General features: G+C 29.6%; 101 protein-coding genes, 5 tRNA genes and 2 rRNA genes (2 of these 108 only partly in view). 55 read left to right on the top strand and 53 right to left on the bottom strand.

Annotated elements, in window-relative coordinates; all coding sequences use genetic code 11:
- Window positions 1–1,375 (top strand): 23S ribosomal RNA (locus LN42_RS04015); it begins 1,544 nt to the left of the window's first position.
- 34 nt (window positions 1,376–1,409) lie between these two features.
- Window positions 1,410–1,523: ribosomal RNA gene (gene rrf, locus LN42_RS04010) — 5S ribosomal RNA — on the top strand.
- Between the two features lie 45 nt (window positions 1,524–1,568).
- On the opposite strand, the gene mfd is transcribed toward rrf, so the two are convergent.
- The 26 genes from mfd to LN42_RS10925 form a co-directional block, all read right to left on the bottom strand.
- Window positions 1,569–4,484 carry a transcription-repair coupling factor gene (mfd, locus tag LN42_RS04005; RefSeq protein WP_014296237.1) on the bottom strand — a complete coding sequence of 972 codons (2,916 nt, stop codon included), beginning with the start codon at window positions 4,482–4,484 and terminating at the stop codon, window positions 1,569–1,571.
- 35 nt (window positions 4,485–4,519) lie between these two features.
- Window positions 4,520–4,840, bottom strand: a complete 321-nt coding sequence (locus LN42_RS04000) for a hypothetical protein (RefSeq protein ID WP_014296236.1) — start codon at window positions 4,838–4,840, stop codon at window positions 4,520–4,522.
- 1 nt (window position 4,841) lies between these two features.
- On the bottom strand, window positions 4,842–5,528 hold the full coding sequence (locus LN42_RS03995; RefSeq protein ID WP_014296235.1) for a FliA/WhiG family RNA polymerase sigma factor: 687 nt from the start codon (window positions 5,526–5,528) through the stop codon (window positions 4,842–4,844).
- A 153-nt stretch (window positions 5,529–5,681) separates the two neighbouring features.
- Complete coding sequence (gene cheD, locus LN42_RS03990; RefSeq protein WP_014296234.1) at window positions 5,682–6,155, bottom strand: chemoreceptor glutamine deamidase/glutamate methylesterase CheD; 474 nt, start codon at window positions 6,153–6,155, stop codon at window positions 5,682–5,684.
- Window positions 6,156–6,159: 4 nt separating this feature from the next.
- Window positions 6,160–6,786, bottom strand: coding sequence for a chemotaxis protein CheC (locus LN42_RS03985; RefSeq protein ID WP_014296233.1), 627 nt, complete (start codon window positions 6,784–6,786; stop codon window positions 6,160–6,162).
- Window positions 6,783–7,442, bottom strand: coding sequence for a hypothetical protein (locus LN42_RS03980; RefSeq protein WP_014296232.1), 660 nt, complete (start codon window positions 7,440–7,442; stop codon window positions 6,783–6,785). Before LN42_RS03980 ends, LN42_RS03985 begins: the two co-directional genes overlap by 4 nt.
- Before the next feature lie 5 nt (window positions 7,443–7,447).
- Window positions 7,448–8,314, bottom strand: a complete 867-nt coding sequence (locus LN42_RS03975) for a P-loop NTPase (protein ID WP_014296231.1) — start codon at window positions 8,312–8,314, stop codon at window positions 7,448–7,450.
- Window positions 8,311–9,780, bottom strand: coding sequence for a flagellar biosynthesis protein FlhF (flhF, locus tag LN42_RS03970; protein ID WP_014296230.1), 1,470 nt, complete (start codon window positions 9,778–9,780; stop codon window positions 8,311–8,313). The genes LN42_RS03975 and flhF overlap by 4 nt, the downstream gene beginning before the upstream one ends.
- Before the next feature lie 10 nt (window positions 9,781–9,790).
- Entirely contained in the window at window positions 9,791–11,926 is a 2,136-nt protein-coding gene (flhA, locus tag LN42_RS03965; protein ID WP_075780396.1) for a flagellar biosynthesis protein FlhA, read from the bottom strand.
- A 13-nt stretch (window positions 11,927–11,939) separates the two neighbouring features.
- A complete protein-coding gene (gene flhB, locus LN42_RS03960) occupies window positions 11,940–13,028 on the bottom strand; it encodes a flagellar biosynthesis protein FlhB (RefSeq protein ID WP_014296228.1) in 1,089 nt (362 codons plus the stop codon).
- Window positions 12,992–13,765 carry a flagellar biosynthetic protein FliR gene (gene fliR, locus LN42_RS03955; protein ID WP_014296227.1) on the bottom strand — a complete coding sequence of 258 codons (774 nt, stop codon included), beginning with the start codon at window positions 13,763–13,765 and terminating at the stop codon, window positions 12,992–12,994. The genes flhB and fliR overlap by 37 nt, the downstream gene beginning before the upstream one ends.
- A 1-nt stretch (window position 13,766) precedes the next feature.
- On the bottom strand, window positions 13,767–14,033 hold the full coding sequence (gene fliQ / locus LN42_RS03950; protein WP_014296226.1) for a flagellar biosynthesis protein FliQ: 267 nt from the start codon (window positions 14,031–14,033) through the stop codon (window positions 13,767–13,769).
- Between the two features lie 2 nt (window positions 14,034–14,035).
- On the bottom strand, window positions 14,036–14,818 hold the full coding sequence (gene fliP / locus LN42_RS03945) for a flagellar type III secretion system pore protein FliP (protein ID WP_014296225.1): 783 nt from the start codon (window positions 14,816–14,818) through the stop codon (window positions 14,036–14,038).
- Window positions 14,799–15,194, bottom strand: coding sequence for a hypothetical protein (locus LN42_RS03940; RefSeq protein WP_014296224.1), 396 nt, complete (start codon window positions 15,192–15,194; stop codon window positions 14,799–14,801). Before LN42_RS03940 ends, fliP begins: the two co-directional genes overlap by 20 nt.
- Complete coding sequence (locus LN42_RS03935; protein ID WP_014296223.1) at window positions 15,191–15,556, bottom strand: response regulator; 366 nt, start codon at window positions 15,554–15,556, stop codon at window positions 15,191–15,193. The genes LN42_RS03940 and LN42_RS03935 overlap by 4 nt, the downstream gene beginning before the upstream one ends.
- Before the next feature lie 31 nt (window positions 15,557–15,587).
- The gene (locus LN42_RS03930) at window positions 15,588–16,016 is read right to left on the bottom strand and encodes a chemotaxis protein CheW (RefSeq protein WP_014296222.1); all 429 of its coding nucleotides are present in this window, start codon (window positions 16,014–16,016) and stop codon (window positions 15,588–15,590) included.
- 12 nt (window positions 16,017–16,028) lie between these two features.
- On the bottom strand, window positions 16,029–18,104 hold the full coding sequence (locus LN42_RS03925) for a chemotaxis protein CheA (RefSeq protein WP_075780395.1): 2,076 nt from the start codon (window positions 18,102–18,104) through the stop codon (window positions 16,029–16,031).
- Between the two features lie 11 nt (window positions 18,105–18,115).
- Window positions 18,116–19,324 (bottom strand): nicotinamide-nucleotide amidohydrolase family protein, encoded by a 1,209-nt coding sequence (locus tag LN42_RS03920; protein ID WP_075780394.1) that lies wholly within the window; start codon window positions 19,322–19,324, stop codon window positions 18,116–18,118.
- Between the two features lie 129 nt (window positions 19,325–19,453).
- The gene (gene glgX, locus LN42_RS03915; RefSeq protein WP_075780393.1) at window positions 19,454–21,622 is read right to left on the bottom strand and encodes a glycogen debranching protein GlgX; all 2,169 of its coding nucleotides are present in this window, start codon (window positions 21,620–21,622) and stop codon (window positions 19,454–19,456) included.
- The gene (locus LN42_RS03910) at window positions 21,619–21,861 is read right to left on the bottom strand and encodes a DUF3783 domain-containing protein (protein ID WP_014296218.1); all 243 of its coding nucleotides are present in this window, start codon (window positions 21,859–21,861) and stop codon (window positions 21,619–21,621) included. Before LN42_RS03910 ends, glgX begins: the two co-directional genes overlap by 4 nt.
- Before the next feature lie 72 nt (window positions 21,862–21,933).
- Window positions 21,934–23,382, bottom strand: a complete 1,449-nt coding sequence (locus tag LN42_RS03905) for an NAD(P)/FAD-dependent oxidoreductase (protein WP_075780392.1) — start codon at window positions 23,380–23,382, stop codon at window positions 21,934–21,936.
- A gap of 605 nt (window positions 23,383–23,987) precedes the next feature.
- A tRNA-Met gene (locus LN42_RS03900) sits at window positions 23,988–24,064 on the bottom strand.
- Window positions 24,065–24,074: 10 nt separating this feature from the next.
- A tRNA-Met gene (locus LN42_RS03895) sits at window positions 24,075–24,151 on the bottom strand.
- A gap of 29 nt (window positions 24,152–24,180) precedes the next feature.
- Window positions 24,181–24,269, bottom strand: a tRNA-Leu gene (locus LN42_RS03890).
- A 67-nt stretch (window positions 24,270–24,336) separates the two neighbouring features.
- Window positions 24,337–25,092: an ABC transporter ATP-binding protein gene (locus LN42_RS03885; RefSeq protein ID WP_014296216.1), complete on the bottom strand. Its 756-nt coding sequence runs from the start codon at window positions 25,090–25,092 to the stop codon at window positions 24,337–24,339.
- Window positions 25,093–25,096: 4 nt separating this feature from the next.
- Complete coding sequence (locus LN42_RS10925) at window positions 25,097–25,270, bottom strand: hypothetical protein (protein ID WP_014296215.1); 174 nt, start codon at window positions 25,268–25,270, stop codon at window positions 25,097–25,099.
- Window positions 25,271–25,587: 317 nt separating this feature from the next.
- On the opposite strand from LN42_RS10925, the gene LN42_RS03880 reads away from it, so the two are divergent.
- Window positions 25,588–25,675 (top strand) — tRNA-Leu (locus LN42_RS03880).
- Between the two features lie 13 nt (window positions 25,676–25,688).
- Here the strand turns inward: LN42_RS03880 and LN42_RS03875 are convergent.
- The 5 genes from LN42_RS03875 to surE are packed head-to-tail and all read right to left on the bottom strand — an operon-like array spanning window position 25,689 to window position 29,164.
- The gene (locus tag LN42_RS03875; RefSeq protein ID WP_014296214.1) at window positions 25,689–26,693 is read right to left on the bottom strand and encodes a lysylphosphatidylglycerol synthase transmembrane domain-containing protein; all 1,005 of its coding nucleotides are present in this window, start codon (window positions 26,691–26,693) and stop codon (window positions 25,689–25,691) included.
- Window positions 26,694–26,708: 15 nt separating this feature from the next.
- Window positions 26,709–26,924: a heavy-metal-associated domain-containing protein gene (locus LN42_RS03870; protein WP_014296213.1), complete on the bottom strand. Its 216-nt coding sequence runs from the start codon at window positions 26,922–26,924 to the stop codon at window positions 26,709–26,711.
- Between the two features lie 4 nt (window positions 26,925–26,928).
- Window positions 26,929–27,876: a methionyl-tRNA formyltransferase gene (gene fmt, locus LN42_RS03865; protein WP_014296212.1), complete on the bottom strand. Its 948-nt coding sequence runs from the start codon at window positions 27,874–27,876 to the stop codon at window positions 26,929–26,931.
- Complete coding sequence (gene def / locus LN42_RS03860; protein WP_014296211.1) at window positions 27,873–28,403, bottom strand: peptide deformylase; 531 nt, start codon at window positions 28,401–28,403, stop codon at window positions 27,873–27,875. Before def ends, fmt begins: the two co-directional genes overlap by 4 nt.
- A complete protein-coding gene (gene surE / locus LN42_RS03855) occupies window positions 28,403–29,164 on the bottom strand; it encodes a 5'/3'-nucleotidase SurE (RefSeq protein WP_014296210.1) in 762 nt (253 codons plus the stop codon). Before surE ends, def begins: the two co-directional genes overlap by 1 nt.
- 268 nt (window positions 29,165–29,432) lie before the next feature.
- Here surE and LN42_RS03850 point away from each other — a divergent pair, with 268 nt between their 5' ends.
- The 5 genes from LN42_RS03850 (at window position 29,433) to LN42_RS03830 (ending at window position 36,201) form a co-directional block, all read left to right on the top strand.
- The gene (locus tag LN42_RS03850) at window positions 29,433–31,370 is read left to right on the top strand and encodes a hypothetical protein (protein WP_075780391.1); all 1,938 of its coding nucleotides are present in this window, start codon (window positions 29,433–29,435) and stop codon (window positions 31,368–31,370) included.
- Window positions 31,371–31,375: 5 nt separating this feature from the next.
- Window positions 31,376–32,467 carry a BMP family protein gene (locus LN42_RS03845; protein ID WP_014296208.1) on the top strand — a complete coding sequence of 364 codons (1,092 nt, stop codon included), beginning with the start codon at window positions 31,376–31,378 and terminating at the stop codon, window positions 32,465–32,467.
- 190 nt (window positions 32,468–32,657) lie between these two features.
- Window positions 32,658–34,196, top strand: a complete 1,539-nt coding sequence (locus LN42_RS03840; protein ID WP_075780800.1) for an ABC transporter ATP-binding protein — start codon at window positions 32,658–32,660, stop codon at window positions 34,194–34,196.
- Between the two features lie 8 nt (window positions 34,197–34,204).
- Complete coding sequence (locus LN42_RS03835; protein ID WP_369804767.1) at window positions 34,205–35,254, top strand: ABC transporter permease; 1,050 nt, start codon at window positions 34,205–34,207, stop codon at window positions 35,252–35,254.
- The gene (locus LN42_RS03830) at window positions 35,251–36,201 is read left to right on the top strand and encodes an ABC transporter permease (protein ID WP_014296205.1); all 951 of its coding nucleotides are present in this window, start codon (window positions 35,251–35,253) and stop codon (window positions 36,199–36,201) included. The genes LN42_RS03835 and LN42_RS03830 overlap by 4 nt, the downstream gene beginning before the upstream one ends.
- Before the next feature lie 52 nt (window positions 36,202–36,253).
- On the opposite strand, the gene LN42_RS03825 is transcribed toward LN42_RS03830, so the two are convergent.
- The gene (locus LN42_RS03825; RefSeq protein ID WP_014296204.1) at window positions 36,254–37,387 is read right to left on the bottom strand and encodes an amidohydrolase; all 1,134 of its coding nucleotides are present in this window, start codon (window positions 37,385–37,387) and stop codon (window positions 36,254–36,256) included.
- Window positions 37,388–37,609: 222 nt separating this feature from the next.
- On the opposite strand from LN42_RS03825, the gene LN42_RS03820 reads away from it, so the two are divergent.
- The 7 genes from LN42_RS03820 to LN42_RS03790 all read left to right on the top strand — a co-directional run bounded on the left by LN42_RS03820 (window position 37,610) and on the right by LN42_RS03790 (window position 44,289).
- Window positions 37,610–39,481 (top strand): ribonucleoside triphosphate reductase, encoded by a 1,872-nt coding sequence (locus LN42_RS03820; protein ID WP_014296203.1) that lies wholly within the window; start codon window positions 37,610–37,612, stop codon window positions 39,479–39,481.
- 4 nt (window positions 39,482–39,485) lie between these two features.
- Window positions 39,486–40,130, top strand: a complete 645-nt coding sequence (locus tag LN42_RS03815) for an anaerobic ribonucleoside-triphosphate reductase activating protein (RefSeq protein ID WP_075780390.1) — start codon at window positions 39,486–39,488, stop codon at window positions 40,128–40,130.
- A 68-nt stretch (window positions 40,131–40,198) separates the two neighbouring features.
- Window positions 40,199–41,119 carry a diacylglycerol kinase family protein gene (locus tag LN42_RS03810; protein ID WP_014296201.1) on the top strand — a complete coding sequence of 307 codons (921 nt, stop codon included), beginning with the start codon at window positions 40,199–40,201 and terminating at the stop codon, window positions 41,117–41,119.
- A gap of 22 nt (window positions 41,120–41,141) precedes the next feature.
- Window positions 41,142–41,810 (top strand): DUF554 domain-containing protein, encoded by a 669-nt coding sequence (locus LN42_RS03805; RefSeq protein ID WP_014296200.1) that lies wholly within the window; start codon window positions 41,142–41,144, stop codon window positions 41,808–41,810.
- Between the two features lie 10 nt (window positions 41,811–41,820).
- Window positions 41,821–42,450: an N-glycosylase/DNA lyase gene (locus LN42_RS03800; RefSeq protein ID WP_041638477.1), complete on the top strand. Its 630-nt coding sequence runs from the start codon at window positions 41,821–41,823 to the stop codon at window positions 42,448–42,450.
- A 22-nt stretch (window positions 42,451–42,472) separates the two neighbouring features.
- Window positions 42,473–43,360 (top strand): diguanylate cyclase, encoded by an 888-nt coding sequence (locus tag LN42_RS03795; RefSeq protein WP_075780389.1) that lies wholly within the window; start codon window positions 42,473–42,475, stop codon window positions 43,358–43,360.
- 26 nt (window positions 43,361–43,386) lie between these two features.
- The gene (locus LN42_RS03790) at window positions 43,387–44,289 is read left to right on the top strand and encodes an MBL fold metallo-hydrolase (protein ID WP_075780388.1); all 903 of its coding nucleotides are present in this window, start codon (window positions 43,387–43,389) and stop codon (window positions 44,287–44,289) included.
- A gap of 34 nt (window positions 44,290–44,323) precedes the next feature.
- Here the strand turns inward: LN42_RS03790 and LN42_RS03785 are convergent, their stop codons facing one another.
- Window positions 44,324–44,971 (bottom strand): 4Fe-4S binding protein, encoded by a 648-nt coding sequence (locus LN42_RS03785; protein WP_075780387.1) that lies wholly within the window; start codon window positions 44,969–44,971, stop codon window positions 44,324–44,326.
- 230 nt (window positions 44,972–45,201) lie between these two features.
- On the opposite strand from LN42_RS03785, the gene LN42_RS03780 reads away from it, so the two are divergent.
- From LN42_RS03780 to LN42_RS03750, 7 genes are all read left to right on the top strand, one after another.
- Window positions 45,202–46,395, top strand: coding sequence for an FprA family A-type flavoprotein (locus tag LN42_RS03780; protein WP_014296195.1), 1,194 nt, complete (start codon window positions 45,202–45,204; stop codon window positions 46,393–46,395).
- A 153-nt stretch (window positions 46,396–46,548) separates the two neighbouring features.
- Window positions 46,549–47,232 carry a hypothetical protein gene (locus LN42_RS03775; protein WP_075780386.1) on the top strand — a complete coding sequence of 228 codons (684 nt, stop codon included), beginning with the start codon at window positions 46,549–46,551 and terminating at the stop codon, window positions 47,230–47,232.
- A gap of 111 nt (window positions 47,233–47,343) precedes the next feature.
- A complete protein-coding gene (locus tag LN42_RS03770) occupies window positions 47,344–49,557 on the top strand; it encodes an AAA family ATPase (RefSeq protein WP_014296193.1) in 2,214 nt (737 codons plus the stop codon).
- A gap of 56 nt (window positions 49,558–49,613) precedes the next feature.
- Window positions 49,614–49,946, top strand: coding sequence for a hypothetical protein (locus LN42_RS03765; RefSeq protein ID WP_014296192.1), 333 nt, complete (start codon window positions 49,614–49,616; stop codon window positions 49,944–49,946).
- A 93-nt stretch (window positions 49,947–50,039) separates the two neighbouring features.
- Window positions 50,040–50,738, top strand: a complete 699-nt coding sequence (locus LN42_RS03760; protein WP_014296191.1) for a metal ABC transporter solute-binding protein, Zn/Mn family — start codon at window positions 50,040–50,042, stop codon at window positions 50,736–50,738.
- A 54-nt stretch (window positions 50,739–50,792) separates the two neighbouring features.
- Window positions 50,793–51,995, top strand: a complete 1,203-nt coding sequence (locus LN42_RS03755; protein WP_014296190.1) for an NAD(P)/FAD-dependent oxidoreductase — start codon at window positions 50,793–50,795, stop codon at window positions 51,993–51,995.
- Between the two features lie 5 nt (window positions 51,996–52,000).
- Window positions 52,001–54,070, top strand: a complete 2,070-nt coding sequence (locus LN42_RS03750) for a metallophosphoesterase (RefSeq protein WP_075780385.1) — start codon at window positions 52,001–52,003, stop codon at window positions 54,068–54,070.
- Window positions 54,071–54,185: 115 nt separating this feature from the next.
- Here LN42_RS03750 and arcC read toward each other — a convergent pair whose 3' ends face one another.
- Together arcC and argF are read right to left on the bottom strand one after the other, a co-directional pair.
- Window positions 54,186–55,127 (bottom strand): carbamate kinase, encoded by a 942-nt coding sequence (gene arcC / locus LN42_RS03745; protein WP_014296188.1) that lies wholly within the window; start codon window positions 55,125–55,127, stop codon window positions 54,186–54,188.
- Window positions 55,128–55,151: 24 nt separating this feature from the next.
- Window positions 55,152–56,132: an ornithine carbamoyltransferase gene (argF, locus tag LN42_RS03740; RefSeq protein WP_075780384.1), complete on the bottom strand. Its 981-nt coding sequence runs from the start codon at window positions 56,130–56,132 to the stop codon at window positions 55,152–55,154.
- 242 nt (window positions 56,133–56,374) lie between these two features.
- Here argF and LN42_RS03735 point away from each other — a divergent pair, with 242 nt between their 5' ends.
- Together LN42_RS03735 and rbsK are read left to right on the top strand one after the other, a co-directional pair.
- A complete protein-coding gene (locus LN42_RS03735; protein ID WP_075780383.1) occupies window positions 56,375–57,439 on the top strand; it encodes a hypothetical protein in 1,065 nt (354 codons plus the stop codon).
- Window positions 57,436–58,356, top strand: a complete 921-nt coding sequence (rbsK, locus tag LN42_RS03730) for a ribokinase (RefSeq protein ID WP_014296185.1) — start codon at window positions 57,436–57,438, stop codon at window positions 58,354–58,356. The genes LN42_RS03735 and rbsK overlap by 4 nt, the downstream gene beginning before the upstream one ends.
- Window positions 58,357–58,393: 37 nt before the next feature.
- Here the strand turns inward: rbsK and glgB are convergent, their stop codons facing one another.
- From glgB to LN42_RS03710, 4 genes are all read right to left on the bottom strand, one after another.
- Complete coding sequence (gene glgB, locus LN42_RS03725) at window positions 58,394–60,592, bottom strand: 1,4-alpha-glucan branching protein GlgB (RefSeq protein WP_075780382.1); 2,199 nt, start codon at window positions 60,590–60,592, stop codon at window positions 58,394–58,396.
- A gap of 389 nt (window positions 60,593–60,981) precedes the next feature.
- The gene (locus LN42_RS03720) at window positions 60,982–62,232 is read right to left on the bottom strand and encodes a glycerate kinase (RefSeq protein WP_075780381.1); all 1,251 of its coding nucleotides are present in this window, start codon (window positions 62,230–62,232) and stop codon (window positions 60,982–60,984) included.
- 68 nt (window positions 62,233–62,300) lie between these two features.
- On the bottom strand, window positions 62,301–62,891 hold the full coding sequence (locus LN42_RS03715; RefSeq protein WP_014296182.1) for a transglycosylase SLT domain-containing protein: 591 nt from the start codon (window positions 62,889–62,891) through the stop codon (window positions 62,301–62,303).
- A gap of 9 nt (window positions 62,892–62,900) precedes the next feature.
- Entirely contained in the window at window positions 62,901–64,352 is a 1,452-nt protein-coding gene (locus LN42_RS03710; RefSeq protein WP_014296181.1) for an alpha-amylase family glycosyl hydrolase, read from the bottom strand.
- Between the two features lie 60 nt (window positions 64,353–64,412).
- Between LN42_RS03710 and LN42_RS03705 the strand changes: the two genes are divergently transcribed.
- Window positions 64,413–66,158, top strand: coding sequence for an HD-GYP domain-containing protein (locus tag LN42_RS03705; protein ID WP_075780380.1), 1,746 nt, complete (start codon window positions 64,413–64,415; stop codon window positions 66,156–66,158).
- Window positions 66,159–66,181: 23 nt separating this feature from the next.
- On the opposite strand, the gene LN42_RS03700 is transcribed toward LN42_RS03705, so the two are convergent.
- Window positions 66,182–67,363 (bottom strand): S-layer homology domain-containing protein, encoded by a 1,182-nt coding sequence (locus LN42_RS03700; protein WP_014296179.1) that lies wholly within the window; start codon window positions 67,361–67,363, stop codon window positions 66,182–66,184.
- A 209-nt stretch (window positions 67,364–67,572) separates the two neighbouring features.
- Here LN42_RS03700 and aspS point away from each other — a divergent pair, with 209 nt between their 5' ends.
- The 26 genes from aspS (at window position 67,573) to LN42_RS03570 (ending at window position 99,769) form a co-directional block, all read left to right on the top strand.
- A complete protein-coding gene (gene aspS, locus LN42_RS03695) occupies window positions 67,573–69,333 on the top strand; it encodes an aspartate--tRNA ligase (RefSeq protein WP_014296178.1) in 1,761 nt (586 codons plus the stop codon).
- An 11-nt stretch (window positions 69,334–69,344) separates the two neighbouring features.
- The gene (gene cmk / locus LN42_RS03690; RefSeq protein WP_014296177.1) at window positions 69,345–70,013 is read left to right on the top strand and encodes a (d)CMP kinase; all 669 of its coding nucleotides are present in this window, start codon (window positions 69,345–69,347) and stop codon (window positions 70,011–70,013) included.
- 5 nt (window positions 70,014–70,018) lie between these two features.
- Window positions 70,019–70,870, top strand: a complete 852-nt coding sequence (gene ispH, locus LN42_RS03685; protein ID WP_014296176.1) for a 4-hydroxy-3-methylbut-2-enyl diphosphate reductase — start codon at window positions 70,019–70,021, stop codon at window positions 70,868–70,870.
- On the top strand, window positions 70,863–72,422 hold the full coding sequence (locus LN42_RS03680; RefSeq protein ID WP_014296175.1) for a S1 RNA-binding domain-containing protein: 1,560 nt from the start codon (window positions 70,863–70,865) through the stop codon (window positions 72,420–72,422). The genes ispH and LN42_RS03680 overlap by 8 nt, the downstream gene beginning before the upstream one ends.
- A 15-nt stretch (window positions 72,423–72,437) precedes the next feature.
- Window positions 72,438–73,769, top strand: a complete 1,332-nt coding sequence (gene der, locus LN42_RS03675; protein WP_014296174.1) for a ribosome biogenesis GTPase Der — start codon at window positions 72,438–72,440, stop codon at window positions 73,767–73,769.
- Between the two features lie 13 nt (window positions 73,770–73,782).
- Window positions 73,783–74,379, top strand: coding sequence for a glycerol-3-phosphate 1-O-acyltransferase PlsY (plsY, locus tag LN42_RS03670; protein WP_014296173.1), 597 nt, complete (start codon window positions 73,783–73,785; stop codon window positions 74,377–74,379).
- 83 nt (window positions 74,380–74,462) lie between these two features.
- Window positions 74,463–76,133, top strand: coding sequence for a hypothetical protein (locus tag LN42_RS03665; RefSeq protein WP_198029634.1), 1,671 nt, complete (start codon window positions 74,463–74,465; stop codon window positions 76,131–76,133).
- Entirely contained in the window at window positions 76,123–76,581 is a 459-nt protein-coding gene (locus LN42_RS03660) for a lipopolysaccharide assembly protein LapB (protein ID WP_041638471.1), read from the top strand. The genes LN42_RS03665 and LN42_RS03660 overlap by 11 nt, the downstream gene beginning before the upstream one ends.
- A gap of 20 nt (window positions 76,582–76,601) precedes the next feature.
- Window positions 76,602–79,493 (top strand): polysaccharide biosynthesis/export family protein, encoded by a 2,892-nt coding sequence (locus tag LN42_RS03655; RefSeq protein WP_075780378.1) that lies wholly within the window; start codon window positions 76,602–76,604, stop codon window positions 79,491–79,493.
- Between the two features lie 130 nt (window positions 79,494–79,623).
- Entirely contained in the window at window positions 79,624–81,018 is a 1,395-nt protein-coding gene (gene hslU, locus LN42_RS03650) for an ATP-dependent protease ATPase subunit HslU (RefSeq protein ID WP_075780377.1), read from the top strand.
- Between the two features lie 26 nt (window positions 81,019–81,044).
- Window positions 81,045–81,731, top strand: a complete 687-nt coding sequence (locus tag LN42_RS03645; protein WP_014296168.1) for a response regulator — start codon at window positions 81,045–81,047, stop codon at window positions 81,729–81,731.
- Window positions 81,721–82,152, top strand: coding sequence for an NAD(P)-binding protein (locus LN42_RS03640; protein ID WP_014296167.1), 432 nt, complete (start codon window positions 81,721–81,723; stop codon window positions 82,150–82,152). Before LN42_RS03645 ends, LN42_RS03640 begins: the two co-directional genes overlap by 11 nt.
- Window positions 82,149–82,832 (top strand): TrkA family potassium uptake protein, encoded by a 684-nt coding sequence (locus tag LN42_RS03635; RefSeq protein WP_014296166.1) that lies wholly within the window; start codon window positions 82,149–82,151, stop codon window positions 82,830–82,832. Before LN42_RS03640 ends, LN42_RS03635 begins: the two co-directional genes overlap by 4 nt.
- A 6-nt stretch (window positions 82,833–82,838) precedes the next feature.
- Window positions 82,839–84,344, top strand: a complete 1,506-nt coding sequence (locus tag LN42_RS03630) for a TrkH family potassium uptake protein (RefSeq protein WP_014296165.1) — start codon at window positions 82,839–82,841, stop codon at window positions 84,342–84,344.
- A 10-nt stretch (window positions 84,345–84,354) separates the two neighbouring features.
- A complete protein-coding gene (gene hisS / locus LN42_RS03625; RefSeq protein ID WP_014296164.1) occupies window positions 84,355–85,620 on the top strand; it encodes a histidine--tRNA ligase in 1,266 nt (421 codons plus the stop codon).
- Window positions 85,621–85,624: 4 nt separating this feature from the next.
- On the top strand, window positions 85,625–86,479 hold the full coding sequence (locus tag LN42_RS03620) for a hypothetical protein (RefSeq protein ID WP_014296163.1): 855 nt from the start codon (window positions 85,625–85,627) through the stop codon (window positions 86,477–86,479).
- A gap of 112 nt (window positions 86,480–86,591) precedes the next feature.
- The gene (gene acpP / locus LN42_RS03615; protein WP_014296162.1) at window positions 86,592–86,846 is read left to right on the top strand and encodes an acyl carrier protein; all 255 of its coding nucleotides are present in this window, start codon (window positions 86,592–86,594) and stop codon (window positions 86,844–86,846) included.
- 86 nt (window positions 86,847–86,932) lie between these two features.
- Window positions 86,933–88,516 carry a CTP synthase gene (locus tag LN42_RS03610; RefSeq protein WP_014296161.1) on the top strand — a complete coding sequence of 528 codons (1,584 nt, stop codon included), beginning with the start codon at window positions 86,933–86,935 and terminating at the stop codon, window positions 88,514–88,516.
- 7 nt (window positions 88,517–88,523) lie between these two features.
- The gene (locus tag LN42_RS03605; protein ID WP_014296160.1) at window positions 88,524–89,126 is read left to right on the top strand and encodes a CPBP family intramembrane glutamic endopeptidase; all 603 of its coding nucleotides are present in this window, start codon (window positions 88,524–88,526) and stop codon (window positions 89,124–89,126) included.
- Between the two features lie 92 nt (window positions 89,127–89,218).
- The gene (locus LN42_RS03600; RefSeq protein ID WP_014296159.1) at window positions 89,219–89,713 is read left to right on the top strand and encodes a J domain-containing protein; all 495 of its coding nucleotides are present in this window, start codon (window positions 89,219–89,221) and stop codon (window positions 89,711–89,713) included.
- A gap of 11 nt (window positions 89,714–89,724) precedes the next feature.
- The gene (locus tag LN42_RS03595) at window positions 89,725–90,402 is read left to right on the top strand and encodes a DUF47 domain-containing protein (RefSeq protein ID WP_014296158.1); all 678 of its coding nucleotides are present in this window, start codon (window positions 89,725–89,727) and stop codon (window positions 90,400–90,402) included.
- A gap of 56 nt (window positions 90,403–90,458) precedes the next feature.
- Window positions 90,459–91,631: an inorganic phosphate transporter gene (locus LN42_RS03590; RefSeq protein ID WP_083635706.1), complete on the top strand. Its 1,173-nt coding sequence runs from the start codon at window positions 90,459–90,461 to the stop codon at window positions 91,629–91,631.
- A gap of 127 nt (window positions 91,632–91,758) precedes the next feature.
- Complete coding sequence (locus tag LN42_RS03585; protein ID WP_075780376.1) at window positions 91,759–92,970, top strand: 6-phosphofructokinase; 1,212 nt, start codon at window positions 91,759–91,761, stop codon at window positions 92,968–92,970.
- Between the two features lie 105 nt (window positions 92,971–93,075).
- Window positions 93,076–96,441, top strand: a complete 3,366-nt coding sequence (locus LN42_RS03580; protein ID WP_075780375.1) for a PQQ-binding-like beta-propeller repeat protein — start codon at window positions 93,076–93,078, stop codon at window positions 96,439–96,441.
- 86 nt (window positions 96,442–96,527) lie between these two features.
- Entirely contained in the window at window positions 96,528–98,501 is a 1,974-nt protein-coding gene (gene uvrB, locus LN42_RS03575; RefSeq protein ID WP_014296154.1) for an excinuclease ABC subunit UvrB, read from the top strand.
- Window positions 98,502–98,518: 17 nt separating this feature from the next.
- Entirely contained in the window at window positions 98,519–99,769 is a 1,251-nt protein-coding gene (locus tag LN42_RS03570) for an MFS transporter (RefSeq protein ID WP_075780374.1), read from the top strand.
- Window positions 99,770–99,802: 33 nt separating this feature from the next.
- Here the strand turns inward: LN42_RS03570 and LN42_RS03565 are convergent, their stop codons facing one another.
- From LN42_RS03565 to LN42_RS03545, 5 genes are all read right to left on the bottom strand, one after another.
- The gene (locus LN42_RS03565) at window positions 99,803–100,255 is read right to left on the bottom strand and encodes a SoxR reducing system RseC family protein (protein ID WP_014296152.1); all 453 of its coding nucleotides are present in this window, start codon (window positions 100,253–100,255) and stop codon (window positions 99,803–99,805) included.
- Between the two features lies 1 nt (window position 100,256).
- Window positions 100,257–100,463 carry a hypothetical protein gene (locus LN42_RS03560; protein WP_014296151.1) on the bottom strand — a complete coding sequence of 69 codons (207 nt, stop codon included), beginning with the start codon at window positions 100,461–100,463 and terminating at the stop codon, window positions 100,257–100,259.
- A complete protein-coding gene (locus LN42_RS03555) occupies window positions 100,460–101,020 on the bottom strand; it encodes an RNA polymerase sigma factor (protein WP_014296150.1) in 561 nt (186 codons plus the stop codon). The genes LN42_RS03560 and LN42_RS03555 overlap by 4 nt, the downstream gene beginning before the upstream one ends.
- Before the next feature lie 105 nt (window positions 101,021–101,125).
- Window positions 101,126–103,141, bottom strand: a complete 2,016-nt coding sequence (locus tag LN42_RS03550) for a hypothetical protein (protein ID WP_014296149.1) — start codon at window positions 103,139–103,141, stop codon at window positions 101,126–101,128.
- A 106-nt stretch (window positions 103,142–103,247) separates the two neighbouring features.
- Window positions 103,248–103,323 (bottom strand) — tRNA-Pro (locus LN42_RS03545).
- A 101-nt stretch (window positions 103,324–103,424) separates the two neighbouring features.
- Between LN42_RS03545 and LN42_RS03540 the strand changes: the two genes are divergently transcribed.
- Window positions 103,425–104,531, top strand: coding sequence for a hypothetical protein (locus tag LN42_RS03540; protein WP_075780373.1), 1,107 nt, complete (start codon window positions 103,425–103,427; stop codon window positions 104,529–104,531).
- Here the strand turns inward: LN42_RS03540 and LN42_RS03535 are convergent.
- From LN42_RS03535 to LN42_RS03525, 3 genes are read right to left on the bottom strand one after another with little or no spacing between them, the layout of a single operon-like run.
- The gene (locus LN42_RS03535; RefSeq protein ID WP_014296147.1) at window positions 104,517–105,737 is read right to left on the bottom strand and encodes an alkaline phosphatase family protein; all 1,221 of its coding nucleotides are present in this window, start codon (window positions 105,735–105,737) and stop codon (window positions 104,517–104,519) included. The two genes, LN42_RS03540 and LN42_RS03535, sit on opposite strands and share 15 nt — an antisense overlap.
- A gap of 13 nt (window positions 105,738–105,750) precedes the next feature.
- Window positions 105,751–106,023, bottom strand: coding sequence for an acylphosphatase (locus LN42_RS03530; RefSeq protein ID WP_014296146.1), 273 nt, complete (start codon window positions 106,021–106,023; stop codon window positions 105,751–105,753).
- 19 nt (window positions 106,024–106,042) lie between these two features.
- On the bottom strand, window positions 106,043–107,209 hold the full coding sequence (locus LN42_RS03525) for a chromate transporter (protein WP_075780372.1): 1,167 nt from the start codon (window positions 107,207–107,209) through the stop codon (window positions 106,043–106,045).
- Window positions 107,210–107,339: 130 nt separating this feature from the next.
- On the opposite strand from LN42_RS03525, the gene LN42_RS03520 reads away from it, so the two are divergent.
- The 3 genes from LN42_RS03520 to LN42_RS03510 are packed head-to-tail and all read left to right on the top strand — an operon-like array spanning window position 107,340 to window position 110,965.
- A complete protein-coding gene (locus tag LN42_RS03520; RefSeq protein ID WP_014296144.1) occupies window positions 107,340–109,316 on the top strand; it encodes a hypothetical protein in 1,977 nt (658 codons plus the stop codon).
- 24 nt (window positions 109,317–109,340) lie between these two features.
- A complete protein-coding gene (locus tag LN42_RS03515) occupies window positions 109,341–110,108 on the top strand; it encodes an MBL fold metallo-hydrolase (RefSeq protein ID WP_014296143.1) in 768 nt (255 codons plus the stop codon).
- Between the two features lie 5 nt (window positions 110,109–110,113).
- Window positions 110,114–110,965, top strand: coding sequence for a methyl-accepting chemotaxis protein (locus LN42_RS03510; protein WP_014296142.1), 852 nt, complete (start codon window positions 110,114–110,116; stop codon window positions 110,963–110,965).
- Window positions 110,966–110,973: 8 nt separating this feature from the next.
- Here the strand turns inward: LN42_RS03510 and LN42_RS03505 are convergent, their stop codons facing one another.
- The 5 genes from LN42_RS03505 to LN42_RS03485 form a co-directional block, all read right to left on the bottom strand.
- A complete protein-coding gene (locus LN42_RS03505; protein WP_014296141.1) occupies window positions 110,974–111,975 on the bottom strand; it encodes an NAD-dependent epimerase/dehydratase family protein in 1,002 nt (333 codons plus the stop codon).
- Window positions 111,976–112,001: 26 nt separating this feature from the next.
- Window positions 112,002–112,424 carry a MarR family winged helix-turn-helix transcriptional regulator gene (locus LN42_RS03500; protein ID WP_014296140.1) on the bottom strand — a complete coding sequence of 141 codons (423 nt, stop codon included), beginning with the start codon at window positions 112,422–112,424 and terminating at the stop codon, window positions 112,002–112,004.
- A 128-nt stretch (window positions 112,425–112,552) separates the two neighbouring features.
- A complete protein-coding gene (locus LN42_RS03495; RefSeq protein ID WP_014296139.1) occupies window positions 112,553–113,206 on the bottom strand; it encodes a thiamine diphosphokinase in 654 nt (217 codons plus the stop codon).
- Window positions 113,193–114,290: a DNA-directed RNA polymerase subunit sigma-24 gene (locus tag LN42_RS03490; RefSeq protein ID WP_014296138.1), complete on the bottom strand. Its 1,098-nt coding sequence runs from the start codon at window positions 114,288–114,290 to the stop codon at window positions 113,193–113,195. The genes LN42_RS03495 and LN42_RS03490 overlap by 14 nt, the downstream gene beginning before the upstream one ends.
- Window positions 114,283–115,343: the 3' portion of a bifunctional ADP-dependent NAD(P)H-hydrate dehydratase/NAD(P)H-hydrate epimerase gene (locus tag LN42_RS03485; RefSeq protein ID WP_014296137.1), read on the bottom strand. The gene runs 445 nt beyond the window's last position; 1,061 of the gene's 1,506 nt are visible here — the last part of the coding sequence; the start codon falls outside the window, past its right edge; its stop codon occupies window positions 114,283–114,285. The genes LN42_RS03490 and LN42_RS03485 overlap by 8 nt, the downstream gene beginning before the upstream one ends.

Here is a 115,343-nt window from a genome sequence, read left to right as displayed (position 1 = left end):
GAGTCTGAAGCGTGAAGGGGAGGACATAAGTCCAACGAGGTGGTAGCCCGGCTGCCAAGAAAAGCCTCGCTTATCGTTGAGTATATACATGCCCGTTCCGAAAACCGACACAGGTGGGTGAGCTGAGAAGGCTAAGGGGAGCAGGCTAACCTCCGCTAAGGAACTCGGCAAAATAGCCCCGTAACTTCGGGAGAAGGGGTGCTCCTTGGTGTGGGCAACTGCACCGGGGAGTCGCAGTGACAAGGCCCAGGCGACTGTTTACCAAAAACACAGGACTCTGCGAACTCGGAAAGAGGAAGTATAGGGTCTGACGCCTGCCCAGTGCCGGAAGGTTAAGGGGAGTTGTGAGAGCAACGAACCGAAGCCCCGGTAAACGGCGGCCGTAACTATAACGGTCCTAAGGTAGCGAAATTCCTTGTCGGGTAAGTTCCGACCTGCATGAATGGCGTAACGATTTGGGCACTGTCTCAGCGGAGGGCCTGGTGAAATTACAGACTGGGTGAAGATGCCCAGTACCCGCAGTTAGACGGAAAGACCCCGTGGAGTTTTACTGTAGCCTGACATTGTAACTTGTCATGTTGTGTACAGGATAGGTGGGAGGCAGAGAAACCTGCTCGCCAGGGTAGGTGGAGCCGCCGGTGGGATACCACCCTCAGCATGATGGGTTACTAACCATTGAGTGTGAAGAGCACTGATGGGACAGTGTTAGGTGGGCAGTTTGACTGGGGCGGTCGCCTCCTAAAGAGTAACGGAGGTGCGCGAAGGTAGGCTCATGTGGGTTGGAAATCCACAGGAGAGTGTAAAGGCAAAAGCCTGCCTGACTGCGAGACTGACAGGTCGAGCAGGGTGGAAACACGGTCTTAGTGACCCGGCGGATCCGAGTGGAAGGGCCGTCGATCAACGGATAAAAGTTACCCCGGGGATAACAGGCTTATCGCGCTCAAGAGTTCATATCGACGGCGCGGATTGGCACCTCGATGTCGACTCATCGCATCCTGGGGCTGAAGTAGGTCCCAAGGGTTGGGCTGTTCGCCCATTAAAGCGGTACGTGAGTTGGGTTCAGAACGTCGTGAGACAGTTCGGTCCCTATCTGCTGCGGGCGTAGGAAACTTGAGGGGGGTCACACCTAGTACGAGAGGACCGGTGTGAGGGTACCACTGGTAAATCAGCTGTTCCGCCAGGAGCAGGAGCTGAGTAGCCACGTACCTGACCGATAACCGCTGAAAGCATCTAAGCGGGAAACGGGCCCCGAGATGAGGTTTCCCACTCCATATGGAGGTAAGGGCAGTTCGAGACTAGGACGTAGATAGGCCGGAGGTGTAAGTACAGTGATGTATTGAGCCGACCGGTACTAATAGCCCGAGGCCTTGACCTTATTGAGTAACTATGCACATGTGAATGAGAGATTGAGGGGTGCAGATACCGGATATGGGAACACGCGGACCCATCCCGAACCCGACCGTTAAGCATATCCGGGCCGATGGTAGTATGGCTTGTCCATGCGAGAGTAGGTAGCGCCCCTCTTTTTATTTTTCCCCCAGTCAAAAGACTGGGGGTTTTTGTTTATGTTATTCAAATATTTTAAATAACGATTCTTCTGGATTTTTTGTATATATTACTAATTCTTTTTTGTTTTCAAAATGATTGAAGTGGTGTGAGTATTTTTTGAGTTTTAATATATCTATATCTAAATATTTTGAGTATTTTATTATAGCTGTATTGTCATATATTTCTATTTCTTTTGCGCCTTTTTTATATGCGTTTATTCTTAATATACTATATTTTATTAGATTGTTAAGTTCTTCAGGTATTTTTCCAAATTTATCTTCTATTTCTTCTTTTATTTTTTCAAAGTTTTCTATTTTTGTTTCATTTGCAATTGTTCTGTAGATTCTCATTCTTTCTATTGGGTTTTCTATATAATTTTCTGGAATTGTAATGGGCATGGTTATCCCTTTTATGTCAAGGTCTATTTTTTCTTTGATATTTTCTTTGTTTATTATTTTCTCTTTTGAATATATTTCTATTATGGCTTTATTTAGAATTTCTTTGTACATGTTTAAACCAATGTTGTTTATATGTCCTTTTTGTTCTATTCCAAGTAAATCTCCAAATCCTCTTATTTCTAAATCCTGTAATGCAAGTTTTAAACCGCTTCCAGGACCTACTATTTTTTTTATTGCTTCTAATCTTTTTTCTGTTTCTGGTTTTAATTTGTTTTTGTAAAGGAAATATGCAAATGCACGTTTTGAGGAACGACCTACCCTTCCTCGTAATTGGTATAATTGGGATATTCCGTACCGCTCCGCATCGTCAACTATTAATGTGTTCGCGTTTGGTATGTCTATTCCATTTTCTATTATTGTTGTTGCAATTAATACGTCTATTTCGCCATTATAATACATTTTTATTATTTTTGAAAGATAACGTTTTTGCATTTGACCATGTGCTGATACTACAGAAACTTCGGGAATTAATTCTGATAATTCTTTTTCTACCTCTTCAATATCATTAACTCTATTATGAATATATAATACCTGACCGCCTCTTGATTTTTCCCTTAATATAGCTGTTCTAATTATTTTTTTTGAGTATTTTGATACAAAGGTTTCTACTGGTAATCGTCCAATTGGCGGTGTGGATATTACAGACATATCTCTTAAACCGGAGATTGAGAAGTATAATGTTCTTGGAATTGGGGTTGCACTCATTGTTAATACGTTTATTCCATGAGATAATTCTTTTATTTTTTCTTTTTGGAATACTCCAAATCGTTGTTCTTCATCTATGACAAGTAATCCAAGTTTTTTGAATTTTATATTTTTGTTTAATAGTGCATGAGTACCTATTATTACATCTAATTTTCCGGAGTTTATTTTTTCTGTTATTATGTTTTTTTCTTTTTGAGTTTTGAATCTGTCGATTAATTCTACTGTTATTCCAATTTCATCAAATCTATATTTTACATTATCATAGTATTGTTGAGCAAGTATTGTTGTTGGAACGAGTATTGCTGCCTGATATCCAGAACTTACAGTTCTTACTACAGCTCTTAATGCAACTTCTGTTTTTCCAAATCCAGCATCTCCAGCAATTAGACGGTCCATTGGTTTTGTTGAAGCTAAATCGTTTAATACTTCTTCAATAGCTTTTTCCTGATCTGCTGTTTCTATGTATGGGAATGTTTTTTTGAATTTTTCTTCTATTTCTTCATCACCCTGTAATGATATACCTGTTGTATGTTCTCTTAAAGCATATAGTTTTATTAGTTCTTGGATTTTTGAACGTATATTTTCTTCTACTTTCTTTTTTCGTCTTTCCCATGATGATGAGCCGATTTTATCAAGTTTTACTATGTCTTTATCTCCAACGTATTTTGAAATTTTATCTATTCTTTCTATTGGAAGATATACTTTTGCATTGTTGGCATATTCAAGCATTATTAGTTCTTTTTTTCCGTATTGAGTTTCTATTTTTTTTAATCCTTTATATATACCTATTCCATAGTTTTCATGAACTATTAAATCTCCAATTTCTAAGTCTTCCCATTCTAATAATGGAATTTCTTTACTTTTCTTTTTTGAGGATATTTTTTTTATTATGAAATTTTGTTTATTTATTTCTATGTTTTTATAATTTATTTTTGAGATAAAATTTTCAAGAGAATCTCCAGAATAATTTTTGTACAATTTTTTTAGATTATCAGAATAAATGAATTCAAGGTTTTCTCTTTCTCGGGTAAATGATGAGGATATACTTTCTTTTTCATTTATTATGAATATTTCACTGTTTTTTATGTCTATATAATCTAATAATGTTTCTTTTTTTTCATAATATATTGCTGGTATTGTATCTATTATTTCTAATGTATTATTTGTGTTTGGATATTTTGAAAGTATTTTTTCTGCATTTTCCTGATATTTCATTAATATTTCTGAACCAGGTATAAATGTGAATGAGTTTAATGATTCTATACTTTTTTGAGTGTTTATATCGAAATAATTTATTCTTACAATTTCATCATCAAATAGTTCTATTCTTATTGGATTTTCATATATTGGAATGTACATGTCCAATACAAAACCTTTTTTGGAATATTCGCCATATTCATATACATTCCATTTTTTTTCATAGCCATAATAGAATGGATTTATGTTGAAGGTTGAATCTATGTTAAATGAAAATATATTTTTTTTCAGTATAGAATAAGGTATGGTGTATCTACTTAAAGAATGTAATGTGGTTAATATGATTATATCTTTATTTTTTAATAGATTATATAATGTTTGAATTCTTCTTGATAGGATTTTTTTAGAGGGTTTTATTGATTCAAATGGAAATACATCATAATCTGGATAGATAGATATATTTTTATCAAATAGGAAATTTTCCAGGTTCCATGTTTCTGGAAATATTATGATTTTTGTCTGTTTTTTTGATTTTTTTATTATGTTTAAGAGTTCGTTGTTGTTTATTTTTATCACCCCATATACAAAAAAATTACGGACTTAAAGTCCGTTTAAATTCTAATATCAAGGGTATGACCACGATATTCATCAACTACTATATGATGCTCTTCATTTGAAGAGTTTCCTTTTTTGTTTTTTTCTCTTTTTTGTGATTCCTGATGGAAGTTGTTTTTGTTCTGGTCTTTTATTTCTTTACTTTGAGCATATTCGTTTGCTGTGTTAACCTGTGATTGAGCTTCTTCATTTTTTCTTACCTGTTCTTCAAGATCTGTACTTTTTGCTGCAACCAATGCACTATTTAGATGTTGTATGTTGTTAGAAACATCTACATTTGCAATATAGGATATACCTAAATTGATTGGCTGTGGCATTTTAATCACCACCTAATTTTTTCTTTAATTTTGCGATTATTGCCGAATGAATTTGTGAGACCCTGGATTCAGATATTTCAAGAATTTTTCCAATTTCTTTAAAGGTTAGTTCTTTTTCATAGTATAATGATAGTATTAGTTGTTCTTTTTCGTTTAGACTTAAAATAGCTTTTTTTAGTTCTTGTTTTAACATATCTTTATACGCAAGAATTTCCGGGTCGTTTTCTTCATTATCTGATTCTACATTTAGTTCATTGTTTCCTATTAAGTATGAATCGAGACTTAAAATCTGACTTCTGTGTAATTCCGCTTTTAATTTTTTTACGTCTTTTACAGAGATTTCAAGTTGTTCTGCCAGTTCTTCATCACTAATATAATCGTCTATATTTTGTTCTGCTAAAATTTCTTCGAGTTTTTTTATTTTATGTCTTAAATCTTTTGGAAGCCAATCTATTTTTCTTAGATAGTCTAACATAGCCCCTCTAATTCTTTTTACTGCAAATGAATAGAAGGTTACTCCTTTATTTGGATTGTATTTGTCAAGTGATTGAAGCAGACCAATAATCCCTTCCTGTATTAAATCATCAAGTTCTACGTTTTTGGGAAGGGTTGATAATAGGTTTAATGCTATATATTTTATTTTAGGAAGAAAATTTTTTATTATATCTTCTCTGTTGAGATTTTTCATGATTTATTAATCACTACCTTCACTATGGTGTTGAGTATTATTATGACAGCAGTGCTTATTATTGAGCGTAAAACAGAGGTTATGAAAAAGTTTTTTGAGATAAAAAGGTTTATAAATAGGAATATGAAAAATAAAGAAGTATAAAATATAAGTTCAGTATTTGAAAATTTCAACTTTTTCACCGCCACCTACCTTTTTAACGAGTACTTCTCCAGTTTCAAGGTTAAATTCTATACTTCTTGCTCTGTTTCCGCCTGTGTCTTCTGCAATTATTCTAATGCCATTTTTCTTTAGATGTTCTTTTACAGCTGCAACATTTTTGCTTCCAATGTCCATTGAAGAGCCTTTGAACATTGCAGAACCACCAAATATTTTTGCTGTTAGACTCCCTTTTGCGCCGAGTTTTTTTATATCTTCTAATAATAGTGGGATACCTAAGTCAGCATATTTTCCAGGTTTAGGTGCATTTGGAGAATTTGATTGAGGTAGCATAACATGAATTAATCCACCAACTTTTGTGGTTTTATCCCAGATACAAACCCCCACACATGAACCTAATCCTAAAGTTACAAGAACATCAGGTGTTTTTGAGGCTTTATATTCTCCAATTCCGATTATTTTTTTCATATGATTAACCTCCATAGAAAATCTTTTTTACGAATTCAAACAATTTGTTTCTGTTTTCTTCATTCATTAAGAATACGATTTTTCCTTTAATAATATTTTCCCAATCTTCAACCTGTATTTCTGTTTCTGTAAGTATAACTTCATCTTCAAATGTAATACTCATTACTATTGATTCTGCAATGAGAGCAGCAAATGTGTCAACTGCAACCTGTGGAGGGGTAACCTGAAGATTAAGTTGTAAAAATTGTGATATAGCACTGGTATATGAACCAAACATAATATTTCCCAATTCACCAATCATTGAGGTGGATAATTCGTCGAGATCCGTAATATCAGGAATTTCCATTCCAACACTTTCTTTTATAAGACGTTTTACAGAGTCTTTTTCAATTAAAAATACCAGTGATGAGTTTAATTCACCCTCCATTTTTACATATGAACATGCATAGATCTCGTCTGGATCTTCCATGTTTAAGAATATGTCCGATAATTTTATAACTTCAAGATTAGGGACCGATATATCAACCTTTTTATTTAACATCATTGAGAGTGAACTAACGGCATTTCCCATTCCAATATTTGTAATTTCTCTAAAAGCAGACATAAAAAATTCTAAGTTTTCTTCATTCATTGTTCAGCACCTCCGCTATTTTCCTCTTCTTCTATTTCTTTATTATGAAATACATTTTCTCCTATAATTTGATTTAAATATTGACCAAATAGTCCTGTAGGATCCTGCATAATTTTTATTTCAAAGATAAATTTACTTAGATTAAAGAATTCCTGTCTTATTTTTATTATTGTTCCGTGAAAGGTTATATTGAAATCAGGTATGGATAATTTAACGCTTACGTTTTTTTGAATTTCGTATATGTATTCATTTAAGGTTACTATGCCCAAAAACATTTCATTAAAATCCCATATTACGCCGTTGTATTTGTCTTCTATTAGTATTGGTATTGAAACATAATGTCTTTCCATTGAACGCTTGGTTTTTATTCTAAAATTACTTTTTAGATTTAGAATAATAAGGTTTTCAGTTTCACTAAAATCTCGTATGTCACTTATTTGAAAATCCGCCTGATAGTATGCCCCTTCAAATAATGATTCGAGCATTACTTCATCTCCGAGTTTCATATCTTCAAATTTCGGAGAAATAAGTGTTATTTCCTTTCCCTTGAAGGATTTTATTTTTGCTTTTAGGATGTTGTCTTTATGAAAGATTCTTATACCATTTCCCGGAAAAAAAACAAGGAATATTCTTTTTATAAAGTTTTTTTTATTCATTTTTTTCACCTGTTGTAAAATCCAAATAGTAACAATAATTTTTTTAATAGATTATCATTACTTTTAGAGGGTTCAGTATCACTCATGTTTTCAAGTTTTTCAGCTATTGAGAATAGATCATTTGCAACGTTTGAGGAAGGTTTAAAACTTGAAATTGGTACCTGTGATTTTACACTGTCGTGAACTACATGATCGAAATTTATATAAAATACATTTCTTATGTCAGTATATAAATATTCTTTTATGGTTTTTCTTAGAACCTGTTCTGCTGTATTTGCTTCAGATTTTTTTCTGATCATGTTTATTACCACATCAATTATACCATCTACTTCTAAAAGAGATAAAGCTTTTATAACTGTATATGCGTTTACAATTGCAGTTGGTTCAGGGGTTGTAACTAATAGTATATTGTCTGCAGCTATGTAAAATGGTTTTAAGTTTTCATTATAACCAGCACTTACATCAATTATAACATAATCATGTTCTTTTGCAATTTGAAAAAATTCTTCTATGGCTTTTCTGGTAAAATTTTTCTGGAATGAAAGCCAGTCTTTTATGTCCATACCTGTGCTTAATAGTTTAATGCCATAGGGAGTTTTTATTATACATTCTTCAAGGGTTAATTTTTTGTCAAAGTAGTCTTTTATACTAACAGCTGGAGTAACTCCTAAAAGTATGGATGCATTTGCAAAGCCAGCATCTGTATCAAATATTAAAACTTTTTTGTTTAGTTTGGCAAGATTTACTGCGGTATTAACAGCAACTATTGATTTTCCAACTCCACCTTTTCCACCGGTTACAAGAACTATTTTTGTTTTGTTTTTGGAAAAGGTTTTTCTTAAGTTTTCTGCCTGATCTTTTATTACGCTCATGATATCAACTCCTCGTAGAAGAGGGAGAATATTTTATTTACGTTTGGAATTTCAATATCATTTGGAACTGTTTGACCTGTTGTAATATATATTAAAGGTAATTTTGATGCGTTTAATATAGAGGGTATTTGCCCATATGAAGATGTTTCATCTAATTTTGAAATAATAAGATGAGTTGGATTGCATACAGAGAATTTATTGTATACGTCAATCATATCTTTTAATCGCATGTTAGCAGAGATTACAAGGAATATGTATTGCGGTTTTATTGAGTCTATATACATTTTTAATTCGCCAATTTGCATGTCATCTTTATGGCTTCTTCCAGCAGTATCAATTAATATTAAATTATTGTTTTTAAGGGTTTCTACAGTAGCTTTTAATTCAGTTGGTGTATAACATACAGAAGCAGGGATATCCATTATTTCTGCGTATGTTTTTAGTTGTTCTGTTGCAGCGATTCTATATAGGTCTATAGTGGCAATTGCAACACTTTTATTGCTGTGCAATTTATTTAAAGCAGCAATTTTAGCTAAAGTAGTGGTTTTCCCCACTCCTGTTGGTCCAATGAACATTATTGTGCCAGTGAGATCTGGAATATCTAAATTGAAATTGTTTTTAAATATATTGAAAAGTTGATTTTTAAATTTTTGATTGAATTTCCAGTTGTCTTTGTTTAAATCATTTGGGATGTTATTAATTATGTCTTCTATTAAGTCATCAGATAGATCCTGATGTTTTAAGGTTTCAACCAATTCGGAAATCAAAGGATTTGCACCATTTAAGATAACTCGTTTTGAGAGTTTTTCAATTAATGTTTTTATTTCATCTAATTCATTTTTTGTTGAACCAGAAGAAGTGGTTTTGGAATGAGATATGTGTTGTTTCCTGTTTTGCTGTAATGGATTTTGATTAAGATTGCGTTGATTTAATTGAGGGTTAGGAATGTTTGAATAGGTTATTTTTTTATAGTTTAAAGGTTCAAATGGTTCTTCATGTTCCATTCCTTTTTGTGAATAAAATCTATCGGCATCTTCATCTATAAGTCTTGATACTTCTCTTTGTTCTTCTATTAATTTTAATATTTCATTTTGCGCTGATTTAACAAATTTGTCTTTTCCAGGAGTTAATATTTCATCAATTGAGTCCATTTTTTTCATTTTGTTTATACGCTGTTCTAATCGTTTATTTCTTTCTACCAGTTCATTTATTTCTTTTACTTTTCCTTTTGTATTTCCACCAATTCCTGGTAGATCAGGTTTTTTCATGGTTTTTATTATATTTTGTGGTTCATCTTCATCGTCGAGAACAGCGGTTACTTCTAAATATTTTTTTCCTCCTATTCCCAGAAATCCGCCTTTACTAATTCTTTTTGTGTCAAGTATATAAGCATTATCGCCAAGTTCCTGGCGTATTTTTTCCATAGCTTCTGTAATTGTTGACACTACATATTTTTTTACTTTCATTTAACCACCTCTACGCTGTTATATTACCATCAGCGGAAATAGGAATTTCCTGGATGATTTCGTTATATGATATAACGCTAACATTTGGTATATTAGGCAAAAGCCATCGCGCAAAATAGAATCTTAAAGGAGAACTACATAATATTACAGGATTATATCCCTGCATAATCTGTGATTCTAATTGCTGACTTATATTGTTTAATAAATTATTTGACATTTGTGGAGATAGAGCCAATGTATAGTTTCCACCATATTCAATTGTATAATTGTTTAGATTGTTTTCAAGGTTTTTATCGAGAACTAATACGTGTAAAACACCATCTCCAGATTTTAAGTTTTCACAAATCTGTCTTCCTAATGCACTTCTTACACCTTCAACTAAAGAGACTAAATCTTTTATTTCATTGTTTCCAAGTTCTGTAAGTTTTTCAAATATAATAGGAAGATTTCTTATTGAAATTCTTTCATATAGTAATTCTTTTAATACATTTCTAATTTCAAATGTTTTAAATACAAGAGGTGTAAGCTCTTCAACAAGAGAAGGTTCTTTTATTCTTAGACCTTCAATGAGCATTTCTGTTTCTTTGTTTCCAAGAATTTCGTGTGCATATTTCTTGATTATTTCTGATAAATGAGTTGCAAATACACTTGGTGAATCAACAACGGTATAACCTGCATTAACAGCATCTTCTTTTTGTTCTTCATCTATCCAGTAAGCATCGAGATTAAATGATGGTTCTTTAGTATGAATTCCTGCTATTTCTTCAGTGGCCATACCAGAATTTATCGCTAAAAGCTTGTCAGGGAATAATTCAAACCTTCCTACTTCAACGCCTTTTAGTTTTATTACATATTCATTTGCACTTAATAATACACTATCTCTAACCCTAATAGGGCTTATTACAATACCAAGTTCGTAAGCGATTTGTTTTCTCACCATTGTTATTCTTTCTAATAGATCTCCACCCTGAGATGGATCGGCCAAAGGTATTAATCCATATCCAATATCTATTTCAAGCACGTCGCTTTGTATTATTTCGGACACTTCTTCTGGTGAAGTTAAAGGTGGTCCTGATGGTTTTGGGCCACCACCGCTACCGCCAGATGTTCCACCACCCGGTTCTCCGCCAGAAGGTGTAGCACCACTGCTTTCAAATGTTTCTCCAGATGGACCACCAGCGGTAACCGGTTGTTTGATATAGCCTTTGGTTGTTAAATAAGCAAGTAATAAAATACCTCCGCCAAGTATTAATGAAGGCGCAACAGGTAAAGGTGTTGCAATTCCTAATAACAGAATAACTCCACCGGTTAAATATAATACGCGTTTTTCTGAAGACAATTCTCTCATTAAATCTTTTCCAAGATTTTCTTTTGAAGCCGCTCTTGAAACTACTATACCTGTTGCTGTAGAGATTAATAAAGCAGGAATTTGTGCAACGAGTCCGTCACCTACGGTGAATAAGGTATATAATTGTGCGGCTTCTCCCATGCTCAATCCCTGTTGTAAAACACCTATTGTTAAACCACCGAGGATATTTATTATGGTTATAATAATGCCAGCTACTGCATCACCTCTAACGAATTTTGAAGCACCATCCATTGCACCGTAGAAATCTGCTTCACGTCTTATATCTTCCCTTTTTTGCTTTGCTTCTTCTTCGGTAATGATTCCAGCGCTTAAATCAGCATCTATACTCATTTGTTTACCAGGCATAGCATCAAGTGTAAATCTTGCTGCTACTTCTGCAATTCTTTCTGCACCACGTGTAATAACAACAAATTGAATTACTACGAGTATAAGGAATATAACAATACCAACAACATAATTACCTCCAACAACAAAATCACCAAAAGCTCTTATAACTTTACCTTCGAAATTTTTTCCTTGAAGAAGAATTAATCTTGTTGAGGTAACATTTAGAGATAATCTGAATAATGTTGTTATAAGCAATAAAGTTGGAAAAGCAGATATTTCAAGAGGATTTTTAATGTACATTGTAACTAATAACAGGATAATGGCTAAGGTGATATTAGCCATTTGCAAAAAGTCCAGCATAAATGCTGGTATAGGAATAACCATTAATATAACAATTCCAACTATTAATAATGGAACAGCTAAATCTATATTTTTAAGGAAATTACCCAATTTATTTCACCTTCTAAACATTTTTTAGAACAGCAGTTAGTATTTTTGCTACAATTGCGTACATTTCTTCAGGGATTTCATCACCTATCTCCACAGTTGCATATAATTGTCTTGCTACAGGAGGATTCCTGATAATAGGTACTTTACTTTTTATAGCTATATCTTTTATTCTAAACGCAATTTCATCAACACCTTTTGCAACTACAACTGGAGCTGAATGAGTTTCTTCATCATATTTTAATGCAACTGCGTAATGAGTAGGATTTGTAACAACTACAGTGGCTTTTGGAACTTCTTTCATCATGTTTTCGTTGATAATCTGTCTTAACATTCTCATACGCTGTCCTTTGATTAAAGGATCACCTTCGACGTCTTTCATTTCTTCTTTTACTTCCTGTTTTGTCATTCTTAAATTTTTTATGTAATCTCTTTTTTGGTACCAGTAGTCAAATCCACCAAGTATTAACATTAGAAATCCCAGTTTAAAAAATACTTCAAGTATAATGGAAACCAGTGTATTTAATGCAGTGGTTGTATCTGAAAAAGGTAATCCTATTAATACATTCCATTTACTTTTAATAATGCTATAGGAAACGTAAGCAACTAATGAGATCTTTACTATAGACTTTAAAAGTTCAAATAAAGTTTTCATTGAGAAAATACGTTTAAAACCGCTAATAGGGTTTAATTTGTTAATATCGAATTTTAAAGCACCAGGTGCAATTAAAAATTTTGTCTGCAACATACCGAGTATCAAACTTGTTAATGCAGCAGAAAAAAGGAATGTGGAAACTTTGAAAAATAGATCTTTTTGTTGAAGTATTAATGTAAGTAAAGCATTTTCATCCAAAAATGATGTATCAAGAGTTAAATATCTTTGAAAAGCTGCTTTTAGTCCAATATATAGTGATTTCGACATTACAAAAAATACGCTTGCCACAGCTAAAAATGAAAAAGCAGTAAGCAATTCCCTCGAAACAGGGACGTTCCCTTCTTTTCGAGCTTCCTGTAATCGCCTTGGTGTAGGCTCTTCTGTTTTACTTGGATCAGCGAATAATTGAAGATTTATTTCAAAATCATATTCATTAAGGAGTTTATCCATTTTACTATCTCCACCATGTTATTATTGAATATTTCAACCCATACGTCTATTATTGTTATTAATAGAATTGTTCCTACAATTATATTTAAAGGAATTCCAACTATAAATACATTTACCTGTGGAATCATTCTTGAAACTATTCCAAGACTTAAATTTACAAATAACATAAATGCACTCATTGGAATTGATAGTTGTAATCCAATTTCAAAAACTTTTCCAAACATGGATATTATTTCAGGGAAAAAATGTGTATTTATAGAAAAAACTAAAGGGATATTTGAAAAGGAATTTATTATTGTCTGGAATAATACAATATGCATTTTAAATGATAAGAAGGCAAATATTCCAATTAAAAAAGATAATTGCCCTATAATAGGAGATTCTTCTCCACTTATTGGATCAAATATACCAGCCATTGCAAATCCCATTTGAAATGCAAAGAATTGACCGGCGAATTGCAAAGCCGCAATGGGAATATATGAAATTAATCCTATTAATATTCCCAGTAACATATTGATTAATAATATTGTTATTAGATAGAATACAGGTAAATCTGTAATTGTTTCATTTACTAAAGGTAATGTAATCCAGGATAGAAATAAAGCTGAGAAAACCTTTAACTTTGCTGGTATAGTTCTTGATCCTATAACTGGAGCCGAAATTGTCATTCCGGCAATTCTAAAAAATATTATAGCCCATACCCAGAAACGGGTTTCTAAAAAGGTTACCACATCCATTTTAAATCATCCCAAAGTATGTTGTTAATATTCTAAATGTAAAATCCATGATTTTTTGAGCGATCCATCCAAATAAGAGGCCAACAACTAAGAAAGTAATAATAATTTTAGGAGCAAATGTCAGAGTTTGCTCATTTATAGAGGTTATTGTTTGAAATATACTTATAATTAACCCTACAGCAAGACTAACCAATAATATTGGAGTTATAACTGTTAAAAAAACAGATATACCATCTCTGAAAATGTCAATAAAAACTTCTATAGTCAAGATTATAGACCTCCTGATGTCTGGAAGCTTCTTATTAATCCGCCAATTAATAAGTCCCATCCATTTACAAGTATAAATAGTAATAGTTTAAATGGCATTGATATCATTATTGGAGGTATCATCATCATACCCATGGATAAAAGAATACTTGCAACTACCATATCAACTATTATGAAAGGTATATAAATTAAAACCCCCATTTTAAAGGAGATTTCCAATTCACTTAAAGTAAATGCGGGGATTAATATTTCAGGTGGTGTATCGTTTATATTTTCAACTTTTTTATTTACGCTTGAAGCTAACATAAATATGTTATCCTGATTATGGTGAGCAACTATTTCATTGATCATAAATTTTTTTACTGGTTCCCAGGTTTTTTCAAAAAATTCTGTATATGAAATTTTTTCTTCGGTATATGGAATAACAGCATTTTGATATATGTCATTAAACACAGGTGTCATTATTAAAAATGTAAGTATTAAAGAGATCCCTATTAATACCTGATTTGGTGGTGCCTGACGACTTCCCATGGCTGTTCGTAAAAATGAGAGCACTATTACAATTCTCATAAATGATGTAAACATCATTATTAAAGATGGAGCAAGAGTTAATATTGATAATAATAACAAAATTTCCAGTGTTGGAATTAATGTGTCAGGGCCAGGAGTTCCGCCACCAATATCAATATTTATTTCAGGTATAGGAACTGGTTCTTGAGCAATACCTGTTACAAAAATTAGTAAAAATATAGCTATTATGAATTTTTTAGAAAGAAGTTTTCTCATTTTCTTTTTTCTCCCTTTTTAATGCTCCAACAAATGAATCCAGAAAATCTCTTTTTCCTTTTAGTATTTCAGAAAGTTTTTCATAATCTATTTTATCCAGATAAGCTATAGAATTATGATTGGATAATACTAAATAATAATCATCCAACACTTTTATAATATTAAGTGTCATATTATGGTCTATATAAAATTTTTTAACAACCCTAACCTTTGGTGTTGTGATTACCCCTTTGTTAATCAATTTTTTCTGGATGAATATTAATAGGAATATAAATATAACAAAAAAGAATAATAATAAAAAAGCCCAGATTGTCCAGTTGGTAAGATTAGTAGTTGTTGTTGCAGTAGATGAAAAAGTAAGGGGCGTTTTAATCACCCCCTAACAACTTTTTGTATTGCTTCTATAACCCTATTTGCCTGGAATGGTTTAACAATAAAATCCTTTGCACCAGCCTGTATAGCTTCTATAACCATTGCCTGTTGTCCCATAGCACTACATACAATTATTTTTGCAGCAGGGTCCTGTTTTTTTATTTCTTTTATTGCCTGAATTCCATCCATTACAGGCATTGTAATATCCATTGTAACTACGTCAGGTTTTAATTCCATGTATTTGGTTACTGCATCCTGACCATTTGCAGCTTCTCCTACAACTTCCATCCCCGCTTTAGTAACGATGTCTTTTAACAACATTCTCATAAATGCAGCATCATCTACAATTAAAACTTTAATAGCCATTTATAAAGCACCTCCACAATATGTTTAAATTTTATTTTGTTTCCAATGATTCAAATAACTTTTCAAGATTTAAATATACAATAAGTCGATTGTTTATTTTTAAAACACCATTTACTTTCCCAACGAATTTACCGCTTTTTGCAGGTAAAACATCAAGTTCCTCATCATCAAAAGAGATAACATTATTTACTTTGTTTACCAAAATACCAATTTCTTCTTTTTCGTGTTTCATTATTATAATACTATCAAAAACAATATCTTCTGGTACTTCTAAATCTAATATTTTTGTTAAGTCAAATACAGGAACTATACGCCCCCTTAAATTAACCACACCTTCAATAAAGACTCTTGAGTTAGGAACAGGTGTAATTTCTTCTTTTTCTATTACCATTTCAACATAATCTACGTCAATTCCAAATTCCTGATTAACAACTTCAAAAGAAAGTATTTCCTTTTGCATTATATCACCCCATTATTGTTCGTTTAAATTGGTTATATCGAGTATCAAAGCGATTCTACCGTCACCAAGTATAGCGCCACCACTGAATTCTTTTACACTATTAAGATATTTTCCAAGTGATTTTATAACAATGTCATCCTGTCCAAGTAAATTATCAACTACAACACCATATTTTCTATTTGCTGTTTTTACAATAACAATTTTTTCAACAAAATCTTCTTCTTTTGGAGGCATTTTGAATAATTCTCTTAATCTAATAAGAGGAATTATTTCGCCTCTTAATACAAATACTTCGTTACCCTGAACAATTCTTATTTCTCCATCTGTAATTTTTTGTGTTGTATCAATGTTTGCAATTGGAATTGCATATACATAATCGTCAAGTGTAACTAATAATACCTGAATAATAGATAATGTAAGAGGTAATCTTATGGTGATTTTTGTTCCAACATCTTTTTTGGATGATATTGTAACAGAACCATTTAATGATTCTACTACTGTTTTTACAACATCCATTCCAACGCCACGACCTGATAAATCAGTGGCCTGTTTTTTGGTTGAAAATCCTGGAAGGAATATAAATGAGAATACTTCTTCATCGCTCATTGTTGGTACCATTGCAGGGTCAACAAGTCCTTTTTCAATGGCTTTGTTTGCAATAAGGTCTCTGTCTAAACCTCTACCATCATCTTCAACGCTTATTACAACACCATCGCCTTCATGCCATGCTGAAAGTTTAATAGTTCCAACTTTAGGCTTTCCTTTTTTAATTCTTTCTTCTACAGGTTCTATACCATGGTCTATTGAGTTTCTTATTAAGTGTACTAATGGATCGCCAATTTCATCAACAACTGTTCTATCTAATTCTGTATCTTCACCTTCTATAATTAATTCAACATCTTTTCCTAATTTTTTAGATGTGTCTCTAACAAGTCTTGGGAATCTGTTGAATACAAATGCAATAGGTATCATTCTTATTTTCATAACAATGTTTTGTAAATCAAGGGTGATTCGGCTTAAATTAGCTAAACTTTCATCTACTTCTTTGATTTCGTATTTTCTTAAAGTTTCAGTAATTCTACTTCTTGAAATAACCAATTCAGCCATTAAGTTCATTAATTGGTCAAGTTTTTCTATGTCAACACGTACTGATTGTAATTGAATTTTCTTCTTTTCGTGTGTGGTTGAAGATGTTTTTTGAGCAGAAGAACCTGAATTTTTTGCCTGTTTGCTGTCTTCTTTTTTATCCTCACTTTTTACCTGTTTTTCAAAATCGGAGTCTTCAAATTCATTTACGGCAACGCTGGCAATTTCAGAGATTTGCATTATGCTTTCTCTTATTTCGTCAGCTGTTTTATTTACAATAATTCCAAGTTGAATTTCAAGATCGAATTTTTCATCTTCAATATCCTGAGATGAAGGATGTGTATAGACAACTTCTCCACCAAGATCATCAATTTTATGCAATACCATAAATGCTCTTGCTGATTTTAACTGAACATCTTTATCAAATACAACAGTAATGAGATAGAATTTTAAACCTTTTTCTTTAGCATTTTCATATAGATGTTTAAGTGATTCTCTTGTAATATCATCTAAATGAGATAATTTTGATTCTGAATCTTCAGAATCCTCAGAAGTGGAAGTTGTTTCACTAACTTCTTCTGATTTTGTTTCAGAGCTTTCTCCACCACCAATTTCTGCTTTTTCTGCATATTCTGTTAATGCATTTATAAGTTCGTCAAGAGAAGAGAGATCACCTTTACCGCCATTTGATATGTCGGCAATACTTTCTGTTAATGCATCTAATGTTTTAAATAGTAAATCAATTAAATCTTCAGATACTTTTGTTTTTCCTTTTCTTATTTCGTCAAGAAGGTTTTCCATTTTATGAGAAACCTTTGCAATCTTATCAAAGCCCATAGTTCCAGCCATACCTTTAAAGGTATGCATAACTCTAAAGATTTCATTGATTTTTTCCATATCTTCAGGGTTGTTTTCTAAGTCTAACAATTCGTCATTAAGACGTTGTAAGTTTTCATTCGCTTCATCAATAAATACGCTTAAATAAACGTCCATATCTCCCATAATAAAACCTCCTAAAGGAATATTTTAATAAATCTTATTATCGAGTAGTATACAGCTTTTTCGCGGATAGTTTCTCTATCTCCTGAGAAAAAATGTTTTTCAGATAGGATCAGATCTTTATTCTTTGAATAAAAACCAAACCACACTGTACCTACTGGCTTTTCTGGCGTTCCGCCGCCTGGCCCTGCAATTCCGCTAATTGATATAGCGTAATCGGTGTTAAATTTAGAGCTAACATTTTTTGCCATTTGTTCCACTGTTTCTTTACTTACAGCACCATATTTTTCAAGTGAATTTATATCAAGAATATTTTCTTTAATTTCATTTGAATATGCGATAATAGCACCTTTAAAAACCATAGATGATCCTGGAATATCGGTAATTATTTTGGATAAAAGACCACCTGTACATGATTCAGCAAAAGATATAGTCTGTTTCAATTCTTTTAGTTTATTATATAAATGTAGAACAGGATTTTCGGGTATAATATAATCCTTAATTTTTTTGTTTTTATGAATTTTATTTATAATCGTTTCATTATCTTCTTTTATTATAACAGAAGGTCCTATTGATAAATTTAGTTTTGTAGAATATTTTATATCTTTTAGTTCTTTTTCGAGAATAGACATTAAATTTGATTCGGTAATTCCGTGAAATTGGATTTTGGTAAAATTTCTGGGTGTTGTCTTAAATTGTAAAAAAAAGTTTATTAGATGATTGTTAAATATATTAATAGCTTCTTTTGGAGGACCTGGTAATATTATATAATATATATCTTTTTCTTTAATCAATTGCCCTGGGGCACTTCCTAATTCATTAGGTAAAATTTTTGCATTATCAATTATATAGGCCTGTTTTTTTAGTAAAGGATTAATAGATTTCCCTGCTTTTTTATATCTTTCCTGAATTGTTGTACAGAGTTTTTCATCATATTTTAAATCTTTATTTAAAAATTTTGCAACAGCTTCCCTGGTTAAATCGTCTTCAGTGGAACCTAAGCCACCAGTAATGATAATGATATTGTTTTTTTGTTGAACAAGGAATTTAAGGCCATTTATAATATTTTCAATATTATCTGCAACATTTATATGGTAAGTTATATTATATCCTAACTGATTGAGTTTTTGAGATAGTTCTTTAACGGTAATATTGGTAATATCACCTTCTATTAGTTCATCGCCTGTACTTAAAAAGCCTATTTTAATATATATCACTCCCATATAATTCTTACTTATATTTTACCACAAAAATCGAAAAAATTGACAATAAAATTTAATTGGAATATGTAAATAGGTATGATTTTGTTATATGTGAAAAGTATCGGTAATTTTTAAAAGAAAAAACTCAGATTAATCTTTTTGTGAAATTAATACAATTATGCTTTTTGGTGAAACTGGATAAAACTGTTCGTTGTAAATTTCCGGTATTTCTAAAAAGTCATCAGGACTATTCAGGTTTGTATCGATTATTCTATACCACTGTTTATTTTGAAGTTTTGGAAGTTCAAAGTTTAATGTATCGGTGTAAAAATTCATGGCTACATATATATCATTGTCTTCAGGGGTATCTGGATCATTATAATCAGAACCGCTAATCATAAAAGCAAGACTTCTGGAAAAGTATGAAAAGTCAGGATTAAATAATTTTACACCATGCCATGTTATATCTGGAATTCCATCACCTGTATAATCTCTACCTGTGAAGAAATGTTCTCTTCTAAGTGTATGATGTTTTTTTCTAAAAGTTATTAATAATTTTAGAAATCGATATATATCATTAAATTTTTCTTTTCTACTCCAATCAACCCAGTTTTTTATTGTATCCTGACAATAGGCATTATTATTTCCGTATTGAGTTCTACAGAATTCATCACCCATATATATCATAGGTGTTCCCTGAGAGAGCATTAATATGGTGAAAAAATTTTTAATTTGCTTTTTTCGTAAATTTATGATATTGATATCATCTGTTTCGCCTTCTACACCATAATTATAACTATAATTGTCGTTGGCTCCATCTCTGTTATTTTCGCCATTTTCTTCATTGTGTTTTTCATTATAAGAAACAAGATCCCATAATGTAAAACCGTCATGTGATGTAATGAAATTAACACTTACTACAGGGGATTTGTTTCCATATAAATCCTCACTTCCTGCAATTCTACAGGCTATTTCTCCGACCTGGCCTTCATCACCTCGCACAAATTTTCTTACTACATCTCTGAATTTTCCATTCCATTCAGCCCAGCCTTCAGGAAATGCGCCTAAAAAGTATCCTCCTGCGGCATCCCAGCCTTCTGCAATAAGTTTTGTTCCTGAAATAATCGGATCTTCTGCAATATCTTTTAATAATGAGAGATCACCAATCCAATTGCCGTTTTGGTCTCTTCCCAATATTGCAGCCAGGTCAAATCTAAATCCGTCTATATGCATTTCTGTAACCCAATATCTTAAACTATCTATAATTAGATTTTTTACAGCTGGATGATTGCAATTTAATGTGTTTCCACAACCGGAATAATTTTCATAATACCTTTTATTATTTTTATTTAGAACATAATATATTTCATTATCAATTCCACGAAATGAAAGAGTTGGTCCCTGTTCATTTCCTTCTCCTGTGTGATTATAAACAACATCAAGAATAATTTCAAAGCCTTCTTTATGAAGTTTTTTTACAAAATCTTTGAATTCAAAAACCTGTTCTCCTATTTTTATTCCTGTGGAATAATTTCCAGTTACTGCAAAAAAAGCAAGAGGATTATATCCCCACACATCTTTTAATCTTTCACCAGTTATTGGATTGGTTCTGGCGATGGAATCTGGATTAAATTCAAAAACAGGCATTAATTCAATAGCATTAACTCCCAATTCTTTTAAATGATCTAATTTTTCAAGAATACCTTTAAATGTTCCTGGGTTTTTAACTTTTGAATTTGGATTCATTGTAAATAATCTAACGTTCATTTCGTATATTATTAAATCTTTAAAGGGTATATTTGGGCGTATATCATCATCCCAATTATATTTTGTATCGTCTATAACAATTGATTTTGTAGGACTTACAGCAGAATCTAAAGTGGAAAAAGAAAGATCGAGTAATGGAGAAATTCTATCGTATCCGTATACACTTTCTTCATCCCAGTTATATGAACTTGAAATGGCTTTTGCATAGGGATCAGATAAAAGTTTATATTTATTGAAGCGTTTTCCATTTTTAGGATCATATATGCCATCAATTCTCCAACCATAGAATTGACCATGTTTTATTCCATGTATATAAATATGCCATGTATTTCCTGTTTTGTTTTTTTGTGGATCAAGAATGAAGATGTGAGAAGGTTTTTCATCATAAAAATTTTGATATAATTCTAAAGTTACAGATTCTCCATTTTTTGAAAAAATAGCAAAATTAACTCCTCCTGGATCAACTGTTGCACCAGGTTTTGGATATCCTCTTGAAGTTTTTAATTTTACAGAAGAATCTGGATTGTCGTAATAAAAATCATTGTTTTTCATGTTTTATTATTTTTATCCTCCATAGCTTTTTTTAAGGCTTTTTTTACTTCAATATCCTCGTTTTTTAATTCTTTGATTAAATCACCTATTGTCCAGTTAACATTTACCTTTGTTGTTGTTGCAAAGATTATTCTTGGTAATCCTTCAGTGTTTTTTATTGCTTTCATTATTTTATTTATTTCCTCGCTGGAAAAACCATTTAATATTATAGTTGGCGTGTCTTTTATTTCATCATACATTTTATATTCCTCCTGTTCAATCTTGATAACATTATAATTATATCATAAATACAACATAAAGATAAATTTTTATTAAATTTCAAGTTCTTTGAAAAATTTAAGGTTTACCTTTTTAGGTAAAAATCCGGATTTTTTATCGTTTTTTTCTATTTTGCTTTCGTTGATTTTGAGAACTTCTGCCATTATTTTCTTTATTCTTTGAGTACAAAATTCACCCTGACAAAAACCCATAGTTGCTCTTGTTCGACGTTTAACAGCATCGACAGTTTTTATAGGGATTTCCCGTGTTAATGCATCTATAATTTCTTTTTTGCTTACCATTTCACATCTACAAATTATTTGATCAGGAGAATCAATATTAAGCATATTATTTACTTCTTTATATGAAAGGTTCTTTTTTATTATAATAGGAGGTCTATATGGATCAAAATCATTTTTCTTTAATAATTTTAGACCAGAATTTTTCAATATATTTATCACCATTTTTGCAATAGCTGGTGAGGATGTCAAGCCAGGTGATTCTATTCCAGCAACGTTTATAAAACGTTCTTTTGTTTCTTCTATAATAAAGTCTCCAGTTGAAGGTGTAGGCCTTATTCCGGAAAAAGAAGTTAAAACTTTTCGTAAATCTATTTCAGGAACAGATTTTCTTGCGGTTTTTATTATATATTTTAATGTTTCAATATCTGTACCTGTATCGTCTTTATCGGTATTTTCATCAGCATTTGGCCCAATTAGAAGATTTCCATGATATGTTGGTGTAACAAGAATTCCTTTTCCTTTTTCTGTAGGGGTTTGAAAAATAACTCTATTTACTATTTTTCCATATCCTTTATGAAAAAGTATATATTGACCTTTTCGAGGTTTTATATAAAAATTTAGAATGCCAACCATATAAGCGATTTTATCGCTATACACTCCTGCTGCATTTATAATATATTTTGCTTTATAAGAATCTTTAGAGGTTTTTATGTAAAAGTGATCTGTGCTTTCTGATATATCCAGAACTTCGTTTTCCAGTTTTAATTCAACACCATTTTTTATTGCGTTTTCAGCTAATGCTATTGTAAACTCATATGGTGAGGTTATACCAACATCTTCAGCTAATAAGGCGATTTTTGCATTTCCGTTTATGTTTGGTTCTAAAGATAAAATTTCATCTGTATAGATAATTTTCATGTCATTAACTCCGTTTTTTAATCCATTTTCGTATAATTTTTGAATATTTTTTTCATCGTTTTCATCAAATCCTAATACTAAAGCTCCAGTTTTTTTATAACCGAAATTTAATTCGTCATTTAATTTTTCATATAATTTATTTCCTTCAACGCATAATTTTCCTTTTAATGTTCCGTGTTTTGCAGCATATCCTCCATGAATAATACCGCTATTCGCTTTTGAAGCACCATTGCTTACATCGTCGCTTTTTTCGAGTAATAAGATTTTTAAGTGGTATTTTGATAACTCTCTTGCAATAGCGCAACCTACTACTCCTGCACCAATAATGGCTATATCATACATAATTATCCCCCCGTAAATATATATTCAATTTGAAGTTTCTTTGTATTGGAAAAAATAAAAGCTTGTTCAAGCAACTTGAGTGCTAATCTTCAAAAATTCTCTTTGAAAGTAGAAAAATAATATTCTCTCATACGGCAAGAATTTTTGATCCTTGTTCTATAAAAAACACTCCTAAAAAGGTTCCTTCAGGCGGTGAAATTTCTTATAATTGTGAAAAATAAAAACTCATTCAGACAACTCGAACGCTGATCCTCAAAAACTGCTCATATACGCGGTGGCGCTTAGATTCTGCATCCCTGCAGAAGCTGCGCTCAAAAAAACATCCTGTTTTTTTGACCCTCTCCATTCGCAGTTTTTTCGGGCGTTCTTCGAGTCTTCATTCGTTTTTATTTTTCACAATATTTTTGTTGTTCCGGCTCAAGCAATATCTTCGTTTGGGAAATTCTTAGTCTTTGTTCGTATTATTCGTACTATTTTCTTCACCAGTTATTTTTATTTTTTACAACTGTCCTATAATGCCTGTTGTAAAAAATCTTCGTTCTGGTTAGTTTTATTACTTCTATTATACAACAAAAAAGCGCAGGATTTTAATCCTGCGCTTTTTCTGGTGGCGGCGAAGAGACTCGAACTCTTGACACTGCGGGTATGAACCGCATGCTCTAGCCAACTGAGCTACGCCGCCATATAAAAAATGGTAGCGGGGGTAGGATTTGAACCTACGACCTTCGGGTTATGAGCCCGACGAGCTACCAGGCTGCTCCACCCCGCACCACGTAATTTCCTTCTCTATAAATAAAATGGTGCCGAGGGAGGGACTTGAACCCTCACGGGTGTCTCCACCCAACGGATTTTAAGTCCGCAGCGTCTGCCAATTCCGCCACCTCGGCAACCTTTCTGGTTGAAAAACCATGATTATTCTACCATCTTTTTCCCTTTTTGTCAATACTTTTTTCGTTACAAGTTTTTGAATTTGTTTTTTTCGAAGTTTATTATTAATTCGTTTGGGGTGGTATCTGCAACTATTTTTCCATTATTTAAGATAATAACTCTGTTGCATATGTCTAAATATCTAAAGAGATTTCTTGTTGCAAATATTAGAATTCTATTTTGTTTTATTTCATTAATCACATCTTTTATACGTTTTAATAACGAATCATCTATATGATCTAAAATTGAATCAAACATGAAAACATTTGGATTTCTTGCAAGTGAGATAAATAAAAGCAAAGATAATTTATCCGCTGATGACCAATTTGATAGATTATCATAATATTTTAAATTACTTAAATCGAGGAATTTATCAACAAGATCCAATCTTTTTAATAAAGAAATGTGTTCATAGGATAAATTTTGTGGACTTACTCCTAAAGATAACTTCAGGAGTTCTTTTAAAGTTATGTAATTTAGATTTTGTAAATATTGCGGTTCAACATATGTAATATTACTTCTTAAATATTTTTTATCCTGTTCTCTAACGTCTTTTTCACCAAATTTTATTTCACCTTTTCCGTAAACGTTTTCAAATAATTCCTCGTTTAAATGTACAAAAGCTCTTAAAAGAGAGGATTTTCCAGAATTTCTCTCGCCATATATTAAAACAGAATCATTTGGATATAATTCAATATCTATAGCTTTTAGCACTTCTTTATTATTCATATATAATGAAAAGTTTTTTGCGGTTATTAATGGGGTATCTATATCATAAATCACGTTTTCACCCTTTTGATTTTATTTTATCTGATTCTGACTCCTTATTTGCATTTTCTATGGAATTAAAGAATCTTTTTTTAGTAAAATCCTTTAAAACTTCTTCATTTTCAATATCTTTTAATGTTTTAAGAAAATCGTATTGAGATAAGATGTTTATGTTCTTCTTCTGATAGTCCATATATACACCTCCCATTAGTAGGTCTATATATATAATAATACAAAAATATATACATTATTTTGAAGTTATATTTATTTTACAAATACAAAATGTAAAAATTTCTTTTTATGCTTCTATGTAAAATATAATACAGGCGTAATTTATCAATAGTAATTTACTTTTGAATAAGTAGAATAATGTTAGGTTAATAAACCAATACTAAATTATTAATTTCGAAAAATAGGTGTTTGAAAGAATAAGGTAAAAGAATTTTAATAAAAAAGTGCTTGACAAATTCTATAAGTTATTGTATAATCTATACGGTTTTGCTGACGCCTGCCGAGGTGGTGGAATCGGCAGACACGCATGGTTGAGGGCCATGTGGGAGTTTATCCCGTGCGGGTTCAAGTCCCGCCCTCGGCACCAAAAAACCGGCTGATTACTCAGCCGGTTTTTTTATTTTTTTCATTATGCTGTTTTTGTGATTTAATAGAACGACTATTCCACCAATTAATAAAACGAAATAATAAATACTAAATCGCCATAATACAATTGTGGCATTTAATTTATGAATATTAAGTATATCTTTGAATAATAATAAGAATATTCCTTCTGCACCACCAGCGGTTCCCGGTGTTGGGATTATTGATGAACTAATCTGTGTGATAATAGAACGCGAGATTGTATTTAAAGAGATGTTTATTCCGTATCCTTGGAGTATAATTGGTAAAACCATGAAAGAACAGGAAAATTGGAGAATACTTAAGAATACAATTAAAGTTATTTTTTTGAAGTTTTTAGCTTCTTCTTTGAATATTAGTATGAATGTTTTAACCTTTTCTATTATTGTATCTATATATTTTTCTGGATTTTTTAATAAACCAATTTTTTTAAGAAGGTTTGCAAAGTATAGTGTTGTTTTTATTGAAGCGTTTTGGTTAATTATATAAAATATTATTAAAAATACAGCCAGTAAATTTAATAACGTCCCAATTATAGAGGCAATTATAACATCTATATTTAAATAGAGTATGGAGTATATGGTTGAAAAAACTCCAAAAGAGGCCAGAATAATTTGAAATAAAAATGTTTTGAATAATATAATAGCTGTAGCTCTTGCAGGATCTATTCCGAATCTTGAGATGTATAAAATTTGAATAGGTTGGCCTCCAGTATAAAATGGAGTTAAATAGCTATAAAATTGACCTATCAATGTAAAATTTAAAGCATGTTTTATTGAAATATCTTTTAATAATATTTTTATTATAAAGCTTTCAATAAACCATTTTAATATAATAACTAACAATGCGATTAATAAAAATTTCCAGTTAAAAAAAGCAAAGGCTTTTATATTTTCATAAAAGCCTGTAAAACCTGAGATTAATATATATAATGTAATAGATGTAATGAAAGCAAATAAAAATCCATATAAATACTTTTTCATGATTAACAGCTTATTTTAATATTTTAGTTCGAAACCTTTTGTTTTTAATTTTTGGCTGATTTGCTCTCTTGTAACAATTTCATCATCATATGTGAGTTCAACTGCTCCAAATGCAGGTTCAATTTTGAATTTCTTTATTCCATCAATACTTTCGAGAATTTCCTTTATAACTTCTGCATCTTTTTCATTTCTAAAACCTTTTATCATGTACATGTTAAATGTTTCTGCCATGTTATCACTCTCCTTTTGTTATATTTTTTAGTGTATCCCCTATATTTATTTTTCTTCCATTATATGCATCATAGAAATTTATGGGTTTTTTTCCGGGAAATTGAATTTTTTTTACATAAATTGTTCCTGAACCGGTAGCAATTTCAGCACCGTTTTTGTCGATGTTAAGAATTTTTCCGGGTAAATCATTTTTGTTGTTATTATGTGGTAATACATTAAATAATTTTATTATTTCATCATTAAATAAAGTTTTTGCTCCTGGAATGGGATCATACGCTCTTATTTTGTTGAAAACAATCATATTATTTTCATACCAATTTATATATGTATCTTCATTGGTGATTTTATGTGCATATGTCGCTTCTGCATCGTTTTGAGGTGTAAGGTTTTGTGTATAATTTTCGAAATTATTTAAAAAATCAATTAAAGCATCAATACCAAGCTTTTCCAATTTTTCATAAACACTTTCAAGATTATCTTCAAGTAATATAGGTATTTCTCTCATTAGAGCAATTGGTCCAGCATCTAAAGCTTCTACAATTTTGAATATTGTAATGCCTGTTTTTGTTTCTCCGTTTTCTATAGCTCTTTGAATAGGTGCCGCACCTCTATATTTTGGTAATAAAGAAGCATGAACGTTCCAGCAACCATATTCTGGCAATTCAATTACATTGCTTTTTAATATTTTGCCAAATGCAACTGTAATAATTATATCAGGTTTTAATGATTTTAATGCTTCAAATCCCTTGCCTTTATTAACACTTTTTGGTTGAAAGATAGGAATATTATATTTTTCTGCGACTTTTTTTACAGGTGTTGGCTGAAGTTTTTTGCCACGTCCTTTTGGTTTATCCGGTTGTGAAAAAACTCCAACAACATTAAAATTGTTTTTTATTAATCCTTCTAAATGTGATGCTGCAAAATCAGGTGTTCCCATAAATACTATTCTCATGGCAGATCAACTTCCCCTAATTCTTTAGCAATTTTTCTTCCTTCTTTCATTAATTCGTTTATTTTTGACTTAACTTTTGCTTTTGCAGCTAACCCAACTCTGTCGATAAACAGTTTCCCTTCAAGATGATCATATTCGTGTTGGAAAATTCTTGCTGTATATTCATGCAATTCTTCTTCAACTATTTCGCCATTTTCATTTGTATATTTTACAATAATACCTTCTGGTCTTTTTACATTTAAAAATATTTTTGGAATACTTAAACAGCCTTCTTCAAATGAAACTTCTTCACCAAGAAATTTTATTATTTCAGGATTAATAACTTTTCTTAATTTATTTCCATCATCCATCACGAAAAATCTTCTACTAATACCTATTTGTGGTGCTGCAAGGCCAACACCATCTTCTCTGTACATCATTTCTGCCATTTCTTCAAGAAATTCTCTAAATTTATCATCTATTTTTTCCACTGGTTTTGCTTTTTTTCTTAAAACAGGGTCTCCAATTAATCTAACCTTGAAATCCATTATTCTCCTCCTTCAAATTTTTCTTTTAAAGAATTTAAAAATTCAAAATCTGTTAAGAAAGATTTTATAGGTGTGATTGACACATAATTTTCTTTTAAAACATAATAATCAGAATCGGGTTCATTGTCATCTTCAATTATTTCTCCAAGCATCCAGTAATATGTATTTCCAAAAGGATCTTTTCGTGCTTCAAAATAGTCTTTATATCTTCTTCTACTCTGTCGCGTTATTTTAAAACCCTTTAATTCTGAATATTCTACGCTTGGAACATTAATGTTAAGTGCTGTGAATTCGGGAATATCAAGAGAACATTTGTCAAGAAAGTCAAGGATAAATTTAGCTGCTGTTTCATAATTTGGATTTTGATAGTCTGATGTGGAAATTGCAATAGAAGGAATTTCATTCATAGCTCCTTCTAAAGCACCTGAGACTGTTCCTGAATAGAGTAAATCAGTTCCAAGATTAGGTCCTTTATTTATACCACTAATTACCATATCAATTTTTACATCTTTAAATATAGCATCTAAACCTAATTTTACACAATCTGCTGGTGTTCCGTTTACAGCATATCCTAAGAATTCATCATTGGAATATATTTTTTTTGCCCATAGAGGGTTTCTTATAGTGATAGCGTGTCCTGTGGCACTTCTTTCAACGTCAGGTGCAACAACATATACGTTATGTTTTTTTTCAAGATGTTTTTTTAATATATATATTCCCGGTGCCATTATACCATCATCATTTGTTACAAGAATATTCATTATATCACCTCAAAATTACAATTTTTATAAAACTTCATTCACAAACTACTGTAATAATGATTATACCATGTGTACTTTAAAAAAAATGGATTAGTTGCTTTAAACTTTAAAGAAGTCTGTTCAGGTTAAATTAAAATAATATATTTAATAAAAACGCTTTAGTATAGTTCTTGAAATAAAAAGAAAAATATGATAATATGCATGTGCAATTTTCTAAGGATTGTGATATAATTATGTTGAAAATGAAAATTCTTGAGGAGGTGCTTTCGTGAAAAAATATATCTGGCTAATTATTTTTTCAATACTTGTTGTTAACGTTTTCTCGTTGAATTTAAATGAGATAAAGACCTATTATGTGGAATATATAGATAAGTATAACAGCCATTCTGAGGATTTAAACTGGTTTTTTACTGAAATGAAAAATATGGGGCTTTATAAATTCTATAAATCCCAGATGGTAGGAAGTGCTGAGTATACAGATAGACCTTCATATATTTCAAAACATCTTTCTTCAATTGCAAGTCAGCACAAATTTGATTCTTTAGAGCAGGAAATAGCATTTTCAGGATTTTTAAGTTATGTTCAAAATGTTCTTGCAGGAAAGGATATGTCTGAAGAAAGTATTAGATCATTACCTGCATTTTATCTTGCAATGGAAGAATATTCTTCATATTTACAGGATACAGGATTTTTGTATATAAAGAATACAATTGCATATTCATTAGGACTTGTAAAAGATTCGCCAAATAAAACGTTGACTAAAAGAAGAATGAAAAATAGAAATGCAGAATTAGAATTTCCTGAATATTATACATATGAAGGAAAACCTGATGCATTTTTTGATAAAATTATTGAAGAAAATAAAGATGTACTAAATGAAGGAATTTTAGAGATATCCAAAACAAGATTAACAGGAGAAGATCTTGAAATAGAAATAGATGATCTTGCCTCAAAGGTTTTATCTTTTGTTCCAGAAACAATAAAAAATGATACAAAAGCTGTTATAGATATATTCCTCGATAATGCAAAGATTGAAAGAAGCAATGATTGGATAAGGTTTGCTGTTTATGCTGGGTTAATTATATTAATTTTATTGCTTAAAAAGAAGGATCTTTTCCAGTGGTTATTCCTCGGTATAGTTCTTGTTGAAAGTGTATATATAATAAAATATTTTGATTTTACAAAAGATATAACAACTGCATTTATTTATGGTTCATTCTTCGTGGTATTCTTTGCCATGATTTTAATTACAATGTTCTTCCAGGCTTTTGGAAGAAATATGCACTGGTTAAGGAGAGTTATAAATGTATCTTTACTTGTGTTAATATTGCTTATTGTTAATGTTCCTCTTGTAAAAGATGTAAAAGAGGTAAGAATGGATGAAAACCCAGATTTTCATAATTCTATTATGCAGAAGGCTTTATTAAATGATGTTTTATTATTCCCTCATGCTTTTGTTAATAAAGATATAGCATTTATTGGCTCACAATTGTCCGCAGAGTATTCTGAAGCAAGAAATATATATACAATATCTTTAAAGAAATTTTTAGTGGATTCAGGAAAAAAGAAGATTTTAGATTATGTTAATTTTGAAGATGGAAAGGCTTCTATTGATATTTTAAAACAGGGATTGTATTATGATAATAAAGATGTATATAATGAAATATTCAGTAATTATAAAAAAGCATTAGAAGAATTTGAGAGAAATTCAAAAATTCGACAAAAAGATATAGATTCAAGATTAAAAGAGTATAATGCACATATGAAAAATATTTTGATTTATTCTGATGATGTTTTTGCCAATACTTTAAAATCAAACATTGAAAGTAAAATGATAAAAACCAATGTTTTAAAGGACTATAAAGCTAACCTGTTAAATGTATTTTCGGAAGAAAAGGCAATTCCAATTGATTTAAAAGCTTTGATTTCAGACTGGGGAACAAAGGTAATGTTATTGTTGATACTTGGTTTTATATACTTCTTTGTAAATGAAAAGATAATGTTTAAGTTAGTAGGATTGGGTATTATGACAGTTGCTTCAATTCTTGCATTTATAAAACCTGGTACAATTGAAGTATTATCAGAATTTAAATATCCAGTTTTAAATGCCACAATGTTTAGTGTTAATACTACATTTGGTATGTTAATGTTATTATTCACCGCACTTAGCGGATTATTAATCCTAAATTTTCATAAAGGGAGGTAAGGTATATGAAGAAAGCAGTTCTTTTCTTATTGGTATTGGCATTTGTAGTTTCTTCATTTGCATTTAAGGTTATTATGGTAACAGACGTTGGGGGATTAGGTGACAAGTCATTTAATGATGGTGCTTGGGCAGGAGTTTTAAGAGCAAGAGATAAATACGGAATTGATGTTCAGGTAATTCAGTCAAAGGAACAGAGTGACTATGTAGATAACCTTTCAAACGCTGCAAAAGAAGCAGATGTTGTTATTGCTGTAGGATTTATGATGAGTAATGCATTATTTGACGTTGCTCCACAATACCCAGCAACAAAGTTCATAGGTATTGATATTGCTCCACCAGAAGGAGGAAATGTTCCAAAGAACATTCAATTATACTTATTTAAAGAACAGGAATCAGCATTCTTTGTAGGTTACTTAGCAGCTGCTATGACAAAAACAGGAAAAGTAGGATTTATTGGTGGTATCGCTATTCCACCAGTTGAAAGATTTAGATATGGTTATGTAGCAGGTGTTAAAGCATACAACGATATTTATGGAGAAAATGTAGAAGTTATTGTTGGTTATACAGATTCATTTACAGATGCTGCAAAAGGTAAATCAATGGCATTAGCACAATTTGACCAGGGTGCAGATATCATCTTCGCAGCAGCAGGTGCTTGTGGAAATGGTGTTATTGATGCTGCAAAAGAAAAATCATTAAAAGTATACGGTTTAGATGCAAATGCTGATTTAGCAAAAATTGTTGATGCTTACTATGAAAAAGGCGAAGGATACTTTGCAATTGGTGTTGACTCAGACCAGGATTACATGGCACCAGGTTATGTTTTAGCAAGTGCTTTAAAGAGAGTTGACAATGCATCATATTATGGTGTAAGAGATGCATACAGAAACAGATTTAAAGGTGGATTAGAAGTATTAGGTGCACAGGAAGATGGTGTTGGATTATCACCAATGAAATACACAAAAGGTATGGTTCCTTCAAGAATCTTAGCAGAAGTTGAATACTTAAATTATGCAATTAAAACAGGTATGTTAGTAGTTCCTGATAATGAAAATGATTTAAACAACTTCACAACAGATATCGAATTTCCATTTTAATTGAATTTTATTGATAGTAATACAGGGGGCGGGTTATTCCCGCCTCATTTATAAATTTAATTGTTAATACTTTATGAATATTGTGAGATATTCATAAAGTATTAACAATAACTAATAGCAGCTTGTTCAGGAGGTGTAAAAGTTGAGTATAGATCTTTCTTCTATTAATAAAAAGGAATACGCTGTAATAATGAAAGATATTGTTAAGCGTTTCCCTAAAGTTCTCGCAAACGATCATGTTAATTTTTTAGTGAAAAAGGGAGAGGTTCATTCTATAATCGGTGAAAACGGTGCAGGAAAATCAACATTGATGAACCAGCTTTATGGACTTTATACACCAACATCCGGAGATATTTATATTTTTGGTGAAAAAAAGGTGTTTAAAGGTCCAGGTGATGCCATAAAAGCTGGTATTGGTATGGTTCACCAGCATTTTATGCTTGTGGATACATTAACAGTTGCAGAAAATATAGTTCTTGGTTCTGAACCAAAAAGAGGAATGACATTTGATTTAAAAAAGGCCAGAAAGGAAGTTAAAGAACTTTCAGAAAAATACGGTTTGTTTGTAGATGTTGATGCAAAAATCGAGGATATACCAGTAGGTATGCAACAGAGAGTTGAGATTTTAAAAACCATTTATAGAGGTGCTGAAATCTTAATTCTTGATGAACCTACAGCAGTTTTGACTCCACAGGAAACAAAAGAATTATTTGAAATTATCAATAAACTTCGTGAAGATGGAAAAACAATTATTTTTATTTCTCATAAATTACACGAAGTTATGGAAATTAGTGATAATATTACTGTTATGAGATTGGGTAAAGTTACAGGGCATGTTGCAGCTAAAGATACAAATGCAAGAGAACTTGCTAATATGATGGTTGGTAGAGAAGTTGTTTTAAGAGTAGAAAAATCTGAAAAGGAACCTGGAGACACCATTGTTGAAGTTGAAGATTTATGGATAAAGGATAATAGAGGTTTAGATGCAGTTAGAGGTGTATCATTTAAAATAAGAAAAGGTGAAGTTCTTGGAGTTGCTGGTGTTGCAGGTAATGGTCAAACAGAGCTTGTAGAAGCTTTAACAGGGCTTAGAAAAATAGAAAATGGAAAATACTTATATAAAGGTGAGGATGTTTCAAAGAAAACCGTTAGAGAATTAAGAGAAAGAAATATTGGTCATATTCCAGAAGATAGATTTAAATATGCTATGGTTAAGGAATTTCCAAATTATTACAATATGATTCTTGGGAAGCATTATAAAGAACCATTTGCAAAGAATGGATTTTTAAACCATGATGTAATTTATAAGAATGCAGATATTCTTGTAAAAAGATTTGACGTAAGGCCACCAGATAGAACAATACCAACAGGAAATCTTTCAGGAGGTAATCAGCAAAAGGTTGTTATTGCAAGAGAGGTTAGCTTTAATCCGGAATTTATAGTTATTGCTCAACCTACAAGAGGTCTTGATGTTGGAGCTATTGAATATGTTCATAAAGAAATCTTGAATCTCAGAGAAAAAGATGTTGCTGTATTACTTGTTTCAATGGAACTTGAAGAAGTATTATCTCTTTCTGATAGAATAATTGTTATGTATGAAGGAGAAATAATGGGTGAAGTTAAACCAGATGAGGTAACAATAGAAGAAATAGGGTTAATGATGGCTGGTCATAAATTAGAAGATATAAAGCTTGAAGAAAAGCTGTCACATGGAGGGGATTCAAATTGAAAAATAAAATCTCTAAAAATGCAATGAGTATTCTCGTTCCAGTAGTATCTGTTATAATTGCGTTATTTATAGCAGCAATTGTTATTTTATTAATAGGTAAAAATCCTATAAGTGCATATTGGGTTATGTTGAAAGGGGCATTTGGAGATAAGGCAGCATGGGCAGCAAATATCTCAAAAATGATGTCGCTTGTATTAACAGGTCTTGCTGTAGGATTTGGTTTTAAAGCAGGTATATTTAATATAGGTGCTGAAGGACAAATGATGATGGGAGCTATAACGGCTACTTTTGTTGGAATAAATTTAGGTAATGTTTCACCTGTATTTGCTATTCCGATAACAATGCTTGCAGGAATTTTAGGTGGCGCATTCTGGGCATCAATAGCGGGTTACTTAAAGGCAGCAACAGGTGCACATGAAGTTATTACAACAATAATGCTTAACTGGATAGCTGTGTATTTAACAAATTACTTTGTTGTTGGTCCTTTAGCTGTTGGTCAGGGAGTTCCAAAGTCACCTGAAATTGCTCAAAGTGCTCAACTTCCACCTTTAATGACAGTTCAGGCGAATACATTACCATCAGGTATAATTATTTCAATAGTAATGGCATTTCTGGTTTATATATTACTTGAAAAAACAACAACAGGTTATGAAGTAAAAGCGGTAGGTTATAATCTTTATGCAGCAGAAGCAGGAGCAATTTCTTTAAAGAAAAATATAGTGTTAACAATGGCTATTAGTGGTGCTTTAGCAGGATTAGCAGGTGCTTTGGAAGTAATGGCTATTCATCATAGGATTTTTGCTGATTTCAGTGGTGGTAAAGGTTTTGATGGTATATCAATTGCATTGATTGGTCAGAATAATCCAATTGGAATCATCTTTGCAGCATTCCTTATATCTTCATTAAGAACGGGTTCAAATGCCATGCAATTTGCAAGGGTTCCAGATGATATAGTTACAATAATTCAAGGTATTATTATATTCTTTGTTGCAGCAGATAGAATTGTTAGAACATGGATTTTGAAATTTTCATCCCCAAAAGGTGGTGAATCTAAATGAATGTATTTGAAGCTATAATTGCAAGTTTAACAAGTCCGGTATTTTATAAATTGATGTTAATGAGTGCAACTCCTTTAATATTTGCAGCTTTAGGTGGTGTTTTTAGTGAAGTTACCGGGGTTACAAATATTGCTCTTGAAGGTATTATGAAATTAGGAGCATTTACAGCTGTTGTTTTTACATTTTACACAGGTAACCCATGGATAGGATTAGCAGGAGCTTTAATTGCTGGAGTTCTATTTTCATGGCTTCATGCATATGTTTCAATTAGATGGAGTGCAGATCAGATTGTTAGTGCTACAGCTTTAATCCTTATTGCTACAGGTTTAACAGCATTTTTAATGGAACCAATATTTGGACATTCAGGACAAACAGACTTTGTTGCAAAGATTCCAAAAGTAAAATTTGAAGCTATACAAAATGTACCTTTTATCGGTGAAATATTCGATGAAATGAGTATTTTTGTATATCTCGCATTTATAGCAGTTGCTTTAAGCTGGTTCTTAATTTATAAAACACCTTTGGGATTAAGAATGAGAGCAGTTGGTGAAAATCCAAAAGCAGCAGATACATTGGGTGTAAATGTATTTGGAATTAGATATTTTGGTGTTTTAATGAGTGGATTGTTAGCTGCATTTGGTGGAGCATATTTAAGTATAGGTGAATTAGGACAATTCCAGGAAAATATGCCAAGTGGTAAAGGGTTTATTGCATTAGCAGCTATGATTCTTGGTAACTGGAATCCTGTTGGTGCAATGTGGGCAGCGTTGCTTTTCGGAGCTTCTGATGCTTTAAATATTCAATTGCAATCTATTCTTGATATACCACCAGAAATGAAAGCTTTACTTAATTTATTACCATTCTTGGTAACAATAATTGTTGTTAGCGGATTTGTTGGAAAGACAAGACCACCAGCAGCAGATGGTATCCCATACGAAAAGGAATAATTTTAATATAATAAAAGCGGAATCCAGATTTGGATTCCGCTTTTATTATTGGTTATAATACTTTTTTCCCTTCAATATAAACACTTTCAGCTTTAGCTCTAATATCAAATGGATGATAATTCCAGATTGCAATATCGGCATCTTTTCCAGGTTCTAATGAACCAACTCTATCATCGATTTTTAAAATTTTTGCACCATTTATGGTAAGCATTTTTAATAAATCCTCTTCTTTAGCTCCGTATCTCATCCCGAGAGCAGCCTGAACATTCGCATGTTCTAAATGCAATACAGGATGATCACACATTAAACCTGCTAAAATACCTTTTTCATTTACTATTCTTAATAAGTCGAAAGACATATCTTTTAATTCTAATTTTGTTCTAAAGCCAAATAATGGTCCTACAACAAGAGGAATATTCTTTTCTTTTATATAATCTGCTATCTTATATGCTTCAGTTGCATGTTCAATTACCACGTCAAATCCAAATTCTTCAGATAATCTAATAGCTGTTAATATATCATCAGCCCTATGAGCGTGAATTCTTGCAGGAATTTCTCTTTTTAACACTTTTTCACCAATTTCCATCTTTAAATCATATTCATTAAAATCTTCTTTTTCTTTCTTTTTCATATAGTTTTTAACTTTTAAAAAGAATTCCCTTATTACAGCAACGCTTCCAAGTCTTGTTGCTGGCATTTTGTTTTGATTTCCATAAACTCTTTTAGGATTTTCCCCCATTGCCATTTTTAATCCTGCAGGTTCTTTTACTATCATTTCATCTACTATATTTGATCTAAACTTTAAAATTGCTCCCTGTCCTCCGATTGGATTTGCACTTCCAGGTAAAACCATTACTGTAGTTACACCGCCTTCTAAAGCCCTTTTAATAGCAGCATCTTCTGGATAGAAAGCGTCAATTACCCTTACCTGTGCGGTGTTTGGATCTGTCATTTCATTTCCGTCCTGATATGACATTCCCACACCTTCCTCGAATACACCAATATGTGAATGAGCATCTACAAATCCTGGAAACAAAAATTTTCCAGAAACATCTACAATTTCATCTGCTTTTTCATCTATTTTTTCTGCAATTTTTTTGATTTTTCCATTTTCAACAAGTAAATCACCTTTAAGTGGTTTTGAAGTAATAGGATAGATAGTTGCACCTTTAAATAAAATCTTCATAAAAATCCCTCCTGTTTGAATAAGATATTTATATTGATTATATCATATTTTAATTCGTAAAGCAAATTAATTTCTTACAAAAAATTAACATTCACACCTAATATATATCTATATTGATTTTGAATTTTTTCTACCCGAATTATCGGAAATGCATACATATTGTATTTTAACATATAATATGATACAATATATCGTGCTATAGAGAAAAATGGAGGTGGGGAAATGAATTTGATTTATGATTATCTTGAAAACAGGGATTGGAAGGTTAGGGAAAATTCCAATATGCAGTATTCGCTTCAAGGATTGAATAATCATATACATCAGGAAATAACAAAGGAATTCTGGCTTAATGAAGTATATGATAAATACAACAAAAAAATTAGTGAGTATCATAAAAGGGGATTTATGCATATACATGATTTAGGTGCTTTATCCGCATATTGTGTTGGATGGGATTTGGAAGACTTATTGAGGCGAGGATTTAATGGGGTTCCTGGCAAAGTTGCATCAGGGCCAGCAAGACATTTTAGAACAGCATTGGGACAGATAGTTAATTTTTTATATACAATGCAGGGTGAAGCTGCTGGAGCAGTCGCCTTCTCGAATTTTGATACCTTATTGGCACCATTTATAAAATACGATAATCTTTCATATGAACAGGTAAAACAGGCAATGCAGGAATTTATATTTAACATGAATGTGCCTACAAGGGTTGGATTTCAATCTCCATTTAGCAATATAACAATGGATTTAACAGTTCCGTCTACTCATAAGGATAAACATGTAATTATTGGTGGAAAGGAAAGAGAAGAAACATATAGCGAGTTCCAGATTGAAATGGATATGATAAATAAAGCTTTTATAGAGGTAATGCTTGAGGGAGATTATGATGGAAGACCATTTTCATTTCCTATTCCAACATATAATATCACAAAGGATTTTAATTGGGATAGTGAAGTTGCAACAATGATAATGACAATGACAATGAAATATGGAACGCCATATTTCGCCAATTATATTAATTCCGACATGAATCCAGAAGACGCGCGTTCAATGTGCTGTAGGTTAAAACTTGATAATAGACAGGTAATCAATCATATGAAAGAATTGTCTTTTGGTTTTGTTAATGCAGATAAAGGAGAAAAAGAAGAAACAGAGGTTAAGAGAAGAGGAGGGTTATTTGGTTCTAATCCATTAACAGGTTCTATAGGTGTTGTTACTGTAAACATGCCAAGGTTGATGTATTTGTCTAACGGAAATAAAGAAAAATTTTATTCATTACTTGATGATGTAATGAATATAGCAAAGGAAAGTCTGGAAATAAAGAGGCAATATGTTGAAGAATGGACGAAACAGGGATTGTATCCATATACAAAGGTTTATCTTGATAATGTATATCAATTGACAGGTCAATATTGGGCAAATCACTTTTCCACAATAGGGTTTGTTGGTATGCATGAAGGATTGCTTAATTTTGGAATAGAAGATGGCATAGTAAATCCAGAAGGAAAGAAATTTGCTGAAGAGATAATGAATTACATGCTTGATAGATTAAATGAATTTAATAAAGAGACAGGTAATTTGTATAATCTTGAAGCTTCACCAGCTGAAGGAACAACATATAGACTTGCAAAAATAGATTTAAATGAATTTAAGGATATAAAACATGCCGGAACTGAAGAAAATCCATATTATACAAATTCTGTGCATCCTCCTGTGAATTATTTTGAAGATCCATTTGACTTACTTGAACATCAGGAAGGGTTGCAAAACAAGTGGACTGGTGGAACGGTAATACATATATTTGTTGGGGAAAAAATTACAGATGGCGAAGCATTGAAGGAATTTATAAGGATAGCTTTTGAAAACCATTCATTGCCATATATGAGTATTACGCCAACATTTTCAATATGTCCTGATCACGGATATATTGCAGGAGAACATTTTGAATGTCCATATTGTGGAAAGAAAACAGAGGTATATTCACGTGTAGTGGGATATTATAGACCAGTGCAAAATTGGAATGACGGTAAACAACAGGAATATATGGAAAGAATACAGTTCAGATTGAATAAAGAGATTATCAGGGGATGATAAAATGATTATTGCCGGTATTAGAACGTTTAGTTTTGTGGATTATCCGGGAAAGATTTCAGCTGTTTTATATACAGGTGGTTGCAATTTCAGATGTTCATGGTGCCATAATTGGAAAATAGCATATGCCGATGATTATAAAAAATTAAACGGGGAAGAAGTATTAAATAAATTAAAGGGTTTGAGAAAAAGATTAAACGCAATATGTATTACAGGTGGTGAACCTACAATACATAAGGATTTGCCAGATTTAATACGTAAAATAAAAAATCTTGGATATAGTGTTAAATTGGATACTAATGGGACCAATCCAGAAATGTTAAGAGAACTTGTAGAAAGTAATTTAATTGATTATGTGGCAATGGATATAAAAGCAGATTTTAAGAATTATACAAAGTTAATTAGTAGGAATTATTCATTTGAAAAAGAAATAAAAGAAAGTATAGATATTTTAAGAAATTTAAATATAAATTATGAATTCAGGATGACATATGTTCCTGGTTTATCGAAGGAAGAAGATGTTGAATTTTTTGAAGAATTTTTATTGCCAGATGAAAAAGGATATATAACAATAGCCAATTCAACAGAGATATTTGAAATAAATAAAAAAGGAATAGATCTTAATGTAAAAAAATTAATTTTAAGGTAATCCGTTGTGGGTTACCTTATTTTTTTATGATATAATATAATGTGAATAAAATTTCGTAGGAGGAAAATATGAAGAAATATTATATAATAGTAAATCCACATTCTTCTGGCGGAAAAGCAAAAGAAAAATGGAAAGTAATTGAAAAAAAATTAAAAGAATTAAAGATAGATTTTGAGAAAGTTTTTACCAGTAGAAGAATGCATGCATATTCTTTAACAATTGAAGCAATAAAAGATGGATATAAACGCTTTTTAATAGTAGGTGGAGATGGGACGGTAAATGAAGTTGTTAACGGTTTTTTTTCTCAAGAATTTGAAAAAACAGAAAATTTATTAATAGGTTTAATTCCAACGGGAACTGGAAATGATTGGGGGAAAACAGTAGGAATTCCAGTGGATATATATGAAGCAATAGATGTTTTAAAACATGAAAAGGTATATACGCAGGATGTTGGGTTTGTAAAATATTATAATGATGAAAAGGAAGAAAAAAGATTTTTTGTGAATATTGCCGGCATGTTTTTTGATGCTGAAGTTACCAGAAGAACCAATAATTCTAAGGATAAAAATAAAAGTTCTTCCTTTTCATATCTTTTAAATTTATTATCTTCTTTATTTAAATATACATCGCAAAATGCAATTATTTCATATGAAAATAAAAGTTTAAATAAAAAGATTTTTTCAATGGCGGTTGGTATATGTAAATATAGTGGCGGGGGAATGAAAATGGTTCCAGAAGCAATTCCGGATGACGGTAAGTTAGATGTAACAATAGTAAATGATTTACCAAAATGGGTAGTCGTTCAAAAAATTAAAAAATTATTTGATGGAAGTTTTATAAAGGAACCATGGGTGGATTATTTTAGAACGGAAAAATTATCAATAAATTCTCAGGAAAAAATATATCTTGAAGTTGATGGCGAAAGCCTGGGGCATTCGCCATTTGAATTTGGGATTATAAAGAAAGCATTAAATGTTTTGGTAAAATAAAAAAGATAGGGGTGGAAATGTTATGATACCAACATTGGTAAATGCTATAGCCGTTGTTATAGGAAGCTTAATTGGATTATTCGCAAAAAAGAATATTCCTGATAGATTAAAGACTATTCTCTTTTATGGTGTTGGTTTGACTACTCTTGGAATTGGTATTAAAATGACAATGGAAGTAAATAATTTTCTTATAGTGTTGGGTTCAATGGCAATAGGAGGGTTAATAGGCGAAATTTTAGATATAGAAGGTTGGTTGAAAAGAATAGGAGATTCTATGCATGAAGGAGATTTTTCAACTGGATTTGTAATGTCCTCTATATTATTTTTAGTTGGACCTTTAACAATTATAGGTTCTATAACAGCAGGCTTAACTGGAGATGGAACGTTAATCTATACCAAATCTTTATTAGACGGAATCTCGTCAATGGTATTGGCATCAATTTATGGTTTAGGGGTTATGATTTCTGCCGGCTCTGTTTTAGTAGTTCAGGGAAGTATAGTGTTATTAGCCTCTACTTTATCTTTTTTAACAAATGAAATATATTTAAATGATCTTGTAGCAGTTGGTGGATTAATGGTATTAGGGCTTGGATTTAAAATATTGGAAATAAAAGATGCCAGAATAGGTAATTTTTTACCGGCATTAATTGTTTCGCCAATTCTTGTGTGGATTGTAACCTTATTTAAATGAGTGAGGTGTAATAATGAAATTAGTTGAGGATATTAAAAATATATATGATGAAGCAAAACCACTTGTGGAAAAACGATGGAGTGAATTTGTTGAACTTGGGAAAAATGGAAGTGAAGAAGAATTATTTTCTGAATTATGTTTTTGTATTCTTACAGCCAATTGGAGCGCCAAAGGAGGTATAAAAGCTCAAAAAGAAATAGGAATAAATGGTTTTATAGAACTTCCTCTTGATGAATTGGAATTAGCTTTAAGAAAGGTTGGACATAGATTTCCAAGAGCGAGGGCCCAATATATTGTTTCTAATAGATGGATTATTGGAAAGATAAAACCTTTGTTTTTCCTTCCTTATTATCATTTTAGAGAATTTATAGTTAATAATATAAAAGGAATAGGTTGGAAGGAAGCAAGTCATTTTTTAAGAAATATTGGGTATGGAGATGTTGCTATTTTAGATAAGCATATTATGAGATTAATGCTTGAAAATCAATTAATTGATGAAATTCCAAAAGGTGGATGGACTAAGAAAAGATATCTGGAATACGAAAAACGCTTAAAGGTTTTAGAAGAATATTTTAACGAACCAATAGGGAAATTAGATCTATATTTATGGTATCTTGTAAAAAAGGATGTAGATAAATAAACGAGAGGTAGGGGGATTAACCATGAATATTCTCGTTGTAGAAGATTCAAAGCTTGAAAGACTTTATTTAAAGGATTTCTTTAATAAATTTAATTATAATGTGTTGGTGGCATCAGATGGATACGAGGCACTGGAAATACATAATAACCAGAATATCGATTTAATGGTGCTGGATTTAATTATGCCAGGCATTAGCGGGTTTGAAGTGTGTGAAGAAATAAGGAAAAAAGAAAATAATTCAGATCATTATACATATATAATCATGCTAACAGGAAGAACCGATAAAGAAGATATAATAAAAGGACTGGAAATAGGTGCAGATGATTATGTAATTAAACCTTTTGATGAAAATGAATTAAGAGTACGTATTTCTGTTGGTGAGAGAATAGTATCAATGTATAAAAAAATATTGGAATTAAATAAAAAACTTGAATATGAATCTACTCATGATGATTTAACAAAAATCTATAATAGAAAAGAGATTTATTCCAGATTGAAAAACGAATTATCAAATAATCCAATTATTGCAATTCTTGATCTCGATTTTTTTAAAAAAATAAATGATACATATGGACATTTAGCCGGTAATTATGTATTAAGTGAATTTGCGAAAATTGTAAAAGAGATTGTAGGTGATTTTGGAGAATTTGGAAGATTTGGTGGAGAAGAGTTTTTAATATTTTTTAAAGGAAATATTTTAGAATCACAGGCTCTTGAAATATTGGAAAAAATTAGAAATATAATATATATGTATGATTTTAACTTTGAAGGACAATCAATAAAAGTTACTGTAAGTATAGGAGCAACCAGAAATAATGGTCAATATAACATAGATCAGATTCTTGCAATTGCAGATGATAATTTATATGAAGCTAAAAAAGAAGGAAGAAATAGAATTATATATAAATAATTCTATATATAAGAAAGGTGGGAATTATGGAATTTCATAAAATAACGGAAAATGTATATTACATTAGCGATACAACAAATATTGGTGTAATAAGGATAAACGATAATAATGATGTGTTAATTGTAGATAGTGGTAGTGATGATTCAAAAGGAAGACGAATAGTAAAAATATTAAAGGAAAATGGTTTTCAGGTAAAATACATTATTAATACACATATGCACGCGGATCACATAGGTGGTAATCACTTTATACAAAAGCACAATCCAGAAGTAAGAATAATTTCAACAAGAGCTGAAATGAGCATAATAGAAAATCCAATATTTTTGCCTTATTTTCTCTATTCGGGAGCATATCCTGTAAGAGATTTAAGAAATAAATTCTTATTGGCAAAACCATCTAAAATAACGGATATTATTGGAATGGATGATAATACTGTGAAAGTAGAAGATGCTGAAATAGGAATAATTCGTCTTGATGGTCATACGGAATTTCAAAAGGGAATAGTTTATGAAGATGTATTATTCTGTGGAGATGCATTAATTTCAGAAGAATTATTGGAAAAACATAAAATACCCGTTAATGTAAATATAGAAAATGCAAAAAAAACATTATTAAAACTGAAAGAAACAAATTATAAATATTATCTTCCGGCTCATGGAACTTTAATAGAAGATATAAAATCATTAGCAGAGAAAAATTATGAAAGAATAAAAGAAATAGAAAATAAAATCCTTGAATTTGTGGATACAGAAAAGAGCACAGAAAAAATAGTATCTTACTTATTATATAGTTATGATTTAAATATAACAAATGCAACATTATATTATTTATATAATACTACAATAATGGGGTATCTTGGACATTTAAGAGATAATAAAAAAATAGACTTAATAGTAAAAAATAATACAGTTTACTGGAAAATAAAATAGCTACGGTTAAACCGTAGCTATTTTATTTATTGCATTATTGTTTAAAACTTTTAAGAGAAATAGCATTAACAGGACAAACAGATTGACATTGAAAACACATTAAACATTCTCTTGCTTCTATTTTCCTTTTTTTACTATCAAGGGTTATAATTGTATTTGTTGGACAAACCTGCTGACACAATCCACAGCCAATACATTTTTCTTCATCGATTTTCAATTTTGTGAAGGATTTTTGGGATAAGAAGCTAAGCATTGTTCCATAAGGACAGAGGTGTTTATGCCATAATTCTTCTTCAAAGAATAAAGTAATTAATGTAGCTGTCCCTATAATATACAATAAAATATTTACTTTGATTTTAAGCATTTTTGTAACCGCAAAAGCGCCTATAAACAATGCTAACATAAAATACCTTATAATCTTTGATTTTAAAAATGCAGGAGCTTTAAAACGTTTAATTTTAAGTTTTTTAAATATAAAATCTATAGGTTTAAATACAGTATTTATAGGACATACCCACCCACAATAAAAGCGACCAAAAAATGGAGAAATTAATAAACCAGCTACAAATACAAACATCCATTTTACAAGCTTATGATTCTTTAAAAGCATAAAAAATAATATAAAAAACGCAATTTGTGAAATATACATCAAAATAATTGTTAAACTAAGCTTTTTTTTCATAAAAAACGCTCCTTTCTGCATATTATAAATTTTCCTATATATATTATATATGTTCACATATATATAAATGTGTGATTAAAATCACGGTTAGAATGAATATAATCAGATATTTTTTGTCTAAATTAAAACATAAAATTAACGATTACTTATACACAACTATCTTAAATATATGATATAATTTCTATAGAATATGTTTAAATTTAAAATCAATTCAATTAGGAGGGGTTATTATGGATACAATTCTAAAAATAACAGATGGAATTTATTATGTAGGTGTAAATGATAGAGACACACATTTATTTGAAAATATGTGGCCATTGCCAAAAGGTGTAACTTATAACTCATATATAATAAAAGATGAAAAAAATGTATTAATTGATACTGTAAAAATTTCAAAGGTAAATGCATTTATTGAAAAGATTTATGATATTCTTGATGGTGGAAAACTTGATTATCTTGTTATTAATCATATGGAGCCTGACCATTCAGGAGCAATTGAAACAATAATGCATGAATTTCCTGAAATGAAAATAGTTGGTAACAAAAAAACATTTGAATTTTTAAAGGCATTATATGATATTGAAGATAATCTATATGAAATTAAAGATGGAGATGAAATAGATTTAGGAAAACATAAATTGAAATTCTTTTTAACTCCTATGGTACACTGGCCAGAAACAATGATGACATATGAAATAACAGATAAAATAATATTTACAGGTGACGCATTTGGAGGTTTTGGTTCACTTGATGGTGGGGTATTTGATGATGAAGTTGATATTGAATATTATGAAAATGAAATAAGAAGATATTATTCTAATATAGTTGGAAAATTTGGTCCAATGGTTCAAAGAGCAATGAAAAAGGTTGGAGGACTTGATATTGAAATAGTTGCACCAACACATGGTCCTGTATGGAGAAGTAACCCTGGCCGAATATTGGAATTATACGACAAATGGAGTAAATATGAAACAGAAGAAGGTGTTGTAATAGTATATGGAACTATGTATGGAAATACAGAAAAAATGGCAGACTATATTGCACGTTGCCTTGCTGATGAAGGAATTAAAAATATCAGAGTTATGAATTCGTCAAATACTCATGAATCATATATTATAAATGAAATATGGAGATTTAAAGGTGTAATCTTAGGAACAAATACATATAATAATGATATCTTTCCACCAATGGAAAAGGTAATTATAAATTTAGCCCATAAAGGTATTAAAAACAGGGTATTTGGAGTATTTGGAACATATGGATGGAGTGGCGGTGGAGTAAAAGGTATTGTAGAATATATTAATAAAAACAAATGGGAAATGGTTGCAGATCCAGTTGAAGTCCAATTTTCAGCTAAAGAAGAAAGTTATGAAAAATTAAGAGAATTGGCTAAAGCAATGGCAAAAAGAATAAAAGAAAATTGAATAAGTTGAATTTAAATCCTCTGCAAAAAATGCAGAGGATTTTTTTTAAGTTTTTTCTAAGTAAGTTCTAAGTTTTCTTTAAGGTTTATAAGGTATTATAATGGTGTCGAAAATAAATAAAATAAAGAACCAAAATTATGGAGGTGAATTACTATGAAAAAGTTTTTAACAACATTATTGATTGGCGGATTGATGGCAGGTTCAATCTTTGCATTTGGAGGTGCAGCATTGCCAGGAGCATATCAACCACTAAATGCTCCAGTTTATCAACGTTACCAGCAGGTGAAAGGTGGATATTGGCTTAATGATGAAAATCTTATTGAAGTAAAAGGAACAGTTGAAAGTATTTCAACAGAAGAAGATTTTCCAGGAATATTGTTTGTAACTGTAAAAACAGAAGATGGAAATAGCTACATAGTACATGTAAATGCAAGATATGCTGTAGATCTAAAAGAAGGTGACAGTGTAGAATTAAAAGGTTGGATTGCAGAATTTAAAGATGAAAAAATATTCAGACCTGTTGAAGCAAAGGTAAATGGAGAAGAAGTATATAATAGAAATCAGTTTTTCAGAAGAACTGCTGTAAGGGCAAATGTTAGACCATATGCAGGAAAACCATTTGGATATAATCCAATACCAAATAAACCACCAGTTAGAAGACCTGGTAGCAGAATACCTATGAATTATTATGGAAGAACACCTATGGGTGCATGGGAAAGACCCATGATGAATTATAATTATCCAGGTTCAGGATATTACAATGAAATACCAGGATATACACCAAAATACCCTCACGATGATTGGAACTATTATGGACCAAGAGCTCCAAGATGGTGAAGGAAGTCCCGGGAAACCGGGACTTTTTTATGTTATAATTAAGATAGTTGGATTTTACGATTATAAAACAATAATAGATATACTAAAAAAATATAAAAACAGGTGATAATAATGTTTATAGATTTTTTATATGATTTTGACTTAACAAAAGACCAGAGTTTTGTTGCAGAAGAATTGGATAAATTTTTATATAATCAAAAGGATTTTCTTATTGTTCAGGGAAGTGCCGGAACAGGTAAGACATTTTTAATCTCTCAATTTGCACGATATTTAAAAAGAAAGAATAAAGATTTTGTTTTTTTGGCGCCAACTGGAAGGGCTGCTGATATATTATCGAATAAATCAGGCTTTCAATCATATACTATTCATAGTGTTATATATGATTTTAGTCATGAAAGAATTAATTTTGAAGAAGATATATTTCAGGTGTTTTTTAATTTAAAGGAAGATTGGAAAGAAGATATGATTTTTATAGTAGATGAAAGTTCTATGATTTCTGATTCAAAAGGAATAGATGATGGGCATTTAGTTTTTGGAAGCGGAAAATTATTAACAGACTTAATATCTTATGTGTTTAATTACGGTTCAAATAACAAAATTATTTTTTTAGGTGATGAAAATCAACTACCTCCAGTCAATTCATCATTTTCTCCAGCTTTAAATAGAGTATATTTAGAAAAACAATTTAATTTGAAAGGAAATAAGGTATTCCTTGAAGATGTTGTTAGGCAGGAAAAAGAGAGTGGAATTTTAAAGAATTCAAATATATTAAAGGAAAAAATAAAAAGAAAAAACTATTATTTTTTAGATTTTGTATTTGAAAATGACTTTCTTAGAGAAGATAATATAATAGAAAATTATATGGAAAATAATGGAAATTTAAAGGATAAAATTATCTTATGTTCAACTAATAAAATAGCGCTTGAATATAATAAAATAATTAGAAAAAAATTGGGATATTTCAGAGATATTGAAATTGGTGATATTCTATTAAATACAAAGAATTCAAAATTTTTTGGCAAGGTTTTTAATGGCGAGTTTTTTGAAGTTGTTAAGATATATGATTATATTTCTGAGAATGTGGAGATAAAGAATAAATTTGTGATACCAATTGAATTGTATAAGCTTTCTCTAAAAAAAATAAACTCAAAAGAAAAAACATATGATGTCTGGATTTTAGGAAATGCATTAAAAGCAAAAGAATTAAGCGTTGATAATTTAACGTATTATGCATTATATAAATATATATTGGGTGATGATGTAAAGAATATTAATTTTGATATCATTGAAAAATTGAAAAGCAATCCTTACTTTAATGCCCTGCATATGAAGTATGGATATGCTGTTACAGTTCATAAAGCTCAGGGAGGAGAATGGGATACAGTATATGTAGATTGCCGCTATTATAATAATTATAAAACTGAAGAATACTTTAGATGGTTATATACTTCAATAACGCGTTCAAAAAAGAAGGTATATTTAAAGAATATCCCTGCATTTAGAAGTGGATACTGGAATAAAATAAAGGTTTTAACGGATTATAAAATTTCGAAAAATATAAAAATTGAATATACTTTATATTTTAAAGACGAAGGAACAAAGCATATATACGAAGAATTTAGAAATATGATATCAAATGAGGGATTTCAGATAATTGGGGTAAAACATTTTCAATATCAGGAAGTCTATTATTTAAAAAAGGAAAATGACTTTTTAATTGTTCAATTATATTACAACAAAAAATATGAAGCAACCACTTTGAAAATAATTGAAAGCACCAATGAAAATGTTGCAAATGAATTTCTTAATTTGTTCAATAAAGGTGAAATACAAATAAAAGAGATAAATAACGAAATTAAAAGTAACAATAAATGTATTAAAGCATATGTTGATGGAAGTTATGATAATAAAATTAAAAGATATGGTTCAGGAATTGTGATTATAGACGATAATAACATAGGTGAATATTATTGTTATGGTGAAAATGAAGAATTATTAAAATATAGAAATATTTCCGGAGAGATTATAGCAACATTAATAGCTCTGGAATATGCTAAACAAAATCATGTTGAATGTATGGAAATATATTATGATTATTCCGGGATTGAAAATTGGGCTTTGGGATATTGGAAGACAAATAATTATTTAACAAAAAGATATAAGGAATTATTTGATAAATATATAAATGATTATACTTTAAAAGTTATATTTAGGAAGGTTAAAGCACATAGCGGGAACAACTATAATGAAATTGCTGATAAACTTGCAAAAAAAGCACTATTTGAAAGAAAATGCAACGTTGAAAAGTTTTTTGTAAATGTTTAGCAATGGAAAAGTATTTAAATTCTATTATAATTAAAAAAAATAAGTGGAGTGATTTTATGTTTTTTGATGATTTTGAAATTTTTGATGATTTTGATGATTTTGAGGAAGTATTTGACAAAATGCAGCATACAGAAGTATGTCCCCCCTGTGTACAATGTGGATACTGTTGTAAACACACACCATGTTTTTATGGAGAGTGGGATGAAGAAAAACAACAATGCAAATTTTTAACAGAAGATAATAAATGTAGTAAATATGATGAAATTGTAAAATACGAAGAAAGTATAAATGCAGAGGTTAGAATGTTTGGTTCTGGTTGCTGTTTAAATTATCTTAATCCAGATAGAATAGCGAAAATAAGAAAAATTAATAATCATAAGTCTGAATAATCCCTCTATAAAGAGGGATTATTTTGTTTCTTTATTTTGAGGTTTTATGATATAATAAAATTCTGTGGATAGAAAATTTATGGAGGTTTGTATATGAAGAAAATTCTGTTTTTATTTATTGTTTCAGTAAACATTATAATTTATGGATTAAACATAGTTACATCGATAAAACCACTCGAATTAATTACAAAAGAACTGGCTCCTGATTCAACTATTACCAGTTTATTTAAAACCAATTCTGATTTTTCTAAAAAATATAGTATAACAGATAATGTTGATCTCGTAATACTTTTAAACGATGAAATAAAAACGCCTGAAAATATTCAAAAAGTGGTATTATCAGAAGGTGTATTATTTTATCCATATAATGAAAACCCTTTTTTATGGACAGATCCATTATATTCTGTTGTAATTGCGTATAAGATAGAAAAGAAATTAGAAAAAATAGATCCGGAAAATGCGATGAATTATAGAAATAACCTTCTTGAAATGACACAGAAATTAATATCGATGTCAGATAATTTTGCCAAAATAGTCGATAAAAAACAATTGAAGGTTATAGATCTTAACGGATTGTTGATACATTTCTACAAGAGATATAAAATTCAATATGAAACTCCTAAGGAAGATTATATAATAACCGCTTCAGATACACTGGTGACAAATGTTGATTACCATAATTTAAATTTAAAAGCATTGCCTAATTTAAAGATAAAAATAGATGTATTTGCAACGAATTACTCCACATTAATTGATTTTTATGAATCAATATTTAAAGAATTTGAAAAATAAAAATTGGACAGTCAAATGACTGTCCAATTTTTAAAAATATGGAGGTAATTATAAATGGAAATATATGATGTAATCATTATTGGAGCAGGACCCGCTGGATTATTTGCAGGAATAAATTTAAAAAATAAAAAAGTACTTATATTAGAAAAAAAGGATAAACCTGGAAGAAAATTATTAATTTCAGGTGGAGGAAAATGTAATATAACAAATACAGGTAAAATTACAGAATTTATTACACATTACGGTGAGAAAAAGAATTTTGTAAAAAAAGCCATATATGCCTTTTCAAATGATGATTTAATTAATTTTTTTGAAATAAATTTTTATATTGACGATTCTGGAAAGGTATTTCCAGAATCAATGAGAGCAAAAGAAATTTTAAATTATCTTTTAGATGAATATCTTGAAGATAAAAAACATGAAATTATATATAACTCAAAGGTTGAAAAGGTTATTAAATCTGATGAATATTTTAAGGTATATACAGAATCCGGGATATTCAATGCAAAAAATTTAATAGTAGCCACAGGTGGAAAATCCTTCCCAATGACTGGAAGTACGGGAGATGGATATAAAATTGCAAAGAGTTTTGGGCATACAATAATTTCTCCCAGACCAGCGTTAACCCCGATTGAGATAGAGAATTATCCATTTGTAGATCTTGCGGGAATTTCTATTAATGTATGGATAAAAAAAGCAAAAAATAAGATGTATGGCAGTTTATTATTTACTCATAAAGGTTTTTCAGGTCCGGTAGTATTGAATTTTTCCAGATATTTAAATGATGGAGATAAAATTCAGATTTCCTTTGTTGATTTTGATAATGAAGAAAAGTTTCGTAAATATTTTGTTGAAAAATCCAATCAAAATAAAAATATGTTATTATACGATTTTTTGAAAAAAGAGTTTCGTTTTCCCAGAAGATTTATTGCTGTGATGTTTAGAATATTAAATATCGATAAAAATAAAAGATTAAATAATCTCTCTAGACATGAAAGGAATAATGTGATACAATATCTTGTTAATCATGAATTTAAAGTGAAAAAAATAGGTGATTTTAACATTGCAATGGTAACTAAAGGGGGAATTGACACCAGAGAGATTAATTCAAAAAGTATGGAATCAAAATTGGTAGAAAATTTATATTTTATAGGAGAGGTTGTTGATGTTGATGGCTACACAGGAGGATATAACCTGCAATGGGCATTTTCATCAGCATATATTGCAGCTAAGAATATTATTGAAAAGGGAGGCTGAAAAAATTGAGAAAATTAAAGTTTTTAATTATGTTATTGTTAATTATTTCGGTAAGTATATTTGCCAGAGTTAATATTTATGTGATTTCAGATATTAATATCTATGATTTACCGTTTTTCTCAAAAGCAAAAACAGGTGATTATATAATAGCAAATGATTATATATCTGTTGTAATTGGTTCAAAGGATAGAGATGATGGATTGGCTGGAAAGATTATAGAAGCTTATGACAATGAAACAAAAAGAACATTAATAGATGAATATAAGATATTTATTCAAAATAAAATATCCTCTCCATTAAAAATAAAATTATATAAAACAAACAAATATGCAAAAATAGAATTTGAAATGAATGATGGAAATATTCAGGAATACTACCTTGGAGATAATAAAAAGTATATAGAGATAAAAAATTATATATACAATAAATCTTCTAAGAAAATAAAAATAATGTTAAAGGACATAGTCTCTTTTAAAGAATTATTCCCAATAATAATTAAAACAAATGAAAATGGAAAAAAGGTATTGGAAATTCAGGAAAATTTTATATCTTATAGTATATCTTCGGAAAATACGAAAATATTTAGAACATTATTTACTAAAAATTTCGGAGCAGTTATATATAAGCCAGTATATATAAATCCAGATGAAGAAAAGGTATTTTCAAGAAGATTATATATCAGTAAAAATATAGAAGATACAAGAAAAGAAAATTTAAATGCTGAGGAAACATTTAAAGGAAAAATCATTCCATTTGAGAAGATAAGTACATTAGCAAATTTGCCAGTTGTATTATATGACTCAGATGAAAATATGATTTCATTGACTTATACAAATTCCAAAGGCGAATTTTCATTTAGCAATGTAGAGTCAGGATATTATATTTCCATTCAAAATTCCGGTTTTTCAAATAAAAAGATCAAAATAGAAAATCCTGAAAAATTTCTTGAATTGAAAACGTCCCCAATTTATAATAAAAACATATATATATGGCCAGTTTATTTGACAAATCACACAGAAAATTCTGTAATTCTAAACTGGAAAACTATGATTGCAGCAACGGCAGATATTAAAGTTTATAATCGTGGCGAATTAATAAAAACCATTTATGTGAAAAATCCAATGACAATACAACATGTTCCAATAACAGGATTAGTTCCAGGGGAAAAATATGTTTATGAGGTGAATATTAATAATTATTTTGTACCTGCAAATATAAAAACCGTTGGTGAATTTAAAACAAAATCATTAAATGAAGATAATTTAATCTTTGCAGTTTATGGAGATACCAGAACATATCATGAACTACATAAAATGGTGTGTGATGAAATAGCTAAAGAAAATCCAGAATTTGTAATAAATGTTGGAGATCTTGTTGAAAAAGGAGATTACTTACCTGATTGGGATCATTTCTTTAATGAAATATCTAATCTGGCTGAAAAATCAGTATATTATCCACTATTGGGAAATCATGAGAGAAATTCAACATATTATTATGAAGCATTTTATCTTCCACAAGGCAGTGGAGATTATGATAAAAGATGGTATTCTTTTAAATATGGAAAATTATTATTTGTATTTCTTGATTCAAATGCAATTGGTACAAAGCAACTGGAAGACGCCCAATTAAAATGGTTAAAAGAACTTTTTGAAAAGAATAAAAATACGACAAAGTTGGTGTTTTTCCATCATCCATTCTGGAATAATGCAGTAGATTATTATAGCACTTCAGAAAGACATTTAGAAGAAATATGGAGAACGTTGTTTGAAAAATATGATGTTAAAGCTGTATTTAACGGTCATGTTCACAGTTATGAAAGACATGAAAAGAATGGAATAATATATGTTATTACCGGTGGTGGGGGAGCTCCTTTGGAGGTTGAACATAAAAAAGATATAGAGCCAACAACGGTAAAACTTGATTATGGAGAATATCATTATATAATTGCAAAAGTGGAAAAGGATAAAATTATATTTAAAGTTATTGGTGTTGGCCATATTGTCGATAAACTCAATACTGAAAAAATTACAAAACACCATAAAATTATCGATACTTTTGAAATAAAAATAAAATAAAAAACCGGCAAGCTTTGAGCTTGCCGGATATTGTTTTAAAAGGGCCTGGATTGTGGGGAGAGGGAGAGATTCACAATCCAGACAATGGTTTTAGTTTATATCTCTCGCTTTTTTATTATGGTACAATTTTTGTTCCTGTTTTTCCTTCAAGAGCTTCTTTTAATTTTTCCATATCTGTAATTAATGCAGGTTTTCCTGTGTCCTTTACAAAGGAAATACATGATTCTACTTTTGGTAACATGCTTCCTTTAGCAAAGTGCCCTTCTTCAATATATTTTTCAGCTTCTGCAATTGTTAATGTGTCTAATGCTTTTTGATCAGGTTTGTTGAAGTTAATATATACCTTTTCAACAGCTGTTAAGATAATAAATTCATCAGCTCCTAATTCCTTTGCCAATAATGCAGATGCTCTATCTTTATCAATAACAGCTTCAACACCTTTTAATTCACCATTTTCATCATAAATTACAGGAATTCCTCCACCGCCACCAGCTACAACAATAACATCTTTTTCTATTAATTCTTTTATCGTGTTCTTTTCAACAGCGTCAAGAGGAATTGGTGATGGAACAACTCTTCTCCATCCTCTTCCTGCATCTTCTTTAAAGATCCAGCCTTTTTCTTCCATCATTTTTTTAGCTTCTTCTTCACTATAGAATGGACCAACTGGTTTTGAAGGATTCTGGAATCCAGGATCATTTTTATCTACAACAATTTGAGTAACAACTGCTGCAACATCTCTTTCAACGTTTCTTTCCTTTAATATGTTTTTCAATTCCTGTACAATCATATAACCGAGATATCCCTGTGTCATAGCCCCCAATACATCCATAGGAAATGGTGGGATAGTATCTTTAGCAATATCCTGTTGTAATAACAAATTTCCAACCTGTGGACCATTTCCATGTGTAATTACCAGGTCATAACCCATTTCAATCATGTCTGCCAGATAGGATGCAGTTGTTCTGATGTTTTTAAACATGTTTTCTGCTGTTGGCTTTTCACCAGGTCTGTTAACTGCATTACCTCCTATGGCTACAACTGCGAGTCTTTTCATGTAAATTCCCCCTTTTGCGGTGTTTTATAATGTAGCTACCATAATAGCCTTTATTGTGTGCATTCTGTTTTCTGCCTGATCGAATACCTTTGAATGTCTGCTTCTAAATACTTCATCTGTAACTTCTCTAATATCAAGACCTCTTTCTTTAGCTTCTCTTGCAACCTTTGTTTCAAAATCGTGGAATGAAGGGAGACAGTGTAAGAAAATTACATTTGGATTTTCTGTTCTCTTAATTAAGTCCATGTCAACTCTATATGGAGTTAATAATTCAACTCTTTCAGGCATTTTATCTTCTTCACCCATTGATACCCAAACATCTGTGTAAATTACATCTGCTCCTTTTACTCCATCAAGATCTGAAGTATATTCAATAACAGCTCCTGTTTCTTTTGCTGTTTCTAAAGCTTCATTCATCATTTCATTAGATGGTTTTAAAGCTTCAGGTCCTACTGCTACATAATGCATTCCCATTTTCGCAGAAATTCTCATTAATGTATTTGCAACATTATTTCTTGTATCTCCAATAAATACAACTTTCATTTCATTTAATGGTTTGTGGATGAATTCCATCATTGTCATAACATCTGCCAATCCCTGTGTTGGATGTGCTTCATCAGTTAAACCATTCCATACAGGAACACCTGAATATTTAGCTAAATCTTCAACAACCTTTTGTTCAAATCCTCTGTATTCAATACCATCATACATTCTTCCTAAAACCTTTGCAGTGTCTTCGATAGATTCTTTTTTACCCATTTGACTGTTTGTAAGGAATGTAACGTGTGCTCCTTCGTCTAATGCAGCTACTTCAAAAGCTGTTCTTGTTCTTGTTGATGTTTTATCAAAAATTAAAACAATGTTTTTTCCTTTTAATGTTTCTGTTCTAATACCTGCTCTTTTTTTTGATTTTAAATCAAAAGCTAAATTTAATAAATATTTTATTTCTTCTGGTGTATAATCCTTTAATGATAATAAGCTTCTTCCTTTTAAATTTACTGGCATTTTAAATCTCCTCCTTTATGTTTAAAAGTATTTAACCTTTCAGATGTATTATACATCTTGAAGAGATTTTCTCAAAACGAAAAATCTTTTTAAATTTAACCAGTATGAAGAAAATTTCATGATTATAATTTATTATTTTGAGTATGCGTAAGTATGATTGAGTATGCGTGAGTATGCGTGAGTATGCTTAATTTCGAAAAAATATATGATATAATAAAATAGAAAAAGTGAGGTGTAAAGCTATGTGGAAAAATTATATCATAATATTACTGATTTTTGTATTATTTTTTTCATCTTGTATAAAAAAAGCTGAACCGATTGTTGACACCAATTTTTCTGATTTGTCTGATAATCAAAAAGAAATCCTGATAAGAGTAATGGCTGCAGCATATAATGCTGGGGAAAATAGGGATTTTAAAGATATTTTAAATAATTATGTTTATAGTACTTCATATACTTATGATGAAAATATATGGGGCAATTATAAATATTTCACTGGATTAAGCAATATTATGCCAACGAAGAATTTAACCTTAAAAGATATAGATTCAGAAGATAAAAGGATAGAAATTTATGTTGGAAATATTATGAATAATTATATAAATAACAGTAATTCTGTTAAACTTATAGATGCATTTGATGAAAAGATTCCTGTAAATCCTCAAAAAACAGATAGGGATTTTTCCAATTTAAATCCAGAATTATTATCCAGTTATGAGAAAAGAGATTTTCTTGTTGAAAGAGTCTATAATCTTATTTCAAGAGATTATAATGATAAATATTTATTCAGAACATGGTATGATAAATATTTTAGTGAAGAATTAACCAACGAAGAAATACGAAAATATGCAGAATATATTGTTGATGTTGCATATACATATACGCATTCAAATATAATTCTGGAAAACAAAACATCTTATGACCCTCCAAAAGTATATCTAAACCATATACCTGTTGAATTGGCTCTTGCAATAATATATCAGGAGTCAAAATTCTTTCCAGGAACATTTAGGGCAGAAATTAGGGATAATAAAATATATGCCATTTCATTTGGATTAAGCCATATATTAATAGACGCAGACTTTTTATATATCGCTTCATCTAATGATGATATTGGTGATGGAATAATAAAACAATATAAATTTAATCAAATTTCAAGTTATTATCTTGGCAATAATTTAAATGAAGAAACATATTTTTCAGATTGGGATTTAATTACAATTCGTGGGTCGATATTATATGAATTAATATTTTTAGACTCGCTTTATCAAAAATTTATAGTAGATGTGAAGGAGGCTATAAAATGATAGGAGTTATAGGTAGTTCAAATATGGATATTGTTTTAACTGTAGAACATTTCACCAATCCCGGGGAAACTCAAAAAGCAAAAGAATTGGAATACTTTCCAGGAGGAAAAGGAGCAAATCAGGCTGTTGCTGCAGCAAAACTTTCAAATAAAGAAGTATACTTTTTTACAGCGCTTGGAAATGATGAATTTGGGAAAAAGCTTGCCAGGAATTTTGACGAATTAAATATAAAAGGATATGTTTATACAGATTTGCCAACAGGAAGAGCATATATCGAAGTAACAAAAAAAGGAGAAAATAGAATAGTTATATTTGAAGGAGCAAATGGTTTTATTACGCCTGAAATTGTTGAAAAAAAGATAGGGATTTTGCAGGAATATAAATATTTTTTGTTGCAAAATGAAATACCTTTTGAAACAACATTGCATGTAGCAAAAATATTAAAATCTAAAAAGAAGATAGTTATATTTGATCCGGCACCAGCTCCCAACATAACAGATGAAATTTTTAAGTATGTTGATTATTTTACACCAAATGAGGAAGAATTTAAGTATCTTTCAAATAAATTTTTTAACCTTGATCCAGAAAAAAATTTAAAAGAGATATTAAGAAAGTTCTTTAATCTCGGAATAAAAAATATTATATTAAAACGCGGGCCAGAAGACGTAATATTATATAATAGAAATTATATATTGAAAATTCCTGCATTTAAGTTTGAAAATGTAATTGATACCACAGCGGCTGGAGATGTTTTTAATGGGGCATTGGCTACTGCATTAGAAGAGGGTAAAAATATTAAAGAGGCAATAGTTTTTGCATGTGCAGCAGCAGGATTGTCTGTTACAAGAAAGGGTGCTCAATCATCAATACCTGCTCGTAAAGAGGTTGATGAATTTCTGGAAACAATAGATAGATAAAAAAAGCCAGAGTTTTTAAAAACTCTGGCTTTTAAAATTATTGTTTCTTCCATTTAAAATATATTCCTGCAAGAGGAGGTAAGGTAATATTAATTGAGTATTCTCTTCCGTGGAATGGAATATGCTCTGCATATATTCCGCCCTGGTTTCCTACATTACTTCCCCAATATATTTCAGAATCTGTATTTAATATTTCTTTATAAAATCCGGGTTTTGGAACACCTATTCTATAATCATATCTTACAACAGGTGTGAAATTAAATACTGCAACAATAAATTCATCAGGATTTTTACCCTTTCTAATAAATGAAATAACACTATTTTCAGCATCATTATAATCTATCCATTCAAATCCTTCAGGCGAATAATCAACTTCATATAATTCGGGGTTTTCTTTATACAACCTATTAAGATCATCGATTAATTTTAACATCTTTTTATGAGAATCAAATTCTAACAAATTCCAATCAAGTGCTTTTTTACAATTCCATTCATTAAATTGAGCTATATCATTGCCCATAAACAATAATTTTTTTCCTGGATGTGCGAACATATAAGAATAGAATAACCTTAAATTAGCAAATTTTTGCCAGTAATCCCCGGGCATTTTATTTATCATAGAACCTTTTCCGTGAACAACTTCATCATGAGATAAAACGAGTATATAATTTTCCGAAAATGCATATACCAGTGAAAAAGTCAATTCATTTTGATGATGTTTTCTAAATAATGGATCTCTGGCCATATATCTCAATGAATCATTCATCCATCCCATATTCCATTTCATGGAAAAACCGAGACCGCCAAGATCTACAGGTTTAGATACTCCTGGCCATGCAGTTGATTCTTCAGCGATAGTCAATATTCCAGGGAAGTATTTATGAGTAATTGAATTAAAGTATTTTAAAAATTCTATAGCTTCAAGGTTTTCTCTACCGCCATAAATATTTGGTATCCATTCTCCTTCTTTTCTACTAAAATCAAGATATAACATAGAAGCCACAGCGTCAACTCTTAAGCCATCTATATGAAATTTATCGAGCCAATAAAGTGCATTGGATATAAGGAAATTCTTAACTTCATTTCTTCCATAATTGAATATATATGTTCCCCAATCTGGATGTTCTCCTAATCGAGGATCCATATGTTCATATAAGGCTGTTCCATCAAATTTTCCTAAGCCATGTGCGTCTTTTGGAAAATGCCCTGGAACCCAATCAAGTATAACTCCAATATTATGTTGATGCATATAATCAACAAAGTACATAAAATCTTCAGGTGTTCCATAACGACTTGTTGGTGAAAAGTAACCTGTTACCTGATATCCCCACGATTCATCAAGAGGGTGTTCTAAAACTGGCATAATTTCAATATGAGTGTATCCATGTTTTTTTACGTATTCAACCAACTGATGTGCCAGTTCTCTATAATTTAAGAATTCATCATTATTTTTTTTCTTCCATGAACCAAGATGAACTTCGTAAATAGAAATAGGTTTTTCAAACCAATTTGTTTCTCTTCTTTTATCCATCCATTTTTTGTCATTCCATCTGTGTTTATTATTTAAATCATAAACAATGGAAGCATTTTTAGGACGCAATTCAGTATATGTTGCATATGGATCGGCCTTTAATAATAATTCCCCGGTTTGTGTTTTTATTTCAAATTTATAAATATCTCCTTCTTGAACCAATGGAATAAAAATTTCCCAGACTCCAGAACTTCCGAGAACTCTCATTTGATGAACTCTGCCATCCCAATTATTAAAATTACCAACTACGCTTACTCTCTTAGCATTTGGTGCCCATACTGCAAAATATGTTCCTTTTGCACCATCTATTTCCATTGGATGAGCACCAAGCTTTTCATAAATCTTATGATTATTTCCTTCATTAAAAAGATACAGATCATAGTCTGTAAGAACAGGTAGAAAACTGTATGGATCCCGTGACTTCCAGCTATTTCCAATTGAATCAGTGTATAAAAATTCATATTTAAAGAATGTTTTTCTTTTTAAAACTTTTTCAAATAATCCATCTGGATGTATTTTTTCCATTTTGTATTTTCTTTTTGTTTTTGTATCTAAATTGATTATTTCTATTTTTTCAGCAAAAGGGTGAAATGTTCTTATAACAATTTCCTTTTCATTTAATTTATGAATTCCTAAAACTGAAAACGGGTCATGATGCTCAGCATTTACTATTTTTAACATTTCATCATTAAGCATGCTTCCCATATTAATACCCCCTTACACGGTTAGCTTTTGAGAAAATCAAAGAAAAAAGAAGATTTTTCCTTTTACTTGTCTTTCTTTAATTATAACACATTTTTTTGCGCTGTCAATAGAAAGTATAAAAAATATTAAAAAAAATATAAAATCCTCTGAAAATAATATTTGAATGTCCAATAATTAAAAACGCTCAAACCTTGATTGCAAATCTTCAAAAATAGCTCATTCCCACCGGTCGTTGCAGACTCACGTCCATGTTCGTCTTCACTCAAAATCACATCCATGTGATTTTGACCGGTTCCATTCGCTATTTTTTCAGGCAATCTGCGAGTTTTCGCTTTTTTAAATTATTGGACACTGTAAAAATAATATATTCTTCAGAGGATTTTATATTTTTAATCAACAAGTAATATCATTATATCATTGACATTGGTTCCAGTGGGTCCGGTTTTTAAAAGAGCCTCACCTTCACTTAACCCATTATAGGTGTCATTATTTTCTAAATAAATTTCAGGATCAAGCCCTTTTTTTCGAATTTTAGTTATTGTTTTTCCGTTTACAATTCCTCCTGCTGCATCTGTTGGACCATCTGTTCCATCTGTTCCAAAGGAAGAAAAATAAACATTTTCAAAACCTTCTATATCAATAGCAAAAGAATATGATAATTCTTGATTTCTTCCACCATAACCAGTTCCTTTAACATAAACTATGGTTTCTCCTCCAGCGATTATTGCAGCAGGAGGTTTTAAGGGATTTCCCGTTGTAATTATTTCCTTGGCAATTCCAGCAAAGATTTTTCCAGCTTCCTTTGCTTCGGCATTTAATATGGAAGTAAGCAATAATGTATTATATCCCAATTCTTTAGCTTTTTTTATAGCTTCTTCACAGGCAAGTCTTACACTTCCAATTATTATATGTTTGGCATTTTGAATATTTTTTGGTGTTTCTTTTTTCAGGAGTGAAAGTATTTTATCATTAATATTTAACTCATATTTTTTTATTACATTTAACACGTCATTGTATGTATATTTATCAGGATAGGCTGGACCGGAAGCAATACTTTCAAGATTATCGCCAAGTACATCGGACAATACAAGAGCATATATATTTTTTGGATAAATTAAATTAGCAAATTTTCCACCTTTTACCCTGGAAAGTCTTTTTCTTATCATGTTTATTTCATTAATTTCAGCACCAGATTTTAAAAGTTGATCGGTAATATTCTGTATGTCATGTAATGTAATATTATCTTCTGGCATTTCAAATAACGCTGAACCACCACCGGATATTAAAAATAAAATAATATAATCATCTGGTAACTTTTTAATTCTTTCAATTGCGATTTTTGTGGCATTTAAACTGTTTTCATCTGGTATTGGGTGTCCTGCTTCAAAGATTTCAAGTGAATCGATTTTTCCCAGGCTATGCTTATATTTTGTAATAACTATACCAGCTTTTATTTTATCTTTTAATATTTCTTTAGCAGCATTAGCCATTCTCCATGCAGCCTTTCCAATTGATAATAAGAATATTTTATTATTGTTTTGAATTTCTGAAAATTTACTTATATGTTTTTTTACGGCATTTTCGGGTAATACAGAATTAATGGTATGGGAAATAATTTCTCTTAGTTCTTTCTCGGCCATAGCAATTCCCCCTTTCATCTTTATTATAACATAATAATAAAAAACCCTGCATTTTTGCAGGGTTTTGTTTAAATAATTGGATATTCTATTGTAATTTGTGCAATTTTAAATACTACCTTTTCTAAGTAATAGGAATTACCTCCGCCATTATACCATCCTACAGCATGGGTTATATCACCGTGTATTTCCTGTAAATAAGATAAATAAGCAGTTCCTACAAGAATATTATATTTAGGATCAAATAATAATCTATCCTTTATCCATTTTAAATCTGTGGATTTGTAGCCGTATTTTTCAAATCTGTCATAATACATTTCAATAATATATTTAGCTGTTTCAGCACGAATTTGCATGTATCCAATCTCTCCATATTTTCCTATAACGTTTCTAAAACTCGTTTCAATATCGATAATAGAGGCTATGAGAATTGGTGAAATGTTAAATTCCTTTGATGCTAATAAAATGCCTTCTGCTAATGCTACTTTTCTTTCTGGTTTTAATTCTTTTCCTGTAGTAAGTTTGTATTCTCGGTTCATAAAGTCCATTAAAAAGATTTTTAAATTTGTTTCGTTTGTAAGGTTATAATTCTTATCATTTCCAAAATTGAGAATACTTACTACAAGTATTAAGATGATAATAAGATGTTTTTTTATAAACATCACCTCCGTTTAATTTTTTATATTTTTTATAATTATTGTAGAATGTCCATTGAGTTTTATAATGTTTTTGTTTTTTACAAAAGAACCATTTAATAGCTGTATTTCGGTATTTTTGATGTTTATATTTATAGGTTGATTTTTAAAATTATGATAAACATCAAATTTGTTGTTTTTACCTATTAATGAATACGAAATAAAGTATCTGTTGTTTCTTATATTATCTATTCTGGCATTAGAAAGCCAGATATTGTCTTTTCTAAATTTAATTAATGTTTTTATATAATTGAGAAGACTGTCTATATCATTTCTTTCTGATTCGTATGAAATATTTGAATATGGCGGGTTATATTTACAACCTTTCCATTCCGTTTGACCGGGTCCAAATCCGTTTTCATACCATTGAAATGGTTCTTGAGAATCTTCTGTAAAGTTTACATCTAAGTTTAATCCTTTCATTCCTAGCTCTTCGCCATAGTATATAAATTGATATCCTGGAAGCGTGAATAATATTGAATAAGCTAATTTAACTTTATTGATGTCGTTATTTAATTCTGAAACAAGGCGATTCATATCATGATTTGTTAAAAAGTTGCCTGAAACAGATTCAACATTCCCCTTTATATAATGGGATAATGTATTTTTAATGCCTTTTACCAATAAATGGGGATCTTGAAACTTTACAGCATCTTTTATTTCATAGGATAATGGAAAATTAAATTCGATATCAAATAGTCCATGATATTTTTTAACCACCTCTGGTGAATCCCAGATTTCACTAACAATAATGGAATTTTCATTTATAGATTTTATATAATCCACCATTTCCTTCCAGAATTTAATGGTTTTTTCATGTTGATATTCAAATTTTCCTTTTTCTATATTGTAATCAAAGATATGTTTTGCTGCATCCAGTCTGAATCCATCAATTCCAAGATCTAACCAGAATTTAAAAATACCTTTCATTTCTTCCCATAACTCAGGATTTTCGAAATTTAAATCTGGTGAGGAAGAGCCAAATAAACCATAGAAATATTTATCTTTGTATTTAAACCATATTGGACTGTTGTCCCAATGTCTCTTTTCGTTTATATCTGTTTTTTCATTTTGCCATACATAATAGTCGACATATTTTTTATCTCCATTAATAGCTTTTTGAAACCACTGGCATTTTACAGAAGTGTGATTAATTGGGATATCTAAAATAATTTTTATATTTTTTTCATGTGCTATTTTTATTAATTTTTTTAAATCATCAAAATTACCGTATAAAGGATTTATCGAATAGAAGTCAATAATAGTATAGCCATGAAAAGAAGCTGATTTCATAATTGGTAATAACCATATTCCATCTATTCCCAGTGTTTGTAAATAATCCAATTTTTGAGTTATACCATTTAAATCTCCAATTCCGTCATCATTTGAATCAAAAAATGAACGAACAAATAATTCATAGAAAATCATTTAAATCCCCTTTCATAATTTATGATATAATACATATTGAGACTATTATGAGGTGATAATATGAAACAAAAATTGACCATGTATAAAATAACGATTATATATATTCTCGCATTATTAATTTTAATTTTCTCCTCTTTCCTTATCATATCATCTTTTTTGAAACAAAAGGAGCAAATAGATAAATTTTATGAAAATATCAAATTAACAATAGAAGTGGTAGATTCCATAATTATAAATGATTTTGAAAATGAAATAATTGATTTTGTTTATTCACAAGAGAATACAAATATTATTGAAGAAGTGGAAAAACCAGAAAGAATAGAAAAAACAAAATTCCTTAAAAATATATATGATGTTAATTTATATTATATAGTTTCTGAAAACCCTAAACCTATATTTCTTTTAATATATAAAAATACATATAAGTATATTAGTTTAAATTTTGAAACGTTATTTGATAACAGATTTCTCAATATAAATCTGTTTTTTGATTATTATATAGTTGATAATTATGGAAATTTTATATATGGAAACAGAGATTTATATGAAAAAAATAAAAAAGAAATTTGTGTAAAAAAAATTTGTAGAAGAGATGGAACTTATTTGAGTGATTTTGAATTTTTTAATTTAAAAAATGAAAATTTATTAAAGATTTATACGTTTTATAAACCGAATATTTTTGGGTTTATAAGAGATTATGCACAAACTATTTTGTATACTTTTATTCTGGTATTTTTATTTGCACTTGTGTTTCATTATATTATTTATAAATATATTACAGGAGTTTTTAAGGATAATGTAAAAAAAATAAGTGAGATACATATAAATTATAATACGGGTAAAATTTTAAAAAATGAATTTGAACCATCAAAAGTAAAAGAATTTGATGAAATATTTAATTTATTTAACGAGAAGATTTATTTGCTTGAGAAACCTATTGAAAATCTTTTAAAAGAGAATAAGTATTTAAGAAATGAAAATGAAAAATTATATAAAGAAAATGCAGGGATAATAAACTTTTTATCGGCATTTAAAAAATTTTCATATGGAAAGATTACATATCAAAATTTTAAATTTGAAGTAAAAAAGATAATTGAAGATATGACATTTGAATCTGAACCTTTAAAAGAATCATTAAATTTTCTTTTTAATGATTTAAGTATAAAAACAATTGAAAATGAAAATTTAAAAAGAAATTATTTTGAACAACTGGAAATTTTGTTTAGCGTTCTTGGTGTTTTGGCTGAAATAAAAGAATATAATTATAAGCATGTGGAATTAATGGGAGAAATTTCTATTTTAATAGGAAAAAAAATAAAAATGAAAGAGCCACAATTAAAAAATCTGTATTTAGGTGCAAAAATACATGATCTTGGAAAAAGCTATATTCCAGATAGCATTTTATTAAAAAAAGAAAAACTAACAGATGAAGAATGGGAAATAATAAAAAAACATCCTAAAATAGGATTTTTATTGATAAAAGAAATTTCTTTAAAGCCTTTTTCAACAGCTGCAATGATTATTATTTCTCATCATGAAAGATGGGATGGAAAGGGATATCCATATGGAATAGAAGGAGAGAGTATTCCAATAGAAAGTAGAATAGTGAGTATAATAGATACATTTGTTGCGTTAATTACAGAAAAACCGTATAGAAAAGCATATACATATTCTGAAGCATTTAAAATAATAGAGTATGAAAAAGGAAAGAAATTTGATCCGGAATTGGTTGATGTGTTTCTTGAATCAAAAGAAGAAATAATAAATATAATCCAGGAAATAAAAAATAAAAAAGCCGTGTTGTGAAACACGGCTTTTTTATTTTTTTATTACAATGTAAAAGCGATAACAACAGCTCCAATTGAAATTAATACAGAGATAATTCCTAATGTCTTGGCAAATCCAGCGTCTTTCTTTAATTGATCATTATTGCTTGTGCTATCTGAAATATCTGCTTTTAATTCTTCGATTTTTTCGTTAAATGTTTTTGCAGTTACATAATTTGATAATTTTGTATCTAAAGCAGAAACTTCAAGATATCTTGTTAAATCTGTTTTTAATGCATAATCTTTTAAGTCTCCTAAAGTTGCATATTTTTTAAGATCAGAAAGCATAGCATAATCTTTCAATGTATCTTTAGTAACATAATTATCCAATTTTGTATTAAATGCATTTATTGAATTAGCATTTTCATCAACTTTTGATTTTAAAGAAGATAATTCCATTTCTAAAGCTTTGAAATCTTCTGATTTTACAAATCTGGTTTCTAAATCAGAAATTTTTGCGTAATCGGAAAGATATTCTTTTACTGTTGCTTCAACATCATCTTTTGTTGCAAATTTGTCATTTAAATTCATTATTTCATTATTATATTTTTCTTCTAAAGCAGCAACTTTATTAGCGAGAACTCCTAAAGTTTCCATTGCTGACTTATTTGCTGATAAATCTTTTTTAACGCTTTCAACTGAAGAATAAAGAGCTTTTAATTCTGCAACCTGTGATTCTAAAGATTTAATTCTTGCATCGTAAGTTGAAACTTCTTTTTCTACAGCATCTGTTTTTGAACTTAAAAAGCTTAATACGTCATACGCACTTTTTAATTCATTTACGGAATTTTCGAGTTGTGTAATTTTTGAGTTGAATTCTTTTGTATCCATATTTAACAATTGAGCTTTTATCATTGCATTGATTTCATCTTTTGATAATCCCTGTTGTTTTGATAATTCGTTAACCTTTTTATCTAATTCAACAACCTTTTCAGCAAGAGTTGCAAATAACTGTTGTTCAACATACTTTAATGCTCTATCTAAAGCAACAGTTAACTGATATCTGTTTACCTGAGATAATCCCTGATATGTTCCATCTGGAAAGCCTTCTATAATTCCAAGTGAAGATAACCTTTCAATTGAATCGTATGCCCAGTGATTTACAGGGACATCTTTATATGTTGTTGCAGCAAATGATGCTACTGCCAATGCTAACGCCATAAGAATGATTAATAGTTTTTTCATCCTATACACCTCCAAAAAATTTTATTATTTTCTTAAGTCTCATATCTTATTTTACCACAAAAATCAAAAAAAATGGTAAAATAAATTGGTATTTTTAGACATATTTTTATGATATACTTATAAAGAAAAATTTCTTCACTGTTATTTTCCCTGTAAATATAAGAAAAATCCTAAATTTATTATATAAAAATCTATCTGGAGGTGTTTAAATGAAATTAAAAAGAACACATAAGTGTGGGAATTTAAATTCATCAAATATAGGTCAGGAAGTTATCCTGAATGGTTGGGTTGAAAGAATAAGGGATCTTGGAGGAATTAAATTTGGATTGTTGAGAGATATTTCTGGAAAGGTTCAATTTGTTATAGATCCTGAAAATAAAGAAATTTATGAAATTGCAAAAACAATAGGAAATGAATATGTAATAGCTATAAAAGGTGTTGTAAGAAAAAGACCTGACGATGCGATTAATAAAAATATGCCAACTGGTGAAATTGAAATTGACGTAAATGATATGGAAGTATTATCAGAATCAGAAACTCCGCCTATTTATGTAAATAAAGATGAGGAAATTTCAGAAAATCTAAGATTAAAATATAGATATCTTGATTTAAGAAAGGATAGAATGAAAAAAAATCTTGTAATGAGGCATAAGGCTTTACAAATTGTAAGGCAATACCTTTCTGAAAATGACTTTTTGGAAATAGAAACACCATATTTAACTAAAAGTACCCCTGAAGGTGCAAGAGACTTTTTAGTGCCATCAAGATTAAAACCAGGTAATTTCTATGCATTACCTCAGTCACCACAATTGTTTAAACAATTGTTAATGGTTTCTGGATTTGATAGATACTTCCAGATTGCACGATGTTTTAGAGATGAAGACTTTAGAGCAGATAGACAGCCTGAATTTTCACAAATAGACTTTGAAATGTCATTTGTTGAAATGGATGATATTTTAACACTTACAGAAGGGTTATTAAAAAAATTATTTAAAGAATTATTAGATTATGATCTTGAAACACCTTTAAGAAGATTTACATACGATGAAGTGATGAATAAATATGGTAGTGATAAACCAGACACAAGATATGGCCTTGAAATTAATGATTTTAGCGAAGACTTTAAAGAAACAAAAGCAGATTTCATAAGAAAAGTGATAGAAAATGGTGGAAAAATCAAAGGAATAGTTTTATCTGAAAAAGCAGATAAATTCTCAAGAAAAAGAATAGATGAATATACAGAATTTGCAAAATCAGTTGGTGCAGGTGGACTTATCTGGATAAAAAATGAAAAAGGAGAAGTAAAATCTTCAATTAAGAAAATAGCTGAAAATGAAATCAAAAATATATTTGATAAAGGTCTTATAAAAGATAACGATATAGCTTTCTTAATTGTTGGAGAAAATGAAGAAGTGAATAAGATTTTAGGTCATATAAGGGTTAAATTAATAAAAGAAGAGATGGAAAAGAAAGATGGATTTGATGTATTATGGGTTGTAGACTTTCCAATGTTTGCATGGGATGAAGAAGAAAACAGACTTGTTGCGGAGCATCATCCTTTCACAATGCCAAAACTTGATGATTTTGAAAAATATGCAGATTCAGATCCATTGAAAATAAGAGCTCAATGTTATGATCTTGTTATAAATGGGTATGAAATGGCAAGTGGTAGTATAAGAATTCACAGAAAAGATCTTCAGAATAAAATCTTTGAAATGATAGGTTTAAGTGATGAAGAAATAAATGAAAAATTCGGATTCTTGATTGAAGCATTTAAATATGGTCCTCCACCACATGGAGGAGCCGCAATAGGATTTGATAGATTAATTGCTGTAATGGCAGGAGAGGATTCAATAAAAGAGGTTATAGCCTTCCCGAAAACAGCAAGTGGTTCAGATCCTATGACAGAAGCTCCATCGGAAGTTTCTGAAAAACAATTAAACGAATTAAAGATAAAATTAGATTTATGAGGTGACATGGAATGAGCAAAACATTCAAAGTGGCAATTGATGGACCAGCGGGTTCAGGAAAAAGTACTATAGCAAAGGAAATAGCAAAGATATTTAATTTATATTATCTTGATAGCGGTGCATTATATAGAGCTTTTGGGTATTTCGTAAAAAAAATGAATTTTGATTTATTTAATGAAGATGATATAATAAAAGCATTGAAAGACTTTGATATAAAAATAATTGATGGTGAATATTATCTTGGTGACGAAAAGCTTGGAATGCAGATTCGAACGCCTGAAATTGGAAAAGCAGCTTCTATAGTAGCTAAAAATGAAAAAGTAAGAAATAAGGTTAATGAAATATTAAAATCACTTTCGAAAATACATAATGTTGTTATTGATGGAAGAGATATTGGAACAGTGGTATTACCTGATGCTGACGTGAAAATCTTTCTTACAGCATCAATTGAAGAAAGAGCCAGAAGAAGATATAAAGAATTACTTGAAAAAGGGAAAAATGTAAATTATGAGGAAATTTATAAAGAAATAGAAAAAAGAGATATTGCTGATTCCACAAGAGATATAGCTCCATTAAAACCTGCTGAAGATGCAATAACCGTTGATACTACTGGGAAAGATATTAAAACCGTAGTTGATGAAATTAGTAAAATAATAAATAAAAAAATAAATCAGGAGTGAATTTTGTGGAAATAAAATTAGCCTCAAAAATAGGTTTTTGTTATGGTGTTCAAAGAGCATACGAAAAAGCAGTAGAGCTTTCAAAAAGTGGTGAAAAGGTATATTTATATGGAGATCTTGTTCATAATAATGAAGTAAAAAAAGATTTGTTAAATAGGGGAATTTTATCTTTTGAATCTTTGGATGTTTTACCGGAAGATTCCGGAGAAGCAATTTGTATTATCAGGGCTCATGGTGTTCCCAAAAAAGATAAAGAATATTTAGAAAAGAATTTTAAAAAAATAGTTGATTTAACCTGCCCTATTGTTGAAAATGTTTTTAAATATGCATATGAAATGCAGAAAAAAGGATATTTTATAGTTGCATATGGCAAAAAAGAACATGCTGAAATGATAGGATTAAAAGGAAACATAGATGAAGAAAAAGTTATTATTTTAAGAGAACCTACATATGTTAAAAGCGATAAAATATGTATAATTACTCAAACAACCATGGATTATAATAATTTCAAAAATTTTTCCTCAGAAATGGTAAAATTATGCGATTATAATGAGATTTTAATTAAAGATACAATTTGTTATGAAACGAAAATCAGAGAAAATGAAGCAAAAGATATTGCAATTTGGGCAGAATTTGTTATAATAATAGGCGGAAAGCATAGTTCCAATACGCGAAAGTTATATGAAATTTCAAAAAAATATAATGAAAATACGGTTCATATTGATTCGGTTAATGAGTTAAAAGAAATGCAGATTACAAAACAATATAATAGGGTGGGAATTCTTACAGGGACTTCCACACCAAATAAATCATTAGAAGAAGTCATTGAATATCTAAGGAGGGGTTTTGATGGTTGAAGACAAAAACGAGTTTGAGAAGATGCTTGATGAAGTAAGTGAATTTCATATAAAAAAGGGGGAAACATTAACTGGTGAGATTATTTCCATTAGTTCTGATGGAGTATACGTTTCTGCGCCAGGGAAAGCATTTGATGTTTATGTGGGAAAGGATTATTTATTAAAAAATATTGATGAATATAAAAAAGGTGAAAAAATAAAGGTAAAGCTTTTAAAAATTAATGATGCAGAAGGACAGGCTTTTGGTTCTGAAAAAGCTGCAAAGAAAGACGAAATAATTGATGAAATTGTAGAAGGTAAAGTAGTAAAGGGAAAAATCAAAGAAAGAGTTGAAAAAGGATATATAGTAGAACTTGAAAATGTTGTAAGAGCATTTTTGCCAGGCTCTCTTGCAATGTTAAATCCAAATGAACCATTTCCAAGAGAAGAAATGGATTTTCTTGTAATTAAAAGAGAAGAGAGAAGAAGAAGATTAAATATTGTAGTTTCAAGAAAAGGATTGGTAGATAAATATATCGAGGAATTTTTCAATACACATAATTTAAATACACTTGTTGAAGGTGTAGTTACGGGAATAAAAGAATTTGGATTATTTATAAGTTTAAATCCATACATTACAGCATTGGTTCCAAAAAGCGAAATTTCCTGGGATAAAAAAGTTGATATAAATGAAATGTATAAAATAGGAGACAAAGTAAAAGGTATAATTATAAAACTTGATAAAGAAAATAGAAAAATTTCTGTATCAGTAAAAAGATTAAAAGACGATCCATGGGAAACAGTAGAAAAAGATTATCCAGTTGATTCAATTGTAGAAGGGGAAGTTATAGAAATATTTCCATTTGGATTTGCTGTAAAATTAGGTGAAGGTATTGAAGGATTGGTACATGAATCAGAAATTTTCTGGTCAGGTAAAAGGAAAATTGAGGATGTTGTATCAGTTGGAGATAAAGTGAAAGTAAAAGTTCTCTCAATTGATAAAGACAAAAAGAAAATCACATTAAGCTATAAACAGGTTTTAGGAGATCCATGGAAAGATATTGATGAAAAATTGCATGAAGGCGATATTGTAGATGGAGTGGTAGAAAAAATATTACCAAATGGTTTGATAATAAAACTCGATAATGAATTAACAGGATTTTCCCATGTTTCAGAATTATCCTGGAATTTTGTAGATAATGTTGAAGATTTATTTAAAGAAGGAGATAAAGTAAAAGTAAAGGTTTTACATGTAGATAAAGAAAATAGGAAAATAAAATTAAGTGTAAAACAGGCAAAAGAAAATCCATGGAAAAAGGTATCAAATGAATTAAAAAATGGTGATGAAATTTCAGGTAAAGTGGTAAAATATGTTGGAAAAGGTGCTGTAATTATCGTTGATGAATATGAAGTAGAAGCATTTATTCCAAAATCAAAGATAAATCTTGAAGAAAATCAGGATATAAAAGATGTATTGGAAATTGGAAGTACAGTAAATGGTAAAATAATTAAAATAGAATTTGAAGCTGAAGATCAAAAAGGAAGTATGGTTGTTAGCTTATTAGAAGAATAAGAGGTGATTAAATAAATGAAACCAGTTGTACTAATCATTGGGAAACCAAATGTAGGCAAATCAACTTTATTTAACAGGTTGATAAAAGAAAAAAAAGCAATAGTAATGGATATGCCAGGTGTAACAAGAGATCAAATATTTAGTGAGGCACGCTACGATGGGCGTGCCTTCACCTTAGTTGATACATGTGGTATTTTTGAAGAGCCTACCAATGAATTAGAAGCTATTGCAAAAGAAAAAGTTATGAATTCGCTTGAAGAAGCGGATTCAATAATATTTGTAATTGATGGAAGAAATGGATTAACCGCAGAAGACTATTATCTTGCAAACACACTTAGAAAAATAAAGGATAAAGTAATTCTTGTTGCAAATAAGGTTGAATCATATGAAAAGTTTGAATTAAACGTATTGCCAGAAATTTATAAATTAGGATTTGGAGAGCCAATTCCAATATCTGCTGAACATAATAAAAATCTGGATGAATTAATAGAAAAATTATTTGAAAAAATTCCAGAGCATATGGAAGAGTTAGAAGAAAATGATGAAGATATTATAAAGGTTGCTCTAATTGGGAGAGCAAATGCCGGTAAATCCTCATTATTTAATGCAATTACAGGTATTGAAAGAGCAATAGTTTCAAATGTTCCGGGGACAACAAGGGATACAATAGATGAATTAGTGGAAATAAATGGACAGAAATATCTTTTTGTTGACACAGCAGGATTAAAGAGAAAATCAAAAACCAAATACGGCAGTGTGGAAATGTATAGTACTGTTAGGACTATACGTGCAATTGAAAACTCAGATGTGGTGGTTCTTTTAATTGATGCAACAGAGGGAATTACTCAACAGGATAAAAAAGTAATAGGAACTGCTGAAAATAGAGGTAAGGCTACAGTTATAGCATTTAATAAATGGGATTTAGTAAAGTATCACGATAAAAGAGTGGAAGAATATTTAAAAATGTTTGAAAAAGAATTATATTTTGTAAATTATAGTCCTGTTGTATTCACTTCTACAGTAAAACATTGGGGAATAGAAAAACTTATGGATGCAATTAACACCGCATATGAATCATATACAAGAAGAATACCAACAAGCGCTTTAAATGCGGCATTGGAAAGATTTATGATGGTTTCTCCACCACCAGTTAGAAAAGGAAAAAGAATAAAGATATATTATGGAACTCAGGTTGATGTAAAACCACCGGTATTTACATTTTTCAGCAATATGCCTCATGAAATACCAAAATCATATCAAAGAGCTATTCAAAATATGATACGTAGATATATAGATCCATTTATTGGATCCCCTGTATTTATAAAATTTAAAAACCGTAAGAAATAATGAGGTGATTAAATTGTCTTTGATATTATGGATAATTTTTGGATATTTATGTGGTTCTATACCTTTTAGTTATATTATGGCAAAAATAAAAGGTATAGATATCACCAAAGTTGGAAGTGGAAATGTTGGAGGAACAAATGTTTTAAGAAGTGCAGGGGCTTTGCCTGGAATATTAAGCATGGTTCTTGATGCAGCTAAGGCATTTTGTCCAACATTTTTAGCCTTTAAATTTTCTGGAAGTATAGCTTATTTAGTGGCATTAGCTGCTGTATTAGGGCATTTGTTTCCGATATGGTTAAGATTTAAAGGTGGTAAAGGAGTGGCTTCCACTGTTGGTACGTATTTTGCATTAAATCCTACAATTGGATGGTTGTTTTTTATGATATGGCTTCCTATAACGTTAATTACAAAATATGTATCGCTGGCCTCTATAGTTACATTAACAATACTTGGATTTGTTAGTTTCCTTTTTTCAAAAGAATTGGGAATATTAAATCTTACCCTTGCAGGGTTAAGTGTATATATGCATAAAGCTAATATTCAGAGATTAATTAATGGAAATGAAAGAAAAACAGATATCATAGAGATAATTAAGAAATCGGTAAGATAATGAAAAATAAGTTTATTATTCTGATATTTCTTATTGTACTAACTATTTTTGCATATTCTCAAAATTTAACAGAAAGCGAAAAAATGGCTCGAAAATTATTTTCCGAGAGCCTCCAGGCTTTTTTTTCTGGTAATAGATATGAAGCAAGATTAAAGTTATCTGAAGCAATGACCAATGAAATTTATTTAAATGATGTTCCATATTTCTGGTATTACGCAGCAAAATTAGATTTATTGCTTGGACAGATTGATAAAGCACAGGAAGATTTAAACAATATTTTGTTTTTTGCTCCTTCCAATAGCGAAACAATATCGCTTAACAAATTTATATCGTCTCTTAAAACATTTGGCGTAGCAGAGCATCCTGAATTAAAAGTAAAAGAATTATTTAAGGTAAAAAATATAATTAATTCGAACGAAAAGTTTTATATTATAAACGATTTTGAAATAATAAATGAGTATATATATCTTCTTGATGTTCAAAATAAATTGATATATTATACAAATGCTAATAATACAGTTGAAGGCTGGATAAAATTAAATGAAATAATTTCCGATGATTTTGAAGCGATAAATATATATTATGATGATAGAACAGATTATTTTTATATTTCAGGAAATACAGGATTATATTTAATGAAGAATTTTTCCAAATCGAATAAATATGTGTTTACAAAAATTAGTTCCTTAAAGAATCTATTATTGTTTGGAATTGATAAAGTGGGAAGGTTCTGGGTATTTTCAAATGAGAAAAATAGTGTTTTAGAGTTAGATTATACTGGAAAAGTTATTGAAGAGTTCAAAATGTCTCATGATGAATTTATTACTTCAGGTTCATTATTTGATGGTGAGATTAAGCTTTTAGATATAAAAAACAAAAAATTGCTATATTTTTCTATTTTTGAAAAAAAGATTGTAAAACAATATATTTTAAAAAACAAGCACCTTCCATATAGTATAGCCTCTTTGCCGTTTAATATAACTTTGATATCTTTTATGAATGATAAGACATATTTATTTGAAGATGGAAAATTAAAAGAATTCTATAAATTTCCATATCTATTAAAATATAAAAATGGTGTAATAACCAAATTTGACTATACCAAATTTCAGGCTTCGCTTGATATGGTGGATTTTGAAAGTGAAACATTACCGTTTTACATATTTATATATAGCATAGCATTTAATACAGAAAAAATGAAAATAGACTTAAAAATTAATACTGTTTATCCAGGAAATAACTTTATAGAATTTATAAGTAAAAAGATTTATATTACCGATTCAGAGGGAAGGTATGCGTTTAATTACAATAAAAGTTTAGAGAAACCGAATTTTTATTATTTTGATAATACAGAACATCTATTTCTTGAAATGTTACCAAAAATAAAAAATGATTCTGTGGTAATTTTAAATGATGAAGAAAATTCAGACATAAATAAATATGTTAATATAACAAGTATAATACCGTTTATATTTACAAATACATCGTTATATATAGTAAAAAATCAATATATAACAGAACAAACTCAAAATTTGGTAAAATTAACAGGTGGAGCAATTATTCCTAAAGAAGATTTTGGTTTATTTGAAAAATACATAAAAGACTCAAAAAAGATTATTCAAAAAATAAATTATAAAATATTCCCTCCAATTGCACCGGGTATTAGACCGGTAAGAATCTTTTTACATATTGGGAATAAAGTGATAACAGATACTATGTATTATTATTCGGAAGGTGTTGGAATTGCAGAATAAAAAAGAAATCAATTATTATATCAGTATAGCCAATATGGCATTAAAAGAAAGTAATGTGGATTTTGCCATTGAAAATTATGAAATGGTGTTAAAAGATGAACCGAATAATATAATAGCCTTACATAATCTGGGTGTATGTTATTTAATGAAAAATGAATATTCCAAAGCGGCCGATTTTTTTAGAAAAGCTATAAATAATGGTTTTAACTCTGAAGAGACAAATTTTTATTTAATGAAAGCATTATTTGAATCTGGAAAATATGAAGAATGCATTAAAATAAAGGTTAATGAAATGTATTTTATGGAAATGAACATGTTATTATTAAGATCATATTTAAAATTAAAGGAATTTTCTAAAGCCAGTGAAATATTGAATTTGTTAAAATTAAATGGTTTTTCCAATCAGGAATTAAATCTTATAGAGCAAATAATTAAAATAAAAAAATAAATATAGCGGGAGGTTTTTTTATGAAGAAGAAACTCGTTCTTTTATTGACTGTATTATTGGTTATAGTTGCATTTTCAGAATATACTATCAGAAAAGGAGATGTTCTTGGAATATGGGTTTTTGGATATCCAGAATATTCCAATCAACAAATACTTGTTGGTCCTGATGGCATGATAACAGTTCCACCAATAGGAAGAATGAAAGCAGAAGGTAAAGATATATCACAGCTCGAAAATGAAATTAAAGAAAAAATGGCCATTTATATAAAATCACCTAATATAACTTTGGGTATTACCAATTACGCTCCATTTAGAGTTCAAATAATTGGTAATGTAAAAGAACAGGGAATTGTTGAAATGCCTTTACCTCAGTTAAGTCTTTCAAAGGTATTGGCGTTAGCTGGTGGATTTGCAGTAGAATGGAAAAGTTCTAAAGTTATTGTAAAATATCCTGATGGAAAGATAGAAAAATATGATATAACAAATTTATTCAAAGGTTTATTACTTGAGGACGATCCAATGATTCCAGAGAATTCTACAATTCTTGTTCCTTTTGAATATAATAACGATATAACTGTTTATACAGATTTTGGAATAAAAACATTGCAATTTTATGATGGAATAACTTTAAATGATATTATTTCTGAAGCAATATCTGTAACAGAAGTAAATTTACAAATGCTTGATAATAATATAATGATTTTAAGAGGAAATAATATCTTAAACATAACATTTGATGAGCTAAAAACGAAAAAAATAATGCTTGAAAAAGGCGATACAGTTGTTATAAAAAAGCTTGATAAATATGTATATGTTTTTGGAATTGATGAAAAAGGTGGAAAAGTATTATTTGAAAAAGATGAAAGTTTTGATTTGAAAACATTAATGGCAAAATTAGGAATAGATCCAAAAAAGGTTTTATATAAAGTTTATGATAAAAAAACCGGAAAACCAATAGAAGTTACAGAAAATTATGAATTTGCACCTGGACAATTTGTAGAATTTACTCCTATTGAAAATTATGTTTTTGTAAATGGAAGAGGAAAAATAATATTTGAACCAAATGAATCATTTGATTTAAATACATTAATTGGAAAATTAGGTATTGATAAAGATACAACAAAGGTTAAAATATACGATCCAGAAACAAAAGAAACCTTTGAAGCTACAACAAATATAAATTTAAAAAATAATATGTCCATAGAATTTATTTCTCAGGAAAAATATATTTATATGACTGGAAGAGGAAAAATAGTATTTAGAAAAAATGAAAAATTTGATTTAGATACATTAATAGGTAAATATGGAATAGATAAAGATTCAGCTATAATAAAAATATTTGACCCTGAAACAAAAGAAACTATTGAAGCTACAAAAAATATAGATTTTAAACCAGGAATGTTTGTGGATGTAACAACAATAGATAAAGTTGTATATATAACAGGTGATATTGCAAGAACAATGAGATTTTCAAAAAACGAAAAAATAGATAAACAAACAATCTTAGCAAAACTTGGTATTTTAGAGGATAACGTAAAAACATTTGAAGTTGAAAATGGAGAATTAAAAGCAGGAGCAATTATAAAAATAAAGATAAAAAAGAATTATGTATATTTATTTGGTGCATTTAATTATAATGGAAAATTGGATTTCAACCTTTCAGAGCCAATGACTTTATCAGCTATTATAGCAAGGGCAAGGGGTTTTAGAAGCGATTTTAGCGGAAGAATAATAGTATTGGGAGATAATTATTCTAAAACATATTATATTGAAGAAAATAAAGTATATAACGATATTATAGATTCTGGAATGACCTTATTAGCTGAAACTTCTAAGAGAAATGTATATATATTAGGTGAAGGTGTAGTTCCAGGAACATATGTTGCAAAATACAGTGAATCAATATGGGATATCTTGTTAAAATCAGGATTTATTCCATCTAAAAAATATGAAATTGTGATAAAGGATGAAAATGGTGTATACAAATTAAATGGAGCAGAAGCTCAAGAAAAGTTAAGTATAATTCCTGTTGTTAAACCTATTTATATAAACGTGGTAAAAACACAAAACGATAACATAATTGTATATAAAAATGGTATGATAAAAACATTAACCCCTAAGAATCAAGATTATGTAACGCTAATTAATTTATATAGTGCTATAGATGGGTTCTCACCTTCAAGAACTGGTACTATAACAATATATCAAAACAATGAAAAAATAGCTGAATATACAAATTCTGATGTAATTAACAATCCAATGGCAAAAATTCCAATGGGAACATATGTAACTGTTGAAACAGATGTTAATCTAAATTATATAACTATTCTTGGTAATACATCACCAAGAAGTATAAAAACAGAGGTCTCAATACCTTTAACAGAATTATTGGGTCAAATTTCTATTGATTGGAGAAGTCAAGAAGTCATTAAATTGTATTTGAAATCTGGAGAAGTTAAAGAAATTAATTTAGATTCCGTAGAAAATTTAAATAAAATATTAGTGGAACCAGGAACAGTAGTATATATTCCAAGTACACACAATCAGGTAGTATATATCTTTGGTGAGGTTCTAAAACCTGGAATGATACCATATACAAAAGGATTAAATGTTATAGAAGCTTTATTTAAAGCTGGGGTTAATAAACAAACAGCAGAACTTTCAAATGTATATTTATTTACAGATGGTCCAGATCAACCACCGATTGTATTAAATCTTAAAGATTTTTATAATGGATCAAACGTTCCAGAAGAAATGAATAAATTATTAGAACCAGGAGACATCATCTTTGTTCCAAAAAATGCAATGACAAATGTTTTAGGTGTAATGAGTATAGTAAACAACTTTATGAGCTTCTTTAATAATGGTTATGCAACATATTCAAATATCAATAATATAATCCAAGGAAAGTAAAAATGATTTTAATGCCCGCGTTTTGCGGGCATTTTTTTCATCCACTTTCATATTTTCTTTACCATTAATACAATATATTTATGGTATAATTATCTTGATTAATTTTAATTTAAGGAAAGAGGTGGATTAAATGGCAGTTGAATTAACCCCAAAACAAATTGTAAAAGAATTAGATAAATATATTATAGGGCAAAATGAAGCGAAAAAATCAGTAGCTATTGCTTTAAGAAACAGATATAGAAGATTAAAATTAGAAGAAAATATGAGAAAAGAAATTATGCCTAAAAATATACTTATGATAGGTCCAACAGGTGTTGGTAAAACAGAAATAGCCAGAAGATTAGCTCAAATAGCAAATGCGCCATTTATAAAAGTTGAAGCCACAAGATTTACAGAAGTTGGATATGTAGGAAAAAATGTTGAATCAATGATAAGGGAACTTGTTGATGTTTCAATAAATATGGTCAGAAATGAAATGATGGAAAATGTTCAGGATAAAGCAGAAAAAATGGTTGAAGAAATTATTCTTGACTCTATTATGGGTGTAAAAAAGAAGAAAAATATGAATGCAGGTAATTTTATGGACTTACTTAATATGTTTGGTCAAAATCAGCCAAGAAGAGAAGATCCAGAAGAACCAGTAGATAATTTTGAAAGAAGGGAAGCATTAAGACAAAAATTAAGAAATGGTGAATTAGAAGATATAGAAATAGAAATAGAGGTTGAAGAAGCTCCAGCTCCTATGTTTGCTGGATTGGGGCCTGAATTTGAAGATATGGGAATTCAAATTGGCGAAATGTTCTCAAATATGATGCCTAAAAAAATCAAAAGAAAAAAAGTAAAAATAAGAGACGCAAGAAAATTATTATTACCTCTTGAAGCAGAAAAATTAATAGATAAAGAAAAAATGATTCAGGAAGCAATAGATAGAGCTCAAAATAGAGGTATAATATTTATTGATGAAATGGATAAAATAGCGGCAAGATCAGGTGGATCAGGACCCGATGTTTCAAGAGAAGGCGTTCAAAGAGATTTATTGCCTATAGTAGAAGGTACTACAGTTATTACAAAACATGGCCCAATAAAAACAGATTATATGTTATTTATAGCAGCAGGTGCTTTCCATGTTGCAAAACCATCTGATTTAATACCGGAAATACAGGGAAGATTTCCAATAAGAGTAGAACTTGAAGCTTTAACAGAAAAAGACTTTATAAGAATATTAGTAGAACCGGAAAATGCAATTACAAAACAGTACAAAGCATTGCTTGAAACAGATGGAGTGAACCTTGTATTTACAGAAGAAGGAATTGAAGAAATTGCAAAAATTGCCTTTGATTTAAACGAAAGAATTGAAAATATTGGTGCGAGAAGACTATATACAGTAGTTGAAAAAGTGCTTGAAGAAGTATCATTTGAAGCTCCACTTGAAACAGAAGTTGAAATTCAGATAACCAAAGAATATGTAAGGCAGAGAATAGGAGAATTAGCAGATAACAAGGATTTAAGCGAATTTGTTTTATAGTTTTATGATTCCAGAGGAGGAATATTATGCATAAAATTCTTATTATTGACGACTCGCCAGAAATTGTTATGTTGTATGAAAAAATGATACATAGCTTCTTAAGCGATGATGAATATATTAATACGATAATTTACACCACAGAAGAATTAAACAAATTTATTAATGAAGAAGAAAATTTCAAAGAAAGATTTTCACTTATAATTAGCGAAATAGAATTACACGGTGAAAATATTGTCAATTCCCTTGAAATATTAAGGGCATATCAACCTAAAACGCCATTATATGTTGTAAGTAATAAAATGAATCTTAATTATATTAAATCGGCATTTAAAATAGGGGTTGTTGATTGGATAGAAAAGCCTATAGTACCTGAGGAATTTTCAATAATGCTGGCAGAATCTATCTTTCAAGGAGAAACATTTGAATCGAAATACAGAAAATTAAGAGGAGAAATAATGAAGTTTTCTCCAGAAAACAGCAATCTTGAATTTTTTATCCTTGAAGATAAAATAAGTAAATTAATGGGAGATAATCCCAATAGATATGAAAGTCATATGTTATTGGGTTTTTTGTACTGGAAGAAATTGAAAAACATAACTCTTTTAAGAAAACATTATAAAGCAGCATTGGCATTATCAGATGGGGTTATTAAGGATAAAGATTTGCAAAATACTATAGAAAGTGTTTTGGAGGATTTTGAAAATGAAAAATAAAATGAAATATATAATAATAATAGGCTGTGGAAGATTGGGATCCGAATTAGCGAGAAAGTTTTCTAAAGAACACAATGTAATAGTTGTTGACAAAGATCCAGAAGCATTGGAAAGATTAAAAAAATACAACTTTACAGGATTTTCAATGGTTGTAGATAGTTCTGATATAGTTATTTTAGAACAGGTAAAAGCAGAAAAAGCAGATTTGATATATATAGTAACTCCTGATGATAATTTAAACTTTATGCTTGCCAATGCATGTAATACATTATACAAATCAAAAAATGCAAATCTTCAAATAATAGCAAGGGTTAATGATCCGCAGAAAAAAAATCTTTTTGAAAAAGCAGGACTCAATATATTCTGTCCTATAGAACATGCTGTTGATGAATTAATAGGAAATGAAGGTGTTGCATTATGAAAAACAAAATCTTTTATATAATTGAAGGAAATACGATAGCCTATTCTATTGTTAGAAATCTTTTATATCAGGGACATAACGTTTATTATATATCCTCAAAACCTCAAAATGTTAATAGAATATTATCTTTAAAAGCCTATTATGCCAATCTTGAAGGTATTTTGCACGATCCAACAGAAGTTAGCTTTCTGGAAAGCCTTGATATGGCGCCAAATAGGGTTGGAGGCGTAATATCCTTATCTGATGATGATGCGCTTAATTTTGTTGTTTCGTGGGTAATAAAAAACCTATATGAAGATATCAGAGTAATATCTCTTGTAAATTATCCAGAAAATGAAAAACTATTTTTAAATAATCATATTGAAACGGTAAGTATTACAAATTGGATTGAAAAATTAATAGAGGCATCAATTGAGTATCAAACAAATTTAAGCTTCTTCAATCCATATGCAGATAAACTGGCAATAATAGAAGTTAGAATAAAAAAGCAGGATTATATAGCCAATAAAAAATTAAAAGATGTTCATTTGCCAGAGAACTCAATTGTAAGTATGCTAATAAGAAATGAAGAAATATTCGTTCCTCAGGGAAATACAGAAATATTACCTGGAGATAAGCTTGTTATATTCTCATTAAAACACAAAGTTCCAGAAGTAAAATTAAAACTCTTGAAGGGATGAAAGTAAATGCCAAAATACCTTTCAAATCTAAAACATAGATATAAATTAATATTTAAAAACACAGGCACTATGCTAATATACTTTGGGATAGCCTTGATGTTATTTGGAACATTAGCGATAATCTTATATAAAGATCTTCCATCATTTTATAGTTTTTTTGAAACAGGGTTAATAACTGTTTTTACAGGTGCATTCTTTATATTGCTTAGCTGGGGAACAGAAAACGCACCAATAAACATTCAGGATGCAATAGTAATAATATTTCTTGTGTGGACATTATCAATATTCTTTTCAGCATTGCCATTTGTATTTTCTGGAATATTAAATATACATCATGCAATATTTGAATCTACGAGCGGATGGACCACAACAGGTTTAACCCTTGTAGATGTGACAAAAATTCCCAAAATATTTCTTATCTGGCGAAGTTTAATGCAATATTTTGGTGGTGCTGGCTTTGCGTTAATAATGGTTATAGCAACTGGAGCACTTGGCGTCGGTTTATACCAGGCGGAAGGAAGAACGGATAACGTTGTTCCGAATTTGCGAGATTCAGCAAAGATAATTTTTGGAATTTATCTTTCATGGGCTGGAATAGGAATAATATTATTAACAATTTTAGCTCATATGAGTTTCTTTGATGCATTTAATCATACATTAACAGCTTTAGCAACAGGAGGATTTTCGACAAAAATAGATAGTGTAGGAGAGTTTAATAATCCTGTTGCAGAAATAATAATAATGGTATTAATGATAGCTGGTGGAACAGGCTTTGGTGTTCATTATGCAGCATTAAGAAGAGGAGATTTATTTAAAAAGAATCCGGAACCCAAAACAATGTTTTTTATTTTATTATTTTCAATTCCCATGATAGCCTATTTTACAACAGATAAATTATACGGCCCTTTAAATGGTATAAGACATTCTGCGTTTCAGGCTATTTCGGCATTAACGGGAACAGGTTTTTCAACTGTGACCTTTAATAACTGGAATAATATGGGATTATTGATTATGACAATATTAATGATACTTGGTGGTATGATGGATTCAACTTCAGGTGGATTGAAATTATTCAGGGTATTTGTTATATGGAAGATAATAGTACATCAAATTAAAACATACTTTAAACCTGAAGGAAGCATATTTCATATAGAAGTTTACAAAGGAATATCCAAAAAAAGAATCTCCTATGACACATTAAAAGATGTTATAGCGGTTGTATTTATGTATTTTATTGTTTATACAATAGGTGTAATGGTATTATTGGGATACGGCTATTCAATGGAAGATTCTCTTTTTGAATATGCATCAGCATTATCAGCAGTTGGACTATCAATTGGAATAACAACTCCAGATTCTCCGCTTGGAGTTATCTGGATTGAGACAATAGGTATGTATTTAGGTAGACTTGAGTTCTTTGTAATATATTTTGCAATTATAAAAATGATAAGAGATATTAAAGATATAATAGAAATAAAGATACAGGAATTTCGAGGAGGTGAATCCTTTTAAAGGGTAGTTTATGGCGAAGTATAAGCGGTTTAAAGGAACACAGGATATATTTGGTGATGAAACAAAGTACTGGTATTATATAGAAAAGATTGCAAGGGATACATTTATAAAGTATGGATTTAAAGAAATTAGAACACCTATAATAGAGCCAACAGAATTATTTACAAGGAGTGTAGGTGAAACTTCAGATATAGTAAAAAAAGAAATGTATACATTTGAAGATAAAGGAAAAAGGTCAGTTACATTAAGGCCAGAAGGCACAGCTTCTGTTGTAAGAGCATATATAGAAAATTCCATGATAAATCTTGGTTCACCGATAAAACTATATTATATGGGGCCAATGTTTAGATATGAAAAACCTCAAGCAGGACGTCAAAGACAATTTCATCAAATAGGGGTAGAAATTTTTGGTACAGACACACCAATTTCTGATGCGGAAACAATAATATTGGCTGATGAATTGTTAAAAGCATTTGGGTTGAAAAATTATAAAATAAAAATAAACAGTATAGGATGTCCAAAATGCCGTCCAAAATATAGGGAAGCATTAAAAAAATATTTTAAACCACATCTTGAAAATATGTGTAAGGATTGTCAGACTAGATACGATACCAATATAATGAGGTTGTTAGATTGTAAAGTAGATAGAGAAATATCAAAAGATGCCCCATCTATTTTAGATTATCTATGCGATGAATGTAAATCACATTTTGAAAGTGTAGTAAAATACCTTGATGAAATGGGAATTAGTTATGAAATAGATCCAAAAATCGTTAGAGGATTGGATTATTATTCAAGAACAGCATTTGAAATTGTTCATTATGGATTAGGAGCTCAATCTGCTATACTTGGTGGTGGAAGATACAATTCTCTTGTTGAAGAATTAGGAGGAAAAGAAACTCCAGCAATAGGATTTGCCCTGGGAGTTGAAAGAATAATACTTGCATTAAAAAGCGAAGAAGTTGAAGTCGAAAATCCAGAAGAAATCGATGTATATGTTGCATATTCTGGAGAAAATACAGATATTGAAGCATTGAAACTTTCAAGAAACTTAAAAAAAGAAGGCTTGAGGGTTTTCCTTAATATTTCAGATAGAAGTTTAAGAAATCAATTAAAACATGCAAATAAGATGGGAGCAACATTTGTAGCAATAATAGGAGAAAAAGAAAGAGATGAAGAAACAGTTTCAATAAAAAATATGAAAACCGGGGAACAATTTGAAGTTGAAAGGTATTGGGTTCCTCAAATATTAAAAGAAAAAAATACTATGGAGTGATTCAATGATACTTTTAAACCCAATGATAGTTTTTTTAGGGATGATAATGTATATCATTCCATACTTATGGCCATTAAGCTTTGCCATAACAATGTTTATATATCATATACTTTTAAAAAACAGGGATGTACATGTAAAAAGAATAAAAGCATATTTTAAAAACTCAAATATAGATAATGAAGATATAAAAAGAATAAAAACAAACAATTCTATATCTTATCTAATTGCATATCTACTGTCTTATCTTGGATTTACACTGATCTTTATAAAAATATCAAATAGGTTTGAGAAATTGTATGCAAGCGTTCATAATATTGAAGAGTTAAAAAATATAGATGTATATATTCCTGATAGCGAAATATTTTTATTTGTTTTATTTCTGTTATTATTATGGCTAACCTATATAAAAATAATTAACAGATTAATAAGAGATCAGTTTATATTGCAGAACTTTGAGATTCAGCATAACTTAATTGATAAAGCTCCATTAAAATATAGAGATGCCAATGCCGTTGTAATATTAAGAATAGTAACCTTTAATCTTTATGAATGGTTTTTATTATTGTCCTTAATAAAAGAAACAAACACATTATATATATTAAGTGAAACATATAAAAAAGAATCATTTGAAAATAAAACAATTGAAGATAATAATTATGAAAAAACAACAGGTAAAAAAGAGGATATAGTTTCAGAAATAAAGAAGATTAAATTTGAAAATAAAAATGAATTATTAAGCTATATCTTTTCAAAAATCTCAAAACTTGATATAACAGAGAAATTTAAAATATTATCAGAATTAAAAAATCAGGATATTATAGATGATGAAGATATTAAAAAGATAAAAAAATTATTTTAAAATTATATTTACAAAAAATTTACTTGACATGTTTTGAAATTATTAATATAATAATACCGATTTAGTCTTAAAAAAATGGCTGTCTTGTGAAAACAATCAAGGAGGTATAAAAATGACAAGAGATGAACTTTTTGAAAAGGTAAAAGAAATTATAGTTGAAACACTTAATGTTGATGAAGAAGACGTAACTCTCGATGCATCTTTTACAGACGACTTAGATACAGATTCATTAGAACTTGTTGACTTAACAATGGCATTTGAATCTGAACTTGGAGTATCTATCGAAGACGAAGAACTTGAAAATATAAGAACTGTAGAAGATGTTGTTAACTCACTTGCAGAAAAATTAAATATAGACGAAGAATAATACCTCACAGGGGAAGCAGTCGCTTCCCCTGTTCTTTTTTGTAAAAGAAAATTTAAATTAATATAAAATTTTGAAGGAGGTTTAAAATGGCGAAAAAGTATATTGTAGTAACAGGTGGAGTTCTTAGTGGAATAGGTAAAGGAATTGTTTCGGCATCCATAGGAAGAATTTTAAAAGATGCTGGAATAAAGGTTAATTCCTTAAAAATTGATCCATATTTAAACGTTGATGCTGGAACAATGAATCCAAATCAGCACGGAGAAGTTTTTGTAACTGAAGATGGATATGAAGCAGATCTTGATCTTGGACATTATGAAAGATTTTTAGGAATTGATATGAAACGTTTTAATAACATTACAGCAGGACAGATATTTAAATCAATAATAGAAAAAGAGCGTGAAGGTAAATATCTTGGTGCAACAGTACAAATGGTACCTCACGTAACTGAAGAAATAAAAAATAGAATAAAAAGCATAGATGCTGATTTGTTAATGATAGAGATAGGCGGAACAGTTGGGGATATTGAAGGAGAAATATTCCTTGAATCAGTGAGAGAATTATCTCTTGAAGAAGGAATAGAAAACTTTTTCTTTATTCATGTAACCTTTGTACCATATTTGAGAGTTACCAATGAATTTAAAACGAAGCCAACACAACAATCAGTTCAATTATTAAGAAAAATAGGTATTCATCCAAACATGCTAATAATCAGAACTGAAAAAACAATAGATTCACCGAGTTTAGATAAAATAGCATTATTTGCTGGAATAGATAGAAAGTATGTTATAAACCTTCCAGATGCAGATAACGTATATGAAGTACCGGAAAAATTATATTACATGGGAATTCAAAAAATAATAGCAGAGAAATTAAATTTAAAAATAAAAGACACATTAAACTGGAATTATCCAAAAACATTTGCACCAATAAAAATAGCCATGGTTGGTAAGTATCTTGGTACAGATGATGCATATAAAAGCATAATAGAAAGTATATTCTTAAGCGGAGCAGAAAAACCTGAACTTATAGATTCACAAATACTCGAAGAATTATCAGAAGAAGAAGCAAAGGAATTATTATTAAAATATGATGGTATAATAATACCGGGTGGATTTGGAAAAAGAGGAATAGAAGGAAAGATAAAAGCGGTAAAAATTGCAAGAGAAAACAAAATACCATTATTCGGAATATGTCTTGGAATGCAGATTATTGTAATTGAGTTTGCAAGAAATGTGGGAAATTTAGAAAACGCAAATTCTTCTGAATTTAATCCTGAAACCCCATATCCTGTAATAGACATAATGGAAGAACAGAAAAAAGTATTAAAATTAGGCGGGACAATGAGATTGGGAGCTCAGGATACAAAAGTATTTAAAAATACCAGATTATATGAAATTTATAAAAAAGAAAATATCAGCGAAAGACATAGACATAGATATGAAGTTAATTTAGAAAAATTCAAAGAATTATTTGCATATCCAGACGAAGAAAACAAAGAAAACAAATTAATAATATCCTCAAAATCTGAATTTGTTGAAGCTGTTGAAATAGAAAATCATCCATTCTTTATAGGCGTTCAATATCATCCAGAATTAAAATCAAAAGTTGGGGTGCCTCACCCAATATTTAAATCATTTGTTGAAACAATAATAAAATTGAAGGAGAAATAATTCATACATGCAAATACTAATTCTTGCAATAATATTAGCAGCATACTTTTTATTTATATACTTAATAGAAAAAAAGTATCCGTTAGAAAGAGCTTCGACTATAAAAATAATATTTTCATTAATTTTAATTCCTATTGCGGGATTAAAATTATATACTTTTAATCTGCAATATTTAAAATTGCTTAGTGTGTTCGTGGTTTATGGAATAGCGATTATAACTTTGCCAGAAAAAATAATAAAAAGTGATGGACTTAGAATATATTTAAACAAAAATCTTGTCTTTTTAATTCCTTTATCAGCAGCCATTACAGAAGAGGTTTTATTTAGAGGAATATTAAATACATATTTAATAAAAATATTAAATATGGAATTTTATAGCGTCTTAATCTCTTCTTTCTTATTTGCAATGGTTCATATATTTAATGTAATAAATGGTATGGAAAAGAAAAAATATTTTTTTATTTCTTTTCCTTTGCGTTTTGGTTTTGGATTGTTTTTTTCCTATATTTATTTTGAATACGGAATTATAAATGCTATATTATTACATTTTTTAATAGATTTTCCGGCATTATACAGAATATATAATAAAAGGCATCAGAGATTTTTCTGATGCCTTTTTCTCTTTGAAAAATAAAAGCAATAAACTTTCAAAAATTATATGTTATTATCTTGTTGTAAAAGAACTATGAAAGAAGGGTAAAAATGGACAGAATACTGCTTATATTGGGAATATTATTAATAATAGGCTTTTTCTCTGTAATTTCAATTTTTTTCAAACTTTTCATATCAATTCTTGTATTAATACTGAGAAATCCTATATTATTGCTTTTTGTTGTTTTGGGGATCTATATTTTATCAAAAAATGTAAGAGTTAGATACTATAGATATGGGCCGTATAGGAGAAATACATATGGCGGAAATTACAGGCAATATAGACAAACCAGCAATTCTTCTGATTCAGGACAATATTATGGTTCTCAAAATTATTATGAATTAAGACAAAAATTTGATTATTATAGAAATATATTTGGATTATCGGAAAACTTCACAAAAGATGAATTGAAAAAAAGATTCAGGGATTTAACAAAGCAATATCATCCGGATAGATGTAAAGATGGAAAAGAAATATGCGAAGAAAAGTTTAAACAGATTAACGAAGCATATGAATTCCTGTCTAAATATGCAAGAGATAATTAATCATACAGGAGGTGATTCCCATTACTATCTGGGGAAAGGTATTTCAACGTTTTAATCCTATTGATGAGATCATAAAACATGCCCGTATTGTAGAAGAGGCATCGGATTATCTTCCTGAACTTTTTAAAAGATATTTAAATCAGGAAAATATCGAAGATCTCGTCGAAAAAATTGATAAACTTGAGGACGATGCAGACGACATTAAAAGAAATTTCAGGCAATTATTAAAAAAAGGGCATCTTTACAGATTTGAACGTATTGAACTCCTGGAATTTATAGATTTACAGGATTCAATAATCGATCTCATTGAAGATGTAGCGAAAAAAATGACATTTAATCAAATAGAATTAGAAGAAGAACATAAAGAAATTATTTTTTCTGTTGTAAATGAAATAGAAAAAATGCTTGATCATTTCAAAAAAACCATAAAATATCTAAAAATAATCTTAAGTTCTGACTTTTCTAAAGAAACAGTTTCAATAGAAGAGCAGGATATAAAAGAAATGAAATGGTTTGAAAAAGATGTAGATAATAAATTATTTAAATTTGGGAAATGGCTTTATTCCCAGAAAAATACAATGAATCCTATTGATTTCCTTTACTTAAGGGAATTAATATTATTACTTGCTCGTATAGCTGATGTTACTCAAAACGTATGTGATAGAGTACATATATTAATAAATGAGTAAAGGAGGATAAATCCGTGACTACAATATTAATTATAGGATTATTAATAGGATTTGGAATGGCACTTGCAATTGGTGCCAATGATGTTGCTAATTCGATGGCTACTGCTGTTGGTGCAAAGGCTATTACACCAAAACAGGCTGTATTAATTGCAGGGGTTTTAGAATTTGTTGGCGCTACATTTTTTGGGAAACAGGTTACTGAAACAATAAGAAAGGGAATATTGCACCTTGATTTACTTGCTGATCCAAAAGTGGTTATCTGGGGGTCAATGGCTGCTTTAATAGGGGCTACAATATGGTTAATGATAGCAACCTATTTCTCATGGCCAGTTTCAACCACTCATTCCATTGTTGGAGGTATGGTGGGTTATGGAATTGCCGCAGGTGGTCTAGCAGTTGTAAATTGGGGTAAAATAGTAACCATTACATTGAGCTGGATTATCTCACCTCTTGTTGGTTTGCTGGTTTCCTTCTTTATGTTTAAAGCTATCTCTGCAACTATTCTCCACAGTAAAGACATAAAAAGAAATTCGAAAATCTGGATACCTTTCTTTCTTGGCCTTGCCGCATTTATAATAGGACTTTCATTTATTGTAAAAACCCTTCATATGTCAATTACTTTAAAAACTATAATATGGGCCGCATTATTTGGTGCATTTATTTCTGTAATAATAATGATTTATATAATAGCCAAAATGAAAAACGTTACAGATGATCCATATCAGTATGTCGAAGAAATATTTAGAAAATCTCAGGTTGTAACTTCATGTTATGTTGCTTTAGCTCATGGCGCAAATGATGTTGCAAATGCAATAGGGCCAGTAGCTGCAATATATGCAGCTGTTGTAACAGGAACAGTAGGTGCAAAAGCAGAAATTCCAAGATATATACTTGCAATGGGAGGGCTTGGTATAGCAATTGGTGTTGCAATCTGGGGCCAGAGGGTTATGAAAACAGTAGGTACAGAAATTACAGAATTAAATAATTCAAGAGGGTTTACAATAGACTTTTCTACAGCAACAACAGTATTAATAGCGTCAAACATGGGAATGCCAATTTCCACAACACATACTGTAGTTGGTTCTGTTATAGGTAATGGACTTGCAAGGGGTGTTGGTTCAATAAATCTTGGAGTTATAAAAGATATATTTGTTTCATGGTTCCTTACAGTTCCAGCGGCAGCAGTAGTTTCATTTTTGATGTATAAATTATTTGCGATGTTTATGTAAATACATAATAAATATGACGTCAAATTTTAATACTGTTTAAAAATTTTGAATTATTGATGTGATAAAATAGGCTTACCATTAAAGGTGAGCCTATTATTTTTATTGACATAGAGAGGGAGGTTTTAGTATGAAAAATGCTATATATGCACAATCAGGAGGAGTTACCAGTGTAATAAATGCATCAGCATATGGTGTAATAAAAGCTGCATTAAATGCAGAAGAAATTGATAATATCTATGTTGCAATCAATGGAATTAATGGTGTGTTTAATGAAGAGTTAGCAGATATGGGGAAAGAAGATCCAGAACAAATAGAATTATTAAAATTTACACCATCAAGTGCTTTTGGTTCATGTAGAAGAAAATTAAAAGAAGAAAGTGAATTTGAGGAAATATTTAGAATATTTGACAGGTATAACATAAAGTACTTCTTTTATAATGGTGGAAATGATTCAATGGATACAGCAAATAAAATCCATCAATACGCACAGAAAATAGGATATGATATCAAAGTAATGGGAGTACCAAAAACGGTAGATAATGATTTACCTGAAACAGATCATACACCAGGATTTGGTTCTATTGCAAAATATCTTTCTGTTGCTATTTTAGAAGGAACATTAGATGTAAAAAGCATGGCTGCAGATTCCACAAAAGTATTTATTTTAGAAACAATGGGAAGGCATGCAGGATGGGTTGCGGCTTCTACAGCGCTTGCCAAAAGGCATGAAAGTGACGGACCACACATTATATTATTGCCAGAAGTTCCTTTTAATAAAGAAAAGTTTTTTGAAAAAGTGGAAAAAACAATTGAAAAATACGGCTATTGTTCAATTGCAGCTTCAGAAGGAATAAAATATGCAGATGGAACATTCGTTGCAGCTCGAGGATATAAAGATAATTTTGGAAATGTTCAATTAGGTGGAATTGGTTCAACGCTTGCTAATCTTATAAGAAGCGAATTGGGTATTAAAACACATTATGCAGTGCCTGATTATTTACAGAGAAGTGGAAGACATATTTCAAGTCAGGTAGATGTAAATGAAGCAATTGAAGTTGGAGCAATGGCAGTTAAATATGCTTTAGAAGGAAAAAGTGGATATATGGTTGGAATTGAAAGATTAATGAATTCTCCATATATGAGTACAACAAAATTAATTCCATTAGGAAACGTGGCAAATGAAACGAAACTCGTTCCACAGGAATTTATAACAGAAGATGGAATGTTTGTAAATGAAAAATTCATTGAATATGCGTTACCTTTAATAGAAGGAGAATATTATCCACCATATTTAAATGGTATTCCATTATATGCACGATTAAAATTAAATAGGATTTAAAAAATAATAAATAAAAAATGGTCGATTATAAAAAATCGACCATTTTTTTAATTTTGTGATATAATTGAATTAAAGATGTATTAATAATTTTTAGGGGGCGGTATTATGAAACGATTGTATAAAATTGTATGGCTGGGTATGATATTGATATTATTAGCAGGATGTTTTTTAAGAAATACAGCACCGTTAAAACCGTATGAACCATTTCCTGCAAATAATTCAACAAATGTTGCAACGGAAATAACATTAAAATGGAATTGCCAGGATTCAGATAACGATAAATTACTATATAACGTATATCTGTCAGAATCCAATGGAAATTTAACTCCAGTAGAAGTGGATTATCCAAAAACTGAAATAAAATACACAAATTTACATCCAGATACATTATATAAATGGAAAGTTGTTGCAAAGGATAATAGAGGAGGGATTACAGAAGGACCAATATGGTATTTTAAAACAATAAGCGAAAAGGAAAAAGAAAATGATGTTTATAAAAACTTAGAAATCGTTTTCTTGACGCCAGAAAATGGTCAAACAATATCTCAAACAGATGAAGCAACCTTGGAATGGAAAATGAATAAAGATGATTTTAAGGTTAAAGAATATAGCATATATTTTGGAGATAATCCCATTCCACCGTTAGTAAAAGAACATTATAAAGAAAAATATTTTTATTTAAGTCATTTAAAATCTGGAAAGAGATATTATTGGAAAATAATATCTTATGGTGAAGATGGTGGATTTGTGGAATCAAAAACGCAATATTTTTATACAAAACAGGTAGAAATTCCGGGTAATCATTCACCAGCTATAGACTTAATATCTCCGGAAAATAATATAACATTAGAAAGTACAAATACAGTAAAAATAATCTGGGACAGTAAAGATCCGGATAATGATAAATTAACATATAATGTATATTTTGGAGATTTTCCTTTACCCTCTTTAATAAAAGTGGATTATGATTCAACAAGCTTAATAATATCAGATCTTAAAGAAAATAAAAAATACTATTGGAGAATTCAGGTAAAAGATTCCAGAGGTGCATTAACAGAGTCTGACACTTACTATTTTATTATAGAACATAGTGGGGATAATCCGGAAAATACTGATCCAGCTATAGATATAATAAGTCCTTTAAACAGTGAAACATTGATTAGCACTGATACAGTAGTACTGGAATGGAAAGGATCAGATATAGATGGTGACCAGATTAAATATGATGTATATTTTGGAGATATATCAAGCCCTCCATTAATAGAAAGTGGATATGAAAAAACAACAATTACAATACCAAATTTAGAAGAAGATAAAATATATTATTGGAGAGTAATAGCAAAGGATAATAATGATGGTGAAACAGATAGTGGAGTATATAAATTTAAAACCAATAAAGAAATGGAAGAAAATAATCATATTCCGGTAGTAACAAAGGAAAGTCCTGATGATGGGGAAGAATATAGTTATGAAACAACAGAAATAGAATTAAAATGGGAAATAAGTGATGAAGATGGAGATGAAGTAAAATCAGATATATATTATGGAGAACAAAAGAATCCACCGTTAGTACAGGTGAGCAGTGAAAGTACAGGTTACATAATTCCAGTAGAAAGAGGTAAAACATATTATTGGAAAATAAGAGTGAATGATGGACGAGGCGGCATAAGCGAAACAGGAATAAGTTCAGTAACAGTTGCCGAAAAACCAAACAATGTACCATCAATAAGTATAGTAAATCCAATGAATAATGAAACAGTAGAAAGTACTGATACAGTAGTATTGGTATGGAATGGATTGGATATAGATGGAGATCAGATAAAATATGATATATATTTTGGAGATATATCAAGTCCACCATTGGTAGAAAGTAGTTATGAAAGCACAACAATAACTATATCAAATTTAGAAGAAGATAAAACATATTACTGGAAAGTAATAGCAAATGATGGAAATCGTGGAGAAACAGAAAGTGAGATTTATAAATTTAAAACAAATTCACCACCAGAAGATCCTGTATTAACTTCTCCTGATAACCTGGAAAAAGTATATGAAAATTCTGTTATTTTAAACTGGAATGAAGTAGTAGATAAAGACAACGATACTGTAGTTTATGATTTATATACAAGTACTGTATCTACAAATACTCTTGCAATTACTGCATCGGATTTAACAACAAATTCCTATACTATTTCATTGACTACAGATGTTCTATACTGGCAAATAGTTGCAAAAGACGAACACGGAGCTAAAAGCTTCAGTGAAATATATACTATAAGACATATAGTTCCAGGAACATTAAAGTTCAAAATAGATACAGGTGGGAATTATATTGCAGCAAATCCTGTAATAGACGATGAAGGAAATATATATATAACCTATTCATCCTCAAGTACAGAAAATACAAAAACATATGTTTCAAAGTATAATTCAAATGGTAATTTGGAATGGAATACAATGCTTGTTTATTTTGTAGTACAAGGGAGTATGATAGACGATTTTCTGGCGGGGTATAGTTTAATGAAAGGTTATGATGGGAATATTTATACTACATTACGAGGAAACGGTTCCTCTATGGTTGCAATTGATTCAGATTTGGGATTTGTGAAATGGTCTATTCCAGATATTGCCTCTAATTTATTCCCATATTTTACAAGTATAGAAGATGGTAATTTGTATTTTATAGGCAAAGATGAAACAGCAGGGAATCTTATTGATGCAACATTATTTGTAACATATGAAAGTGGTTCCTGTTCTACTACAACTATTAATGCCAATACATCGGATGTTTCAGGGATAATCTCAGCTAAAATAGAAGGAGTAGATTATTTGTTTATACCATTTGGAGGTTCTAACCCAGGTGTAATAAAGTTGGATGCTTATTTTGGTGAAAAAACAACTGAAGGATTTAAAGCAGCATATGGAGTGATATATAGTAATTATAACAATGAAAACTATCTTATAACTAGTTTTACTACTGGAGATGATTATTCGATTGCTTATTATAATATAGATACAGAATTTTCTACTAATACAATTATGTCTGATCCGCCATCATCAGTTGGATTTAATCCGGGAATGCCAGTTGTAGGAAGTGATGGAACAATTTATGCAGTTTATTATGATAAATTATATGCAGTAAATCCGGATCTTACTGAAAAATGGTCAATAACCTTACCAAATGGTGATCATATATTTTCACGTTCTCCAGCAGTAGGAAGTGATGGAACAATTTATGTTTTAACTGACACAAAATTATATGCATTTAATCCAGGAGATGGAAGTGAAAAATGGGTATTTACACTTGATTCTGGAGACTATACATATTTTCAAAGTCCAATAATATCAAATGATGGAACAATTTATTTTTCTACTTATAATGGTTATATTTATGCAATATATGATAATATAACAGGACCGGATTCGTCAAGCTGGCCAATGATAGGCAAAAATTCAATGGGTGTTTATTGAAAATAACAGGGACTTTTCAGGTCCCTGTTATTTTTTCATGTTATAATAATAATATAAGTAAAATTTTAAAATAAAAAGGTGATATAATGCCAGACTTTAAATTATATTCAAAATATAAACCTCAGGGTGATCAACCAGAAGCAATAGATAAATTAGTTAAAGGAATAAAAAAAGGATATAGATTTCAAACGTTATTAGGGGTCACCGGTTCAGGCAAAACATTTACCATGGCCAATGTAATAGAGAGATTAAACAGGCCTACTTTAATATTATCCCCAAATAAAATACTTGCTGTTCAATTATACAGAGAATTTAAGGAGTTTTTCCCTGAAAATAAAGTTGAATTCTTTATAAGTTATTACGATTATTATCAGCCAGAAGCATATATACCAACAAGAGACATGTATATAGAAAAAGATGCAAGTATAAATGAAATTCTTCAAAAAATGCGATTATCCACATTAAAATCTGTATTAACCAGAAGGGATGTTATAGTGGTATCCAGTGTTTCGGCTATATATGCATCTGGAAATCCTGAAGATTTTGCCAATATAAATTTAAAAATAAAAGTAGGAGAAGAATATAATAGACGATTTATTTTAGAATCACTTGCAAAAATGCTTTATAATCGCTCAGAAGATAAACATACAGGCGGTAATTTTAGATTTAAAGGGGATATACTCGAAATATATCCACCATATGAAGATTTTGGAATTAGAATAGAATTTTTTGATGATGAAGTTGAAAAAATATACTCATTTGATATATTAAACAGAACTAAGATTGAAAGTTTTGATAAAATTACCATTTATCCTGCAAGCGAATTTGTTACCACTGAAGAAAAGATAATGAGAGCAACTCAGTCTATTCGCGAAGAACTGGAAGAAAGACTGAAAGAATTACAAAAAGCAGGTAAATTACTTGAAGCACAAAGATTAAAACAAAGAACATTAATGGATATAGAATTACTGGAAACATTGGGGCATTGTAAAGGAATAGAAAATTATTCAAGGCATTTTGATATGAGGAAACCTGGAGAACCGCCCTGGACATTACTTGATTACTTTGACGATGATTTTATTACATTTATAGATGAAACGCATATAGCTATTCCTCAGCTTAGAGCAATGTGGGCAGGAGATCATTCCAGAAAAAGAAATCTTATAGAATACGGTTTTAGACTTCCGTCAGCATTTGACAATAGACCGCTGAAATTTGATGAATTTATATCGAAAATTCGCCAGACAATTTTTGTTTCTGCAACACCGGGATCATTTGAATTTGAGCATTCTGAACAAGTAGTAGAACAAATAATCAGGCCTACAGGCCTTATTGATCCAGAAGTAATTGTTCGTCCTACAATGGGTCAGGTGGACGATTTTATTGCAGAATTAAAGAAAATAATATCTCGAAATGAAAGAGCAATAGCTGTTGTATTAACCAAAAAAGATGCAGAAATGCTTTCTGATCATTTAAATTTGCTTGGAATAAAAGCTACCTACCTTCATTCTGAATTAGATGCAATAGAAAGAGCTGAAGTTATTAGAAAACTAAGAAGTGGTGAAATTGATGCGGTAATAGGTGTTAATCTTTTAAGAGAAGGTCTTGACTTACCAGAAGTTTCGCTAGTTGCTATAATGGATTCTGATAGAGAAGGTTTTTTACGTTCAGAAACTACATTAATTCAGACTATAGGACGTGCAGCAAGAAATATAAATGGAAAGGTAATATTATATGCAGATAAAATTACTGAAGCAATGCAAAAGGCAATATATGAAACAAATAGAAGAAGAAAGATTCAGATGTATTATAATGAAAAAAATAATATAATTCCTAAAAGTATTATTAAGGAATTACCTAAAAATATTTTTGAACAATTCATGGAAAAAACAGAAAAACCGGAATTTATCTTTGAAGTAGCAGAAGGAACAACACCGGAAGAATATATTCAATTATTAGAAGCAGAAATGTTTAAAGCGGCTTCAGAATTAAGATATGAAGATGCTGCAAAATATAGAGATGAAATAAAAAGGGTAAAGAAAAAATATAGAATAAAATAAAAGATAGGAGGTTAAAGATGGATAAAAAGTACAAGGATTTACAGTTTTATAAGTTTTGTGCTTATGGATTTTTGAAAAATTTGCGATTTTTTGAGCCTTTTCTTGTTTTGTTTTTTCTTGAAAAAGGGCTTAACTTCTTTCAAATAGGTACGCTTTATTCAATAATGAAAATTGCGACAAATATTCTTGAAATTCCAACTGGGATTATTGCTGATTCTGTTGGTAGAAGGCGATCTATGGTATTTTCTTTTTCAAGTTATATAATTTCTTTCATTATTTTTTATTTTTCTAAAAGTTATACTATTTTTGCATTTGCGATGATTCTTTATGCTTTTGGTGAGGCATTTAGAACAGGAACGCATAAAGCTATGATTTTTGAATATTTAAAAATCAAAGGCTGGGAAAATATGAAGGTTCATTATTATGGTAATACAAGATCATGTTCACAGCTGGGATCTGCTATTTCATCTTTAATAGCTGGTGGTATTGTATTTTATTCTGGAAAGTATCAAACTATATTTTTATTTACGATAATTCCGTATATTTTCGATTTAATTCTAATGCTCACTTATCCAAAGGAATTAGATGGAACGCTTGAAAGATTTGATTTTAAAGAGTTTACCAATTCATTTAAAAAGGTAATTAAAGAATTTGCTGTGGCATTTAAAAGTGCAAGATTATTTGGAAGCATTTTAATAAGTTCATCATATACAGGTTATTATTCTGCAGTAAAAGACTTTTTGCAACCTATGTTGAAATCATTTGCAATATCTTTACCAATATTTATGAGTTTAAGTGAAGATAAACGCTCTTCGCTGGTAATTGGTATAGTATATTCGGTAATATATTTTCTTACATCTTTTGTATCAAGACGTTCTGGTAAGTTTGCTGAAAAGTTTAAAACATATTTGAAGCCGCTGGTATTAACAATGAGTCTTGGGTTTGTTTTTGGAATATTAAGTGGAATAACCTATGAATTTAAATTATTTACAATTTCTATTATCTTTTACCTTGGAATATATTTAATAGAAAATTTAAGGAAGCCTATAAGCGTAGCCTATATTTCAAATAATATAGATAATAATATTCTTGCTTCTGTACTTTCAGTTGAATCGCAATTTAAAACTCTTTTAACAGCGATATTAACTCCTGTTATAGGATATTTAGCAGATTTGATAGGAATAGGTTATGCATTAAGTATAGTCTCTATTGGTTTAATAGTTTTGACTCTTATTTCTTTAAAATTTGCAGCTCATAATGAGATTTAATAATAAAATAGCGAGCTTGAATAAACAAGCTCGCTATTTTATTATACCAACAGATAAATTGATATTATTTCTTTTTGGAAGTATTTCAATAACTTTTGGTTGATATTTCTTTTTAAAGACGGTTCTATCAAGATAGGCAATTACTCCATATGAAATTGATATTCCAATTATCCCTGATACAAAAGCATAAGTATCGCTTTTTGTAATAAAATATGCAATAACTAAAAATAGAATAAACATTATAAGAGGAAAGCCATATATAATGAATGAAATTTTGGATACAGAAAATTCCGGTAATTCTATTACAACATAATCTCCAATTGAAGGCATTTTTTCAAATTGAGATTTATTAATTTTCATGGTTCTTTGTGAACTTCCAGCACTACATGCTCCATTTAGAGTACATGTTTCACATGCGGAACTCATGTTGCTAATAAGATATACATTATTGTCTTCTATGTTTCCAACCATAAATACTTCTCGCATATTATTCCTCCGCGTCAATGCTTACTATTATTTTTGAAATAATAGTACTTTTATATTTTTCTGTAATAATATAACTTTCCTGAGTTAAAAAATAAGCTCTTACATATGATTTGTATTTTGCAATATCCTCTTCTAAGTTTTCATCAAAGTCCACATTTTCTCCATCTAATATCATATTAATTAATTCTAATTTCTTTTCGTCTATCATAAGAGGCCTTCCTCCTTGAGAAGTTTTTGGAATTTCTTCCTTGCATAATGCAAACGGCTCTTTACACTTCCAAGCGGTTTATTTAATTTCTTGGCAATTTCATCATAACTAAGACCGTCAATATCTCTTAATTTAATAAGGGTTTTATCTTCCTCAGATAATTTATCCATAATTTTAATGATTTTGTCCATTTCCATTTCATCAAATACTTCATTTGAGACGTTTACATCAGAATGTGGTTGGATTCCAACGCCTTCTGTATAATTTTCAGTAAGATCAATATTTTCCACAGGGTTTTTAATTTTCTTTCTTATGAAATCCTTTCCAACATTAATAGTGATTTGATAAATCCATGTCGAAAGCTTTGAATCCCCTCTAAATGTATGGATTCCTTTAAATATCTTGTAAAATACCTCTTGAAGAGCATCTTCAATCTCATTTGGTCCAACATAATTTTTGAGGGTTACATATATTTTGGGTGCATATTGATTGTATAACTCTTCAAAAGCTTCTTTATCTTTAGCTTTTAATCTTTCAATTAATTTTTTTTCTGTCAAAAAAGATCACCTCTTTGTGGTTTTTAAATATTATACCACAAAAGAGGTTTATTCCTTATTATTAGACTTTTAATTTTTTATTTTGTTCAAAAAGTTTAATATAATTTATTTTCTGATTTCCAATATTACGTTTTGAAGATATAAATTACCAAGATGAGATAAAAATACAGGTTTTTCAGGATCTGAAATATCATAAATTAATAATCCATTTTCTCCGTCTGCAACGTATAAATAATTTTTATAAATATATCCTCCATAGCAGAATCCTTTTGTGTCTATTTGAGATAATAATACAGGTTTTTCAGGATTGGATACATCTATTAAAGCAAACCCTTTTTCTCCTTTGGCATAGAATACAATGTTATTATCATAAAATACTCTTCCCCATTCTGATTTTATAGTTAGTTTTGAAATTAATTTTGGATGTATTTTATCTTTTACATTTATAATCTTTAACCCGTGATCGCCATCAGCAAGATAAGCTATGTTATTATGAACTACAATATTATATGCAAAACCATCAGCGTCAAAGAAGCTTACTAATTTTGGGATTCTTGGATCAGAAACATCAACAATTACAAATCCATCATATCCCATTGAAATATATGCATAATTATCCTCTACAAAAATTCTTCCAGAAGTTCCTTTTAAATCGAGATAACTTAATGATTCTAAAGAATAATCTTTATTTATTTTTACAACTTCCATTCCAGAGTTTCCTTCAAGAATATATGCAATATCTCCTTTTACAAATATTGAATATACCTTTCCAAAGGTTTTTAGTTTAGCAACTTTTTTCGGATGTTTTAAATCGGTGATATCTGCAACAACAAAACCATTTATCCAATCTGCTATATATGCATGTGTTTCTTTTACATAAAGTCCTACAGCCCAGCCTTCTGTATAAACATGATTTATAATTTTTGGATTTTTAGGATCTGTTACATCTATAATAAACATTCCCATTCCGCTACCTGTTGTATGAATATATTTCTTTTCAATTATTTCTTTTTGTATTTCTTTTTGTGGAATAGTTTCTAATTTTTCTGTTGCTTCTGTTGTTTCTATTACTTCTAATGTAGAGGTGGGTTCATTGGTTATAATAGTGGTGCTTTCAATGGTAATATCTTCTTCACTTTGTGTTTCTGTAGCGTTTTCGGTAATTATTTCAGAGTTTTCCAGAGGTTTGGTTGTAAAATTCCAGATAGAGCTTTCTTTTTCTTCATTATCAGATTTTGCAATAACTTTCCAGTAATATGTTTTTCCTGGATCTAAAGATAATTCATAGAATTGGTATCCTAAGTTTTGAGCTACTGGTGTAAAATCGTCTGGGTTTAATCCCATATAAACGTCAAATAAAGCTTCTTTACCTGCGTATTGCCATTCTAATTTTACATTTGTTTCTATATTAGTTGCGTTATTTGTTGGTTTTGGGTTGAAAGGTGTTCCTAATTCTTTTAAAGATTTTGTCTGGAAAGCCCATACTTCCCCATAGGTAATTCCGCCATGTTCATCTTTGGCGACAACCTTCCAGTAATATCTTGCATCTTCTTTTAAGTTAACTTCTAAAGAATTTTCTGTAGTGTTTGAAGCTAAAAGTTTTAAAGTATCAATTGATCTGCCAAGATATACGTCATAATATATTTTATCCCCATCAAGATCTTCGCATTGCCAGGATAAAGTGGTAATCACAGGAACATTAGAACTTCCATCTTTTGGTGTGGGATTATATGGTTTTAAAGGAATAGAATTTTCTGTTGAAAAAAACCATATATCACTTTCTGTGGAATCTTTTTTATCTTTTGCAACAACTTTCCAATAATATGTTTTGTTATAATTTAATACTCTGGAGAATGAAGTTTCAACTAAATCTGTTGCAATGGGTGTGAGATTATCCTTTTCTGTTGATAAATATAAATCATATTTTAAGGAATCACCATCAGGATCATTCCCGGCCCATGAAAAAACAATATTTACAGGCAGATCAATGGATCCGTTTTTTGGTGTGAATAATTCAGGTATAGATGGTGGTTCGTTTTTCATTATTATAGGAATAACAACAATTGCGGTCATCAATATTACAAATGCTGAAGCGGCAGCTATAATCAATTTTAGTTTCAAGTTCCTCACCCCTGGATTTTAATTTTTTTTCAATGAATTATTCTATAAACAACTGATTATTCCCTAAAAAATAAGAACTCCGGCAGTATTTACTACCGGAGTTCTATGGTCGGGGCGACTGGACTTGAACCAGCGACCTTTTGCGCCCCATGCAAACGCGCTCCCATCTGCGCCACGCCCCGAAATCCGCACATAATTATAACATATTTTATTAAATGAGTCAATAATAGAAGGTTTAAAAGATTTAAAATTCTGGTATAATTATTCAAAAGGAGGAGGTAAAATGGAAAATAAGAATATATTTTTGAATTCTAAATTAAATATATCTCTGGCTTTTATATTTTTTTCTATGCTATATATATCTTATAGTCTAGTATTGCCTAACTTCATATCTTTTGAGATCCTTGGTGAGTATAATATTGAAATGAAAAAATTTTATGTAATTAATTTTACTACTTTTTTTGGTTTTAATTTTGGAATTTTGCTGTTTAGAATTATTTTAAATATGAATAAAGTAGTTAGAAGGTTCTTTTTTACACTGGTTGTGTTATTAAATGCATTTTCTTTTTTAGCTCCTGATTACGATTATTTTCTATTTTTAAGATTTTTAGCAGGTATGGGATTGGGAGTTTACTGGATTTATGTCAGAATAAAAACATCATTTTTATCTGAGTATTCAAAAATAAAATTTTATTTTGGAACACTTGGACTTGTTCTTGGATATGTATTTGCTGCAATGATAAACTTAATTGTTGTTCCGCAACTGGGTTGGAGCGCAGGATTTTTAGTTCTTTTTTCTGGTTTTTTGTTATTTCCATTTAATAAGTATCTTGATACAAATATTAGCTATTTTGATAACAATAAAGAATGTAAAATATGTTTAAATTTCTTTTTCTTTTTGTCCGGCTTTGATTTTTATATATTAATTTCCAATATAAAATTAATATATTTTAATGTGTTTTCTGATTTGTATCTAACAAATCTTCATATTTTTATATTGACAGTATTATTATTAATAGGTATAAAACTTTCAAAGTATATATTTCGTTTTTTTAGCGTCTTTAAGATTATTATTACGTTGAATCTTTTGCTTATCTTTTTTTCTATTATAGGATTTTATACATCTGATAAATTGCTTATAATACTTGTAACCTTTTTGATTTTTGTTTTTCAGAGTATCTCATGGAGTTTTATTTCTCAATTTGAAAGTATAAAAGACGATGTGGAAAATTATTTGTATGCCTTTCATATGAGTATTTTTGGTGGATTATTTGCTTCATTTGTTTCATATCTTTTATATCCTCAAATAGAAAGATATATGTTTGTTTTTATTATGATTATTTCTATGGTTTTTATAATAGCTTTTAAATTCAGTTTAAAAAGCAATTAGAGGAACTATCATTTCTCTATACGATAAACCACCGTGTTTCCCTTTTAGATGAACAAAAGAATTTCCATATTTAAAAACAAAGCTATAATTATCTTTAGCAATCATTGTAAAATCGCCAATTCTTTTTTTAAAATCATTATTAAGAGAACCGCCAAAAAGATTAATTTTTTCGCTTTCTTCAATAGATAAAAGATTTCCATAATCTTTATAATTTGAATTAAAATATTCCATAAATTCTTTTTTGCTTTTGGTATAAAAATACATCATTCGCATTTCTCCACCAGGTGGAGCCCATAAATAATTGGAAATTTCATCTTCGTTGGAGAATCTTATTTCTTTTTGTAAGGGAGATTCTAGCATTCCATGATCTGCAGTTATTAATATAACAGTATCCTCTCTTATTTCTGGAGATAATTTTTTTAGCAACTCTTCTTGAAGCATTTTCAAAAACCAGAAAATTTGTGATTTATATTTATGATCTCTTGCTCCATATTTATGTCCAATACTATCCACATATGCATAATATGCAAATTGAAACGAAGTATCGTTGTTTTTTCTGTATTCCTGTAACTTATCATATATCATCCCAAATAATTCAATAGGCGATTTATATCCTTTTATGTTGCTTCCTTTATTATGAATTTTACTTAATCCACTACCGACTATATCTGAATGTGTATGTGTAAAGGTTTTAACGCCTAATTTATTTAACTCTTCATATATAGTTGAAACATTAAGCAAATTGTTTATGAAATATGGTTCATATACGCTATTTCCACCATATAAAGGAGAAAAATCAATCATATTTACCAAAGAACCCAATTCTTTAAAGTATAAAATATATCCTAAAATACCGTGTTCAGCAGGTGTTTTGCCTGTGACAATGGAGGTTATGGCGTTTGCTGTTGTTGATGGAAAAACAGAAGTTGCAGGAAAAAAATGGCTTTTATTAATTAAAGAAAGTTCATGCTTTTTTTCTTTTAATACCAGTTTAAAGGTATCATAACTCATAGCGTCAATTAAAATTAAAATTACGTGTTTTTTTGGTGAAATTGGTATAGGATAAGGTTTGTGAAAAGGTTTTCCGTCAAAATTTTTAATAATCCAATTTGAAATATTAACTATTGAATAATTATTATAATGAGGCAAAATGCCTAAACCTTCTATTTTATTATTGTATATTTCCTTTAAAATATCTCTCCACATAATAGTCTCCTTTTTAATATTTTATTGAAAAATCAGGGTAATTTTCAACAGGAATGTTTTCTTCTTCTATATCTTCTACATCGGAAAAGCCGTTTCCTTTAATTATATAGTCTTTGAAGGTTTCTAATGATTCTTCTGAAGTTCCTTCAGCAATAATTTCAACGCTTCCATCTGGCATGTTCATTACATAGCCTTTTATGCCTAACGATTCTGCTGTGTGATTTACAAACCATCGAAATCCAACACCCTGCACTCTTCCATATACTTTGAATTTTTTAGCTATCACTTTAATACCTCCTTGGAATTTAAATAAAATAAGCTATGGTTCCCAGAGCGATGGTACTAAAAACAGCATAAAGAGGTTTGTTTAATTTAATAATAAAGATTATAGACGATATTAATATTAAAATAGAAAATATATTTAAAGGTAATATCATAGAATATTTTACTATAAGCCTCAATAAAATTGCAACTAAAGCAGGATTAACTCCTTTTACAAATCCAACAAACCATTTTTTATCACGGATTTTTGATTGATATTTGCTTAAAACAAACGCCAATGTCATGGGAGTTAGAAAAATTCCTAATGTTCCATATAACGCTCCAAGAAAGCCTTTTAAATAATAACTGACAAAAGTTGCTGTAATCATTACAGGTCCTGGAGTTATTTGTCCAACAATTAGAGCTGTTGTGAATTCCTTTACATTTAGCCATTGTAATTTCCTAACAATTAATTCGTCCATGACAGCTATTACAGAGTAACCACTTCCAAATCCTGTTGCACCTAAAAGGAAAAAATTATAGAACATTTTAAATATAAATGGATTTTTATAAAATACATATATGCTTATTAATGCAATGGAAATTAAAAACAAAGTCACATATAGTTTATTGCTTTTTGGGACACGTCTTAAATGAATATCTTCTACATGTCCTTCTTCTTTATTTAAAATCATACCCAATAATCCAAATAATAAGATTACGTATATAACATTTATCTTTAAAAACAATAACATTAAAAATGCTGAGATGGTGAAAACATATGAGATTTTTTCTTTAAAAACACCTTTAGAGATTTTAAAAAGTGCATTGGTAATAAATACAAGAATTAAAGGAATAAACATATTTGTTAGAAATTCAATATATGGCGTATTTCCGTATTTGATATACCATTTTGCAAGTAAAATCATTAAAAGAAATGAGGGGGTTATAAAGGTTATTACACCAAGTATTGCGCCCCAGAAACCGTATAACTCAGCTCCAACAAAAGTTATCATGTTCACGGCCATAGCTCCTGGTAAAGGAGAGATAGAAGCAACTGCATTTAAATAAAATTTTTGTGTGATATATTTTTTTTCTTCAACAAGAAGTTTTTTTACATAAGCTAAAACAGAAAAACCACCAAAACCAATTATTCCAAGATATAATGTGATTTTCATCCATTCTAAAATCTCTTTGTGATGTTTTTTCATAAATACCTCCTGAAATTAATATATATTTTGCCATAGTATTTTACCATTTTTAAAATAAAATCGTCAAATTTTAGCTTTTTTCTGGTATACTATATAATAAGAAATAAAAATTTTGAAAGGGGGAAGTTTAGTGAAAATAAAAAAACTAACATTCTCAATGGCGTTAATGCTATTATTATCTATACTGGTAATAGCAAATCCAACAAAACCGCTGTTTATAAACAGTTTTGAAGAAGGGGTAAGTGTAATAAACTTTGAAAATCCAATGGCTCCACAATTAATAGCTTCATACCCAAGTATTATAAAATCAAAAAATATTCCTGTTTTCTTTGATTCTAAAGTAACTACGTTTTATAAAAATGACGAATATATAATCATTGGGTTAAAATCCGGAAAAGTTTATTTTATTAATTTAACCAATGGAAATTCAGAAGTATTTTCTTTAAAGGATTATCCAACACAAATTAAGGAGTATAATGGAAAAATATATGTTTCTGTATATAAAAATGAGATTATACCTTTTGAAATAAAAGAAAATAAAGTGGTTAAGGAATTAAGAATAAATTCAATTGGTGAAACATATGATTTTGCATTTGCAGGAAATTATTTATATGTTGCTGATGGAATAAAAGGGTTGGCAATATATTCAAAGAGTAATGGTATATATAAATATATGAGGCATTTAAAAACAGGTGGAGATGTTCAAAAGATCTATATAGATGGTGAGCACTTGTATACTCTTGATGGTGCAAGTGGTATTTCAATATTTGATATATCCTTTAAATTGTTACCATTTTTAGTAAAGAGTGTTGATACAGGTGGAGGAGCTAATGCAATATTAAAACATGGAAATTATTTATACGTTACTGACAGATGGTATGGTCTTGAAGTATACAATCTAAACGATATAAACAGTCCAGCAGTTAATAAAAATAAGAAAGATAAAATTCAACCTATATATAGGCATTATACACTTGATACACCTATAGATCTTAAAATTGTTGATAATGACTTTTTAGTAGTTACAGATAACTGGGGTGGTCTTGAAGTATATAGCCTTTCCAATCCTGCAAAGCCTGAACTTGTGAAGATATATAATAATCATACAGACCTTCAAGGGCTTTATGTATCAGGTAATTATCTTTATGCATCAGATAAAAAAGATGGTTTGATTATCTTTGATATAAGCAATCCTGAAAATCCTGTTGAAATTTCATCGAAGAAGACGTTAAACCTTAAATTTTTGCCTCGACGTCTTGAAAAAACATTAAATGATGCAGTAAATGTATTTTCAAAATATAATTATGCTTATATTGCAGATAGACAAAATGGTTTTACAATTTTTGACATTTCAAATTTAAAGGAACCTAAAGTATTATCCAATTATATAGACGTTAAAGAAAATAACAATGTAATTCTTGGCTATACAAATAATTTTATCATTGAAGGAAATAAAGCATTTATAGCAGATGGATATAAAGATCTTGTAATTCTTGATATAACAAATAAAGAGAAACCTCAGATTTTATCAATTAACAGAGTAACAGGAAGAAGCATGGATGTTGCTAAAGTAAATGATTATATATTCCTTGCAACAGATGATGTTGGATTTGAAGTATTTAAGTTTGATGGTAAAGCAGCTGAAAGAGTAAAACCAAAATTTAGAATAAATGGTTTTGCAAAAGATATAGAAGTTTCAGGAGATTATGCATATGTGGCTGTTGACTGGAAATATAAATTGTCAAATTCAACAGTTATTCCAGCTGGTAATCCAGGCGTTTATAAAATAAACATTTCAAATCCTGAAAATGTATCAATTGAGAAGGTATTTTCTTTTAATAATCAGGGTGTGAATAAAGTTAGAATCTTTAATAATATAGGGTTTGCAGCATTAGGTGAAAATGGATTTGTTATTTTTGATACAGTAAATGGTAATATAATTTCCAGAGTTAATACACCTGGAATAGTAAAGGATTTATTTGTAAAGGATGATTACCTATATGTAGCAGATGGGAAAAATGGTTTAATGATATTTAATATTACAAATCCTGGTAATCCTGTATTTGTAAAAAAGATTTTCTGGATGACATTTGGTAATATAAATTAATAATTAGTTTGAGGGGGTATAACAATGGATAACTCAAAAGCTATAGTGTTATTTGAAAATGATGACCACAAATATATATATCTTGGAGTAGAAAAGAATAACCTTGAAGGGATATTTACAAATCAGTTTTTAATAATTCACAAGGGAAAAGGTGTTTTGCTTGATCCTGGAGGAGTTCATGTTTTTCCAAGGGTGCTGGCAAATGTATCAGAATATATTGATACAGATGATATTATAGGTGTATTTTATTCACATCAGGATCCAGATGTATCCTCTGGTATAGCGTTGTGGAGCTCTACATTAAATAATGCAAGATTTTATGTTTCAGCATTGTGGGAAAGATTTTTACCTCATTTTGGTGTTTTTGATTCATCGTCTCTGGTGCCTTTAGAAGATAAAGGGGGTAAAATTGAATTTCCAGATGGTGCTTATCTTGATATAATCCCTGCACATTTCTTGCATTCTCTTGGTAATTTTATAGTATATGATCCTATTGCAAAAATATTATTTTCTGGAGATATTGGTGTTGGAGTTGTTCAGCCATCTGAAAGTAAGTATTTTGTAGAGAATTTTGATGACTACTCAAAACATATGGTAGGCTTCCATCAAAGATACATGGCTTCAAATATTGCAGCAAAAAAATGGGTGTCCATTGTATCAAAACTTGATGTAGAAATGATGACACCTCAACATGGATTATTGTTTAAAAAGAGGGAATATGAGCAATTCCTTGATTGGTTTAAGAATTTAAAATGTGGAGTAGATTTAATAGATGATATATACGGGATGTGATAGTTATGTCGGATAACAATAGATCCTTAAAAAATACAATTGAAAAATTAGCCCAGGGAATATATCATGAAAATGTTTTAACATCATTTATAGAAAACCTTGACGAGGTATTGGGAGACAGATTTGAAACAGCAAAGGACGTAACTGAACAGGTTGGTAATAAGATTATAGAAACAATTGAAAATACCAATCATATTGCTCATGAGATTGAAGAAATGTCTAAACGCAGTTTCGATGAAAAAGAGGAAATATCTAAACTGAATCAGAGTATAATAGAAAAGTTAAAGAATATAGGTGGAAACCTTGAACAGGTAAAAACAGATGTAAATGAATCTATAAATATGGTATCAGAGGCATTAAGCAGTTTTGATGAAGTAATGGAAATAACAAAGAATATAAATAAAATTGCCAGAAAAACAAATATGTTATCTATTAATGCCTCAATTGAAGCTGCAAAGGCAAAAGAACATGGAAGAGGTTTTGCAGTGGTTGCAGAAGAAATTCAGAAATTATCGCAGGAAACAAATGAAAGTGCCAAACAGATAAATGAGAAGATTAATTATCTTTCTCAGGAGATAAAGAATGTTTTGGAAAAGATTAATTATATTGCAGAATTGTTTGGTGTGGTAGCAGGGGTTACCGAAGGTTCTCTTGAAATTCTTGAAAAAAATGAGAGATTTTTAGAAGAGCTGGTTAATAATCTTCAATCCAATACATTAATATTGGAGGATAATATAGGAAATCTTAATATGTCAAAAGAAGATATTATGGATCTTATAAATACTATCTCTATGCTAAACTCAGTTATAAAAAATGTTTTAATGATGCAAAAAAAGATAAAAGATATAAAAATATAGTGGCTCTCTTAGAGAGCCACTTTGTTTTTCAATATATAATAATTATTTATCCAGTTTATTGTATCTTTCAGTGAAGTATATATACTTCGAGGATTATAATGTAGAATTTTTTTTGCTTTTTCACTGGAAAATTTATAATATCCAGTTAATGTATGAACTGTATAAGGGCTAAAAATGAGGTTTTTATTGGAAAATAGATGATGCAAAACACTTCCGTATGAAATAATGTAAGAATTCACAGGGGAGATAAATTTAATTTTTTCATTTTTCTCCGTAATAGAGTTTAGATATTTAAAAAATCTTCTCATGCTTATATTTTCACCACTTAGAATAAATTTTTCATTTTTTTTATTGAGCTTTGATGCAGCAATAATCCCATCAACTACATCCCTAACATCTACAAAGTCAAATACTCCATCAACACAATATCTAATTTTTCCATCTAAAAAGTCTTTTATTACTTTTCCTATTTCTGAAAGCTTATAATCATATGGTCCAATAACGCCACTTGGGAATAATATTTTATAATTAATTTCTCCTTTTTCACCTGCTTCAATAACCTTTTGCGTAGCGATAGCCTTTGACTTTCCATATGCTCCTGTGGTTAATTTAGGCGAAATGGGAGTTTCTTCGTCTATCGTAGCTCCACGTTCTATTTCTGCAAATGCATGAACAGAACTTACATAAATCAGGTCTTTGATATTATGAAATTTCATAGCATTTAAAATATTTTCCACACCGCCTATATTTACTGAGTATACCTTTTCATTTTTCCAGGGTAAAATGGAAATTATTGCAGCAAGATGAAATATTTTGTTGACTCCTTCTGTTGCTTTTAGCACATCATCTTTATTTCTAATATCTCCATAGACAATGTCCATATCCATGTTATTAAAAATACTTATATCTTCATCCGGTAAAACGAAGATACGTATTTTTTCTCCCGTTTCATATAATTTTTTTACCAGTACATTTCCAATATGCCCGGTGGCTCCTGTAATTAAAATCATAAAATCCCCCTCCATAAGTTTAAAAACTATCTGTATAAACTTATTATTTTTTCAAATCCTTTTTCAATGATTTCAAAATCTTCTTTAGATACTTTTTTCATAAAATCTTCGAAAATTAATTTGAAATTTTCTGTTGTTTCATTAAAAACATTTTTCCCTTTTTCTGTTAATTCTATTAGTATAACCCTTCTGTCGTCTTTTGATCTGTTTCTTATAACATATTCCCTTTCTTCAAGACTGTCTATAATATTTGTAACGTTGCTTTTGGTTGTGCTGAATATTTCAGCTATCTTTGCCATTTTTTGAGGTCCTTTTAGTCCAAGAAAAACAATTATATAAAATTCTATAGTTCTTAATTTTTCTGCTTCTGAAAAATTTGATATTATTTTTGTGAAATTGGACATAAGATCAAATAACATATTTAAAATATCCTTTTCTGAAAGTTGCATATTAATCACCTCTATAGTTGTAATTTTTTATAATCAATTATTTAGACTATTAAATTTTAAAATAGTTCAAAAATTTAATAATTTAAAAATAAAAAATAGGGCATTTTACAAATGCCCTATAAAATCTTTTATTTTATATCTTTTGTTTTCCAGCGAATATATATTAGGATTCCATTGCTATATGTAATTTCAATTTTTTCATTTTCTGTTATATTGCTTATTCCTATGGGATTATTAAAGTATAATATTCCATTTTCTAAAGGATATTTAAAACCTTTTAAAGTAATATTATTGCTTTTTTCAGTAAGTGAAAGAATAGACCATGTTTCTCCAATAGAAACTGTTTTTGAGAATTTTTTGGATATTCTGGATATTTCGATAAATTCTTCTTCAAAAATAATACCAATATCCCTGTATTTTGATAATAAGAATAAAGCTCCTAATATATGGTCAAGACGTTCACCGAGAAACGCTGAAACAAAAATATTATCAGCACCTTTTTCAATAGCAAATTTAAAAGCGAGATCAATATCAGTAAAATCCTTTTCTGGCAAATATTTTATTATTTCAACACCATTTGATTCAGCCCATTCTATGCTTTCCTGAGATGCAGAATCAAGATCTCCGATTAAATAATCAGGTTCAATATGGAGTTTTTGAAATATTTCAATGCCTTTATCTACAGCTATTAATATATCCGAATTGTCTATTAATCTTTTATAATAACTTAAATCACTTTTTTGTTCTCCACCTGAAATTATAAATGCGTTAATTATCTTCACCTCTTTTTATTAGATTTTTGTATTTATTTATTGTTCTTCTTGAAACTTTTATATTTAATTCCGAATTTAATAATGATGATATTTTGCTATCAGAAAGATTCATATGTTTTTTTATAAAATCGAATATAATTTTTCTGGTGTTTTTCTGGGAGTCTTTTGTATTAAATATAACAGAAAAAGGGAATATAATATTATTTGTATTCATAAAATATTTCGTTGAAACAATTCTACTCATTGTGGAAGGTGAAATATTTAGATGATTTGCAACTTCACGTATTCCAAATTTCCTGGGATTAATATTTTTTAATAAAAATTCATTATTTGTATCAATAATAAATTGTGCCAGTATTTCCATGTATTCTTTTCTTTTTTTCAATGAGCTTTTTAATAAAGAAAGTTTTTCCATTTCTTTTTCAATATATTTTTGGGTTTTTCTGTCATTTAATTTTTTTAGATTATTTAAATATATTTCGTCAACTTCTGGAAGTTCAGGTATATTTATTTCCCAGATTATTTTATTTCCCTTCTTATAGAAAATAATATCTGGAGATGAATTAATATATGAAATATTGTCCAGATTTTCCAGAGAAGATAACGGCAATCCCATTTCACCGCTTTTTTTTCGTAATTCAATGGCTTTTTCCAATGATTCTTCTGCAAAACCTGTTGGACCTAATTCCTTTAGTGTATACAATAATAAATTTAAATCTTTTTTAGATATTTTAAGTTTTTTAAAAAGTTCTTTTTTCGTAACGGATAAAATGCCTTTGTTGTCTATATAATTAAGAATTTCTTCTCCAGCCTTTTCTAAATGATCTGGTATAATTGCAAGAAATATAGGTTTAATTTTTTCAATATAACTTATTTTTTCGCTTATTTGTTCTGTTATATATTCCATACGATCGAGACTATATAATTCCATATCGTTTTTTTCAATTTTTAAAAATACATTTTCAAGAATCAGATTATTTACCTCTTCTTCTAATTTTGATAAAGGCATCTGTATTATGTGTAAAGCTTGAATTTGTTTTTGAGTTAATAATTGTTTTTGGCCAAGTTTTTGCAATAATTTGCTTTTATACATTCAGTACCTCCGATATAGCTTTATATAGATTTTTTGCAATATCAAGAGGTGTTGCATAATATTCAGTAATCTCATCGCTTATAATTTCTGCTGTTCTTCCAGAAAGATAAGAAGCAACAATACTTGCCTCCATTACATCAAGTCCTTGAGAAACCAAACCTGCAATAATACCCGTTAAGAGATCACCACTTCCGCCTTTTGCTAAAGCTGTATTACCTGTAATGTTGAAATATGTTCGTTCGCCGTTAGTAATAATTGTTGTAGCATCTTTAAATACTATAGTGGCTCTTTTATGTTTTGCAAACTTTTCTGTGTATTCGTAATTCTGTCTTATATTAATTTCATCTGTTCTTACAATTCTTTTCATTTCACCAACATGAGGAGTTAATACTATATTTTTTCTTAAACTTAATGAATCAACTGCATATAATGCATCAGCATCAACGACAATAGGTACTCTTGAATATTCAACTACATTTCTTACAAATTGCATGGTTTCATCAGAGCGTCCAAGACCAGGTCCTATAACAATAACAGAAGCTTTTTTGAGTTCTTTAGAGATTAAGTCAAAATCTTTTAAAGAGAATTTGTCTTTCATTAATGATTTATATATAATTCCCGGTTCATGATTTAATACATATGAAGATAATGGTGTAGGAGTAATTAATTTAACAAGTCCAGCTCCAACTTTTTGAGCTCCAATTGCAGATAAAATAGATGCACCAGGAAATTCAGAAGAACCGGCTAAAATTAATACATTTCCATAGTCATATTTTTGAGAAAATTTAGGTCTTTTGGGAAGTAATTTTTTTACCATTTCTGGTGTTACTAATTCCCTATGGGAAATATTGAATAAACTTTTTGGAAAAGAAAGCGGAGCTACTTTTATAGTTCCGGAATATTCTCTGCCTGGGAAGAATATATGTCCCAATTTAACACTGCCAAAAGTAATAGTTTTATCGGCTAAAATAGCGTTTCCCATTATTTCTCCAGTATTTGCATTAATCCCGGAAGGAATATCCACAGATAATACCTTTCCACGTTTAAATGTGT

Source organism: Marinitoga sp. 1137 (assembly GCF_001941525.1).
GTDB classification, from domain to species: Bacteria; Thermotogota; Thermotogae; order Petrotogales; family Petrotogaceae; genus Marinitoga; species Marinitoga piezophila.
The sequence above is the reverse complement of the archived record's forward strand: the minus strand, read 5'-3'. Positions and strand labels throughout refer to the sequence as shown.

Bases quoted from the DNA above. Each gene is read 5' to 3' on its own strand.
- LN42_RS04000 (WP_014296236.1), bottom strand. From the start codon at position 4,840: ATGCCACAGCCAATCAATTTAGGTATATCCTATATTGCAAATGTAGAT.
- LN42_RS03995 (WP_014296235.1), bottom strand. From the start codon at position 5,528: ATGAAAAATCTCAACAGAGAAGATATAATAAAAAATTTTCTTCCTAAA.
- cheD (WP_014296234.1), bottom strand. From the start codon at position 6,155: ATGAAAAAAATAATCGGAATTGGAGAATATAAAGCCTCAAAAACACCT.
- LN42_RS03985 (WP_014296233.1), bottom strand. From the start codon at position 6,786: ATGAATGAAGAAAACTTAGAATTTTTTATGTCTGCTTTTAGAGAAATT.
- LN42_RS03980 (WP_014296232.1), bottom strand. From the start codon at position 7,442: ATGAATAAAAAAAACTTTATAAAAAGAATATTCCTTGTTTTTTTTCCG.
- LN42_RS03975 (WP_014296231.1), bottom strand. From the start codon at position 8,314: ATGAGCGTAATAAAAGATCAGGCAGAAAACTTAAGAAAAACCTTTTCC.
- flhF (WP_014296230.1), bottom strand. From the start codon at position 9,780: ATGAAAGTAAAAAAATATGTAGTGTCAACAATTACAGAAGCTATGGAA.
- flhB (WP_014296228.1), bottom strand. From the start codon at position 13,028: ATGGATAAACTCCTTAATGAATATGATTTTGAAATAAATCTTCAATTA.
- fliR (WP_014296227.1), bottom strand. From the start codon at position 13,765: ATGGATGTGGTAACCTTTTTAGAAACCCGTTTCTGGGTATGGGCTATA.
- fliP (WP_014296225.1), bottom strand. From the start codon at position 14,818: ATGAGAAAACTTCTTTCTAAAAAATTCATAATAGCTATATTTTTACTA.
- LN42_RS03935 (WP_014296223.1), bottom strand. From the start codon at position 15,556: ATGGCTATTAAAGTTTTAATTGTAGATGATGCTGCATTTATGAGAATG.
- LN42_RS03930 (WP_014296222.1), bottom strand. From the start codon at position 16,016: ATGCAAAAGGAAATACTTTCTTTTGAAGTTGTTAATCAGGAATTTGGA.
- LN42_RS03925 (WP_075780395.1), bottom strand. From the start codon at position 18,104: ATGGGAGATATGGACGTTTATTTAAGCGTATTTATTGATGAAGCGAAT.
- LN42_RS03920 (WP_075780394.1), bottom strand. From the start codon at position 19,324: ATGGGAGTGATATATATTAAAATAGGCTTTTTAAGTACAGGCGATGAA.
- glgX (WP_075780393.1), bottom strand. From the start codon at position 21,622: ATGAAAAACAATGATTTTTATTACGACAATCCAGATTCTTCTGTAAAA.
- LN42_RS03910 (WP_014296218.1), bottom strand. From the start codon at position 21,861: ATGTATGATGAAATAAAAGACACGCCAACTATAATATTAAATGGTTTT.
- LN42_RS03905 (WP_075780392.1), bottom strand. From the start codon at position 23,382: ATGTATGATATAGCCATTATTGGTGCAGGAGTAGTAGGTTGCGCTATT.
- LN42_RS10925 (WP_014296215.1), bottom strand. From the start codon at position 25,270: ATGGACTATCAGAAGAAGAACATAAACATCTTATCTCAATACGATTTT.
- LN42_RS03875 (WP_014296214.1), bottom strand. From the start codon at position 26,693: ATGAAAAAGTATTTATATGGATTTTTATTTGCTTTCATTACATCTATT.
- LN42_RS03870 (WP_014296213.1), bottom strand. From the start codon at position 26,924: ATGGCAGAAACATTTAACATGTACATGATAAAAGGTTTTAGAAATGAA.
- fmt (WP_014296212.1), bottom strand. From the start codon at position 27,876: ATGAGAATAGTATTTATGGGAACACCTGATTTTGCAGCATCACATTTA.
- def (WP_014296211.1), bottom strand. From the start codon at position 28,403: ATGGATTTCAAGGTTAGATTAATTGGAGACCCTGTTTTAAGAAAAAAA.
- surE (WP_014296210.1), bottom strand. From the start codon at position 29,164: ATGAATATTCTTGTAACAAATGATGATGGTATAATGGCACCGGGAATA.
- LN42_RS03845 (WP_014296208.1), top strand. From the start codon at position 31,376: ATGAAGAAAGCAGTTCTTTTCTTATTGGTATTGGCATTTGTAGTTTCT.
- LN42_RS03840 (WP_075780800.1), top strand. From the start codon at position 32,658: ATGAAAGATATTGTTAAGCGTTTCCCTAAAGTTCTCGCAAACGATCAT.
- LN42_RS03830 (WP_014296205.1), top strand. From the start codon at position 35,251: ATGAATGTATTTGAAGCTATAATTGCAAGTTTAACAAGTCCGGTATTT.
- LN42_RS03825 (WP_014296204.1), bottom strand. From the start codon at position 37,387: ATGAAGATTTTATTTAAAGGTGCAACTATCTATCCTATTACTTCAAAA.
- LN42_RS03820 (WP_014296203.1), top strand. From the start codon at position 37,610: ATGAATTTGATTTATGATTATCTTGAAAACAGGGATTGGAAGGTTAGG.
- LN42_RS03815 (WP_075780390.1), top strand. From the start codon at position 39,486: ATGATTATTGCCGGTATTAGAACGTTTAGTTTTGTGGATTATCCGGGA.
- LN42_RS03810 (WP_014296201.1), top strand. From the start codon at position 40,199: ATGAAGAAATATTATATAATAGTAAATCCACATTCTTCTGGCGGAAAA.
- LN42_RS03805 (WP_014296200.1), top strand. From the start codon at position 41,142: ATGATACCAACATTGGTAAATGCTATAGCCGTTGTTATAGGAAGCTTA.
- LN42_RS03795 (WP_075780389.1), top strand. From the start codon at position 42,473: ATGAATATTCTCGTTGTAGAAGATTCAAAGCTTGAAAGACTTTATTTA.
- LN42_RS03790 (WP_075780388.1), top strand. From the start codon at position 43,387: ATGGAATTTCATAAAATAACGGAAAATGTATATTACATTAGCGATACA.
- LN42_RS03785 (WP_075780387.1), bottom strand. From the start codon at position 44,971: ATGAAAAAAAAGCTTAGTTTAACAATTATTTTGATGTATATTTCACAA.
- LN42_RS03780 (WP_014296195.1), top strand. From the start codon at position 45,202: ATGGATACAATTCTAAAAATAACAGATGGAATTTATTATGTAGGTGTA.
- LN42_RS03775 (WP_075780386.1), top strand. From the start codon at position 46,549: ATGAAAAAGTTTTTAACAACATTATTGATTGGCGGATTGATGGCAGGT.
- LN42_RS03770 (WP_014296193.1), top strand. From the start codon at position 47,344: ATGTTTATAGATTTTTTATATGATTTTGACTTAACAAAAGACCAGAGT.
- LN42_RS03765 (WP_014296192.1), top strand. From the start codon at position 49,614: ATGTTTTTTGATGATTTTGAAATTTTTGATGATTTTGATGATTTTGAG.
- LN42_RS03760 (WP_014296191.1), top strand. From the start codon at position 50,040: ATGAAGAAAATTCTGTTTTTATTTATTGTTTCAGTAAACATTATAATT.
- LN42_RS03755 (WP_014296190.1), top strand. From the start codon at position 50,793: ATGGAAATATATGATGTAATCATTATTGGAGCAGGACCCGCTGGATTA.
- arcC (WP_014296188.1), bottom strand. From the start codon at position 55,127: ATGAAAAGACTCGCAGTTGTAGCCATAGGAGGTAATGCAGTTAACAGA.
- argF (WP_075780384.1), bottom strand. From the start codon at position 56,132: ATGCCAGTAAATTTAAAAGGAAGAAGCTTATTATCATTAAAGGATTAT.
- LN42_RS03735 (WP_075780383.1), top strand. From the start codon at position 56,375: ATGTGGAAAAATTATATCATAATATTACTGATTTTTGTATTATTTTTT.
- rbsK (WP_014296185.1), top strand. From the start codon at position 57,436: ATGATAGGAGTTATAGGTAGTTCAAATATGGATATTGTTTTAACTGTA.
- glgB (WP_075780382.1), bottom strand. From the start codon at position 60,592: ATGGGAAGCATGCTTAATGATGAAATGTTAAAAATAGTAAATGCTGAG.
- LN42_RS03720 (WP_075780381.1), bottom strand. From the start codon at position 62,232: ATGGCCGAGAAAGAACTAAGAGAAATTATTTCCCATACCATTAATTCT.
- LN42_RS03715 (WP_014296182.1), bottom strand. From the start codon at position 62,891: ATGTTTATAAAAAAACATCTTATTATCATCTTAATACTTGTAGTAAGT.
- LN42_RS03710 (WP_014296181.1), bottom strand. From the start codon at position 64,352: ATGATTTTCTATGAATTATTTGTTCGTTCATTTTTTGATTCAAATGAT.
- LN42_RS03705 (WP_075780380.1), top strand. From the start codon at position 64,413: ATGAAACAAAAATTGACCATGTATAAAATAACGATTATATATATTCTC.
- LN42_RS03700 (WP_014296179.1), bottom strand. From the start codon at position 67,363: ATGAAAAAACTATTAATCATTCTTATGGCGTTAGCATTGGCAGTAGCA.
- aspS (WP_014296178.1), top strand. From the start codon at position 67,573: ATGAAATTAAAAAGAACACATAAGTGTGGGAATTTAAATTCATCAAAT.
- cmk (WP_014296177.1), top strand. From the start codon at position 69,345: ATGAGCAAAACATTCAAAGTGGCAATTGATGGACCAGCGGGTTCAGGA.
- LN42_RS03680 (WP_014296175.1), top strand. From the start codon at position 70,863: ATGGTTGAAGACAAAAACGAGTTTGAGAAGATGCTTGATGAAGTAAGT.
- der (WP_014296174.1), top strand. From the start codon at position 72,438: ATGAAACCAGTTGTACTAATCATTGGGAAACCAAATGTAGGCAAATCA.
- LN42_RS03665 (WP_198029634.1), top strand. From the start codon at position 74,463: ATGGCTCGAAAATTATTTTCCGAGAGCCTCCAGGCTTTTTTTTCTGGT.
- LN42_RS03655 (WP_075780378.1), top strand. From the start codon at position 76,602: ATGAAGAAGAAACTCGTTCTTTTATTGACTGTATTATTGGTTATAGTT.
- hslU (WP_075780377.1), top strand. From the start codon at position 79,624: ATGGCAGTTGAATTAACCCCAAAACAAATTGTAAAAGAATTAGATAAA.
- LN42_RS03645 (WP_014296168.1), top strand. From the start codon at position 81,045: ATGCATAAAATTCTTATTATTGACGACTCGCCAGAAATTGTTATGTTG.
- LN42_RS03640 (WP_014296167.1), top strand. From the start codon at position 81,721: ATGAAAAATAAAATGAAATATATAATAATAATAGGCTGTGGAAGATTG.
- LN42_RS03635 (WP_014296166.1), top strand. From the start codon at position 82,149: ATGAAAAACAAAATCTTTTATATAATTGAAGGAAATACGATAGCCTAT.
- LN42_RS03630 (WP_014296165.1), top strand. From the start codon at position 82,839: ATGCCAAAATACCTTTCAAATCTAAAACATAGATATAAATTAATATTT.
- hisS (WP_014296164.1), top strand. From the start codon at position 84,355: ATGGCGAAGTATAAGCGGTTTAAAGGAACACAGGATATATTTGGTGAT.
- LN42_RS03620 (WP_014296163.1), top strand. From the start codon at position 85,625: ATGATACTTTTAAACCCAATGATAGTTTTTTTAGGGATGATAATGTAT.
- acpP (WP_014296162.1), top strand. From the start codon at position 86,592: ATGACAAGAGATGAACTTTTTGAAAAGGTAAAAGAAATTATAGTTGAA.
- LN42_RS03610 (WP_014296161.1), top strand. From the start codon at position 86,933: ATGGCGAAAAAGTATATTGTAGTAACAGGTGGAGTTCTTAGTGGAATA.
- LN42_RS03605 (WP_014296160.1), top strand. From the start codon at position 88,524: ATGCAAATACTAATTCTTGCAATAATATTAGCAGCATACTTTTTATTT.
- LN42_RS03600 (WP_014296159.1), top strand. From the start codon at position 89,219: ATGGACAGAATACTGCTTATATTGGGAATATTATTAATAATAGGCTTT.
- LN42_RS03590 (WP_083635706.1), top strand. From the start codon at position 90,459: ATGGCACTTGCAATTGGTGCCAATGATGTTGCTAATTCGATGGCTACT.
- LN42_RS03585 (WP_075780376.1), top strand. From the start codon at position 91,759: ATGAAAAATGCTATATATGCACAATCAGGAGGAGTTACCAGTGTAATA.
- LN42_RS03580 (WP_075780375.1), top strand. From the start codon at position 93,076: ATGAAACGATTGTATAAAATTGTATGGCTGGGTATGATATTGATATTA.
- uvrB (WP_014296154.1), top strand. From the start codon at position 96,528: ATGCCAGACTTTAAATTATATTCAAAATATAAACCTCAGGGTGATCAA.
- LN42_RS03570 (WP_075780374.1), top strand. From the start codon at position 98,519: ATGGATAAAAAGTACAAGGATTTACAGTTTTATAAGTTTTGTGCTTAT.
- LN42_RS03565 (WP_014296152.1), bottom strand. From the start codon at position 100,255: ATGCGAGAAGTATTTATGGTTGGAAACATAGAAGACAATAATGTATAT.
- LN42_RS03560 (WP_014296151.1), bottom strand. From the start codon at position 100,463: ATGATAGACGAAAAGAAATTAGAATTAATTAATATGATATTAGATGGA.
- LN42_RS03540 (WP_075780373.1), top strand. From the start codon at position 103,425: ATGGAAAATAAGAATATATTTTTGAATTCTAAATTAAATATATCTCTG.
- LN42_RS03535 (WP_014296147.1), bottom strand. From the start codon at position 105,737: ATGTGGAGAGATATTTTAAAGGAAATATACAATAATAAAATAGAAGGT.
- LN42_RS03525 (WP_075780372.1), bottom strand. From the start codon at position 107,209: ATGAAAAAACATCACAAAGAGATTTTAGAATGGATGAAAATCACATTA.
- LN42_RS03515 (WP_014296143.1), top strand. From the start codon at position 109,341: ATGGATAACTCAAAAGCTATAGTGTTATTTGAAAATGATGACCACAAA.
- LN42_RS03510 (WP_014296142.1), top strand. From the start codon at position 110,114: ATGTCGGATAACAATAGATCCTTAAAAAATACAATTGAAAAATTAGCC.
- LN42_RS03505 (WP_014296141.1), bottom strand. From the start codon at position 111,975: ATGATTTTAATTACAGGAGCCACCGGGCATATTGGAAATGTACTGGTA.
- LN42_RS03500 (WP_014296140.1), bottom strand. From the start codon at position 112,424: ATGCAACTTTCAGAAAAGGATATTTTAAATATGTTATTTGATCTTATG.
- LN42_RS03490 (WP_014296138.1), bottom strand. From the start codon at position 114,290: ATGTATAAAAGCAAATTATTGCAAAAACTTGGCCAAAAACAATTATTA.